The following is a 113845-nucleotide window of genomic DNA, read 5'->3' on the forward strand; positions in this document are numbered from 1 at the left end:
CGCCGAGGTCGACCACGGTGCGCGGCGCCTCGGCGCGGATCCGCACGGTGAGCTCGAGGAAGGGGCGGGCGCGCTCGTCCGCGTAGGCGAGGTAGGTGTCGGGGTCCCAGCGCATGGCCATCGGTGTCCTCTCCGTCGGGTCGGGGGTCCCGACCCGCATTTATCTTGACGTCAAGATATCACCGGAGGTGCCGTGTCGACCGGAAGGTCCGCCGTCGGGGCGACGTCGGCGCCGACGCACGGCATGATGAGGGCGGGCGGCGTCGCCGCCCCGCGAGCACCGACCGAGGAGGGGCCATGGGGATCAGGCAGATCCTGCGCCAGGACGAGAACGCCCGCAGCACCACCCGCGCTGCCATGAGGGCCGCCCGCCGCGACCGCGGCCGCGGCGACGAGCAGCACATCCATGCCGACCGCGGCGCCCTCGCCCGCACCGTCGAGACGATCCGGGACATCGGGCTCGACGGCCGCCTCACCTACTCCTCCGCCGCGGCCGTCGCCGAGCGCGCGCGCCGGGGCCGCGGCAGGCGACGCCCCCAGGTCGCGATCCGCCGTATCGTGCGCAGCCACCGGCGCGGCGTGACCGTGGGCGGCTTCCTCACGGGGCTCGGCGGCTTCATCACCCTCCCGGTCCTGCTGCCCACCAATGTGCTCGAGTTCTACGTGCAGGCGACCCGCATGGTCGGGGCGATCGCCGTGGTGCGCGGGTACGAGCTCGACGACGAGGAGATCCGCACCCGCGTGCTCGCGACCCTCGTGGGCGAGGACTCCCAGGACCTGCTCAAGGGCCTCGGCCTCGGTCCGGTGGCGGGCGCCGCCGCGCGCGTCGCGACCCAGCGCATGCAGCGCACGCCGCAGTCCGACGTCGCCGCTGCGATCGCGAGCCGCGCGCTCTCCCGCTTCGGCATGCGCTCGGTGCGCCTGTTCGGCAAGGCGATCCCCGGGCTCGGCGCCGTCATCGGTGCCTTCTCCGACCGCCGGCAGCTCTCCCGCATCCTCACCGCGGCGCTCGCGCAGTTCCCGGACCGGGGCTGAGGCGCGGCGCGCTCGGGGCAGGGCATCAGATCTCCACGGCGATCTGCACGCGCGGCTGCATGAGGGAGACCTCCTCCCCCGGCTCCACCCATCCCCCGGCGATCGTCGGGTCGGAGGTCGTCTCGACGAGCTCGAGCGCGGCCGCGTCCTCGACGGTCGCCTCGACCGTGACGGGCTCGTCCTGCGGGGCGCCGGCGATCTGCACCCGGCGGAGCGGAGTCCCCGAGGGGTCGGCCCCGAGGGGCTCGCCGTCGACGCTCACGTCCCGGAGGTCGCCCGCGCTCGTGGTCAGCTCGAGGCGCGCCGCCTCGCGCGGTGAGGTGATCAGCAGGCGCACCCGCCGATCGCCGTCGGCCCCGGTCCCCGCGCTCTGCAGGTCCTCGACCTCGACCGACGGGGGCGGGACGTCGGAGCTGCTCGTCGTGCCGTCCAGCTCGCGTCCCCATGCGGTCGCGCCGGAGACCTCCCAGGTGGTCATGCCGGTGGAGCCGTCGATGCGGGCCACCACACCCTCCTGCACCGGCTCGGGCGAGGCGAGCGTCCACGCGGTCCCGCCCGCCACGAGGGCCGCCGTGAGCACGGCGGGGAGCACCGGGATCAGCAGTCGTCGAGGGCGGCGCGCGGCACGGCCCTCCTCCCGCCCCCGGCCGATGAGCAGCGGGGCGGCAGCGCCGAGGCCGATCGCGGTGGTGCCGGCCAGGGCGCCGGCGCTCGAGGCGATGCCGAAGTCCATGAGCGAGGAGATCTGCGCGCCGAGCATCCAGCCCGTCGGGAGCAGGGCGAGCAGCCGGACCACGAGGCCCGGCCGGGGCGGCAGCAGCGTCGCCACGAGGGTGCCCGCGGCGGCGAGGATCGCGGGCGGGAGCATCGAGCTCCCCAGCGCGGGCGCCAGGACGGCGAGCACGGCGAGCAGCGCCGAGACGGCCATCCCCGTCCCCGCGAGCAGCGCGGCACGCCCGATCAGCAGGCGTGCGAGCACCCAGCAGAGGGCGACGCCGACGGCGCCCGCCGCGAGATCGGCGATCAGGAAGGGCTCGGCACGCACCGGCTCGCGGGTGGTCTGCGAGAGCATGCCCGGCGTCGCCGCCGTCGCGAGCTGCCAGGTGAGCAGCGCCGCCCCGACGGCGAGGACCAGGCCGATCAGCCCGGCGACGGCCCCGAGCGCGACACCGCGCAGGGTGAGCCGTCCCCGTCGGCGCTCGACCAGGATCGCGGCCAGGATCGCGAGCGGCCCGAGCAGGCCGAGCACGGTGAGCAGCACCGGCGGGAGGCGGAGGATGCCCCACGGCGCGGTGGTCTGCACGGGGGTCGTCCCGGACGACTCGCCGAGCGCGACCAGGTCCCGGTCCACGAGCTCGTCGGTGAGCGCGAGGGTCATGTCGCCGTAGTGCTGCAGGGAGCCCTGGTCGAGGTGCGAGGCATCGTCCTGGGGGCTGTGGTAGGCCCAGGCGCCGTCGATGATCGCCATGTCCATCCCCCACCAACCGGCGTCCCGGTAGACGGTGAAGTCGGTGTCGTTGGGGATGAGCTCGAAGAGCGCGTCGGTGAAGGGCTCGTACTCGGGGTGCGGCATGGACCCGAGCACCTCGTGCATGGGCCCGCTCGTCCGGGTCACGAGGGGCCGGACGGAGATGCCCCGCGCCTCGTGGTTCAGCACGACCACGGGCTCCGTGAGCTCCTCGGCCCCCTCGTCGAGGTAGGCCTGCGCCCCGAGCAGTCCGCGTTCCTCGCCGTCCACGAGGAGCACGACGAGGTCGTTGCGCCGGGCCTCCGGGCCCAGCGCCCTCACGGTCTCGAGGATCGTCGCGAGACCGATCCCGGCATCCGCCGCGCCCGGGGCGTGGGGCACGGAGTCGATGTGGGTGGCGAGGACGATCGTGCCGGTGGGGTCCGTCCCGGGCCGCACGCCGACGAGGTTCTGGGTGAAGCCCGCCGCTCCTTCCCCGTCGATCACCCGGGTCCCCACGCCCTCCTGGGTCGAGGTCGCGAAGCCGAGCTCCGTGAGCTGCTCGTCGAGCTCCTCGCGCGCGGCGTCGTTCGCCGCGGAGCCGACGGGCCGCGGTGCGGCGACCACCGGTGCCGCGGCCTCGGAGGCGCGGGCGGCGCTGAAGGCGTCCTCGGGGGCGTCCGTCCCCCGCGGGGCCTCGACGCCGCGGGAGGCGAAGCCGAGACCGGCCACGAGTGCGAGCACGAGGAGGAGCAGCGGGACCTGGTGGCGGAGGAGCGGGCCGAGGCCCGGTCGGGCGGTCGCGTCGTCCTCGTGCGGCGTCGTCATGCCCTGATCCTCCCGGACCGCGGCTCTCGCCGCCCCCTCCTTCGGGAGGAGATCCCCGTCCCCGCGAGGAGCGCTCAGCCGCCGATCCGGTCCAGACCGACGAGGTCGCGCGGGCCGGCGCCGGCCTCGAGCAGCGCCGCCCGGAAGGCGAGCAGCGCCGGGTGGCCCGCCGCCCCAGCCCGGGCGGCCGTGTAGAGCGAGCGCTGGGGGTCGCCCGGGAGCCGCACCGGGCGGGTCCCGCCGAGGTGCTCGGAGGCGATGATGCCGGGGACGAAGGCCACGGCGTGGCCCGAGCGCACGAGGTGCACCTGCAGCAGCGGGTCCGGGGTGTCGAAGCGGATCCTCGGCTCGATGCCGGCGGAGCGCAGGTAGGTGCGCTCCCAGTCGCCGGTGCGGGTGTCCTCCGGGTCCAGCGCCCACGGGGCGTCCGCGAGGTCCGCGAGCGTCCCCGGTGCGGACCACGGGCCGGCGCTCGGGAGCACGAGCAGCAGCGGGTCGTCCAGCAGCCCCTCACGGTCGGTGCCGCGCCGCACGACCTGCCGGCCGCCCGGGTAGTCCTCACCGAGGATCACCTCGAAGCGGTGGGCGAGCAGCCCCTCGTAGGCCTCGTCGACCTCACGCTGGGCGAGCTCGATGCGGAGGTCCGGGTGGCTCTCCTCGAGGATGCTCACGGTCGCGGGTGCCAGGGCGATCAGCGGCGTCTGGAAGGAGGCGACGCGCAGCACTCCGCTCGCCTCGCCCTGGGCGAGGGCGAGCTCGGCCTCGGCGGCCTCCACGAGCCCGAGCATCTCCTCGGCGCGGCGGGCGAGCTGCATGCCCGCATCGGTGAGGATGACGCGTCTCCCGGCCTGCTCGAACAGGGTGACCCTGGTCTCCCGCTCCAGGTGGGAGAGCTGCTGGGAGACCGCGGAGGGCGAGAGCGAATGCGTCGCCGCGACGGCGGACATGGTCTCCAGCCTGCGCAGTTCGTGCAGCAGGAACAGTCGGTGCAGGTTCAGCACGGCGGGCCCTCTCATCCTTGAAGCATCGCTTCACGGTACACGTCGGGAACATGCGCTGGACCGAAAGGGAGATGGGGCCGCAGAGTGGAGCCGTGACGACCTCCTCCCCCGCCCCCACCACCGCTCTCGGGACGACCCGCGGCGGCTCCGGCGTGCCCCTGACGCCGGTGCTGTTCATCCTCGGCTCGTGCACCTCCCTCCAGTTCGGCGCCGCGCTCGCGACCCGGCTCTTCCCGGAGCTCGGCTCGTGGGGCACGACCGCCCTCCGCCTGGGCATCGCCGCCGTGGTGCTGCTCGTGATCGTGCGCCCGAAGCTGCACCGCTTCACCCGTGAGCAGTGGATCGCCGTGCTCCTGTTCGGCGGGGCGATCGGCGGGATGAACGGCGCCTTCTACGCCTCGATCTCGCGCATCCCGCTCGGCACCGCCGTCGCGATCGAGTTCCTCGGACCGCTCGCGGTCTCCGCCGTGCTCTCCACGCGGCGCACCGACCTGCTCTGGGTCGTGCTCGCGCTGGGCGGCGTGAGCCTGTTCGGCCTCGAGTCCGCCACCGGGGACACCGCCCTGAACGGGATCGGCGTGCTCTTCGCCCTGATCGCCGCCGTGTTCTGGGGCCTGTACGTGCTCGCGAGCGCCCGGGTGGGCCGGCTCGTCCCGGGCCAGGACGGCCTCGCCGTCGCGATGGCCGTCGGCGCGCTCGTGGTGCTGCCCCTCGGGGCGCCCGGGGCGGTCGCGGGCCTCACGGACCTGCACCTGCTCACGCTCGGCATCGGCACCGCCCTGCTCGCCTCGGTGCTGCCCTACACGCTCGAGCTCGCGGCGCTGCGCCGTCTCCCCCGCCACGTGTTCGGCATCCTGCTCAGCCTCGAGCCGGTCATCGCCCTGCTCGCCGGTGTCCTGCTGATCGGCCAGGGCGCGACGCCCCTGCGCGTCGCCGCGGCGCTGCTCGTGGTCGGCGCGAGCGTGGGCATCACGCTGACCGCGCGCGGCGCCGCCCCGGACCAGCCGCAGCCGGCCGACGAGCAGCCCGGCTGGGAGCTGCCGACCCCCACCCACGCGACGCTCACCGGGGAGATGCCGGTGGTGCTCCCGGACGCGGAGCTCACGGAGGACGTCGAACGGCGCTGATCAGCAGGACGGCCGCCCGGCCGGCGTCGGAGTGTTGCTCCGTGCCGGCCGGACGGCCGTCCGCTCAGCCGCTGCTCAGACGCGGGCGCGGTGCTCCCGGTTCAGCGCGGAGACGATCGCCTCGAGGGAGGCGCGGGTGATCGAGCCGTCGATGCCGACGCCCCAGAAGATCCGGTCGCCGATCTCGCACTCGATGTAGGACGCGGCGAGCGAGTCGTCGCCCTCGGTGAGGGCGTGCTCGGCGTAGTCGAGGATCCGCACCGGGATGTGACGCTCCGCGAGGGCCTTGGTGAAGGCGTCGAGCGGACCGTTGCCGATCCCGGTGATCTCGTGCTCCTCGCCGTCCACGAGCAGGGTCACGGTGAGGCGGTCCTCGCCGTCGCCCGTGGACTCCTGCTGCACGCCGCGGAAGCCGAAGCGACCCCAGCGGCGGCCCGGGTCCGTGGCCGGAAGGTACTCGTCGGTGAACGCGTCCCAGAGCGCCTCGGAGGAGACCTCGCCGCCCTCGGAGTCGGTGCGCTGCTGCACGATCCCGGAGAACTCGATCTGGAGGCGGCGCGGCAGGTCCAGCCCGTGCTCGGTGCGCAGCAGGTAGGCCATACCGCCCTTGCCGGACTGCGAGTTCACCCGGATCACGGCCTCGTAGGAGCGGCCCAGGTCCTTGGGGTCCACGGGCAGGTACGGGACCCGCCACTCGGACTCCTCGAGGGTGCGGCCCGCCGCGGCGGCGTCCGCCTCCATGCGGTCCAGGCCCTTCTTGATCGCGTCCTGGTGGGAGCCGGAGAACGCCGTGAACACGAGGTCGCCGCCGTAGGGGCTGCGCTCGGGCACCGGCATCTGGTTGCAGTGCTCGACGGTGCGGCGCACCTCGTCGAGGTCGGAGAAGTCGATCTGCGGGTCGATGCCCTGGCTGAACAGGTTCAGACCCAGGGTCACGAGGTCCACGTTGCCGGTGCGCTCGCCGTTGCCGAACAGGCAGCCCTCGATGCGGTCCGCGCCCGCGAGGTAGCCGAGCTCCGCGGCCGCGACGCCGGTGCCGCGGTCGTTGTGCGGGTGCAGGGACAGCACGATCGAGTCCCGGCGGTCCAGGTGGCGGTGCATCCACTCGATCGAGTCGGCGTAGACGTTCGGGGTCGCCATCTCGACGGTCGCCGGGAGGTTGATGATCATCTTGTCCTCGGGCGTGGGCTTCACGATCTCGATGACCGCATTGCACACGCGCACGGCGTACTCGAGCTCGGTGCCCGTGTAGGACTCCGGCGAGTACTCGTAGGTGATCTCCGTGTCCGGGATCGTCTCCTCGTACTTCTTGCACAGCAGGGCGCCCTGCACGGCGATGTCGAGGATGCCGTCCTCGTCGGCACGGAAGACGACGTCCCGCTGCACGATCGAGGTCGAGTTGTACAGGTGCACGACCGCGCGGCGTGCACCCGCGAGCGCCTGGTAGGTGCGCTCGATGAGGTGCTCGCGGGACTGGGTGAGCACCTGGATCGAGACGTCCTCCGGGATGCGGTCCTCCTCGATGAGGGTGCGCACGAAGTCGAAGTCGGTCTGGCTCGCGGAGGGGAAGCCGACCTCGATCTCCTTGTAGCCCATCTGCACGAGCAGCTCGAACATCCGCAGCTTGCGCTGGGCGTTCATGGGGTCGATGAGGGCCTGGTTGCCGTCGCGCAGGTCCACGGCGCACCAGCGGGGCGCGCGGGTGATGCGGCGGGTGGGCCAGGTGCGGTCCGGGAGGTCCACGGCGATCTGCTCGTGGAACGGCCGGTAGCGGTGCACGGGCATGCCGGAGGGCTGCTGGGGGGCGTCGCCGCGGGGGCCGACGACGGGGACCGACGGGTCGAGGGTCGCGGGCACGTCGGCGACGACGGGAGCGCTGGGGGTGGTGGAGCTGGGGGTGGTCATCGATGGTCCTTCACGAGACGGGGAGCCGAACGCCGGGGCACGACATCAGCCGCGGCGGGGTTCCGGCCGTCAGGCCCCGTCGCGGCGGAGAAGCAGGAGCATCGATCCACGCACGCGGTCACCGTAGCACCGTCGCCGGGGCTGCCCGGCCGCGGTCGCGATGCGAGACGGGGCAGGCCGGCGAGGGGCGCAGGTGCCCCGCGGATCGGCCCGCGGATCAGAAGCCGAGCCGGCCGAGCTGCTTGGGATCGCGCTGCCACTCCTTGGCGACCTTGACCCGCAGGTCGAGGTGCACCTTGCGGCCCAGGAGGCGGTTGATCTCCCCGCGGGCCGTCGAGCCGACCTCCTTCAGCCGCGAGCCGCCGCGGCCGATGATGATGCCCTTCTGGCTGTCGCGCTCGACGAAGAGGCTCGCCCGTACCACGAGCCGTCCCTCCCCCGGGGCGACCTCGGCGAAGGGGTCGTCGGGATCGGTCTCCACGACCTCCTCGACGACGACGGCGATCGAGTGCGGGAGCTCATCGCGCACGCCCTCGAGCGCCGCCTCGCGGATCAGCTCGGAGATGCGGTCGTCGCGCGACTCCTCGGTGAGCTGGTCGTCGGGGTAGAGCTGCGGCCCCTCCGGGAGCAGCCCGGCGATCACCTGCAGCAGCAGGTCCACCTGCTCGCCGGTGACGGCGCTGATCGGGACGATCTCGTCGACGTCGAGCAGGGAGTCCACGGCGAGCAGGTGCTCGGCGAGCTGGTCGCGGGTCACGAGGTCCGTCTTCGTGACGACGGCGACGACCTTCGGCCCGCGCCGGCCCGAGCGCATCTCGGCGAGGTCCTCCGCGATGAAGCGGTCGCCGGGACCGATCCTCTGGTCGGCGGGGAGGCAGAAGCCCACGACGTCCACCTCGCCGAGCGTCTCGCGGACGAGGTCGTTCAGCCGCTCGCCGAGGAGCGTGCGGGGACGGTGCACCCCGGGGGTGTCCACGAGGATGATCTGCGCGTCCTCGCGCGTGACGATGCCGCGGATCGCGCGGCGCGTGGTCTGCGGCTTCGAGGAGGTGATCGCGACCTTTTCGCCCACGAGCGCGTTCGTGAGCGTCGATTTGCCGACGTTCGGCCGGCCGACGAGGGCGACGAAGCCCGCGCGGTGCTCGGCGGGATCGGGGGCGGGGGTCTCAGCGGTCATCGGGATCCTCCGGAGGGGACGGGTGGTGGTCGTCGCCGGGGCGCGGGGCCCGCGAGACGAGAAGGGTGGAGAGGCGCTTGCGGCGCCCGGAGGTGGCCTCCGCCTCGAGCCGCAGGCCGTGGGCCTCGCCCGAGGAGCCGACGATCGGGACCTGGCCGAGGACCTTGCCGAGCAGGCCGCCGACGCTGTCGACGTCCTCGTCGTCGATGTCGAGGCCGAAGATCTCGCCGACCTCGCCGACGCCGGCGCGGGCCGGGACCCGGAACGTGCCGGGCTCGACCTCCTCGATCTCGGGCTCGACGCGGTCGTGCTCGTCGGCGATCTCGCCCACGATCTCCTCGACGATGTCCTCGATCGTGACGATCCCGGAGACTCCGCCGTACTCGTCGACGACGATCGAGATGTGCACGCGGCTCGCCTGCATCTGCCGCAGGACCTCGTCCGCGGGGACGAACTCGGGCACGAAGCGGGCCGGTCGCATGATCTCGGAGACGGGCCGGCCGGGCCGGGGGTCGCGCGGCGCGTGGATCGTGCGCATGACGTCCTTGACGTAGAGCATGCCGCGCAGGTCGTCGACGTCGTCCCCCACGACGGGGACGCGGGAGAAGCCGGAGCGCACGAACAGCCGCATGGCGGCCTCCGCCGTGCCGTCCGCCGGGACGGTCACCATGTCCGTGCGCGGCACCATGAGCTCACGCACCATGGTCCCGCCGAGCTCGAAGACGCCGTGGATCATCGAGCGCTCGTCGGAGCGGAGGTGCTCGTTCTCGAGCGCGCGGTCCACACCGCGGCGGGCCGCGGCGGCGGCCTCGTACGGGTCCTCGGCGACGCCCGGGGTCACGGTCGCCCCGATCCGCAGCAGCGCCCCGGCGACCGGCCAGAGCAGCACGCGGGCGGCGGCGGTCGCGTGACGGGTCGAGACGATGACCCGGGCGGAGCGGCGACGGCCCACGGTGCGGCCCGCGACGGACGCGGCGCAGAACAGCACGAGCGCGCTGCCGAGCACCCCGATGATCAGCGGGAGCACCCAGCCCTCGAGCACGAGCACGAGCGCCGCGGTCGCCGCGCCCGTCGCGAGCGTCTCGCCGAGCACGGTGCCGATGCCCACCGAGGCGAGGGTGCGCCCGGCGTCCTCGTACTGCCGCCGCACCTGCGCCGCGGCCTCGTCGGGCTCCTCCTCGAGGACGCCGGTGACGTCCTGCCGGGTGACGGAGCGGTGCGCGGAGTCCGCGGCGGCGAGCACCGCGGCGACGACGGCGCCGAGGACCGCCAGGGCGGCGAGGGCGAGCGGGGTGAGGAGGTCCGCGGTCATGGGGTGGGCGGGGTCCTCAGGATCCGGGCCGCGAGGCGAGGAAGGTGAGCAGCAGGGTGCGCTGCAGGTCGAACATGACCTTGCGCTCCTCCGCCTCCATGTGGTCGTAGCCCAGCAGGTGGAGGATCGAGTGCACGGTGAGCAGCAGCAGCTCCTCGACGGTGCTGTGGCCGGCCTCCGCCGCCTGCTTCGCGGCGACCGAGGGGCACAGCACGACGTCGCCGAGCAGACCCTCGGGCGCGGGATGCTCGGCGGAGCCGGGGGTGAGCTCGTCCATCGGGAAGCTCATGACGTCCGTGGGGCCGGGAAGATCCAGCCACTGCACGTGGAGGCGCTCCATGGCCTGCTCGTCGATGAGGATGATCGACAGCTCGGTCGCCGGGTGCAGGTGCATCGACTCGAAGACGAAGCGGGCGAGCTCGACGAACTCGGTCTCCTCGACGACGGCGGTGGTCTCGTTGCGCACCTCGATGCTCATCGCTGACCGCCCTTCCCGCCGCGGTGGCGGGAGTCGCGGTTCCCGCCCGGGCCGATCTCCCAGCGCCCGTAGGCCTCGACGATGTCGCTCACGAGACGGTGGCGCACCACGTCCCGCGGCGAGAGGTGGCAGAAGGAGATGTCCTCGACGCCCTGGAGCACCTGCTCGACCACCCGCAGACCGGACTTGTGGCCGCTCGGCAGGTCCACCTGGGTGACGTCGCCGGTGACGACCATGGTCGAGTTGAAGCCGAGGCGGGTGAGGAACATCTTCATCTGCTCGGGCGTCGTGTTCTGCGCCTCGTCGAGGATGATGAAGGCATCGTTCAGGGTGCGACCACGCATGTACGCGAGCGGGGCGACCTCGATCGTGCCGGCGCCCATGAGCCGCGGGATCGACTCGGGATCGAGCATGTCATGCAGGGCGTCGTACAGCGGCCGCAGGTACGGGTCGATCTTCTCGTTGAGCCCACCGGGCAGGAAGCCCAGCCGCTCGCCGGCCTCGACCGCGGGGCGGGTGAGGATGATCCGCTGCACGCGCTGCGAGAGCAGCTGCTGAACCGCCATCGCCACGGCGAGGTAGGTCTTGCCCGTGCCCGCGGGACCGATGCCGAAGGTGATCGTCGAGGTGTCGATCGCCTCGATGTACTCGCGCTGGCCGAGGGTCTTGGGTCGGATGCTCTTGCCGCGCGAGGAGAGGATCGTGCGGGAGAGGACCCGCTCGAGCTGCTCGCCCTGGGCCCGCTCGTCGCCGTAGAGCGCGGCGGCGCGCTGGACGGCCTCGGCGGTGACGGCCTGGCCGGTCGCGGCGAGCTCGATGAGGCTGCGCATGATGTGCTCGCTGCGGCGCAGGGCGTCGCCGGTGCCGCGCAGGGTCACCTGGTGGCCGCGCACGTGGACGTCGGTCCCGGGGACGGCGTCCTCGAGGGCGGCGAGGGCCTGGTCGTTCTCGCCCAGCACCTGGAAGGGGCTGAGGTGGTCGGGGATCGCGAGCCGCCGCTCCTGCACCTCGGGGGTGGTGCCGGGAGGCGGGGTGAGTCCATCGGTCGAGCTGGTCACATCGCTCCTTCTGCGAACGTCCCGCCCGCGAGGACGTGCGCGTGCACGTGGAAGACGGTCTGGCCGGCGTTCTCGCCGGTGTTGAAGATCAGGCGGAAGTCGCCGTCGTCGGAGTGCTCGGCGGCGACGCGGCCGGCGACCTCGGCGACATGGGCGAGCAGGGCGGGTTCCGCGGCGAGCTCGCGGACGTCGCGGGAATGCGCGCGCGGCACGACGAGCACGTGCAGGGGCGCCTGGGGGCTCAGGTCGCGGAAGGCGATCACGGCGTCGTCCTCGTGGACGCGGTCCGCGGGGATCTCGCCGGCGACGATCCGGCAGAAGACGCAGTCCGGGTCGGCGTGCGGGGCGGCACCGGGGGTCGTGGAGCTCATGCCTCGAGTCTACGCGTGACGCAGCTCGCGCCGGATCCGGGAACAGATGAGGCCGCCGCGGAGTTCTGGTCACCATGACAAAGCTCGGAATCCTCGTCTCCAGCGCCCGCCCGAACCGCGTCTCCGACTCCGTCACCCAGTGGGTGCGCGAGTCCGTCCCGACCGACGTCGAGATCGACCTCATCGATCTCGCCGCCGAGGTGCTCCCCGCCTTCGACGAACCCCACGCCCCGAAGTCCGGTGCCCGCCCCACGACCGCCCACGGTCAGGCCTGGGCCGAGCGGATCGGCGCCCTCGACGCGATCGTGATCGTGACCCCGCAGTACAACGGCTCCTACACCGGCGCGCTCAAGAACGCCGTGGACTGGCTGTACACCGAGTGGGCCGAGCTGCCCACCGTGATCGTCGGCTACGGCTGGATGGACGCCGCCGAGGTGCTCGGCCACCTGGGCGCCCTCATGCGCCGCGTGGGTGCGGACGTCGTCGCCGAGATCGGCCTCGGCTTCGGCGAGGACCTCTCCGTGGAGGGCGAGATCACCGCCCGCGAGGAGAAGGCCGCCGCGCTCACCGCCGGCCTCGAGGCCGCGACCGCGAAGGCCCTGCAGGCCGCCGCCGTCTGACCGCGACTCCCTCATCACTCAGGACCCCGTCGGCCACGAGCCGGCGGGGTCCTGGGCGCTCCGTGGCCGGGGCGCGTGCCATGTGCTGGGAGAGGCGGGTGAAGACGACGACGCCGAGCACCAGCAGGAGCGGACGGGAGTGCGGCGAGCAGCCACGCGATGGCCCCTCCGGCCGTCGCTCTCCCGATTCCCGCCGAGTGCGGGATCAGCCCCAGCGACCCACGAGCGTGCTCAGCACCGCGAGCGCGGCGGGTCCGGCGGTCGAGGAGCGCAGCACCTCGGGTCCCAGCAGCACGGAGCGGGCGCCCGCAGAGCGGAGCCGGTCGAGCTCAGCGGGGGCGATGCCGCCCTCGGGGCCCACCACCACGACGATCTCGGGCACAGCTCCCCCGGCATGGCGGAGCTCGGCGACGAGCGACATGAGCCCCACCGACTCCTGCTCGTGCAGGACGAGCACGATCCCGCCCGAGGCGGTCGTCGCGGCGACCTGCTCGGCGAGGGCGGCGGTGGCGACGGGCTCGTCGACCTCGGGGATGCCCGGTCGCCGGCACTGCTTGACCGCCGCGCGGACGGTGCCCTGCCAGCGGGCACGGCCCTTGCGCAGCTTCTCCCCGCGCCACACGGAGACGGAGCGCTCCGCGATCCACGGCACGATGCGATCCGCGCCGAGCTCGGTCGCGGACTCGACCGCCTGCTCGTCGCGCCCGCCCGTCGCGAGCGCCTGCACGAGGGCGAGCCGCGGGAGCCGCGGGGCCGGGGCGCTCGGATCGCCGAGCAGGCGCAGCTCGAGCTGCTCCTTGGCCGCGGCGGTGACCTCGGCGAGGACCTGGCGGCCCGGGCCGTCGGTGAGGAGCACCTGCTCCCCCACGCCGATCCGGGCGACCTTCGCGGCGTGGCGACCCTCCTCGCCGTCGAGGGTGAGCGCATCACCCTCCGCGGCGCCCTCGAGGGCGTCGTCGAGGATCAGGAATCCGGGGGGCGTGGTGGGCATGTCCGCTCCAGGTGCCGGGATCGGGGGTCAGCGCGCTGCGCGGCTCAGAGGTCGCGCAGGCGCTCGCGGAGCTTCGCGAACGGGCCGTGCACGCGCGGGCTGGGGCGGTCCGCCTCGTCGCCGCGCAGCGCCGCGAACTGCTCGAGCAGGTCACGCTGCTCGTCCGTGAGCGAGGAGGGCACATCGACGTCGAGCACGACGCGGATGTCACCACGGCGCTCGCGACGCAGCGGCGTGACGCCGAGGCCCTTGAGCACGAACTCCTCGCCGGGCTGGGAGCCGGCGCGGATCTCCACCTGCTGGACGCCGTCGAAGGTCTCGAGCGGGATCGTCGCGCCGAGCGCCGCGGAGGTCATCGGGACCGCGAGGGTCGTGACGAGGTCGTCGCCCGAGCGTGCGAAGGTCTCGTGGTCGTTGACCGAGAGCTCGACGAAGAGGTCGCCGGCGGGGCCCCCGGCCTCGCCCACCTCGCCCTCGCCGCGCAGCTGGATCCGGGTGCCGGTCTCGACGCCCGAGGGGATGCGGACGGTGACCTCGCGCTGCTGGGAGATCCGGCCGTGGCCGGAGCAGGCCGTGCAGGGCGACTCGATGACGTCGCCGTGGCCCTCACAGGTGGGGCAGGGCGCCATGGTCACCATCTGGCCGAGGAGCGACTGGGCGACGCGCTGCACGTGGCCGGAGCCGTTGCAGGCGGTGCAGCGGGTGGGGCTCGTGCCCGGCTCGCTGCAGGAGCCGTCGCAGCGCTCGCAGAGCACGGCGGTGCGGTAGGAGACCTTCTGCTCGGAGCCGAAGACCACGTCGCGGAGGTCGATCGTGGCGCGGCGCAGCACGTCACCGCCCCGGCGGCGGCGCGGGATCGGGCCCTGGCCGCGACCGCGGCCGCCCATGCCCGCGGCCCCGGCGAACATGTCGAAGATGTCGCCCATGTCGAAGCCGCCCGCGCCGCCGAAGCCGCCGAAACCGGCGCCGCCCATGCCCGGGCCGCCGCCCATGTCGTACTGGCGGCGCTTGTCCTCGTGGGAGAGCGTCTCGTAGGCCTGGGAGACCTTCTTGAACTTCTCGGCGGCCTCCGGGTCCGGGTTGACGTCCGGGTGGAGGGAGCGGGCGAGCTTCCGGTACGCCTTCTTGATCTCCTCGGTGGTGGCGTCCTTCGAGACGCCGAGGAGCTCGTAGTAGTCGTCGTTCACCTGGTGGGTCCTTGCGTGGTCGGGAGGGGTGCGTTCAGGAGGAGGGTCATGCGAGGAAGCGGGAGACGTAGCGGGCGATCGCCTGCACGGTTGAGATCCCGGTGACGTAGTCCATGCGGGAGGGGCCCAGGATCGCGACGTGCGATCCCGCCCCGTAGCCGGCGCCCACGACCGCGGCCTGGTTCAGCGCCTGGTCGCGCAGCTCGGAACCGATGCGCACCTCGACCGCGCCCGGGGAGGCGTGCATCTCGGTGAACAGCCGCAGCAGCACGAGCTGCTCCTCGAGCACGTCGAGCAGCGGCTCGACGTCCCGGGAGAAGTCCTCGGCGGAGCGCGCCAGGTTGGCGGTGCCGGCCATCATGATCCGGCCCTCGGCGCGGCTCGCCGCGAGCGCGACCAGCGCCTCGGAGACCTCCACGACCGCCGGACGGTCGATCGGCGGCACGGTCTCGAGCAGCTCCCCGAGCGGGGCGGCGAGATCGGTGACCTCACGGCCCGCGACCGCCCGGTTCAGCGCATCGCGCATGCCCGCGTAGTGCTCCGCGGAGCGCCCCGGGGTGACGGGGATCGTGCGCTGGTCCACGCGGCCGGACTCGGTGATGAGCACGACCAGCAGCAGGGACTCGGCGACCTTCACGAGCTCCACGTGGCGGATGCGGGCCTGCCGGCGGGCCGGGTACTGGACCATGGCGACCTGCTGGGTGAGCTGGGCGAGCAGCCGCACCGTGCGGGCGAGCAGCTCCTCGACGTCGCCGGAGTCCTCGAGCAGCGCACGGATCGCGCGGCGCTCGGGGGTGGAGAGCGGCTTGATCGCCGCGACGTGGTCGACGAAGGCGCGGTAGCCCTTGTCGGTGGGGACGCGGCCGGCGGAGGTGTGGGGCTGCGTGATGAGCCCCTCCTCCTCGAGGGCGGACATGTCGTTGCGCACGGTCGCGGCGGAGACGCCGAGCTCGTGCCGTTCGAGCAGGGACTTCGAGCCGACGGGCTCGCGGGTCGCGACGTAGTCCTCGACGATCGCGCCGAGGATCTGCAGCTTGCGGGGATCCGTCCCTCTCACCTCCCTGGTCCGTGTGCGGTGGTGCCGTGCGGCGGCCGTGCTGCGGGGCGCCGGCGGGACGCTGGCACCCGGGGCCGCCGAGTGCCAATCTTACGCGTCCCCGGGACCCCTCCCCGGGAGGCGTTCGCCACGGGCGTGCACCACGGCGGGCGACCGCCTCACGTGCCCGCCTCACACGACGGCGCCGGCAGGCGACTACCGTGCATGACGACGGAGATCCAGGAGGTCCCGATGACCGCACGCCATGCCGTCCTGCCGAGCACCCTCGGCCCGCTCACGACCCTCGCCGAGGGTGACGCGCTCGTGGGCCTCTACTTCCCGGGCCACACCTACCCCTTCGCCCCCGGCAGTGAGGGCCCCGAGGTCGCCGCGGGCGAGGATCCCGTGCTCTCCGCGGTCGCGATCCAGATCGGCGAGTACCTCGACGGGGAGCGCACGGACTTCGACGTGCCCGTGCGCACCGCCGGCGGCGAGTTCTCCGAACGGGTCTGGGCCCGGCTGCGCGAGATCCCCTACGGGACGACCATCACCTACGGCGAGATCGCCCGCGAGCTGGGCGGGCCGGGCCTCGCCCAGCGCGTCGGCCAGGCCGTCGGCCACAACCCGATCAGCATCATCGTCCCCTGCCACCGCGTCGTGGGGGCCGACGGCTCCCTCACCGGCTACGCGGGTGGTCTCGAGCGCAAGCGGGCCCTGCTCGCCCTCGAGGAGCCCTCCGCGGAGGACGGGGCGCGGCTGTTCTGAGCACCGAGATCCTCGTCCCCTGCCGCGGGCCCCTCGACGCCGTCGCGGCGTGGGGCTCCCTCGCGGCGCACACGATCACGGGCCTGGACCATCTCGATCCGGAGGCCGGAGCCCTGACCCGCCTCCTCACCGGCCCAGCCGGCCCGGTGCCCGTCACGCTCACCCCGCGGCCGGACGGCATCACCTTGCGCACCCCCGCCGCGGACCCGGCCGTGCTCGAGGACCTGCAGGCCCAGGTGCGCCGCTGGTTCGACCTCGACGCGGACCTCGCGCCGATCGACGCGCACCTCTCCCGCTCCCCCGTGCTCGCCGCGCAGGTCGCCGCGCGGCCCGGGCTGCGCATCACCCGGTACCCGGATCCGTTCGAGGCGGTGGTCCTCATCGTCCTCGGTCAGCAGGTCTCCCTCGCGGCCGGCCGCCTGTTCGGCTCCCGGCTGCTCGCGGCGCACGGCGAGGGGACGGCGGCGACGCCCGTCGGCCCGCTGCGCCGGTTCCCTCGCCCCGGAGCGCTCGCCCGGGTCGATCCCGATCGGCTGCGCGACGAGCTCGGGCTCACGCGGTCCCGCACCCGCACGGTGCTCGGGACAGCCGCGCTGTTCGCGGATCTCCCGGACCGGGCGCCGACCTCGGAGGAGCTCGCCGCGGTGCCCGGTATCGGACCCTGGACCCTCGCCTGCGCGGCGATCCGCGCGGGCAGCGATCCGGACGCCTTCCCCGCCTCCGACGCCGTCCTGAAGCGGGCGATGGTCGCCGCCGGTGCGGGTGAGGACCCCGCGGTGGTGGAGAGCTGGCGGCCGTGGCGCAGCTATGCGGCGGTGCGGCTGTGGGCCGGGTCCGGAGCGCATCCAGCCTGAGACGGCCGCCGTCCTGGCCGCCGTTCCGGCTGCCCCAGCGTGGTGCCCCGGAACGGCGCCGATGCCGGTGTACGGTGCCGGGCGTGCCTGCCCCGACCTCGCGATTCCCCGACCGCTACAGCCGAGACGTGCTCGCCTCCGGCCCGCCGTCCCACCACCGCAGCCGTCCCGCCTCCCGGGAGGTGCCGGCCCAGCGCGGCCTCGTCGTCGAGGAGGCCTCGACCGGCTTCACCGGCGCGATCCTGCGGGTCGAGAAGATCGCCGGGGAGACGGTCGTCGAGCTCGAGGACGGCCGCGGCAGGGTCCGCTCCTTCCCGCTGGGCCCCGGCTACATGATCGACGGCAAGCCCGTCGTCCTCACCCGGGCCGTCGCGATGCAGGCCCCCGCGGGTCCCAAGCGCTCCGCGAGCGGCTCCGTCTACGTCGAGGGCGCCCGCGCCCGCACCGCCCGGGCGTCCCGCATCTGGGTCGAGGGCAAGCACGACGCCGAGCTCGTCCAGAAGGTCTGGGGCCACGACCTGCGCATCGAGGGCGTCGTCGTCGAGCTGCTCGACGGCGCGGACAACCTCGTGGAGCGCATCCGCGAGTTCGGCCCCTCCCCGACCCGCCGCATCGGCGTGCTCGTCGACCACCTCGTGACGGGCTCCAAGGAGACCCGGATCGCGCAGGAGGCGCTCACGCAGCCCGGGGCCCGCGGCAACGTCCTCGTGCTCGGGCATCCGTACATCGACGTGTGGCAGGCCGTGAAGCCGGCCCGCGTGGGCATCCCCGCCTGGCCGCACGTGCCGCGCGGCACCGACATCAAGGTCGGCACGCTCGCCGCGCTCGGCTGGCCCCACGAGGACCAGGCGGACATCGCCCGCGGCTGGCAGCGCATCCTCGCCACCGTCCGCTCGTACGCGGACGTCGAGCCGACGCTCTCGGGCCGCATCGAGGAGCTCATCGACTTCGTGACCGTCGACGCCTGACCCCCGGCGGTCCCCCGCGCCTGGGGGATGTCCCCCGGGCGCCACGGCGGCTCGCCACGGTGACGCGTGCGCCCGCGCTCCGTAGGCTGGACCCTGTCCACGAGATCGCCGGTCCCGCCGGCGCCGTTCCCGAGGAGGGGCCATGAGCCAGAACGAGTACCCGCACGATCCCTTCGGCGGTCGTCCCGCGACCGATCCTTACCAGAGCGCCCCGCAGAGCTCGGGAGCCGAGAAGGCCGCGTCGGAGCCGGCGCCCGGCACCGGCCAGGCCCCGGGCTCCCAGCCCGCTGCCGCCCCGGAGGGCGCCGCCGCGTCCTCCCCGTACGCGGCGCCGCAGTCGCCCTACGGGGCGCCGTCCTCCGCCGGCACCGGCTCGCCGTACGGCGCGCCCTCGCCCCACCAGGCTCCCGCCGCGGATGGCGCGGCCTCCGCCGGCCCCGCTCCGTCGGGCCAGCAGCCGGGCGCCCAGCACCAGCCCTACGGCGCCGGTCAGCCCGGCGCGGGTCAGGCCCCGTACGGTGCGCCCCAGGGCGGCCCCCAGGGCTACACCGGCGACGCGCACCCGTCGGCCGCGCCGCTTCCCCCCGGCTTCTCGGGCGCCTACGACGGGCCGCTCTCGGGGCAGCCCGTGAGCCCCTCCGACTCCCGCATGTGGTCGATGTTCGCGCAGCTCTCCGCCGTGCTCGGCTACGTCATCGGCGCGGGCTTCCTGGGCTGGGTCGGTCCGCTGATCATCTTCCTGGTCTACAAGGACCGTGACCGCTACGTGCGCTACAACGCCGCGGAGTCGCTCAACGCCGCGATCGCCACCGTGATCGCGGAGGTCGTGCTCTCCATCGTGATCACGATCCTCGCGGTGGTCACCCTCGGCATCGGCTCGATCCTCTTCCCGCTCGTGTGGGTCCCGGCGCTGCTGCACGTCATCTTCGCCATCGTCGGCGCGGTCAAGGCCAACCAGGGCATCTGGTGGAACTACCCGCTGAACATCCGCCTGGTGAAGTGAGCCCCGCGGCCGCGGGCCGCACCACCCACCCGGCACGGAGCCCCCGCCGGTCCTCGGACCGACGGGGGCTCCGTCACGTGGGGCGCGGGCCTCCGCTCAGGGCACGAGGTCGCGGACGACGGCGTCGGCGAGCAGCCGCCCGTTCCGCGTCAGCACCAGCCGGCCCGCCTCGAGGGCCGCCGGGTCCAGGTGACCGCGCGCAGTGTGCACGGCGATCTGGTCGCGGGTCTGCTCCGGCACCGCCTCGACGGGCAGGCCGTCGGCGATCCGCAGCTCGAGCAGGATCCGCTCGGTGGCCCGGGTGGCCGCATCGAGCGTCTCCGACTCCTGCACGGGCAGCTCCCCCTCCGCGAGACGGGCGGCGTAGCGGCTGGGGTGCTTGACGTTCCACGAGCGCAGCCCGTCGCGATGGCGGTGCGCCCCGGGGCCGATCCCCCACCAGTCGCCGCCGCGCCAGTAGGCGAGGTTGTGCCGGGAGCGGTGCGCGGGAGTGCGCGCCCAGTTCGAGACCTCGTACCAGGACAGGCCAGCCGCGCTCGCGAGGTCGTCGACGAGCTCGTACTTGTCCGCCATGTCGTCGCCGTCGGGCTCCGCGATCTCGCCCTTGCGCAGCTGCCGCGCCATGGCCGTGTTGCCCTCGATGATGAGGGAGTACGCGGAGAGATGGTCGACCTCGCAGGCCAGGGCCGCCCGCACGGAGGTCTCGACGTCCGCGAGGGTCTCCCCCGGGGTGCCGTAGATGAGGTCGAGGCTCACGGCGAGCCCGGCGTCCTTCGCCCACTGCACGACCTGCGGCACGCGCTCGGGGTCGTGGGTGCGGTCCAGGGTCGCGAGCACGGAGCGCACGGCGGACTGCATGCCGAAGGAGACGCGGGTGATGCCGCCGTCGGCGAGGACCCGCAGCGACTCCGGGGTGACGGAGTCGGGGTTCGCCTCGGTCGTGACCTCCGCGCCCGGGGCGAGGGGGATCCGGCCCCGGAGGTGGTCGAGCATCGAGACGAGGTCCGGGGCGGGCAGCAGCGTGGGAGTGCCGCCGCCGAAGAACACGGTGGAGACCTGCTCGTACTCGTATCCGGCGGCGCGGTCGTCGGCGAGGACGAGGTCCATCTCGCGCCGCGCGTTGTCGGGGTACTCGCGCTGCGAGCCGCCGCCGCCGAGCTCCGTCGCGGTGTACGTGTTGAAGTCGCAATAGCCGCAGCGCACCGCGCAGAACGGCACGTGGATGTAGACGGAGAGGTCCCGGCTGCTGCCCGCGGCGCTCACCGCTCGTCCTTCAGATGACGCTGCGCGCGGGCCTCGAGCTCGCGGTGCAGGGCGACGCCGGCGCCGTCGGCCCAGCGGACGAGGCTGCGGGTGAGATCGCGGTCGCGGGCGCCCGCGTAGACCGCGGCGACCGTCGCGCCGTGCCCGGGCACGGACTCCACGAGGAGCTCGTCCCCGGCGCGCACCTCGCCGCGCTCGAGCACCCGGAAGTAGACGCCCGTGCGGCCGCGCTCGTGGTAGCGGGCGCGGAAGTCGTCCGTGCCCATCCACCGCTGGAAGGTCAAGCACGGGGTGCGCGGCGCGGTCACCTCGAGCAGCGCCGAGCCCGCCCGCACGCGCGCCCCGATCTCGAGGTCGTCGACAGCGAGGCCGCCCACGCGCAGGTTCTCGCCGAGGCCACCCGCAGGAATCGGGCGCCCCAGCTGCACGGACCAGTGCTCGGCCTCCGCGGCGTCGATCGCGTAGACGGCCTGGTCCGGCCCGCCGTGGTGAGCGCGGTCCGCCTGGACGTCCGCGTACAGTCCCAGCTCGCCGATCGCGACGGGGCCGTCCACCGGGCGCTTGTCGATCGCCGTGGTGCCGACGCTGCCGGCATCGGGGCGCAGGGCGCCGACGACGCACACCGCCTCGACCGCGCCGCGCGAGCCCGCCGCGAGGGCGCTCACTTCTTCTTCCCGTCCTTGGGCTCGGCGGCGTCGGAGGAGAGCGCGGCGATGAAGGCCTCCTGGGGCACCTCGACGGAGCCGATGTTCTTCATGCGCTTCTTGCCCTCCTTCTGCTTCTCGAGCAGCTTGCGCTTGCGGGAGATGTCGCCGCCGTAGCACTTGGAGAGCACGTCCTTGCGCATCGCGCGGATGTTCTCGCGGGCGATGATCCGGGCGCCGATCGCGGCCTGGATCGGCACCTCGAACTGCTGGCGCGGGATGAGGTTCTTGAGCTTCCCCGCCATCTCGACGCCGTAGTGGTACGCCTTGTCGCGGTGCACGATCGCGCTGAACGCGTCGACGGGCTCACCCTGCAGCAGCATGTCGACCTTGACGAGGTCCGCCGTCTGCGAGCCGGAGACGTCGTAGTCGAGGGAGGCGTAGCCCTTGGTGCGGGACTTCAGCTGGTCGAAGAAGTCGAAGACGATCTCCGCGAGCGGGAGCGTGTAACGCAGCTCGACACGGTCCTCGCTGAGGTAGTCCATGCCGCCGAGGGTGCCGCGCTTGGACTGGCACAGCTCCATGACCGCGCCGATGAACTCGGCCGGGACCAGGATCGTCGCCTTCGTGATCGGCTCGTGGATCTCCGCGACTTTGCCGGTCGGGAAGTCCGAGGGGTTCATGACCTCGACCTGCGTGCCGTCCTCCATCCGCACCTGGTAGACGACGCTCGGCGCCGTCGAGATGAGGTCGAGGTCGAACTCGCGCTCGAGGCGCTCGCGGATGATCTCGAGGTGCAGCAGGCCCAGGAAGCCCACGCGGAATCCGAAGCCGAGCGCCGTCGACGTCTCCGGCTCGTAGTTCAGCGCGGCGTCGTTGAGCTTGAGCTTGTCCAGCGCGTCGCGCAGGTTCGGGTAGTCCGAGCCGTCGATCGGGAAGAGGCCCGCGAACACCATCGGCTTGGGGTCGGAGTAGCCGGCGAGCGGCTCCGTCGCGCCGCGCACCGAGGTGGTGATCGTGTCGCCCACCTTGGACTGGCGCACGTCCTTCACGCCGGTGATGAGGTAGCCGACCTCGCCGGGTCCCACGCCGTTCGTCGCATGCGGCTCCGGGGAGCTCACCCCGATCTCGAGGAGCTCGTGGTGCGCGCCCGTGGACATCATGTCGATGCGGTCGCGCGAGCGGAGGTAGCCGTCGACCACGCGGATGTAGGTGACCACGCCGCGGTAGGTGTCGTAGACGGAGTCGAAGATCATCGCCCGGCAGGGGGCGTCGGGGTCGCCCAGGGGCTGCGGGAGCGTGCGCACGAGGTGGTCGAGCAGCTCGGGCACGCCCTGGCCGGTCTTGCCGGAGACGCGCAGGACGTCCTCGGGGTCCACGCCGACGAGCTGGCCGATCTCCGCCGCGTACTTCTCGGGATCCGCGCCCGGCAGGTCGATCTTGTTGAGCACGGGGATGATGGTGAGGTCGTTCTCCATCGCGAGGTACAAGTTCGCGAGGGTCTGCGCCTCGATGCCCTGCGCGGCGTCGACCAGCAGGATCGCGCCCTCGCAGGCGGCGAGCGAGCGGGAGACCTCGTAGGTGAAGTCGACGTGCCCGGGGGTGTCGATCATGTTCAGCGCGTAGTTCGTGCCGTCGACCTGCCAGGGCATGCGCACGGCCTGGCTCTTCACGGTGATGCCGCGCTCGCGCTCGATGTCCATACGGTCGAGGTACTGGGCGCGCATGGAGCGGTCGTCGACCACCCCGGTGATCTGCAGCATGCGATCGGCCAGGGTGGACTTCCCGTGGTCGATGTGCGCGATGATGCAGAAGTTGCGGATGCGCTCCTGGGGGGTGGACGCGGGCTGGATGTCCCGTGCCTCGTCGGCAGCGATCCTGGGGGTCACCGGCGGTGGTCCTCTCTGTGGTGGGGACGGGCCCGGGGCGCGCGGAGGCGCCGCCCGGACGGCGTGTCGCCCCATGCTCTCACGCGGCGCCGCGCAGGGCCCGCCACGGCGCACGGAGCCCGGGGCAGGTCACAGGCCGCGTGCGAGGCCGCCCTCCGGCGGGATCCCGCCGGGCAGGATGATGCGCACCACCCGCGAGCCTCCGATGAGGGAGGGGCGCAGCCCAGCGAGGACGGTCCCCGATGGGGCGGCACGGTCCTCTCAGTGCGCCGGGTGGAAGTAGGTCGAGCCGAGCGTGCGGGTCACCGCACCGGTGACCTGCTGGAGCTGCTCCATCTCCGCATCGAAGTCCGAGGTGAGCTCCTCGAGCGAGCGGTAGCGCAGGCTCGCCACGGCCCGGCCGACGATCCGCCGGCCGGGATCCGCGGTGCCCAGGCGGTCCGGTCCCGCGCCGTGCATCCGCGCGAGCACCTCGAGCGCCTCGTCGATCTCGAGCAGGCAGTGCGCGGCGGACCGCGGGAAGATCGAGTCCAGGAGCAGGAAGGAGATCGCGGCGGAGGCGTCCACGCGGCCCCGGTAGGAGCGGATGTAGGCCTCGTGGGCGCTGCAGGTGCGCAGCAGCAGCACCGTCGCCTGGTCCGAGGAGTCCTCGAGGTCATGGGCCTGGAGGATGCGCGCGCCCATGTCCACCCGCTCCACGAGCTGGCCGAGCCGCCAGAACAGCCACGCCTCGTCGCGGGTCATCGAGCCGTCGACGAGCCCGTTCACGACCGCGCAGCGGTCCTTCGCGTACTGGAAGACGCTGTGCATCCGCGCCGGGCGCACGCCGCGGGGCATGCCGAGCGTGGTCGTGTTCAGCGACTCCCAGACCTCGGTCGAGAGCACCTCGCGGGCGCCGCGGGCGTTCTCGCGGGCGGTCTGCAGGGAGCCCGCGATCGAGGACGGGTTCGACCGGTCGGTGACGAGGCGGTCGAGCACCTTCTGCACGGACTGCTCGGCACCCTCGGGCGCGGGGCTGCCGAAGATCTCGTGCACCGCGGCGCAGGCGGGGGCCACGTCCCCGCTGACGTCCTCGGTGATCGACTGCAGCCTCACGTCGAGCACGCGGGCCGTCTGGTCCGCCCGCTCCACGTAGCGGCCGATCCAGAACATGGCGTCGGCGATCCTACTGAGCATCGTGCGCCTCCTCGGTCGTGCGCCCGTCGTCGGTCCGGTCCTCGTGCTCCTCGGCGAGGTCGTCGGCGTCGAGCATCGGGATGGCGGAGGTGATCGGCATCGGCTCGAGGGCCCGGTCGGGCTCGCGCTCGGCGGCGTCCGCGACGAAGGACTCGTCCACGCCGGTCTCGAGCGGGGCGTCGGCCGCGTCCTCCTCGACCACCCGCACCGTGCCGGCGGAGGTCGGGACCTCGACCCGGGAGGGCCTGGTCCCGGCGAGCACCCAGGTGTCCTTGGAGCCGCCGCCGCGGGAGGAGTTGACGATCATCTCCCCCTCCGGCAGGGCCACGCGGGTGAGGCCGCCGGGCAGCACCCACACGTCCTCGCCGCTGTTCAGGGCGAAGGGGCGGAGGTCCACGTGCCGGGGCCGCAGGCCGTCCTCGACGAGGGTCGGGATCGTGGAGAGCTGGACGACGGGCTGGGCGATCCAGCCGCGGGGATCGGCCTGCAGGCGACGCCGGAGCTCGTCGAGCTCGTCCCGCGACGCGGCCGGGCCGATGACGATGCCCTTGCCGCCGGAGCCGTCCACGGGCTTGACGACGAGCTCGGCGAGGCGGTCCAGCACCTCCTCGCGGGCCTCCGGCTCCTCGAGCCGCCAGGTGTCCACGTTGCGCAGGATCGGCTCCTCGTGGAGGTAGTAGCGCACGAGGTCCGGCACGTAGGTGTAGGTGAGCTTGTCGTCGGCGATGCCGTTGCCGATGCCGTTGGCGACGACCACGTTGCCGGCGAGGACGGCCCGCACGAGCCCGGGTACGCCGAGCATCGAGTCGGGGCGGAACACCTCGGGGTCGATGAAGTCGTCGTCGGTGCGCTTGTAGATGACGTCCACGCGGCGCAGGCCCGCGGTGGTGCGCATGTAGACGCGGTTGTTCCGCTCGACGAGGTCCGACGCCTCGACGAGCTCGACGCCCATGGTGCGGGCGAGCAGCGAGTGCTCGAAGTAGGCGCTGTTGTAGCGGCCGGGGGTGAGCACGACGACCGTCGGCTCGTCGCCGCCGACGTCCGGCGAGGCGGCGCGCAGGGCCGCGAGCAGCCGACCGGGGTACTCGCCGACGCTGCGCACGGGCCTGTGGGCGAAGAGCTCCGGGAAGGTCTGCACCATCGCGCGGCGGTTGGAGAGCACGTAGCTCACGCCGGAGGGGGTGCGGACGTTGTCCTCGAGCACCCGGAAGCCGCCCGATCCGTCCCGCACGAGGTCGATGCCGGCGATGTGCAGGCGCACCCCGTTGGGCGGGACGTAGCCGCGCATCGCGTCGACGATGTAGGTGGAGGAGTCCACGAGCTCCCGCGGGATCACGCCGTCCGCGACCGCGCGGGAGTCGGTGTAGAGGTCCTCGAGGAAGGCCTCGAGCGCGCGGACGCGCTGGGCGATGCCCTCGCTGACCTCGGCCCACTCCTCCGCGGCGATCAGCCGCGGGATCGCGTCGACCGGGAAGGGACGCTCCTCCCCCGCGTAGTCGAAGGTGACGCCCTGGTCCAGGTAGGAGCGGGCGAGGGATTCCGAGCGCGTTCGGAACTCCTCCTCGCCCAGCTGCACGAGAGCGTCGTGGAGCGGTGCGTAGGTGGGACGGAGCCCGCCGTCCGCGGCGAACATCTCGTCGCCGTCGGTCCCGGGCCCGGTGCCGTCGAAGAGGGAGCGGTCGGACATGGCTACCATTCAACACCGTCTCCCGTCGGGGACCGTGCCCCGCCCCCGGGCGTGACCCGCTCGAGACCCGGCGTCCGTGCCCGTCCCCAGGAAGGTCCCCCATGCCCTTCGGCTCCCGACTGTCCTCCGTGCTGCGCTCCGTCCTCCGCTCCCCGGCCGCGAGGCGCGCGGCCCGCGACCTCGGCCGCTCGGCGATCGACGCCCTCCAGGACTCCCGCCGCGGCGGCGGCTCGGGCGGGGACACCGCGAGCACCGGGAGCACCGGGCGACCGTCGGCCCCCACCGGGCGCGACCGCGGTGCGGCCGGCGGCGGCGGTGCCGGTGGGAACGGCGACGTGCTCGCGGACCGCAGCACCTCCTCGCCGGTGACGATGACCTACGCCCCGCACCCCGACGACGTGCCCGACCCCGGCGAGGTCGTCTGGGCGTGGGTGCACTACGAGGAGTCCCTCGAGCAGGGCAAGGACCGGCCGGTGCTCGTCATCGCCCTCGAGGACGCGGCCGACGGCGGCGCGGACGGCTCGGGGCCCACCCTCGTGGCGCTCATGCTCACCTCGAAGGACCGCGTGGGCTCCGGCGACACGTCCCGCGACGGGCACGGCAACCTGTGGGTGGACGTGGGCACGGGCGACTGGGACTCCCAGGGCCGCGCCTCCGAGGTGCGGGCGGACCGCCTGCTGCGGATCGCCCCCGGGGCGGTGCGGCGCGCCGACGGCCGCCTGCCCGCCGAGGCCTTCGAGCGGGTCGCCGCCGCGGTCCGCTCGGCCCACGGCTGGGGCTGAGCCCGGGCCGCCGGCGACCGCCGGACCTGCGGATCCGCGGGAGCGGGCGGGCGCGGATGGGATGCAGGACACGCCCCGTGCATCGTGACCGGGGTGTTCGCCCTCTGCTAATGTCTCTCCTTGTATGTGTGACATACCGCGAGGTGTGCGCATCTCGGCGACCCGCCGTGTCAGGGTCCGCCGGTCGGTGCGACCCGAGCGAGTACCCGTGGCAGCGACCCGGGTCCGACGTCTCCCGGCGAATCCCCACCGCCCGTCCCCGTCGGTTCCGATCCTCAGCCGCTGCGGACGACCCATCACAGCAGCAGCACAAGAGAAGAGTCTTCGTGGCAAACATCAAGTCCCAGATCAAGCGGATCGGCACCAACGAGAAGGCGCGCCTGCGCAACCGTGCGGTGAAGTCCGAGCTCAAGACCTACACCCGCAAGGTCCGCACCGCGGTGACCTCCGGTGACGCCGAGGCGGCGGGCGAGGCGCTGAAGCTCGCCTCCCGCAAGCTCGACAAGGCCGTCTCCAAGGGCGTCATCCACAAGAACCAGGCCGCGAACCGCAAGTCCGGTCTCGCGAAGCTCGTCGCCGGCGTCTCCGCCTGATCGCTGATCTCCTGATCATCTGATCGGCGGGCCCCCGGGTCCAGCAGCCACGGAGCCTCGTGCACCTCGGTGCACGGGGCTCCGTGCTGTCCGGGGCCCTTCGCCCGGCAATCCGAGAGGTCAAGGATCCGGGAGGTGACGACTGCCCGGCGGCGCGTCGTTCAGCGGGACCGGCGGGCCCGGCAGATCTCCATCACCATGCGCTGGACGGACCAGCGGGGATCCCGGCCGGCGCCCTTGACCTCGTGATCGGCGCGCGCGACGGCCTCGATCGCGCGGGCCAGGGAGCGGTCGTTCCAGGCGCGGGCCTCCCGGGAGAGGTTCCGGATCATCCAGTCCGGCATGCCGAGGGTCCGCGCGCTCGCCCCGGGTGAGGTGATCTTCGCGAGCTGGCGCATCTTCATCGCGACCGCCGCGACGATCGGCACCGGGTCCGCCCCGGCGAGCTGCGCCTGGGCGAGGAGCTGGAGGGCCTCCTGCTCGCGGCCGGCGATGGCGGCGTCCGCGACGGCGAAGGCGGTGGACTCGACGCGTCCCGCCGTGAGGGCGTGGACGTCCTGCGCGGTGATCGGTGCGGGCTGCTCCCCCGGCTCGGGGGTGGTGTCCTCGATGAGCTGGCGGCTGATCGCGGCGAGCTCGGCGAGATCGGTGCCGAAGGCGTCGACGAGGGCGGTGATCGCCTCGGGCTGCGCGCGACGGTCGGCGCGCGCGAACTCCGCGGCGATGAAGGCCTGCTTGTCCGCGGGGCGCTTGACGGGGCTCGCGTCCACGCGCGGGACGCCGGCCTTCTTGAGCGCGTCCAGGAGCTTCTTGCCGCGGTTGCCGCCGCGGTGGACGAGCACGAGGGAGACGTCCTCCTCGGGGCGGGGCAGGTAGTCGAGGAGCTCGAGGATCAGTGCCTCGGGCGCGGCCTGCAGCTCGGGGACGACCACGAACCGCGGCTCGCCGAAGAGCGAGGGGCTCGCGACCTGGGTGAGGGCGCCGGCGGTGAGCGCCTCCCCCGAGAGGTCGTGGATCGCCACGCCCGGGTCCTGCTCGCGCGCGAGGCCTCGCAGCCGCTGGACGGCGCGGTCGGCGATCAGCGTCTCGGTGCCCTGGATCAGCACGATCGGGGCGGGCGTGACGCTGTGCCACTCGACGTCGCTCACAGTGCTCCTTCTCATCGACGGGGACCGGATCGATCCTAGCGGCCGGGACCGACGCTCCGCGGCGCGAGGGGGTCCTCTGCGGGAAGCACCACGGTCCCGTGGAGGTCGGTGCGGGCGACGTCGGCGCCTCCGCCCGCGAGCATGTCGAGGGTCCGGGTCGTGGGGTGGCCGAAGGTGTTCTCCTTCCCCACCGTGACCAGCGCGAGCTCCGGGTCGAGCTGCGCGTACAGCTCCTCGTCCTGGTAGCGGGAGCCGTGATGGGCGACCTTGACGATGTCGGCCCGCCCGGGCGAGAGGGCCGCGAGCTCGGCCTGGGCGGCGGGCTCGAGGTCCCCGAGCGCCACGAGCCGCGTGCCGCCGCCGTCGGCCGCGTCGGTGCCGAGACGGGCGTCGAGGGCCAGCGAGCAGTCGTTCTCCGCTCCCGCCTCCCCGCCGTGCTCCCGCGCGGCGGCGTCCTCCGCGGCCTCAGCGCTCGGCGGCCACAGGACCTCCAGCGCGAGGCCCTCCAGCTCCCATGCCGTTCCGGTGATCGCCCCGGTCACCAGGACGCCGGGGACGATCGCGGAGCGCGCGGAGGGCAGCGGGCAGATCCACTGCTGCGCGGGCGCACGGTCCCCGGTGAGCGCGGCGAGACCGCCCACGTGATCGGCGTGCGGATGCGTGAGGACGAGCAGGTCCAGACGATGCACCTGGAGCCGGTCCAGGCACTCCCTCAGCGCGGCCGGGTCCGGCCCGGTGTCCACGAGCACGGTCACCGGGTCGGCGCCCGTGCCCCGCAGAAGCAGCGCATCGCCCTGGCCGACGGCGCAGGCGGCGACCACCCAGGAGGGGGCGCGCTGCCCCGGCAGCCAGCGCGCCGCCCCCGGAGCGAGGACGACCACGAGCACCGCGGCGACGACCCAGCGCGTGAGCGGATGCCGCCGCATCGCGACCGCGACGGCGAGGCCGATGATCACGGCGATCGCGCCGAGCACCCCGGGCGCGCCCTCGGGGACCGCGATCCTCGATCCGGGCAGGGCATCCGCGGTGCGCGCCACGAGCAGCACGAGATGCGCGCCGCCTGCGGCGAGCGTGCTGAGCGCGCTGCCGGCCGGCGGCCAGAGCAAGCCGACCAGGAGCGCGAGCAGGCCGATCACGGTGCTGGGCCCGACGAGCGGCCCGACCACCATGTTGACGGGGACCGCCCAGATCGAGATCTCGGGGGCGAGCAGGATCAGCACGGGGGTGCAGGCGAGCTGGGCGACGAGGGGCACCGCGAGGACGAGCGCCGCCGTGCGGCCCACGCGGCCGCCGCTCATCCCCGAGATCGCCGCGGCCAGCGGCGGTGCGGCGAGCAGGATCGCGGCCGTGGCGAGGGCCGAGAGCAGGAAGCCGATGGACGCGGCGGTCACGGGGTCCAGCACGGACCACAGGGCCACGGTCATCGCGAGCGCGGCGACCGGGGAGGCGCGCACGCCGGCGAAGCGGGCCGCGAGCAGCGGGGCGGCCATCGTCGCGGCGCGCTGCACGCTGGGCTCGTCCCCCACGAGCCACACATAGGAGGCCATCGCGAGGGCCGCGAGCGCGATCCGGCGCCGGCGGCGCACGCCGAGCAGCAGCAGCGGGCCGAGCACGGCCGCGATCACGAGGGCGATGTTCGCCCCGGAGACGGCGACGAGGTGCGAGATCCCGGCGCGCCGCATGATCTCCTCGCTCGTCTCGGAGAGCCCGCGGGTGTCGCCGGTGGTCATCCCGCGCACGAGCGCGGCCTCGTCCGGCGGGAGATGGGCCGTCGCACGGCGGTTCTGCTCCCGGAGGACGTGGCGGGCGTCCTCGAGGGCGCCGCGCACGCCGCCGGCCGGCACGACGCGGACCTCGCGGGCGCGGAGCACGACCAGGCCGCCGTCCGCCCGGACGGTGCCGCGCACGGCGATCACGCTCCCGTCCCTCGCGCCGCGCAGCTGCTCGGCCGGCTCCGTGCCCTGCGCCCGCACCAGGAGCGGGACGGAGGCCGGGAGGAGCTCCTGCTCCGGGCCGAGGCGCACGGGACCGCTCACCGTGCGTGCCATCGCCCCGACGCCCTCACGGGCCCAGACGGGACCGGTGCTCGGGGCCTCCGGATCCGCGCCGAGGCGCACCTCCAGCTCGACCACGAGACCTCGCGCCGCGGCGTCCTCGAGCAGCTCCGTCGCGGTCTCGGCGCGGTGAAGGGCGGGGAGCAGGAGCGCGGCGGCGAGCACCCCGAGCCCCAGGTGGGCGAGGAGGCGGTGCGCGAGGCTCCGGCCGCGCCACCAGAGCACGGCGGCGAGGACCAGGGCGGTGAGCAGGGCGCCGCCGCCGATCGCCGCGGCGGTGCCCGCACTCATGCCGAGCACCGCGAGGGCCCAGGCGGCGGTCGCCGCGGGCAGCAGGTGCAGGTCACCGCGGCGCATCAGACGGTCGCCCGCGGCCGGATCTCCTCGAGGGTCGCCGGGCCGATCCCGGAGACCTCCTCGAGCTGGTCGACGGAGGTGAAGGGACCGTTGGCCTCGCGGTGCTCGACGATGCGCTGCGCGATCGCGGGCCCCACCCCGGGCAGCGCGTCGAGCTCCTCGACGCTCGCGGTGTTGAGGTCGACCGTGCCTCCCTCTCCCCCGCCCGCACCGGCGTCGCCACCGCTCGCACCGCCGGTGCCTCCCGCGCCGCCGCCTGCGGCCTCTGCACCTCCTCCAGCGGGGATCTCCTCCCCGGGCGCGGGCACGTGGATCTGCTCGCCGTCGGTGAGGGGGCGTGCGAGGTTCACGGCCGCGAGATCGGCATCGTCGGTGGCGCCGCCGGCGGCCTCGAGGGCATCGGCGACGCGGGATCCGGCGGGCAGCTCGACGACGCCCGGGCTGGCCACCTGCCCGGAGACGTGCACGACGACGGGAGTGCCGTCCGCCGGCTCTCCCCCGCCCGACGCCGGCGCCGCCTCCTCCGTCGCGACCGGCGCGGAGGACGCCGGGCCCGCCGGGGATGCTCCACCGGAGGCCGAGGCACCGGCGTCGTCCTCCCCGCTGGAGGCCGTGCCGCTCGCGGCGATCGCGACGGTGCCCTCGCCCTCGGTGACCGGGACCGCGGACCCGGAGGTGGAGAGGTGGACGATGCCGACGGCGAGCAGCACGAGCACACCGATCCCGAGCAGCGAGGCGGCGGAGGGCGCCGGGAGCCCCCGGCGCGGGGGTCGCGGCGGCTCGTGGTGGATCTCCTCGACGAGAGGCTCCGGACCGGTCCGACCCCGACGCCCTCCCGCGCCGCCGGTCCTGTGCCCGCCCCGGCCGCCCACCCGGTGCCGTCCCGGTCGTGGGGCGATGTCCCGACTCCTGCTGCGTGCTCCCATGCCCCGAACCGTAGGGACCGGCAGGGGGACGCACGACGCCCCGCCGTCCGGTGGGGACGACGGGGCGGTGGGGAGGAACGATCAGGCGATGCCGAAGGTCGCGAGCCACTGGTTCCAGAAGGCCACGGCGATCACGAGCACCACGAGGACGTACCAGGCGATCGTCAGCAGCACCCAGCGCCGCAGCACGGCGGCGAGCGGTGCCGGGACGCGCAGGTCCCCGGACTCGACGGTGTGCGCGAGGGTCGCGAAGAACATCGGCGCCGTCACCGTCCACACGACCATGCACCAGGGGCACAGCGCTCGGATCACGAAGATCGCGGAGACGGCGAGGAAGTGCACGAAGGCGAAGGCGAAGGTCATCCCGCCGAGGCGCGCCCACCGGAACCACCTCGGCAGCGCCGCCCCGGAGAGCATGAGCGCACCGATCGCCCCCATGATCGCGAAGCCGCCCAGGCCGATCGCCATGTTGGGGATGCCGAGCGCGCTCGCCTGCCAGGTCATCATGACCGTGCCGCAGGAGATGAACGGGTTGATGTCGCAGCCGAGGCTCGCGCCGGGGTTCTCGAGCAGGAAGATCTTGTCCATGAACAGCGCGAGCGCGGCGATCCAGCCCGCGAGGCCGCCCACGAGCAGCACGGCGCCGACGGTCCGGGAGCCCGCCCGGGGACGGGCGGCGCGCTCCGCCGCGAGCTCGGCGTCGATCTCGGCGAGCAGCGCGGCGTCCTGATCGGACGCACCGCTCCCGCTGTCCCGGTGACGGTCGCCCTCGGCAGGGGTCGGAGTCATGGCGGTTCTCCCTCGGTCTCGAGCTCGGGCTCGGTGTCGGTCCTGCAGCAGTCTCAGGCGGTGACGGGGTGCTCGCGGAACCAGGCGGCGAGGCGGTCGAAGCCCTCGTCCACGCTCACCGCGGGGGTCCAGGCGAGGCGCTCCTGCGTGGCCCGCTGGTCGAACCAGTGCGCGGTGGACATCTGCTCGGCGAGGAACTCGGTCATCGGCGGCTCGTCCTCCCCCGGTCGCACCGCCCAGACCGCCTCGACGAGACGACCGGCGAGACGGCCCACGGCGCCGGGGACGCGGAGCGTCGGCCGCGGCACCCCCGCCGCGTCGCAGAAGCCGCCGAACACGTCGCGCACGGTGCGCGGCTCGCCGTTGGTGACGACGAAGCTCTCGCCGTGGACGTCCTCGACGCGGTCCAGGGCCGCGACGATCGCGTCGGCCGCGTTGTCGACGTAGGTCGTGTCGATGAGCGCCATGCCGTCGTCCAGCAGCGGGAGCCGGCCGGCGGCGGCCCGCTGGACGATGCGGCCCACGAGCTGCGTGTCGCCGGGGCCCCACACGATATGGGGGCGCACCGAGGTGACGAGCAGGCCGTCGTGGCCGTCCGCGGCCATGGCGAGCTGCTCCGCGGCGGCCTTGGTGCGCGCGTAGGGGCCGCGGGCGTGCGCGGGATCCGCCGGGGTCGCCCCGAGGCCCACGATCGCGGTGCCGAGGTGGGCGACGGACGGCGAGGAGACGTTGACCAGGGCGCCGCCGCCGCGCTCGCGCAGGGCGTCCACGACGTTCCCGGTGCCGCCGATGTTGATCGCGCGGTACTCCTCCTCCGGTCCGGAGATGGAGACCTTCGCGGCGAGGTGCACGACCGCGTCGACGCCGTCCACGGCGCGCCGGACGTCCTCCGCGCTCGTGAGCGAGCCCTGCACGTCGGCGACGCCGGGGATGCCGGCGGGTCGCCGCTGGAAGGCGCGGACCGAGTCGCCGCGGTCCCGCAGCCGCTCGGCGACGGCGCCGCCGAGCATGCCCGAGGCGCCGGTGACGAGGACGCTGCGGGCGCTCACAGGGCGTCCGCGCGCTCGCCGCGGAGCGTCTGCTCCGCCCAGCGGGACAGTGCGGCCCGGTCGATCTTCGAGTTGTGGCGGATGTCCGTGGGCAGCGAGCGCGTCGTGAACACGGCGACGACGCCCACCCCGGCGGCCTCGCGGACGCCGCGGCGCACCGCCTCCTGGAGCGCGGGCGACGCCGGACGCGGCCGGGTCGCACGCCCGGGACGGTGGTCGTCCTCCGTCTCGAGCACGACCACCACCTGCTGGGTGCCGCGGGGGCCGACGACCGCGGCGCCGGCCCGGCGCACGGTCGGGACGGCCTCGGCGGCCTCCTCGATCCGGACCGGGGTGAACAGGCCCTCGGCGGTCGCGAGCACATGGGTGGTGCGCCCCTCGACCCAGAGCCGGCCGTCCTCGTCGAGGTGACCGGCGTCGCCGGTGGCGTACCAGCCCTCGAAGCGCCGGGAGGTGCGTGTCGTGCCCCAGAGCATGAGGTAGCGGTCCCGCACGTGCGGGGCCCGGACGAGGATCTCGCCGGTCACGCCCGGCTCCTGGGTGATCTCGGCGGTGGTCCTGCCCTCGGCGTCCAGCGGCGCGAGGGCCACCTCGACGCGCGGGACGGGGGTGCCGACGCACACACCGGAGCCCTCGCCGGCCGCCTCGATCCCCTCGAGGGAGATCGCGGTGACGGCCAGGCACTCGGTCATGCCGTACGGCGTGAGCGCGCTCGCGGCCGGCATGAGGTCCTTCAGCCGGCGCAGCAGGTGCGCGGGGATCGGGGCGCCGGCGGAGAAGAAGCTCGGCACCCGGGCGAGGGCCGCGCGGCCGCGGTCGTCGAGCGACGCGGCGGTGTCGAGGATGTTGCGCAGCGCCGCGGGGGCGGTGAACACGGCGGGCGAGCCGAGGGCGTCGACCGCGTCGGCGAGGGCCTGCGCGGTGAGCTCTCCGGGCCGGGTGACGTCCATGTCGGGGACGACGCTCGGCGCGCCGAGCGCCGGGCCGAGCAGCGCGAAGGGCGCGAAGCCGGCGACCAGGCCGCGGGACGGGTCCAGCCGGAGCGTGTCGCCGACGGCCGCGAACATGGCGCCGAGCTGGGCGTGCGTGTACACCGCGCCCTTGGCGGGACCGGTCGAGCCGGAGGTGAAGAGCACGGCGGCGTCGGCGCCCGGCGCGGGGTGCGGGGCGTCGAGCGGGGCGCCGAGGTCCCGCATGCGGGCGCCCTCCGCGGCGAGCTGCGCGATCGAGGTGTCGACCCCGAGGGCACGGCGGTCGACCGTCGGCAGCTGCTCGACGCTGATCCGGCGACCCGGCCAGCCGAGCGCGCGGGCGCCGACCAGCGCCTTCGGGATGCCGATGATCCAGTCCGGGTGCGAGCCGATCACGGCGCGCGTGAGGCCGTCGACGCCGAGTCCGGCGTCGGCGATGACGGCGACCGCGCCGATGCGCAGGCACGCGTAGAGCACGACCGTGAGATCCGCGCCGGGGGTGATGAGCACGCTGACCCGGTCCCCGGGGCGCACCCCGTGGGCGAGCAGGCCGCAGGCGACGTCCTCGACGCGGCGGTGCAGCAGCGACCAGGAGATCTCGCGGCCGGCGCTGCCGTGCCCCACGATCTCGACGACGGCCGGCCCGTGGGCGTGCGCGGGATCCGCAGCGAGGCGGGCGATCGGCGCGCCGACGGGCTCCGCGGGCGCCTGCTCGGCGTAGGTGGAGACCGCGGCCGGCGCCGGCGCGGGCGGCGCGGACGCGTCCTCGCCGAAGGTGTCCGCGAGCCAGGTGGCGACGAGACCGGCGACGTCGGCGTCCTCCCACACGAGGTGCGAGGCGCCCTCGAAGCGGTGCACGGCGGCGTGCGGGACCCGCGCGATGAGATCGCGCAGGTAGCGGTCGGAGAAGGTGATGTCCTTCGGGCCCCAGGCGAACAGGGTGGGCACCTGCATCTCGCGGATGCCCTCGGCGAGCCGCTCGAGCGTGGCGCGGGAGGGGTGGTCCTCCGCGGCGGGGATGTCCGCGACGAAGGTCTCGATGCCGCGGCGACGCGAGCGCCCCCGGTAGGGCGCGAGGTACGCGTCCTGGACCTCGCGCGGGAGCGCGGGCTTGGACAGGGCGAGCGTCGTGCGCAGGAAGGCGTCGGTGATCGACGTCGTCGCGGGGAGCACCGCGGGGGTCGTCGCGAGCTGCAGCGCCCTGGGCAGCTGCTCGCCGATCCGCTGGTGGATGCCCGTGTTCGTGAGGACCATGCCGACCACGTCGTGGCGGTTGTCCAGCGCCCATCCCACCGAGACGATGCCGCCCCAGTCGTGGCCCACGGTGACGACAGGGCCGCGCAGGTCCAGGGCATCGGTGAGCAGGGAGAGGTCCGTGATGCGGTCCTGCAGGCGACGGGTGGTGCCCGTGCGCTCGGACCAGCCCATCTCGAGCTGGTCCACGGCGATCACGCGCCACGGGATGTCCTCCCGCACGAGCGAGCGGTAGAGGAAGGAGTACGTGGGGTTGCCGTGCACCGCGAGCAGCGTGCCCCGCGGGGTGACGCCGCGCTCAGCGAGCAGCGGGGCGGAGTCCAGGAGGTGCCAGCGGCGCTCCTCCCCTGCGTGGTCGCGCACCTCGAGGGTGCGCTGGATGCGCGGGTCGACGCCGGGCAGGGCGGGGGGCTCGGGCTGCGGGCGGCGGGTGCTCACCACTCGACCTCCATCATCGCGGTGTTGAGTCCGGAGCCCACGCCGAGCAGCAGCACGCGCTCGCCCCGGGCGATGTTCTCCTGGTGGTGGGCGAGGGTCATCGGCACGGCCTCTGCGGCGATGTTGCCCCAGTCCGGGAAGGTCACGGGGATGCGGTCCATCGAGACGCCGGTGATCTTCGAGAAGTTGCGGGTGTACACCATCGAGACCTGGTGCGGGATGATGTGCTCGATCGAGCGGAAGTCGTGGCCCGCGTCGTTCGCGTCCTTCCAGGTGTCCAGGATCAGCGAGATCCCGTTCTCGAGGAGGCCCGCGGAGTCGGTGCGCATGTCGTGCATGTCGCCGATGCAGAGCTCGTGGTGCTGGGTGCCGGCCCGGGCCTGCGTGACCTTCAGCCGGTGGCCCTCGGGGTGCTCGTCCGCCGGGCCGATGACGGCGGCGGCGGCGCCCGAGCCGAGGGTCAGCGAGGCGAACTGGTTGTTGAAGTCGTCGCGCACGGCGGTCTTCGAGTTCAGGCGCTCGATCGTGCCGCGCTGGGCGCGCTCGACGTCCTCCGCGCCGACGATCAGCGCGTAGCGGACCTGCCCCGAGTCGATGAGGCCCGCGGCCATGGTCATCGCGTTGACGAAGCCGAGGCACGCGTTGGTGATGTCGAAGTTCATGGCGCTCGTGGGCAGGCCCAGCGAGTGGTGGACCGTCGTCGCGACCGCGGGCTCGAGGTGCTGGCGGGAGACCGAGGCGTTGATGATGAGGTCGACCTGGTCGCGCATGATGCCGGCCTTGGCCATCGCGCGCTCGGCGGCGAGCACGACGCCCTGCTTCCAGCCGTTCTCGCGGTCACGCCACCAGCGGCGCTCGTAGACGCCCGCGACGCGCTGGAGCACGCCCTTGGGCAGGCGCAGCCGCTTGCGCGCCGGGGCGAGCATCTCGTCGATCTCGTCGGACGTGACGGTGACCTGCGGGAGGCTCATCTCCACGGCGAGCAGCGCCGCGTTCCTGTGCACGAATCCCGTGTTCGCATTCCCCATGTACGTGCGCTACCTCGTCTGTCGTCGTCGGACTCGGCGCCGGACCCCCGCTGGATGCACGGGTGGATCGGGCGCAGATGGCCCCTATCCTCCCACCGGCACCTGGCAGTGGGCCGTGGGGTGTCGGATCCCACGTCAGGGAGCGGTGGTCTCCCCCGGCTCGTCGAGGTGGTGGCCCAGGTGGTGACGTGCGAAGGAGAGGCACTGGCGGAGGATCCGCTCGCGGCCCTCGGCCCCGCCCGCCCCACGGGTGTTGACCTCGAGCAGCACGGAGCCGCCCCAGCCCGTGTTCGCGAGCCGTCGCAGCACCTCGGCGCAGGGCTGGTTGCCCTCCCCCGGCGGCAGGTGCTCGTCCTTCGTGGTGGAGCCGGAGCCGTCCGCGAGGTGGAGGTGGGTGAGCCGGTCGCCGAGGCGGTCGATCATCGCCAGGGCGTCGTCCCCCGCGGTCGCGGCGTGCGAGAGGTCCACCGTGACGTGCTCGTAGTCCTCGTCCGTGGGGTCGTGGTCGGGGAGGTAGGTGAGCACCTCGCGCACCCCGAGCCGCCACGGGTACATGTTCTCCACGGCGATCGCGACGCCGTAGCGCTCCTCGAGCTCGGCGACGCCGTCGACGAAGCCGTGGGCGTACTTCCCCTGCCAGCGGAACGGCGGGTGCGCGACGACCGTGGGGACCTCGAGGTCGACGGCCATCTGCACCGTGCGCTCGATCTTCACCCACGGGTCCCGGCCCCACAGGCCCTGCAGGAAGAACAGGGTGGGCGCATGGAGGGACATGATCGGCTGCTCGTAGAGGCGCGAGTAGCCGCGCAGCTCGGCGACGTCCTGGCTGTCCTTGGGGTAGGAGACCATCACCTCGACGCCGTCGTACCCGATGAGCTGGCCGAGCCGGAAGGCCTCCTCGACCCCGGAGGGGAAGACGCACGAGGTCGACAGGCCCACGGGGATCCGGCGCGCGGGATCCTGGTCGCTGCGCGGGTCACCGGCGGAGAGCCGACGGTGCAGGGCCTCGCGTCCCGAGCGGTGCGCGGTGCTCGGGCGGGTGATGGGCTTGCGGGGCGCGGGGCGCGACCCCTGCTCGCTGCGCTGGTTCACGGGACCTCCTCCTGGCCGGGCACGAGCGCGGCCGCGACAAGTATGCAACGGCTCCCCTGGGCGCAGCGGGAGCCCACCTAGACTCGCACCATGCCCGTTCGAGAGCTCACGACCTCCGACGCCGCCGCCTACCGCCGTCTCAGCGCGCTCGCCTTCGGCGGGAGCGCCGGGGAGGACCCGGGCAGGCCCTTCTCCCCCGGGCTCATCCCGATGGGCATCGACTCGACGTCCCTGCCCGGCGGCGCCGAGGGCGTGCTCGCCGCGGGCGCGCAGATCCGCGAGGACCGCGTGACCCTCGCCGGCGGCACGGTCGCCTGCGGCGGGATCGGTGGGGTCGCCGTCCACCCGGCGCATCGGGCGGGAGGCCTGTTCCGGGAGCTCATGACCGCGGTGCTCGCGCGCTGCACGCATGAGGGCATGGCCTTCTCGATGCTCTACCCGGCGAACGTCGCGATCTACCGGGCCCTCGGCTATCAGGTCGTCACCGAGGTGGGGTTCCTGCGCGTGCCCCTGCTGGACCTCCAGCGGCTGCGCCCGGTCCCGGACCGTCGCACGGTGCCCGTCACCGCCGGGTCCTTCGAGCGGGTGCGTGCCCTGTACCGGGAGCTCACCGCCGGGGACAACGGCATGCTCACGCGGGAGGGGCCGCTGTTCGGGACCGAGCTCCCCGCCGAGCCCTGGCACGCGCTTCTGCTCGAGGACGGGGCGGGCACCGCCCACGGCTACGTCTCCTTCACCCGCACGGGTGGGGATGACGGCGTGGGGCTCGAGGTGCATGAGCTGCTGGGTCGCAGCCGCGAGGACCGTCGCGAGCTGCTGCGCTCGCTCGGCACCTGGTCCACGGTCACCGAGACGCTGCGGCTGCGCCTCCGCGTGGAGGACCCGGTGCTCGACGCCCTCCCCGGGGGCCGCGCCCGCCACGACCCGCAGGTGATGCCGCTGGTCATGGTGCGCGTGACGGACACGGCCGCCGCGCTCACCGCGCGGCCCGCCCCGGCGGGGCTGCAGGGCGCGCTGCGCCTCGAGGTGGACGATGCCGCGCTGCCTGCGGGCACGACGGCCGCGGCCGGTGCGTGGCGCGTGGAGATCGCGGACGGCGCCGTGCGACCGGTCCCGCTCCCGGACTCCGGTGCGACCGACGGCGCGCAGGACCTCCCCGCGGTGCGCCTGGACGTCCATGCGGCGTCGCTCCTGCTGATCGGCGGCCGCTCCCTGGCCGACGCCGAGCGGCTGGGCCTCGGCGTGCAGGCGGACCCGGCGGCCCGTACCCTGCTCGATGCGCTGCTCGCCGGGCCCCGGCCCGCGGTCATGGACCAGTTCTGAGCGCCGCCCCCTCACGGAGCCCCTTTCCGACACCCCGACACCGGAGCGACCACCCCGCATGGCGAAGCTGCACTTCAAGTACGGAGCGATGAACTCCGGGAAGTCCGACACCCTCATCAAGACCGCCTACAACTACGACGAGCGCGGCCTCGCCACGATCACCGTGAAGCCCGCGCTCGACACCAAGGGCGAGGACTGGGTGGTCGCGCGCGGCGGCGCGAAGCGCCGGGTCGACGTCCTCGCGACCCCCGGCGAGGACCTGCGCCGGCACATCCTCGACGCGGCGGACGCCCTGGACCGTCGGCCGCTGCACGCCGTCCTCGTCGACGAGTCGCAGTTCCTCGAGCCCGCGCAGATCGACCAGCTGCTGCGCCTCGCGAAGGCGGAGTCGATCTCGGTGATCTGCTACGGGCTGCGCACCGACTTCCGCACCGCCGCGTTCCCCGGTGCCCAGCGGCTGCTCGAGCTCGCCGACAACGTCGAGAAGCTGCCGACCATGTGCCGCTGCGGCTCCCAGGCCGAGTTCAACACCCGCACCGTGGACGGCCGCTTCGTCTTCGAGGGCGAGCAGGTCGCCATCGACGAGGGCGCCGACGGCGCGACCGGGGCGGTCACCTACGTGTCGCTGTGCGGGCCCTGCTTCATGGAGGAGCAGGAGCGGGCCGGGGTGCACGTCCTGGGCTGAGCGCTCCGCACCGTCGAGCGGGACGACGGCAGCAGATGGCCCCCGTCCCTCAGGGACGGGGGCCATCTGCTCACCGCTGCGAGGAGCGAGGACGCTCAGGGCCGCACCACCTCGCGAGCACGTGCGATCAGGAGCTCAGCGGACGGTCCTCGCCGACCTCGGCGTCGCCGCCGGCGGCCGCGGTGGAGTCCTCGGCGACGGTGGCGTCGGCCGCGTCGTCGGAGGAGCCGGAGACCTTCTCCTTCGCGGCGCTCGCGGCACCGGAGACGGCGCCGCTCGCGGCCGAGGCCACCTCGGGCGCCTTGGCCTTGACGGTCTCCGCGGCGTCGTGCGCGACCTTGCCCGCGGCCTCCTTGGCCTGACCGGCCCGGCGCTGCACCTCGGGATCCCCGGCGACCTGCTTCGCGGTGCGCTCGAGGGACTCGTAGGGACCGCGGCCCAGGCGGGAGCCGACCACCACGCCGATCGCGAGACCGGCCAGGAACACGAACTTCTTCACGATGATCTCCTTCGTCGGACGGCACGCCGGATGCGACGTGGGACACGTCGAGCATGCCGGAATCCGGTCACCGTGTCACGTTCCGATCAACGCGGACCCGTCGCCGACCGGTCGGTCGCGCAGGGCAGCAGGATCGTCGATGCGGTCCTGCCCGAGGCCCTACGATGCAAGAGGCGGGGCAGCGTCGCCCCGCGGCCCACCACCCCCGCCGGGGATCCGGCGACCCAAGGAGCAGTGCACGTTGTCCTCGTCCTCCCCTCAGCGCGAGACCCCCCGTCCCACCAGCCTCACCCCGCAGGAGGTCACCGCCCAGGTCAGGGCCTGGGTCTCCGAGGCCGCGACACGGCCCGTGCCTTCCTCCTCGCAGCTCCTCACGGGGCTGCTGCGGGACCCGAAGGGCCTGGACTTCACGCTCGCCTTCGTGGACCGCGTGATCCGCCCCGAGGATCCCCGCGCCGCCGCCGTGGAGCTGCGGCGTCTCGCCCAGGACCCGCCGCGCTTCCTGCCCGCGCCGCTGCGGCGCGTGCTCGGCCTCGGCGGCGCGGCCTCGCGGCTCGCTCCGCAGCTCGTCGTCCCCACCGCACAGCGGGTCATGCGCCAGATGGTCTCCCATCTCATCCTCGACGCCCGGCCCGCCCCGCTCACCGCCTCGATCGCCCGTCTCACCGCGGACGGCACGACGCTGAACATCAACCTCCTCGGCGAGGCCGTGCTCGGCGCCCAGGAGGCCGCGCGCCGGCTCGCCGGGGTGCACGAGCTCGTCGCCCGCCCCGACGTGGACTACGTGTCCATCAAGGTCTCCTCGATCGTCGACCACCTGCCCCTGTGGGCCGCCGCGGAGACCGTCGACCACATCGTCGAGACGTTGCTCCCGCTGTACCTCGAGTCCGCCCGCTCCGAGCACCCCACCTTCCTCAACATGGACATGGAGGAGTACCGCGACCTCGAGCTGACCCTGCAGGTCTTCGAGAAGCTGCTGGACCGGCCCGAGCTCGCCCACCTCCCCGCCGGGATCGTCCTCCAGGCCTACCTGCCGGACGCTCCGCGCGCCATGGAGCGGCTGCGCGTCTTCGCCCGCCGCCGGGTCGCCGCCGGGGGCGAGCCGATCAAGGTGCGCCTGGTCAAGGGCGCCAACCTCGCCATGGAGAAGGTCGAGGCGTCCCTCCACGGCTGGCAGCAGGCGCCCCTGCTCACCAAGGAGGAGACCGACGCCCAGTACGTGCGGATGCTGCTGGACTGCCTGCGCCCCGAGGAGCTCGCGGCGGTGCGGCTCGGCGTCGCCGGCCACAACCTCTTCGACATCGCGCTGGCCCACCTGCTCATGACCGAGCGCGGCATCCCCGGCGGCGGCGAGGGCGGCGTCGAGTTCGAGATGCTCGCGGGCATGGCCCCCGGCCACCAGGCCGTCGTCGGCGAGGCGGTGGGCAGCATGCGGCTGTACGTCCCCGTCGTCCACCCCCAGCACTTCGACGTCGCCGTCTCCTACCTCGTGCGCCGGCTCGAGGAGAACGCCTCCCCCGAGAACTTCATGTCCGCCCTCTTCGAGCTGGACCGCTCCGAGGAGCTGTACGCGCGCGAGGAGGAGCGCTTCTCCCGCTCGCTCGTGCGGGCGCTGCGCGAGGTCTCCGTCGACACCCACCGCACCCAGGACCGCCGCGAGGAGCCGCTCGACGGCGGCCCCGAGCTGGGCGACCCCGCCCTGCCCACGGTGCCGGGACGCTTCCGCAACACCCCCGACACCGACGTCTCCGTGCGCGCCAATCACCTGTGGGCCGGCCAGATCACCCACCGGATCCGCTGCTCGACCCTGGGGACCGACGAGGCCGAGGCGGCGCGCGTGGACACCCTCGAGGGCGTGGACGCGGCGATCACCGCGGCGCTCGAGGCGCAGCGGTCCTGGGCCGCCCTCGGCACCGAGAAGCGGGCGCTGCTGCTGCGGCGCGCCGCCCGCGTGCTCGCCGCCCACCGCGCCGAGCTGCTCGAGGTGATGGCCTCGGAGACCGGCAAGACCCTCGCCCAGGGCGACGCAGAGGTGAGCGAGGCGATCGACTTCGCCCTCTACTACGCCGAGCAGGCGGAGCGCCTCGAGCGCCACGGCGAGCTGTCCCTCGCCCCGCGCCCGCTGACCCTCGTCACACCGCCCTGGAACTTCCCGCTCGCGATCCCGACCGGCGGCACCCTCGCCGCCCTCGTCACCGGCAGCGCCGTGATCATGAAGCCCGCCCCGCAGGCACGGCGCACCGGCGCCCTGATCGGGGCGCTGCTCCACCAGGCCGGGATCCCCGAGCACGTGCTCACCCTGATCGACGTCCCGGAGGACGAGGTGGGCCGCGCGCTCATCACGGATCCCCGGATCGACCAGCTGATCCTCACCGGCGCCTACGACACGGCGAGCCTGTTCTCCTCGTGGCGCCCGTCGCTCCGGGTGCTCGCGGAGACGAGCGGCAAGAACGCGATCATCGTGACGCCGCAGGCGGATCTCGATCTCGCCGCGAAGGACGTCGCCGACTCCGCCTTCGGACACGCGGGCCAGAAGTGCTCCGCGGCGAGCCTCGTGATCACCGTCGGCTCCGTCTCCCGCTCGCGGCGCTTCAACGCGCAGCTCGCCGACGCCGTGCTCTCCCTGCACGTGGGCGAGCCGCTCGACCCCACCGTGCAGATGGGACCGATCATCGAGCCGCCCGGCGAGAAGCTGCTCTCCGGCCTCACCGAGCTCGGCGAGGGCGAGTCCTGGCTCGCGGAGCCCCGGCAGCTGGACGACTCCGGCCGGCTCTGGTCCCCGGGCGTGCGCGTCGGCGTCCGGGAGGGCTCCGCCTTCCACCTCACGGAGTACTTCGGCCCAGTGCTGGGCGTCATCCACGCCGACACCCTCGAGGACGCCGTCCGCATCCAGAACGGCACCGACTACGGCCTCACCGCGGGCCTGCACTCCCTGGACCCCGCGGAGATCGCCTGGTGGACCGAGCACGTCGAGGCCGGGAACCTCTACATCAACCGCGGCATCACGGGCGCGATCGTGCAGCGCCAGCCCTTCGGCGGGTGGAAGCGCTCGGCGATCGGCCAGACCTCGAAGGCCGGTGGCCCGCACTACCTCGTCCATCTCCAGGACCTCGCCGACTCCCCCGCCGTGCCCTCGCGGGAGCAGGACCCGGCGGCCTGGCTCGAGGCGGCGAAGGCCTCGGACCGCGATCACCTCGCCGGGCTGCTCGCCCCGCGGGACGTGCAGGACCTCCACGGGGAGATCAACGTGCTGCGCCACCTGCCGCTGCCGGTGCTCGTGCGCGGAGCCGCGGGGACGAGCGCGGCGGAGATCGAGCGGGTGCTGCACGCGGCCGCGACGGCGGGCGCCCCGGTCGAGGTCTCCCTCGCGGACCCGGCGCTCCTCGCGGTCGCCGTCGCCGCCGGGCAGGAGCCCGGGGCGGTGCGCGTCGAGGACGCGGCCGCGTTCGCGGGCCGGATCGCCATGCTGGACCAGCACCGGGTGCGGGTCATCGGCGAGGTCGACGACGCGCTGCGCGCGGCGCACGCCGAGCGGGTCGAGGTGGGCCTGTTCACCGGCCCCGTGCTCGCGAGCGGCCGCGTCGAGCTGCTGCCCTTCCTGCGCGAGCAGGCGATCAGCGCGACGGCCCACCGCTACGGCAACCCGCTGCCGCATCCGCTGGACCTCACGGGCGGCCGGGGCTGGGAGCGCGGCGAGCTGTAGGCCCGCCTCCCCCGGTGGGGCGGCGCCGGGGTGCACGGTCCCTCCGGGGAGCCGGATCCCCGGTTCCCGGGACGTGGCGGGAGGACGCGGGTAGGGTTCCGGGACCTGTCCTCGGTCGCACATCGAGGTGCCCCCACGTCCCTGCAGGTCCCCCTCCGCCCCACGGCGCTCCCCCTGTCCACCGACGCCGCCGGACGAGCTCCCGGCCCGGCCCGGCGCCCGCTCCTGCTCGCCGCGGCGGCGGGCGCCGTCGCGGCGCCCGTCCTCGGCTCCGCCGCGATCGCCCACGCGGCGCCGTCCCCCGGCCCCGCGGAGCGCCGACGCCGCGCCCTCGCCGTGACCGACGCGATGCTTAGCGCCTTCCGCGCCGAGAGCGATCCCGACATGCTCCAGGAACGCGTGCCCCGGCAGCCCGACGACCCGGAGTTCTGCTACGTCTGGCCGCTGTCCCAGGCCCGCGCCGCCGTGACCGAGCTGCTCGCCGGGCTCGACGCGGGCGGCCCGGACGCCGGCGACGCGAGCGCCGTCGAGGAGGCCGACGCGGCGCTGATCCGCGCCCAGGAGCACTACTGGTACCCCGAGGGCGGTAGCACCGGAGTGCCCGGGTACACGGCCGCGACGAACTCCGAGCAGGGTGCGAACGGCGATTTCTTCGACGACGACAACGACTGGATCGCGCTGCTGGAGATCGAGCAGCACCTGCTCACCGACGGCGCCGCGGGCGACCTCGAACGAGCGGTGGAGCTGCTCGAGCTGCTCCGCTCCGGGGAGGCGACCGACCCGGGTCTCCCCTCGCCAGGAGGGATCTGGTGGACCCAGGCCGACTGGAACGACGACCGCAACACCGTCTCCACGGTCCCCGCCGCGAAGCTGGCCCTGCGGGTGCACCAGCTGACCGGGGACGCCGCGGCGCTCGAGGACGCCCTGCGCTGGCTCGACTGGACGCGCGGGGCGCTGCTCTCCCCCGAGGGTCTGTTCTGGGACAACGTGAAGCTCGACGGCACGATCGACCGCACCTTCTGGGCCTGCAACCAGGGCGTGCCGCTCGCGACGGAGGCCCTCGCCCACGAGATCACCGGGGACCGGGTCCACCGCGACCGCGCGCTCGATCTCGTCGCCGCGATCGAGGAGCACTGCTCCCCGCTCGAGGAGGGCGGCCCGCTCGACGAGCAGCCGCTCCAGTTCACCGCGATCCTGCTCGCCGGCATGCTCCACGCGGAGGCCCTGCTCGGCGCCCGGGTGGGCGGTCGCCGCACCGTGCAGGCCGTCGCGGAGCGGCTCTGGCGCACGCGCCGCGACCCGGCGACGGATCTCGTCACCGGCTCCCGGTAGACGGACGTGGGCACGCACCTCCTCGACCAGGCGGGTCTCGCGCGCATCCTCGCGCTCGCCACGCTGCCCCGGAGGGCCTGGCGACACCTGAGCTGATCCGCCCCGGGGCCCCGGGTGGTGCCGCTGCCCGGGTGGTACCGCCGGAACCTCCCGGATCGCCGCAGGCGCACCTACGCTCGTGGGATGAGCCTGCAGTCCGACGTCCGCGACTTCCTCACCTCGCGCCGCGCCCGCCTCACCCCGGACCGGGCCGGTCTGCCCGCGTACGGCGGCCATCGGCGGGTGCCCGGGCTGCGCCGCGAGGAGGTGGCGATGCTCGCGGGGATGAGCGTGGACTACTACATCCGCCTCGAGCGGGGGAACCTCTCGGGTGCCTCCGGCTCGGTGCTCGAGGCGCTCGCCCGCGCGCTGCAGCTCGACGAGGCGGAGCACGACCACCTGCTGGACCTCGCACGGCGCGCCGACGTCGGCACGCGCCCGCCCCGCTCGACCTCCTCCGCGCGCTGTGTTCCCGCGGTGGTCCAGCAGGTGCTCGACGCGATCACCGACGCCCCCGCGTGGGTGCGCAACGCCCGCCACGACGTGCTCGCGGCGAACGCGCTGGGACACGCCCTCTACGCGCCGCTCATGGAGAGCCCCGTCCGTCCCCTCAACACGGCCCGCTTCCTGTTCCTGGACCCCGCCTCCCGCACGTTCTTCCGGGACTGGGAGCGCTCCGCGGACGACGTCACCGGCATGCTCAGAATCGAGGCGGGGCGCCACCCCGGCGACCGGGACCTCAGCGACCTGATCGGCGAGCTCTCCACGCGCAGCACGGAGTTCTCGGTGCGCTGGGCGCGGCACGACGTCCGCTTCCACCGGGCGGGCTCCAAGCGCCTGCACCATCCGGTGGTCGGCGACCTGGACCTCGACTACCTCGCGATGGACCTCGCGGAGCAGGACGACCTGCGGCTCCTGGTCTACACCGCGGCGCCGGGATCGCCCTCCGCGGACGGCCTGCGCGTGCTCGCGGCGTGGGCCGCCCGCGGTCCGGAAACCGCAGGAGGCCCGACGGCGGGGGCTCAGGCCTCCGGGCCCTCGGGGATCACCATGTCGAAGTAGGCGTCGCTCGGGGTCTCGGGGTCGGGGCCCCCGCGCACGCCGGTCTCGAGGGCGTCGAGGCGGGCCAGCTCCTGCTCGTCGAGCTCGACCTCGAGCGCTTCGAGGTTCTCGCGGATCCGCGAGGGCGTGACGGACTTGGGGATCGCCGAGCGGCCCTGCTGGAGGTGCCAGCGGAGCATGACCTGCGCCGGGGTCGCCCCGTGCGCGGCGGCGATCTCCCCGATCGTGGGGTCCTCGAGCACGCTGCGGCGGGCCTCGCCCCAGCCCGGGTAGAAGGTGATCCCGCCGATCGGCGACCAGGCCTGGGTGAGCACGCCGTGCTCGGCGTCCTTCGCCTGCACGTCCGCCTGCTGGAAGTAGGGGTGCAGCTCGACCTGGTTGACGGCCGGGACGACGGAGGCCTGCTCGAGCAGGGCGTCGAGGTGGCCGGGCATGAAGTTGCTGACGCCGATCGCGCGCACCTTGCCGTCGGCGAGCAGTGTCTCGAGCGCCCGGTACGCCTCACGGGTGCGCTCGAAGCGGGTGGGGATCGGCTGGTGGAGGATCAGCAGGTCGAGGGTCTCGACGCCGAGCTTGCCCGTCGCCTTGTCGAAGGCGTGGAGGGTCTGGTCGTAGCCGTAGTCGCTCACCCACACCTTGGTCTCGAGGAACACGTCCTCGCGGGCCACGCCCGAGCGGCGCAGGCCCTCGCCCACCTCGCGCTCGTTGCCGTAGGCGGCGGCGGTGTCGATGTGGCGGTAGCCGGCGCGCAGCGCCGTGTCGACCGCGGCGGCGGTCTCCTCGGGCGGGCTCTGGAAGACGCCCAGTCCGATCGGCGGCATGGTCACGCCGTTGTTCAGGACGAGATCGGGGATCGGTGCGGTCATGTGCTGCTCCTTCGTCGGTGGTCGGATCCCATCCGACCACCCCCCGGGAGCGCGTGGGAGTCCCTGGCGTTCCGGGGACCGGCAGTACCTGTCACACGGGGGCAGGACGCGGAGCGGGCCCCGGTCCTCGAGGAGACCGGGGCCCGCTGTCCAGCAGCAGAGGGAGGTGGAAGGGATCAGCCCTCGGTGCCCACGCGGGCGCCCTCGGGGACGGTCCCGCCCTCCTCGCCGAGCACGGCCGCCCCCACGACGGAGACGTCGGCGCCGAAGGTCCAGTCGCCCTGCACGTCGAGGCTCGTCGCCTCCTTGAGGGAGGGGACGCCCTGGGGGAAGCGCAGCTCGAAGTCGCCGATGAGCTTGTACGGCTCGGAGGTCAGCGACACCCCGGGGACCGTGTCGACCTTCTGCACGAGCGCGCGGCGCTCGTCGAGGTCGTAGACGTCAGAGCGCACGAGCAGCAGGTCGCTCGTCGCCTTCACGGGGAGGAAGCGGTCGCGGCCCACGACGATCGCGGTCGCCCCGTCGAACACCTCGATCGCGGCGCCCATCGCCGACTCGATCTGGTAGACGGGCGTCGAGGTCTTGTCGCCGGGGTCGACGGTCTTCTCGTTGCGGATGAGCGGGAGGCCCATGACGCCGCCGCGCTCCTTGAGGATCGCGTCGAGCTTCTCGAGGTCCCACCACAGGTTGTTCGTGTGGAAGAACGGGTGGCGGTGCTCGTCGGTGAAGTAGTCCATCTCCTCCGGCGGGGTCTGCGCCGTGTCGCGCAGGATGAGCCGGCCGTCGGAGCGGCGCACGGCGAGGTGGCCGCCCTTGCGGTCCGCGGGGGTGCGGCGGCACAGCTCGGCGGCGTACGGGGCGCCGGTCGAGGCGAACCAGCCGGCGAGGACCGGGCTCGGGACGGTGCCGAGGTTGTCGGAGTTGGAGACGGAGGCGTACTTGAAGCCGGCGTCGAGCAGCTGCTGGAGCAGGCCGGAGGTCTGCAGGGCGGTGTAGATGTCGCCGTGGCCGGGCGGGCACCACTCGAGATCGGGATCGGGGTCCCAGGTGACGGGCTGGAGGCCGTCCACCGTCAGCTTGGGCTCCTTGTTCTGCAGGAAGTCCAGCGGTAGGTCGCCCACGGGGAGGTCGGGGTGCTTCGCGAGCACCTCGAGTGTGTCCTCGCGGGTGCGGAAGGAGTTCATGAACACGAGCGGCAGGCGGGAGCCGGTGGCGCGGCGGGCCGCGAGGACCTGCTCGACGATGAGGTCGAGGAAGCTCTTCCCGTCCCGCACGGGCAGCAGGGACTTCGCGCGGTCCATGCCCATCGAGGTGCCGAGGCCGCCGTTGAGGTTGATGACGACGAGCTGGTCGAAGGCGCTCTTCGCCTGCGCCGGGTCGATGGTCACGTCCTCGAGGCGGGGCGGGTCGAGGTAGGGCTCGATGGTGTCCTCGGGGATCGACCCGGTGACGCCCTCCTCGAGTTGACCGTAGTAGTGGGAGAAGACGTCGATCGCCGTCTGCGCCACGCCGGCGTCGGCCATCTTCCGCTGTGCGGCCTGGAGTCCTTCGTTGCTCATGCGCACCAGCGTATCCGGAGGGGGCCCGCTCCTCCTCCCCCGACCCGCGCCCGGTGCGCGACGGGGCCCGGAGCCCGGCGGGAGTCCGCCCGCGGGCGCTGCTCGAGGAGGAGCGATGACCGCCACTGATCCGGCCCCCACCGCAGCCGGCCGCCCGCCCGTCGTGGACGAGGCCGCGGGGGTCGAGATCGCGGATCCGACCCCCGCGCGGCTGATCCTCACGCGCCACGGCCCGTGCGAGGCCGGGGACCCTCCCGCACAGGAGCCGGTGGGGACCGGCGCAGATCCGGGAGAGGAGCTGGGGGGCTCCTGCGCGGCCGGGGGCGCCCGGCGCCTCCGCCCTCCCCTAGAATCGGTCCCCATGAGCACAGTCCTGTCCGCGGTCGCCTGGCCGTACGCCAACGGTCCCCGCCACATCGGCCACGTCGCCGGCTTCGGCGTCCCCTCCGACGTCTTCTCGCGCTACATGCGGATGGCCGGCCACGACGTGCTCATGGTCTCCGGCACGGACGAGCACGGGACCCCGATCCTCGTCGCGGCGGACGCCGAGGGCGTCACCGCCCGCGAGCTCGCGGACCGCAACAACCGCGTGATCGTCGAGGACCTCGTCGCGCTGGGCCTGTCCTACGACCTCTTCACCCGCACCACGACCCGGAACCACTACCAGGTGGTCCAGGACATGTTCGTGAGCGTGCGGGACAACGGCTACATGATCGAGCAGACGGGCCACGGCGCGATCTCGCCGTCGACCGGGCGCACGCTGCCGGACCGCTACATCGAGGGCACCTGCCCGATCTGCGGGGCGCCGGGCGCGCGCGGCGACCAGTGCGACACCTGCGGCAACCAGCTCGACCCGACGGATCTCATCGACCCCGTCTCCCGCATCAACGGCGAGACCCCGGAGTTCGTGGAGACCACGCACTGGTACCTCGACCTGCCCGCCCTCGCCGGCGAGCTGGGCCGCTGGCTCGACGAGCGGGAGGCGACCGGGCTGTGGCGCCCCAACGTCATCCGCTTCAGCCAGAACATCCTCAAGGACATCCGCCCCCGCGCGATGACCCGCGACATCGATTGGGGCATCCCGGTCCCGGGCTGGGAGGACCAGCCCACCAAGCGCCTGTACGTCTGGTTCGACGCCGTGATCGGCTACCTCTCCGCCTCCATCGAGTGGGCGCGGCGCAGCGGCGACGCCGACGCGTGGCGGAAGTGGTGGAACGATCCCGAGGCGCTCACCTACTACTTCATGGGCAAGGACAACATCGTCTTCCACTCCCAGATCTGGCCGGCGGAGATGCTCGCCCAGAACGGGAAGGGCGATCGCGGAGGCGAGCCGGGCCGGTTCGGCGAGCTGAACCTGCCCACCGAGGTGGTCTCCTCCGAGTTCCTCACGATGGAGGGCCGGAAGTTCTCGAGCTCGAAGAACATCGTCATCTACGTGCGCGACGTGCTCTCCCGCTACCAGCCCGACGCGCTGCGCTACTTCATCTCCGCCGCCGGCCCCGAGAACCAGGACGCGGACTTCACCTGGTCCGAGTTCGTCTCGCGCACGAACAACGAGCTCGTCGCCGGCTGGGGCAACCTCGTGAACCGCACCGCGGCGATGATCGCCAAGAACGTGGGCGAGATCCCGGAGGCCGGGAAGCTCGAGGAGATCGACCGCGCGCTGCTCGAGCAGATCGAGGCGGGCTTCGAGACGGTGGGCTCGCTCATCGCCGCGCACCGCCAGCGGGCCGCGATCGCCGAGGCCATGCGCCTGGTGGGCGAGGCGAACCGCTACGTCTCCGAGACGGAGCCCTTCAAGCTCAAGGCCGAGGAGCAGCGCCCGCGCCTGCTCACGGTCCTGCACGTGCTCGCGCAGGCCGTCACGGACCTCAACACGATGCTCGCGCCGTTCCTGCCCTTCTCCGCGAACGCGGTGGAGCGGGCGCTGGGCGGGGAGCTGGAGATCGCGCCGCTGCCGCAGCTGCAGGAGGTCGAGGACCTCGACGGCGGCCCGGCGTACCCGATCATCACGGGCGACTACACGGGCGTCCCCGCGTGGGGGCACCGCGAGGTCGTCACCGCCCGGCCGGTCGCGAAGCCCACACCGATCTTCACGAAGCTCGACCCGAAGATCGTGGACGAGGAGCTCGACCGCCTCGGCACCGACTGATAGGTCCTCCGACCCCTCCTGGACCGCCGACGGCTCCTTGCTTTCACTTTCCGAGAAACGGTAAGCAAGGAGCCGTCGTGGTTGCACTTCCGCCGCTCGCGGTCCCCCCGCTGGGCCACCGCGAGGGACGCTGGGCCGTCCGGGACTCCGGCCTGCTCTCCCGCCGTGCCCGCGCGGCCGGCACCGGCACCTACCGTGCCGCGCTGCCGGCCCCGATCGCCTCGCTCCCGCTCCCCCTCCCGGCGGATCTCGCGGCCGACGTCGCCGACGCCGAGGCCGCGCTCGTCGGCCTGGACCGCGAGACCGCGGCCGCGCTCGGCGAGGACGCGCCCGTGCTCGGCCCCATGGGCGCGATCCTGCTGCGCACGGATTCCGCCTCGAGCTCCCAGATCGAGGACCTCACCGTCGGCGCCCGGCAGCTGGCGCTCGCGGAGCTGCGGGAGTCCTCGAGCGCGAACGCCGCCCTCGTCGTCGCGAACGTGCGCGCGATGGAGGCCGCGCTCGCCCTGGCCGACCGCCTCGACCTCGCGGCGGTGCTCGACATGCACCGCGCCCCGCTGGGCGACGACGCCGTCCGCGGCCGGGGCGCCGGCCGCCTGCGCGAGCAGCTCGTCTGGGTGGGGCGCAGCGCGAGCTCACCGGTCGGGGCGGGCTTCGTCGCCCCCGAGGCCGAGGACGTGCCCGCGGCGATGGAGGACCTGCTCGACTTCGTCGCCCGCACGGACCTGCCTCCCCTGCTGCACGCGGCCCTCGCCCATGCCCAGTTCGAGACGATCCACCCGTTCACCGACGGCAACGGCCGCACCGGGCGGGCGCTCGTGCACGCCATGCTGCGCGGGACCGGCCTCCTGCGCACCGTGACCGCGCCGGTCTCCGCGGGACTGCTGCGGGACGTGGGCGGCTACACCGCGGCGCTCACGGCCTTCCGCGACGGAGACGCCCGGCCGGTGGTCGAGGCGTTCACGGGCGCCGCCCGGTACGCGGCGACGACCGGAGGGGTGCTCGTGCGCGATCTGCGCGCCGAGCTCGCCCGCTCCCGGGAGGCGCTGCGGGGCCTGCGCCGCCAGGCGACCGGGCACCGCCTCCTGCCGCTGCTCGTGGGCCAGCCGGTGATCGACGCCGCCTACGTGCGCGGCGCCCTCGGCGTCGCGGACCCGACGGCGCACCGCGCGATCACCCAGCTGGTCGAGGCCGGGGTGCTCGTGGAGCGCACCGGCGCCCGCCGCAACCGGGTGTGGCACCATCCGGGCATCCTCGCCGTGCTCGACGACTATGCCGACGCTCTCCGCCGCGAGGGCTGAGCAGGATCCGCGACTCGCCCCGGGCCCGGCGCCGTGGGACGATCGCCCCATGAGCCAGCGATGCGATCAGTGCCGGAGCAAGATCCGCGGGACCCCGCACCGCACCTACACGGGCAGGATCCTCTGCGAGCGCTGCAACGACCGCCTCACCGGCGCGACGGCCGGCGCGATCGTGGGCGGCGGCCTGCCGAACATGATCTCCACCGCCGGCTGGTACCAGCGGGCGAAGAAGGCCATGCGCCCGAGGAGCCGCGGCTGACCTGTCCCCGGTGGAGCGCGCTGCCCCGCCGGGGACGGCCCCTCACTTGACGCTGCCCGCCGCGAGGCCGCCGATGATCCGGCGCTGGAAGGCGAGCACCATGATGATCAGCGGCACCGTGACGATCACACCGGCGGCCATCTTCGTGCCGTAGGGGGTGTCGAACTGCGAGATGCCCGTGAACTTCGAGATCGCCACGTTCGCCGTCTGCATCTCGGGGCGGTTCACCATCGTCAGCGCGATGAGGAACTCGTTCCAGGCGGCGATGAAGGTGATGATCGCCGTGGTGAACATGCCCGGTGCGGCGAGCGGCAGGATGACCCGCACGAAGGCCCCGAACCGCGTCGTGCCGTCCACCATGGCCGCCTGCTCGAGCTCGACGGGCAGCTGCCGGAAGAAGGCGTTGAGGTTCCACACCGCGAGCGGCAGCGCGAAGGAGATCGACGGCAGGATCATCGCCTGGTAGGTGTTGATCCAGCTCCAGGGCCACCAGTCGAAGCCGCCCGTGAAGAGCTTCAGCAGCGGCACCACCAGGATGATGACGGGGAACATCGACGTCGCGACCACGAGGAACATGACGAGCACCTTCCCGCGGAAGCTCAGCCGGGCCAGCGCATAGGCGCCGAGGGTCGCGAGGAGCAGCACGAGCACGGTCGTGCCCCCGGCGACGACGAGCGAGTTCCCGAGCGCCCTGCCGAAGTGGTTCGCGGGGTCGAAGACTGCCCGGTAGTTCTCCACGCTGATCGGCCACGGGATCAGCGCGGTCGAGCGGCCGTCGCTCGGCCGCCGCAGCGAGGAGATCAGCATCCAGACGAACGGGGCGAGGCAGTACACGAGGATCAGCGCCATGCCGATCCCCACCACGATCGCGCCGAGGCGTCGGCCCCGCCGTGCCGCGCTCGCCCTGTCGGCCCCGACCGGGACCTGGTCGCGCGGGGAGGTCGTCGTCGTGCTCATGGCAGGTCTCCTTCGGCGGTCGTGCGCAGGCGGCGCGGTCGTGCCCGACGGGCGCGCCCGTCGGCGTCCCCGATGACGTCCGCCCCGAGGCCGCGGACGAAGATCACCGCGACGAGGCAGATGTAGAGGAAGAGGACGACGGCGTAGGCGGAGGCCATGCCGAAGTCGGTCTTCGAGGCGGCGTCCGCCGCGAGCATCGAGAGGGTCTGCCCCGAGCGGAGCCTCCCCAGCAGCACGTACGGCAGGTCGAACATGCGCATCGCGTCGAGCAGGCGGAACAGCACGGCCACCATGAGCACGGGGCGCACGAGCGGCAGCGTGATCCGCCAGAAGGTCTGCCAGCGGTTCGCCCCGTCCACCTTCGCGGCCTCGTAGACCTGCTCGTCGATGGTCTGCAGACCGGCGAGGGTGAGCAGGCCGATGTAGGGCGCCGTCTTCCAGATGTCCGCGATGAGCACGGCGGCCTTCGCCTGGAGTCCCTCGGTGGTCCACAGGATCTGCTGCCCGATGATCTCGTTGGCGATGCCGTTCGCGTCGAAGATCAGCTGCCACATCAGGGCGGAGACCACGGTCGGGATCGCCCAGGGCACGAGGATCGAGGCGCGGATCAGTCCGGTCGCCCGGAGCGCGCGGGCCATGATCAGCGCCATCGCGACACCGAGCACCGTCTCGATCGCGACGCCCACCACGGTGAAGAGGGTCGTGTTCCAGAAGGCGTTCCAGAATCCCGCCCCCGCCCCGGAGGAGGTGAAGGCGTCGAGGTAGTTCTGCAGGCCCACGAAGGTGTCGCCCTGCTGGATGATCCCGGTGGTCGGGTCGATCTCGTCCCCGCCCTGGAACAGCGACTGCCGCACGGACAGCACGAGGGGGAAGCCGACGACGAGGGCGAGCAGCAGGAGCGTCGGGGAGAGCAGGAGACCTGCGAGGCCCTCCTGGCCGTCGCCCCGTGCCCGGCGCCGGTGCGCGAGCGTGCTCATGCTCAGCTCTCGACGAGACCCGTGAGCTGCTCCTGCAGCTGGGCGAGGGCGTCGGCGGCCTCCGCCTCACCGGAGATGCAGGAGTACGCCGCCTCCTGGATGGCCTGGGTGACGTCGCCGTACTTGACCACCTGGGGGCGGCTGACGCCCTTGTCGATCGCGCTCTTGAGCGTGTCGAGGAACTCGAAGGTCTTCGCGACCTCGGCGTCCTCGTAGACGGCGGCCGTGGCCGTGGGCGTCGCGGTCTCGATCATCCAGGCCTTCTGCTGCTCGAGCGCGGTCATGAAGGCGATGAAGTCCACCGCGGTGCCCTTGTTCTTCGCGAACGCGCTGATCGCGTAGTTCGCGCCGCCGATCGTCGAGGTCCCCTCCCCGGCGACCGCCGGCACGAGCGAGACCTGGACCTTGTCGACGACCTGGGAGGAGCCGTCGTCGTTCTGGAAGTGGTCCCACACGTACGGCCAGTTCTGGAGGAAGATCAGCTTCCCGTCCTGGAAGGCCTGCCGGGACTCCTCCTCCTTGTAGGTGAGCGCCTCCTGGGGGATGTGGCCCTGGTCGAACCCGTCGCGAAGGGTCTGCAGGGCGGTGGTGGCCTCGGCGGAGTCGGCGTGCGGGGCGCCCTCGGCGTCGAAGATCTCGCCGCCCGCGGAGGCGACGACGTCGGTCAGCTGGCAGGTGAGGCCCTCGTACTTCGCGTACTGGGAGCCGAAGCCGTTGATCTCGGGATGCTTCTCCTGGACCTTCGCGACGATCTCCCACATCTCCTCGAAGGTCGCGGGCGGCTGGTCGTACCCCGCCTCCTCGAGCAGGTCTTTCCGCGAGAACAGGAGCTGGGCGTTGGTGGTGAAGGGGACCGCATAGAGCTTGTCGAAGTAGGTGCCGGTGGTGACGGTCGCGGGGATGAGGGCGTCGAGGTCGAACGTGTCCTCGGGCAGGGCCACGACCCATTGGTTCGCCGCGAACTCCGCCGTCCACACGACGTCGAGGCCGAGCACGGTGTAGGAGTCCGACTTCGCCTGGGCGTTGGAGATGAACTGGGAGCGCTGGTCGTCCGCGCTCTCGGGCAGCTCGATGAGGGTGACCTGCTCGTCGGGATGGTCGTCGTTCCAACGGCTGAGGAAGTCCGCGAGCGCGCCGGTGGTGTCCTTCCCACGGGCGAGCGTGATGGGGCCGCGCTCCTCGAGATCGATGCTCGTGCCGCCGCCGTCGGAGGAGCCGGAGTCCCCGCCGCTGCTGCAGGCGGCGAGTCCGGCCGCGGCGGCGGCGAGACCGCCGACGGCGAGGGCCGAACGGCGGGTGGTGAGCGGGAGGGACCTGGTCATGGGGACTCCTTCGTCGCAGTCGTCCGCGGGTGCACGGGAGCGCCCGGGTCTGGCGAGAGTATGTCGTGAGTCACATCACGGGAGGTTGGTCCGTCGGCGGTGACCTATTCGTGACCTCTGACCGGAGAAGCACGACGGCCGCGCACCCGGAGGGGTGCGCGGCCGTCGAGGGACCGGGGCGGAAGCCCGGTCGGGAGGTGAGGCTCAGTGCCCGTGGCCCCCGGCGGGAATGTCCTCGGTCTCCTCCGGCTTGCGGACCAACCAGGCGAGGACCACCGGGAGCAGCGCGATGAAGGCGGCCACGAGGAACGCGGCGCGCGCTCCGGGGGCGCCGGCCGCGGCGGTCACCAGGCCGTCCTGCTCCCCCGTGTGGAGGATGCTCGAGTACAGGCCGATGAGCACGGCGACGCCGGCGGCGCCGCCCACCTGCTGCAGCGTGTTCAGCGCGGCGGAGCCGTGCGAGTACAGCCGCGGCACGAGCGAGCCGAGCGAGGCGGAGAACAGCGGCGTGAAGGACATCGCGAGGCCCACGCTCATGACCGACTGCACGATCATCAGCACCGGCCACGGGGTCGTCTCCGACACCGTCGCGTAGTAGAAGAGCGATCCCGCGATCATGATCGTGCCGGGCACGAGCAGCGTGCGCGGCCCGTGCGCGTCGTAGATGCGTCCCATGACGGGGCCCAGCAGGCCCATGAGGATCGAGCCCGGCATGAGGATCAGCCCGGACAGCAGCGCGTCGAGCCCGGCGACGTTCTGCAGGTACTGCGGCAGCAGGGTCAGCGTGCCGAACATGGCCATCGCGATGACCGCCATGATGACCACGGAGATCGTGAAGTTCCGCGAGAGGAACACGCGCAGGTCCAGGAGCGCCGCGTCCTTGCGCTGCAGGGTGAGCTGGCGCCAGGCGAAGCCCGCGAGGATCACGATGCCGAGGGCCAGCAGGATCCCGCCGGAGGTCTGCGCCGTGGTGCCCGGGATGACCCCGGTCGCGGAGCCCTCCGCGGAGTGGGAGCCGAACAGGCTCAGGCCGTACACGATGCCGCCGAAGCCGCCGGCGGAGAGCACGATGGAGAGCACGTCGATCGGGGCCTTCGTGGTCTCGCCGAGGTTCGTCATCCACTTCGCGCCGAGCAGGAGGGCGATGATCGCGATCGGCAGGACGATGCCGAACAGCCAGCGCCAGCCGAGCGTGTCCAGCACGAGGCCGGAGAGCGAGGGGCCGATTGCCGGGGCGAGCGAGATGACCATGCCCACGCGGCCCATCATGCGGCCGCGCATGTGCGCGGGCACGACGTTCATCATGGTCGTCATCAGCAGCGGCATCATGACGCCGGTGCCGACGGCCTGGATCACGCGCCCGCCGAGCAGCATCGGGAAGCCCGTCGCGAGCAGGCTCACGAGGGTGCCGAGCGTGAACGCGCTGATCGCGGCGAGGAACACCTGGCGCGTGGTGAAGCGCACCAGGAGGAAGCCGGTGGTCGGGATGACCACGGCCATCGTGAGCATGAAGGCGCTCGTGAGCCACTGGCCGAGCTCCGGCGGCAGGCCCAGATCCGCGTTGAGGTGCGGGATCGCGATGCCCATCGTGGTCTCGTTGAGGATCGCCACGAACGCGGCGACCAGCAGCAGCCAGATGACGCGCATGCCCTGCGGGTCGATCTCCGGTTGCGCGGCGCGCGCGGCGGTGATGTCGGTGGTGGTCATGCGTCTCCTGCATGGGAACGGACGGCCGTCAGCGGGTGACGGCCGCTCGGGGCGGACGGGAAGGGGGGCGGCCACCGGGGAGGAGGCGGGCACGGGTGCGGCCGGGCGATCGGGGCTGACCGCGGCCGGGGACGGCTACGGGAGATCGCAACGACGCCCCGCAAAGGACTATTCCCGGGACGGGGCCTTTCCGCCAGGTTTTTTGTGCGCGTCGCCGGCGAGGGTGACCAGCAGCTCGGTGACCGCCGCGCGCCCGGCGCGGTTCGCACCGATCGTCGACGCGCTCGGACCGTAGCCGAGGAGGTGGATGCGGGGATCAGCGGCGACCGCGGTCCCCTGCATCCGGATCCCGCCGGCGGGGCCGTGGAGGTGGAGGGGTCGTAGGTGGCGCAGCTCGTGGCGGAAGCCGGTCGCCCAGAGGATGACGTCGACGGCGCGCCGTCGACCCTCGGCCTCGAGGACGCCGTCGGGGAGGATCCGGGTGAACATCTCGTGGCGGTGCAGCAGGCCGCGGTCGACGGCGGCGCGCAGGGCGGGTGTCCAGGCGAGGCCGGTCGCCGAGACGACGCTGCGCACGGGGAGCCCGGCCTCGACCCGCTCGGCCACGCCGGCGACGGCGAGCCGGCCCGCCTCCTCGGTGAAGGGCTCGTCGCGGAACACGGGCTCCCGCCGCGTGTACCAGGTGGTCTCCGCGACGCCTTCGAGGTCCAGCAGGAAGCCGAGCGCGCTGATCCCACCCCCGACCACCGCGACGCGGAGGCCGGCGAGGTCCTCGGCGCGGGTGTACTCGGCCGTGTGGAGGGTGCGGCCGCGGAAGTCGCGCGCCCCGGGCACGGCGGGGACGAAGGGACGGGTCCAGGTGCCGGTCGCGTTCAGCACCGCGCGGGTGCGCAGCGGCGCGGGGGCCGGCCCGCCGTCGGTCCGCTCGGCGTGGACGCGCAGCAGCGGCAGTCCGGTCGCCGGATCGGGGGGTGAGGTGCGGTCGTCCTCGACGCGGGTGACGCGGACGGGGCGCAGGATCGGCAGCGGGTTCCGCCCTTCGAAGCGGGCGAAGTAGTCGGGGACGGCGCGGCTCGCGGGCTCCTCGGGGACGGGCTCGACGGGCGGCATGCCCGGCAGCTCGCGGATCCCGTTGACCGTCGCCATGGTGAGCGCGTCCCAGCGGTGGCGCCAGGCTCCGCCGGGACCCTCCTCGGCGTCGAGGACCACGACGCCCGGTCCCCCGGGCGGCGCCCCCTCGATCGGTGACGGCGCTCCCGGGGCGTGGGCGCCGCGGCGCAGGAGGTGGTGCACCGCGGAGAGCCCGGCCTGGCCCGCCCCGATCACGACGGCGTCGACGACCCCGACCGCGTCGACGACGCGGGCCTCGCCCGGGCGGGCGGTGCTGGCGGGAGCGCTCATGACGCGGTCAACCGGCGTCGGCCCGATCGTGTTCCCCGGGGCGACGGGGCTCACGCCGGCCGGCGCGCCGACGGACCGGCGGGAGCGCTCAGACGGCGGCGGTCTCGGTCGCGGCGGACGCGGCAGCGGTGACCTCGGGGGCGAGGCGGCGCACCGCGGCGAGGCCCCGCTGCAGATCCGTCCAGAGGTCCTCGAGGTCCTCGAGCCCGGCGCTCAGGCGCACGGTGCCCGGGGTGACCCCGCAGATGCCCCGCTGGGCCTCGGTGAGGTGGGAGTGCGTGGTGGTGCCCGGATGGCACACGAGCGAGCGGACGTCGCCGATGTTCACGGCGATGGTCCACAGCTCGAGAGCGTCGGTGAAGGCGCGGGCGCCCGCCTCCCCCGCCGGCAGGTCCACAGAGAACACACCCGCGGTCCCGAGCGGGAAGTCGCGCTCGGCGATCGCACGGTCCTCGCGGTGGGGCAGCTGCGGGTGGTTGACGCGGAGCACGCCCGGCTCGGCGTCGAGCCGCTCGGCGAGGGTGCGCGCGGTGCTGCTGATCGCCCGCATGCGCAGGTCGAGGGTCTCGATGCCGAGCAGCACCTGCTGGGCGCTCGAGGCGGGCAGGGTCGCCCCGAAGTCGGTCATGTACTTGGCGCGGGCGAAGGCGAGGAGCCCGGAGCGTCCGTGCTCGTACTCGCGGGCGAAGGTCACGCCGAAGCGTGCGTTGCGGGTGGTCAGGCGCGGCCAGCGCTCCGGACATCGGCGCGGGTCGAACCGGCCCGTGTCGACGATCAGCCCGGCGAGCGTGGTGCCGTGCCCTGCGAGGTACTTCGTGGCGGAGTGGACGACGACGTCGGCCCCGTGGTCGCCGGGCCGGTACAGGGCGGGGCTCGCAAGCGTCGAGTCGACGACGACGGGGACGTCCCGCTCGTGGGCGATCCGGGCGATCGCGGGGAGGTCGACGAGCTCGCCCCCGGGGTTGGCGATCGACTCCACGAGCACCGCGCGGGTGTCCTCCTCGATCGCCCCGGCGAGGGCGTCGAGGTCCCACGGGTCCACGACGGTCGTGCGCACACCGAGATCGGCGAGCGTGTCGTCGAGGAACTCGGTGGTGCCTCCGTACAGGCGCTGCGAGGCGACGACGTGGGTGCCGGGGGCGAGCAGCGCGCACAGCGCGATCGTCACCGCCGCCTGGCCGCTCGCCACCGCGATCGCGTCGGTGCCGCCCTCGAGGGCGGAGATCCGCTCCTCGAGCACGGCCGTCGTCGGGTTGCCGGAGCGGGAGTAGGCGTAGCCCTCGGTGCGGCGGGCGAAGAGGTCCTTGAGCGAGTCGTGGTCGGGGTGCGCGTAGGCGCTCGTCGCGTAGATGGGCGGGTTGACGGCGCGGTGCGCGTCCTCGGCTCGCCACCCGGCGTGGATCGCGGCTGTGCTCATGGTGTCCTCCCGTGCTTCGCTGTGGGTCCACCGTGGCGCACGGGAGGGGCAGGGGTGAAGGTTCGTGAAGAACTGTTTCGCCACCTGCCGGTGCGGTCCTCCCAGCCGCGGTCGCCGCGGGAGGGAGGACCGTGGGGCTCAGGAGTCGATCGCGCCGATCGGCTCGCGCTTCTCCGCCTGGAACTGGTCCTCCACCCGTCCCAGCGCCCAGTACGCGGAGATCGAGAGCTGCTCCTTGGGGACGCCCCGCTCGGACACGAGCAGGCGACGCAGCGACTTCGTGAGGCCCCGCTCGGCGTGGCAGAACACCTGCAGGCCGCTGACGTCGGAGAGGTCGAGGGTGGCGGCCTCGGAGAGCAGCTGCTCGCGCTCCCCCACCACCCAGCGCAGCTCGACGCCGGCGGGGTGCGGGATGTCCAGCGCGTCGTCGGCGTGGTCGAGGTGCACCAGGGCGGTGCCCGTCGCGTGCGCCGGCAGCGACTCGAGGGCGGCGGCGACGGCGGGGAGCGCCGCGTGGTCCCCGAGGAGGAGGTGGCGGGCGGCATCGGGGTCGGGCGTGTAGGCGCCGCCTGCCCCGCTGAGGGCGATGCGGTCCCCGGGCAGCGCCTCGTCCGCCCAGCGCGCGGCGACGCCGGCGATCCGGGTGCCGCCGTCGGCGTCCTCCTCGGCGTGGAGGACGACGTCGAGGTCGAGGGCCTGCTCGGCATCGTGCCAGCGGCGCACCGTGTAGGTGCGGCGCACGGGGAGCTTCTCCGGGGCGGCCTCGCGGATCGCGTCGAGGTCGTAGGGCGGGGTCAGCCCGGAGGAGGGATCAGCGAGCAGCAGCTTCACGTAGGAGTCGGTGTGCTCGTTGCGACGCAGGAGCCCGAACTGCTCTCCGCCGAGGCGGATCCGCAGGAGTCGCGGGGAGATCCTGGTCTTGGCCTGCACCTCGAGCACCGCCTGCACCCGCTGGGGGCGCTTCTGCGGGGCGGGGGCGGCGGTCGCGGTGCTCGTTCTGTCCATGCCCGCCAGATTACGCGCAGATCCTGTGACGAAAAACAGCTGTCCAGCAGACGGTGCCGTGGGACCGCCGTCCCCGCACGGCGCGCCGACCCCGGATACCGTGGGCCCATGAGCGCCGCGCCCCGTCCGCACGAGCACGACGTCGTCGTCGTCGGCAGCGGGCCCAACGGCCTCGCCGCCGCCGTCACCCTCGCCCGCGCCGGGCTGGAGGTGCTCGTCCTCGAGGCGACCTCCACCCTCGGCGGCGGGTCCCGCACCGAGGACCTCGGTCTCGCACCGGGCATCCGCCACGACCTCTGCTCCGCCGTGCACCCGCTCGCCCTCGCGAGCCCCTTCCTGCAGCGCTTCGACCTCCCCGCGCGCGGCGTGGACCTGCGCGTCCCCGAGGCCTCCTACGCCCAGGTGATCGGGACGGAGCGCTCGGCCGTCGCCTGGCACGACCTCGACCGCACCGTCGAGGGGCTCGGGGCGGACGGCCCCGCCTGGGGCAGGAGCGTCGGCGCGCTGGCCGCCCACGCAGGGACCGTCGTCGATCTCGCGCTCGGGGACAAGCGCTCCGTCCCGCCCTCCCTGCTCTCCCCCGGCGGCGTGGTCACGGCGGCCCGGTTCGGCGCGCTCCTCGGGCTCCAGGGCACCCCGCTCTGGGACCGGCCGCTGCGCACCGAGCGCGGCCGGGCCCTCCTCGCCGGGGTCGCCGCCCACGCGATCGGGCCGCTGCCCGGTCTCGCCCCTGCCGCGACCTCCCTCCTGCTCGCCTCGCTGGGCCACGCGGGCGGCTGGCCCGTCCCCGTGGGCGGCTCCCAGGCCATCGCCGACGCTTTGCTCGCGGACCTGCGCGCGCACGGCGGGCAGGTGCGGACCGGCGAGCGGGTGCGCACCTGGAGGGACGTGCCGCCCGCGCGAGCGGTGCTGCTGGACACGACGGCGCCCGCCGCGGCCGGGATCCTCGCGAACCGCCTGCCCGGCCGGCTCGAGCGCTCCCTGCGACGGTTCCGGCACGGGGACGCCGCCGCGAAGGTGGACCTCGTGCTCTCCGGGCCGATCCCCTGGCGCGATCCCGAGGTGGGGCGCGCCGGGACCCAGCACGTGGGCGGCACCCGCGCCCAGATGGCGCGCGCCGAGACGCAGGTCGCCGCGGGCCGCATGCCCGAGGAGCCGATGGTGCTCGTGAGCGACCCCGCCGTCGCGGATCCCTCCCGGGCCGTGGGCGGGCTGCGCCCCGTCTGGGCCTACGCCCACGTGCCGCACGGGGACCCGACCGATCCCACCGAGCTGGTGCTGCGCCGGCTCGAGACGATGGCGCCCGGGGTGCGCGACCTCGTCGTCGCCGCGCGCGGCGTCCCGGCCTCGGAGATGGCCGCGCACAACCCGTCCCTCGTGGGCGGGGACATCGCGCTGGGCGCCGTGACGATGCGCTCGATGATCGCGCGGCCCACCGCGACCGCGGACCCGTACCGCCTGGGCGCCGACGGCTGGTACCTGTGCTCCGCGGCGACGCCTCCCGGTCCCGGGGTGCACGGGATGAGCGGCTGGCACGCCGCGCGACGCGTGCTGCGCGATCGCTTCGGGATCCGCGACCTCCCGGAGCTCGCGCCGCTCCCCCGCTGAGGCCGGTCAGGGCCCGTCGCCCCAGGCCAGGGTGACGCAGGGCACCCGTGGCCGCACCCGACGATGCACAGTCATGCACGCGGCTGCATGCAGGGGAACGGGTCACATCGAGGGTTCTCACGTTGATCCGTGAACTTATGCGGCGCAGGATGGATGATCGTGAATTCCACCGGACCCCAGAATCCCCCGCGCCCGCAGGACGCCGTGCCCGCGGGCGCCACCGCCGGCGGCACCGTCGCCACGGCGGGCACCGGCGCCCAGGACCCCCACAACCCCACCGGGAAGACCTTCTTCGGTCACCCGCGTGCGCTCGCGAACCTGTTCAGCGTCGAGATGTGGGAGCGCTTCAGCTTCTACGGCATGCAGGGCATCCTCGCGATCTACATGTACTTCGCGGCGACCCAGGGCGGCCTCGGCATCGACGAGACCACCGCGCTCGGGATCGTCGGCGCCTACGGCGGCTCCGTCTACATCTTCTCGATCCTCGGCGCCCTCGTCTCCGACCGCCTGCTCGGCCCGGAGAAGACCCTCTTCTCCTCCGCCGTGATGATCATGCTCGGCCACATCGCGCTCTCGCTGCTGCCGGGCGTGCCGGGCCTCGTCATCGGCCTCATGCTCGTCGCCGTCGGCTCCGGCGGCCTGAAGTCCACCGCCGCGACGCTCGTCGGCTCGCTCTACGAGGTCAACGACCCCCGCCGCGACGCCGGCTTCTCGCTCTACTACATGGGCGTGAACATCGGCGGCCTCTTCGGCCCGCTCGTCACCGGCCTCGCCCAGGACCTCTGGGGCTTCCACCTCGGCTTCGGCCTCGCCGCGATCGGCATGGCGATCGGCCTGGTCCAGTACGTGCTCACCCGCAAGGGGCTGCCCGAGTCCGTGCACAGCGTCCCCGACCCGCTGCCCCGCTCGCAGTACCCGGTCTGGGCGGCCACCGCGCTCGTCGTCGTGGTCGCGATCATCGTGCTCGTCGCGACGGGCCTCGTGAACCCGGGGAACCTCGCCACGATCGTCTCCGCGCTCGCGGTGATCGGCGCGGTCGTCATCTTCGCCCTGCTGCTGCGCAGCCGGAAGCTGGACGCCGACGAGCGCTCCCGCGTGGTCGCCTTCATCCCGCTGTTCATCGGCACCGCCGCGTTCTTCGCGCTCTTCCAGCAGCAGTTCACCGTCATCACCCTGTACTCGGACACGCGGCTGAACCGCTCCGTGCTGGGCTGGGAGATGCCGATCTCCTGGGTGCAGTCCTTCAACCCGTTCTTCATCATCGTGCTCGCCCCGGTCTTCGCAGCGCTGTGGACGAAGCTCGGCAGCCGCAACCCGATCACGCCCACCAAGTTCGGCGTGGGCATCATCCTCATGGGCTCCGCCTTCGTGCTCTTCCTGCCGATGGCGGCGATCACCTCGGTGCCGGTGCTGTGGATCGCGCTGATCATGCTCGTCGCGACCCTGGGCGAGCTGTGGATCTCCCCCGTGGGCCTCTCGCTCGCGACGAAGCTCGCGCCGCGCTCCTACCCGGTGATGATGATGGCGCTGTACAACCTCGCCGTCGCGCTCGGCACGTCGCTCTCCGGCTCGCTCGCGACCTTCTACTCCGCGGATGCCGAGGTCGGCTACTTCGGTGTGCTCGGCGCGGTGACGATCGGCATCGGCGTCATCATGCTGCTCATCGCCCGCCCCGTCTCCCGGGGGATGCGCGGGGTGCGCTGATCCCCTCCTGAGCCCTCGCGGCCGGGTCCCGACGGGCCCGGAGCCGCGAAGGTCACACCACGGCCCGCCGGGACGATGTCGCTCATCGTCCGGCGGGCCGTTAGCGTGGAACGCATGCTCACTCTCGATGAACTCGGGCTGAACGCGGCTTCCGGCACCTGGGAGCTCGACGCCTTCCACGGCGACGGGGAGGGCGTGCTCACGTCCGATGCGCGCCTGGCCCGGTCCTGGACCCGCTCGCCCGCGGAGGATCTCCCCCCGCTGTCCCCGGCGAGCGGTCTGACCCTGCACATCTCCGACGACGGCCACCTCGACGAGGAGGCCGCCGCCGGCGCCGACGAGCAGGTCGACATCTTCGCCTCCGATGGCGTGCTCGGCACGACGGCCGACGCCTTCCCGGGCCGCGTGCTGTGCGAGGGCGGCCGGCTCTTCGTGCTCTCCGACGACGAGGAGCCCTGCGGCATGCGCCGCCTCTCCGACGGCGACACCGAGATCCTCGACGAGCTGCGCCCCGCGGGCGACCAGCTGCTGCGGATCGTCTCCGTGGTCACCGACGACTCGACGCTGCACCGCTTCGTCTACCGCTACTCGCGCGCGGACTGACCCGCCTGCGCGTCCCCGCCCCGCTCAGGGACGCAGCACGACGAGATCCGCGGTGGCCCGCGTCATCGCGACGTAGCGGGAGACGGCACCGGCGACGCCCTCCCCGAGGCCGTCCGGGTCCGCGAGCTCCCCCCCCCCACCTGGGCGTATCCTGCTCACGGCGGACGGATCGGGGGAGCCTCCGCGCCGCATCCGTGTCCTCCCCCTCCTCACGCACCGGAGCGCACTGCACCATGCCGCGGCCCTCGGCCCGCCCCACCATCGCGACGATCGCCCGTGACCTCGGCATCTCCCCCGCGACGGTCAGCTACGCCCTGAACGCGAAGCCCGGGGTCAGCGCCGCCACCCGCGATCGCGTGCTCGCGCACGCCGCGACCGTCGGATGGACGCCGCACTCCGGTGCCCGCGCCCTGCGGCAGGGGCGCAGCGGCAACGTCGGCCTCGTGCTCGCGCGTGACCCGCGCGAGGTCTCGCACGAGCCGTTCTTCGCCGCGCTCACCGCGGGCATCCAGTCCGCCGCGAGCGACGCCGGACGGGAGCTGCTGCTGCGCTTCGTCGCGGGCGGCGCCGAGGAGGAGATGACGGTGTTCCGCTCGTGGACGGAGCAGCGCCGGGTGGACGGCGTACTGCTGCTGGACCTCCATATCGAGGACCCTCGGCCGGCGCTCCTCGCCGAGCTGGGCCTGCCCTTCGTGGTCCTCGGCGCATGGGAGGGCAGCGGCCCCGGGGTGCGCCTGGCGGGGGCCGAGGCGGCCGACGCGGCGACGCTCGTCGAGCACCTGCGCACCACCGGGAGGGACGCCTGTCTGCAGCTCACGGGACCGCTGGTCTACGAGCACGAGCACCGGCGCACGGAGCTCGTGGCCGGGCTCTGCGCCCGTGCCGGCATCGCGCACGCGGCGGTCTCCGCGCCGTACACGCGCTCCGGCGGCGAGGAGGGGCTGCGACGCCTGCCGCTCGACCTCGGGGAGCGCCCGGCGGTCGTCGCCTCGAGCGACCTGCTCGCGCTCGGGGCCCAGCGGGCGCTGCTCGCCGACGGCCGTGCCGTGCCCGGGGACGTCGCGGTGCTGAGCTGGGACGACTCGGCCATAGCGGAGAACGTCGATCCGCCGATCACCGCCCTCGCGCGTCGCCCGTACGAACAGGGCCAGGAGGCGGGATCACTGCTGCTGGGACTGCTCGACGGCGGCGCGACCGCGGGCACCGTGCGCCGCTCCGCGCCGTCGCGGCTGATCGTGCGCGCCTCGAGCGTCGATCCGGGGGCGGGACCGCGTTGACACCGTCCTCGGCACCCGGGAATACTTCCGTTCGAATCGATTAAGCGACGGCCTGCCGCCGTCCACCGTGCGAAGGAGCACCCGTGCAGATCTCCGTCCAGATGTACAGCGTCCGCGACGCCCTCGCCGAGGACTACCAGGGGACCGTGGGCCGTCTGGTCGAGCTCGGGTTCGCCGTCGCCGAGCCCTTCGCCCTGCTCGAGCGCCGCGACGAGCTCGTGAAGGCTCGCGACTCCTTCGAGATCGCCTTCCCGAGCGCGCACCAGTCCTTCCTCGGGGACGACGACTTCACCCCGGTGCTCGAGGCCGCGAAGGCCGTGGGCGTCACCTACCTCGTGGACCCCTTCTGGAACCCCGAGGACTGGAAGGACGAGGCGGGCGTCGCCTCGATCGCCCAGCGCCTGAACCAGCGCGCCCAGCAGGCCGCCGCCGAGGGGATCCGCGTGGGCTACCACAACCACGCCTTCGAGGTCTCCTCCCGGATCGGCGACCGCAGCGCGCTCGAGGTGCTCGCCGAGCAGCTCGACCCTGAGGTCGTGCTCGAGGTGGACACCTACTGGGCCGCCGTCGGCGGTGCGGACGTCCCCGCCCTGCTCTCGGCCCTCGGCGACCGCGTGCGCCTCGTCCACCTCAAGGACGGCGACCTCGCCGAGGACCCCGCCGGCCAGCTCCCGCTCGGTGAGGGCCGCATGCCCCTGCCCGGCACCCTCGCCGCCAGCGCCGGGGTCGACTACGGCGTCATCGAGTTCGACCAGTACGCCGGCGACATGTTCGACGGCATCGCCACCTCGCTCACCTACCTGCGCGACCGCGCCTGAAGCCCCTACGGAGAGAGAACCTCATGACCAGCACCTCCACCGGACCCGTCGGCGTCGGCATCATCGGCGCCGGCGTCATCTCCGAGCAGTACCTCACGCACCTCACCTCCTTCCCGGACGTCGCCGTGCTCGCGATCGGCGACATCGTCCCCGAGGCGGCCGCCTCGCGCGCCGGGGAGTACGGCATCGAGCTGCACGGCGGCCCCGAGGTCGTCCTGGACCACCCGGGCATCGAGATCGTCGTGAACCTGACGATCCCCACCGCCCACTTCGACGTCTCCCGCCGGATCGTCGAGGCCGGGAAGCACGTGTGGACCGAGAAGCCGATCACCACCGCCTCCGAGGACGCGGCCGCGCTGCTCGCGCTCGCGGCGGAGAAGGGCGTGCGCGTGGGCGGCGCCCCGGACACCGTCCTCGGCGCCGGCATCCAGACCGCGCTGCGCACCCTCCGCGAGGGCACCATCGGCACCCCCGCGAGCGCGCTGACCCTGTTCCAGACCCCCGGCCCGGAGGACTGGCACCCGAACCCCGCCTTCCTCTTCCAGGAGGGCGCGGGCCCGCTGTTCGACATCGCGCCCTACTACGTGACGACCCTCGTCCTGGCCCTCGGCCCGGTCCAGAGCGTCTCCGCGGCGGGCTCCAAGGCCCGCGAGCAGCGCACGATCGGCTCCGGCCCCAAGGCCGGCGAGGTCTTCGACGTCACGGTCCCCACCCAGGTCACGTCGATCCTGCGCTTCGAGTCCGGCCAGAACGCGACGACCCTGCTGAGCTTCGACAACCCCAACTCGCGCGCGGGCTTCGTCGAGGTCTACGGCACCGAGGCGACGCTCTCGTTCCCGGACCCCAACGTGTTCGACGGCGACTCGGAGCTCACGGTGTACCGCGGCAAGGAGGCGACCGCGATCCCGGCCGCCGGCCCCGTCACGGGTCGTGGCCTGGGAGTGCTCGAGATGGCCCGCGCGATCCGCGCCGGCGTCCCGCACCGCGGCCAGGGCGAGATCGCGGCGCACGTCCTCGACGTGATGCTCGCGATCGAGGCCTCGATCGGCTCGGGCGAGACCGTCGAGGTCACCTCGACCTTCACCCCGGTCGAGCCCATGCCCGCGGACTTCGATCCCTTCGCGACCACCCTGTGATCCCGGCGCCCCGCACGGGGCGCCCGATCACCTCCCGTCGCGGGACGCTCCGGCCACGACCTCTCCCCCGAGGTCGTGGCCGGAGCCGTTCCGGGCACGCCACCCCCGGGGCGTGACGGACAGGACAGCCCGATAGTTGCATTCTCAACCATCGAGGTCTAAAGTTGCCTCATCAACCACTTCCGGGGGTGCGCGACAGCGGGCCCCGAACCCAGGAGGACAACCCCATGACCACCGTCTCGATCTTCGGCACCGGATCCATGGCCACCGCGATCGCCGGCGTGCTCGCGAAGGGCGGCGCCGACATCCAGCACGTCGCCCACGCCGATGCCGCCTCCGCGACGCTCGCCGGCGACATCGTCGTGCTCGCCGTCCCGCACCCGGCCGTCGCGGAGATCCTCGACGCCCACGCCGAGCAGCTCGCCGGCAAGGTCGTCGTGGACATCACGAACCCGCTGGACTTCTCCACCTTCGACTCCCTCGTCGTTCCCGCGGACTCCTCCGCGGCCGCGCAGATCCAGTCCGCCCTGCCCACCGCGAAGGTGCTCAAGGCCTTCAACACGAACTTCGCCGCGACCCTCGCGAGCGGCACCGTGGGCGCACTGACCACCACGGTGCTCGTGGCCGGGGACGACGACGCCGCCAAGCAGACCCTCCTGGGCCTCGTCCGCGAGGGCGGCCTCGAGGCCGCCGACGCGGGCGCCCTCTCCCGCGCCCGTGAGCTCGAGGCCGTCGGCTTCCTCCAGCTCACCCTCGCCGCCGGCGAGAAGATCTCCTGGACCGGCGGGTTCGGCCTGGCCCGCTGAGGTCATCCCCTCGCAGCAGGGAACAGGCGGGGACGGGGCGAGCACGCCCCGTCCCCGCCCGTCCGTCGTCGGAGGACGCCCCGGTCAGCGCAGGACCGACACGACCTGCCCGCTCACGGCGCTCTCCCGCGCGGCGTCGAGCACGGCGAGCACCGCGACACCCTCGTGCGCGGGGGACGGTGCGGCCCCTCCCCCGCGCAGGCCCGCGCGAACTGCTCGTAGAAGGCGGCGTAGTCGCCCTGGACAGAGGGCACCCGCTCCTCCCCCGCGGCGGTGCGGAGCAGTCCGGCGCGGGAGGGGTCGTCGAACCCCCAGCCCGCCCGTTCCTCCGCCGGATGACGTCCCGCGGCGACCGCCTCGGCCTGGACGTCGGCGCTCGTGACCACGTAGGAGCCCGCGGAGCCGTAGGCCCGGAGCGTCCTCTCGCGCAGGTGGGTGAGCTTGGTGGAGCTCACGCAGGAGGTCACGCCGGAGTCGTGGCGCAGCGAGAGGACGAAGGCGGCATCGGTGCGCCCTGCGGGGAGCTCGACCTCGTCCCACTGGGCGTGCACGCTCGAGACGGGGCCCAGCAGCCACATCATCTGGTCCACCAGATGGGTGCCGAGGTCCCGCAGCAGCCCCCCGTCGGGCCCGGCCTCGGGCTGGTCGAGGTCGAAGCGCGAGTGCACCCGCCAGATCTCGCCCAGCCTCCCGCTCCCGAGGACGCCGCGCAGCGTGAGCAGGTCGGCGTCGAAGCGGCGGTTGTGGAACACCGACAGGACCCTCCCCGCCTCCTGTGCGGCATCAGCGAGCTCCTGCCCCGCCGCAGCGGTGGGGGCGAAGGGCTTGTCCGCGACGACATGCACGCCGGCGGCGAGGGCCTCGAGCACGAGATCCCGCCGCGTCGCGGGCGGCGTCGTGATCGTGTCGGCGTCGACTCCCGCGGCGAGGAGCTCGGTGAGCGAGCCGTGGATCGGCACCCCCCGGGAGATCCGCCGCCACGGCCTCCCGGGTGCGAGGGGCGCGGGCGACGACGCCCGCGATCTCCACCCCCTGCGCCGCCTCGATGAAGGGCGCATGAAAGAGCCGCCCGCCGTTCCCGTATCCCACCAGTCCCAGTAGCACGGCGTCCTCCTCGACAGCTCCATCGGTCTCTTGTCCGTACATAACCCATCCCATGTCCCGACACGAGGCATGCTCGCCGGGAAGTGCGAGGACGGCGCCCACCGCACCGCTCCGCAGGACCGCCCGCGAGCGAGCAGGGAGAATCCCTGGATCGACGCCCGGGAAGCGCTCGCCCTCACCTAGGCTGAGCCGGTGACGTTCACCGTGGAGCCCCCGATCAGCGCCGTCCTCACCGCCGCCGCCCAGCGCGTGCGCGAGCAGCTCGGCGACCGCGCAGGCCTCCTCGTCGAGCAGGCCCTGCTGCGCACCCTCACCGACACCATCACCGCACCGGGCGACGGCACCGCCTTCGTCATCACCGGGGACATCCCCGCGATGTGGCTGCGGGACTCGACCACGCAGATGCTCCCCTACCTGCGGTTCGTCGGCGAGAGCCCCGAGCTCGCGGAGCTCCTCGCGGCCGTCGTGCGGCGGCAGCTGCGCTGCATCGTCCACGACCCCTACGCGAACTCGTTCAACCTCACGGGGAACGGCGCCCACCACGACGACCGCGACCTCTGCGAGGACCCGTACGTCTGGGAGCAGAAGTACGAGGTGGACTCCCTCGCCTACCCGGTGATCCTCACCCACCGCCTGCTGCGCCTCGCCGGGAGCGAGGAGCTGCGCCGCGGCGTCCTGGACGACACGGCGCATCGCGCCCTGCGCACCGTCGTGGACCATTGGCGGCTCGAGACGGACCACGAAGCCCGCAGCAGCTACCGTTTCGTGCGGGACATCGGCATCCCGACCGAGACCCTCGAGCGCGACGGCCGCGGCACGCCCGTGGGCGTCACCGGCATGACCTGGTCCGGCTTCCGCCCCTCGGACGACGCCTGCACCTTCGGCTACAACATCCCCGCGAACCTGCTCGCCGCCCAGGCGCTGCTCGCGATCGCGGACCTCGCCCGCACGGACCTCGAGGACGAGGCCCTCGCCGCGGACGCCGACGCCCTGCGCGAGCAGCTGCTCGAGGGCGTGCGCCGCCACGGCGTGCTCGAGGAGGGCGGACGCTTTGTCTACGCCTACGAGGTCGACGGCCTGGGCGGCACGCTCGTCATGGACGACGCGAACATGCCGTCCCTGCTCTCCCTGCCGCTGGACGCCGCCTCTGTCCATGACCAGGCGATCACCGCGGCGACCCGCGACCTCGTGCTGAGCGAGCGGAACCCCTTCTACTTCAGCGGCTCCGTGGCCTGCGGGGTGGGCAGCCCGCACACGCTGCCCGAGCACGTCTGGCCGATCGCCTTCGCGGTCGAGGGGCTCACCGGGACCCGGGAGCGGGCCCTCGAGATCCTCGACCTGCTGCTGCGCAGCGACGCGGGGACGGACCGCATGCACGAGTCCTTCCACGTCGACGACCCGACGAGCTTCTCCCGCCCCTGGTTCTCCTGGGCGGACTCGATGCTCTGCGAGCTCGCCCTGCACCTCGTGGACGGACCGCACCCCGCGCTCGCCGCCGAGCGCGCGCTCTCCGAGGCCCTCACGGCCTGAGGCGAGCCCTCGCGAACGCCCCGCCGTGGGCCTGCGTCAGCCCTCGTCGAGCAGGGCGAGGGGGTCCTCGCGGAGCCGGTCCAGCGCGAGCGCGACCGCACCGCGCAGGACGACCTCCCGTCCCAGCGTGCTCGCGGTGAGCTCGGGCCACGGAGGGGAGAACTGCTCCTCGAGCACGGTCCGGGCCTCGTCGAGCACCGGGCCGATGCCCGTGACGTCGGCGCCGCAGAGCACGATCTCCTCGACGTCGAGGAGGCTCTCGATCACGGCGACGAGCCGGGCGAGTCGCTCCCCGAGCCTGCGCAGCACGCCGAGCGCGAGCACGTCCCCGTCCGCCGCGGCGGCGAGCACCTCGGCGATGCCGAGCACCTCGGGGTCCACGGACCGCAGCGAGGAGGATCCGTCGTCGCGGGCGAGCGCGCCGAGCGCCCAGCGCCTCGCGAGGGCACCGAGGCCGTCGGTGGTGCCCGCATCCGGGTCGCTGCCCACGAGGAGCTCGAGCATGCGCATCTCGCCCGCACCGCCGCGGCGTCCGCGCAGGAGCCGACCGTCCACGACGAGACCCGCGCCGAAGCGCTCCCCCGTGAGCAGGGCGGCCATGTGGGCGACCTGCCGATGAGCGTGCTCGGCGAGGACGGCGAGGTTCGCGTCGTTCTCGACGAGCACGCGGGCGCCGGGGGTGTCCGCGAAGCCGGGGTTCATGGCCGCCCAGAAGGGCGGGTCGTCCGTGGGTGAGGCGCCGTCGGCGTCGACCGGGGCGGGGACGCCGATGACCGTCAGGAGGGAGGGCGCGCCGCCCACGGCGGGCTCGGCGAGGACCTCGGCGACGGTGCGCGAGACCAGCTCGCGGCGCGCGGGACCGTCCCGCGTGGGGCCCTCGAGCTCCAGCGTGCGCTCCGCGAGCGGCCGCCCGCGCAGGGAGCACACCTCCACCCGGAGCACGGCCTCGTCGGCGTCGACGCCGACGAGCACGCCGACCTGCTCGCGCAGCCGGTAGCGACGAGCCGGGCGGCCGCGCTGGGTCAGCCCCGCCTCACGGGAGTCCGCGAGCTCCTCGAGCCAGCCGGCGGCCACGAGATCCGTGCACACGCCGAGCACGGTCGCGCGCGTGAGGCCGCTCGCGGCCATCGCCTCCCCCGCTGTGAACTCCTCGGTGTCCAGGGCGAAGCGGAGCAGTGCGGCGGAGTTCATCCGCCGCAGCAGCCGAGGGGATCGTGCCGTGCCGTGGACCATGGCTTGACGGTAGCGGACGGGCGGGTCTATTTTCTCCACTATCTAAATCTAGACCCTAGATTTATCTGGATCCCCGGCCCCGTGGACGCCCCGCCGTCCTCGCCCGACAAGGAGACGCCGTTGTCACCTGCTCGCCCCGCCCACCCCTCCGCGACCGCGCGGCCCGGCCGCCGCGCCCTGCTCGCCGGCGGCGCCGCGCTCACCGCGGGACTGCTCGCCGGATGCTCCGGCGGCAGCCGCCCCACCGTCACGCTCTACCAGTCCAAGCCCGAGGCCATCCCCTTCTTCCGCGACCTCGTCGGCGAGGCGAACGGCGCGCAGTCCGCCTACCGCTACGTCCACGACGTCGCCACCAACCTCTCGGCGAGCTTCGTCCGCACCTCCCCGCCGGACATCGCCTGCCAGAACTACAACCTCGAGATGGCCCGCTTCATGGAGCGCGGCGCGCTCAGCGACCTCTCCGACATGCCCGAGGCCGCGACCATCCGCGAGGACGTGCTGGCGCTCGCGGACTGGTACCCCGGCTACGAGGGCCGCACGAGCGTCATCCCCTACTCGGTCACCGCGGCCTCGGTCATCTACAACAAGCGGATCTTCGCCGACCACGGCCTCGAGGTCCCCGTGACCTGGGACGAGCTGCTGGAAGTCTGCCGCACGCTGCAGGACGCCGACGTCACCCCGATCTACGCGACCCTCGCGGACACCTGGACGATCACCCAGGGCCTGTTCGACTACACCGTCGGCGGCATGGTCGACGTCCGCTCCTTCTACGAGACCATGAATGCCCAGGGCACGGACATCGGCCCGGACTCCGAGGTCTCCTTCCAGCGCACGCTCCTGGAGCCCATGCGACGCATGGTCGAGCTGCTGCAGTTCCTCAACCCCGACGCCTCGAGCCGCGCCTACGGCGACGGCAACACCGCCATGGCCAACGGCGAGGCCGCGATGTACTTCCAAGGTCCCTGGGCGCTCGCGGAGATCGACAAGGCCGGGACCGACGTCGAGCTCGGGACCTTCCCGCTGCCCATGACGGACTCCGCCGAGGACCTGAGGATCCGTGTGAACATCGACCTCTCGCTGTGGATCCCCGAGGAGGCGGACCAGCCCGAGGGCGCCCGCGAGCTGCTCACCCGCTTCATGGAGCCCGCCGTGCAGGACGAGTACAACGCGTCCTTCCTCGCGTTCGGCACCACGAAGGACGCGCCGCCCGTGAGCGACCCCCGCATCGCCCCCATGCAGGAGTACTACGACCGCGGCGCATTCACCATGGGCGCCTCGCAGTTCATCCCGCTGACGATCCCCTTCGAGAACTACGTCCAGTCCATCGCGTTCGGTGCGGACCCGGAGACCGTGCTGCGCCGCATCGACTCCGACTGGGCCCGCCTCGCCTACCGCCAGTGACCACCCCGCCGCCCACCACCGAAGGAGTCCGCAGCATGTCGACGACGACACCCGGATCCGCGACCGGCACGGCGCCCCGCTCACGCCGGCGCCGCACCGATCCCGTGTACTACCTGTTCCTCTTCCCCGCGCTGATCCTGTTCACGCTCGCGATCACCCTGCCCGCCCTGCTCGGCTTCGGCTACAGCTTCACCAACTCCATGGGCTTCGGCGACTGGGACCTCGTGGGCGTGCGCAACTACATCGCCCTGTTCCGCGACGAGGGCGTGGTGAGCGCGTACCTGTTCACCCTCGGCTTCGCCCTCGTCACCGTCGTCGTGGTCAACGCGATCGGCTTCGCCCTCGCGCTCGGCCTGACCTCACGGATCCGCCTGCAGTCGCTGCTGCGCACGATCTTCGTGCTGCCGATGGTCATCTCCGGCATCATCATCGCCTTCGTCTTCCAGTTCCTGTTCTCGAACTCGCTCCCGGCGATCGGGCAGGCCCTCGGGATCGACGTGCTCTCCTCCTCGATCCTCGCGAACGAGGACCTCGCCTGGATCGCGATCGTCGTCGTCACGGCGTGGTCCACGATCCCCTCGACGATGCTGATCTACATCGCGGGCCTCGTCACGATCCCCGCCGAGGTCTACGAGGCGGGCGCCATCGACGGCGCCACCGGCCTCCAGCAGCTGTGGCGGCTCACCCTGCCGCTCGTCTCCGGATACGTCGTCATCAACACGATCCTGGGCTTCAAGAACTACCTCAACGCCTACGACATCATCGTCGGCCTCACCGACGGCGGACCCGGCACCGCGACCCGCAGCGTCGCCATGTCGATCTTCAAGGGCTTCAGCGGCGGCGACTACGGCTACCAGATGGCCAACGCCGCGGTCTTCTTCGTCATCAGCATCATCATCGCCGTGGTGCAGCTGCGCATCACGCGCGGGAAGGCGAGCTTCGGCGCATGAGCACCTCGACCACTCTCCCCCGTCCCGGCGTCGCGAGCGACGCCTCCCCCGCCCCGCGCACGCCGAGGCGCCGCCCGCGTCGCGGCACCGTTCTCACGGTGATCCTGCTGGTCTGCTCCCTCAGCGTCATCGTGCCGCTGCTGGTGACCGTCTCGATGGCCTTCAAGACCGGCGCCCAGGCGGTGGACGGGAAGGCCTTCAGCCTCCCCTCCCCGTGGAGCCTCGAGGGCTTCGTCGAGGCCTGGGATCTCACCGACTTCCCGCGTGCCTTCGCGGTCTCCGTCTTCGTCACCGCCGTCTCCGTGGCCGGGGAGATCATCATCTCCGCGCTCGCGGCCTACGCGATCGTGCGCAACTGGGACCGGCGCCTGTTCCGCTGGTCGTTCTTCTACCTGCTCGCGGCGATGTTCATCCCCTTCCCCGTGGTCGCGCTGCCGCAGGTGCGGCTCACGGGCATCGTGGGGCTCGACAACCCGCTCGGCGTCGCGATCCTGCACATCGTCTTCGCGCTCGCCTTCAACACGATGCTCTTCACGGCCTTCCTGCGCTCGATCCCGATCGAGCTCGAGGAGTCGATGCGCATGGACGGCGCGAGCACCACGAAGGTGTTCTGGCGGCTGATCCTGCCGCTGCTGGGCCCCATGGCCGCGACCGTCGGCATCTTCGCTTTCCTGGGCTCGTGGAACGACTTCATGATGCCGAGCCTCATCACCTCGAACCCCGAGCTGCAGACGATCCCCGTGCTCCAGCAGATGTTCCAGACGCAGTTCTCCAACAGCTACAACGTCGCCTTCGCGAGCTACCTCATGGCGATGGCCCCGGCGGTCGTCGTCTTCGCGATCACGCAGCGCTGGGTCATCTCCGGCCTCACCCAGGGCGCCGTGAAGTGACTCGGCCCCGCCGCTGACGTCCCCACCCCGACCACCCGACACCGATCCGAGGAGCCCCCTCCCATGACCCTCCCCGCCACCGGCCCCTCCGCCCCGGCCACCGACCCCACCTGGTGGCGCCAGGCCGCCGTCTACCAGATCTACCCCCGCTCCTTCGCCGACGCGAACGGCGACGGCATCGGCGACCTGCGCGGCGTGACCTCCCGCGTGCCCTACCTGAGCGCGCTCGGCGTCGACGCCGTGTGGCTGAGCCCGTTCTACCCCTCGGCGCTGGCCGACGGCGGCTACGACGTGGACGACCCCCGCGGCGTGGACCCGCGGATCGGGACCCTCGAGGACTTCGACGCCATGGTCGCCGCGCTCCACGAGTCCGGGATCCGCGTCGTCGTGGACATCGTTCCCAACCACTCCTCGGACCGTCACGCCTGGTTCCGGGCGGCGCTCGCGGCGGGGCCCGGCTCCCCGGAGCGGGAGCGGTACATCTTCCGCGACGGCCTCGGCGAGCACGGCGAGCTGCCGCCCGCGGACTGGACGAGCGCCTTCGGCGGCCCCGCCTGGACCCGCGTCGAGGACGGCCAGTGGTACCTCCACACCTTCGCCACCGAGCAGCCCGACTACAACTGGGCGCACCCCGAGGTGCGCGAGGACTTCCTGACCACCCTCCGCTTCTGGGCGGATCGCGGCGTGGACGGATTCCGCGTGGACGTCGCGAACTCCCTCGCCAAGGACCTCCCCGAGGTGCTCCCCTCCGCCGCGGAGCTCTCCGCGATGCCCAAGGACGGCACCCACCCGCTGTGGGACCGCGACGAGGTCCACGAGATCTACGCCGAGTGGCGGCGCGTGTTCGACGAGTACGATCCGCCCCGCACCGCCGTCGCCGAGGCCTGGGTGGACTCCCCCGAGCGCCGCGCACGCTACGCGAGCCCCGAGGGTCTCGGGCAGGCCTTCAACTTCGACCTGCTCGTCGCCGACCCCGAGGCGGGCGCCTTCCGCCGCATCATCACCGCGAACCTCGAGCAGTCCGCCCTCTCCGGATCCTCGAGCACCTGGGTGCTCTCGAACCACGACGTGGTGCGCCACGCGACCCGCTACGGCCTGCCGCCTCTCGAGGGCCGCCGCGAGAAGCAGGGCACCGCCTGGCTCGCCGAGGGCGGCCCCGAGAAGGGCATCGACCGCGAGCGCGGGCTGCGGCTCGCCCGCGCGGCGACGCTCGTGGAGCTCGCCCTGCCCGGCAGCGCCTATCTCTTCCAGGGTGAGGAGCTGGGCCTGCACGAGGTCGCGGAGATCCCCGACGCCGACCGGCAGGACCCGGCGTTCTTCCGCACCACGCCGGAGGACCGCGGCTTCGACGGCGTGGGCCGCGACGGCTGCCGCGTGCCGCTGCCGTGGACCCGCGAGGGCTCCTCCTTCGGCTTCGGCGAGGGCGGCGCGCACCTCCCCCAGCCCGCCTGGTTCGGCGGCTCCTCCGTGCAGGCGGAGGACGGCGTCCCCGGCTCGACCCTCGAGCTGTACCGGGAGGCGCTGCGCCTGCGCCGCGAGCTCCAGGGCGCCGAGGAGCTCAGCTGGGCCGAGGGCATCGACGGCGGCGACGTGCTCGCCTTCGAGCGACCCGGCGGATGGCTCACCGTCGCGAACCTCGGCGCCGCGGGCACGACGCTCCCCGCCGGCGAGCTGCTCCTCGCGAGCGGCCCGCTCGAGGCGGCGGCCGACGGCGCCGCCGTGCTCCCCGCGGGCACGACGGCCTGGATCCGGCGCTGAGCCGGGCCCCGGGACCGGCCACGCAGAACGACAACGACAACGCCAACAGGAGCATCCGCGACATGACCACCCGCGTCCTCGTCTGGAACGAGAACATCCACGAATCCACCCAGGAGGAGATCCGCGCGATCTACCCCTCCGGCATCCACGGCGCGATCGCCGAAGGCCTCGCCGAGCTGCTCGGCGACGAGGTCGAGGTCGCCACCGCGACCCTCGCCGATCCCGAGCACGGTCTCACCGCCGAGGTGCTCGAGCGCACCGACGTCATCCTCTGGTGGGGCCACATCGGCCACGACCGGGTCGACGACGCCGTCGTCGCCCGCGTCCAGGAGGCCGTCCTCGGCGGGACGGGGCTGATCGTCCTGCACTCGGGTCACTTCTCGAAGATCTTCACCCGCCTGCTGGGCACCACCTGCTCGCTGTCCTGGCGCAACGAGGGCGAGCGGGAGATCGTGTGGACCACCTCCCCCGGCCACCCGATCGCCGCGGGCGTCGAGCAGCCCTTCGTCATCGACAAGCAGGAGATGTACGGCGAGCACTTCGACATCCCCGAGCCCGAGAACCAGGTGTTCATCAGCTCCTTCGAGGGCGGCGAGGTGTTCCGCTCCGGCGTGACCTTCACCCGCGGCCGCGGGCGCATCTTCTACTTCAGCCCCGGCGACCAGGAGTACCCCGTCTACTTCCACCCGCAGGTGCGGCGCGTCCTCGCGAACGCCGTGCAGTGGGCGGCGCCGGCCTCGGAGGACCGCGCGACCCCGGCGGTCTCGAACCCCGCCCGCCGCGACTGGGCCGCCCTCGCGGGCGCCGCCGCATCCACCGCCGAGACCGCCACCACCACCGAGGAGGCCACCCGATGACGCTCCGGCTCATCCACGTGGGCCTCGGCGGCTGGGGCGGCGACTGGGCGCGCACCGCGATCCCCGCGGTCGACGCCGTCGAGGTCGTCGCGATCGCCGACCCGAGCGAGCCGACCCTCCGCGCCGTCCAGGAGCACCTGGGCCTGCGCGAGGACCAGGCCTTCCCTAACCTCACCGCCGCCCTCGCGGGCGTCGAGGCCGACGCCGTCGTCATCACGGCGCCGGCCGTCACCCATGCCCCGCTCGCCCTCGAGGCGCTCGAGGCCGGCAAGCACGTGATCGTCGAGAAGCCCTTCGCCACGAGCGTCGAGGACGCCGCGACGGTCTCCCGCCGCGCCGCGGAGCTGGGCCTCGTGGTGCAGGTCAGCCAGAACTACCGCAACTACCCGGCCCCGCGGGAGGCGCAGCGGCTGCTCGCCGAGGGCGCCGTCGGCGAGCTCGCCGGGATCAGCATCGACTTCCGCCAGTGGGACAACGACCGGCCCTTCGCCGACCACCCCCACTACCGGTTCCCGCACCCGCTGATCCACGACATGGCGATCCACCACTTCGACCTGCTCCGCAAGGTCACCGGTCAGGAGGCCGTGCGGGTCTACACGAAGGTCAAGGACCCCTCGTACAGCAAGTACGTCGAGGAGGCCTCCGCCCTCATGACGATCGAGATGGCCGACGGCCTGCTCGTCTCATACCGCGGCAGCTGGCTGAGCCGCGGCGAGCCCACCCCGTGGGCGGGCGAGTGGCGGATCACCGGCGAGGACGGCGAGCTGTCCTTCACGAGCCGCGGCGGCGGCCACCTCCCCCACCCGGCGGACGAGGACCGCGTCTCCCTGCGCGGCGCCGACGGCACCGTCGAGGAGATCGCCCTGCCCGAGCAGGAGCTCTACGGCCGCTCCGCGGGGCTCGCCCTGTTCGCCGAGGCGATCGCGGACGGCACCGCCCCGGAGACCGCCGGCGCGGCGAACCTCGGCAGCCTCGCCCTCATGGAGGCGGCGACCCGCTCCGCCGCCTCCGGGCAGGTCGAGGAGGTGCGCCTGCCCTGACCGGCGCAGGAGCCCCGCACCGGACCCCGTCGCAGCTCGGGGCGCGGCGGGGTCCCGTCGTGCCCGGGGACGCGCGATCAGCCCGTGCCGGGCGAAGACCTCCGCGAGACCGTCCTCGTGCACGGCCCCGGTGATCTCGTCCGCCGCGGCGAGGGCCTCGGCGGTCGCATTGCCCATGGCGATGCCCACCCCGCACGCCGCGAGCATCTCGAGGTCGTTGTTGTTGTCGCCGATCCCGATCGCCCGGGACGGGGGATGTACAGGCCCTGCTCGGCGAGCATCCGCGCGGTGGTAGGGCCGTCGACGTGCCGGCCCACGGTCTCCCCGCCTCCTCGCGGCACCACCGAGTGCATGATCGTGTCCTCGTGGACGTGCACGAGGTTGAACGCCGGCGACGTGTCCCGGCCGCGGGTGCCGCGGTCCGGGGTCTGGAGGTCCTGCGTGTAGCAGGTGGCGGACGCGACGGAGACGGGGATCCCCGCGAAGCTCGCGAAGGTCGAGCAGTGGAAGTGGCCGCCGATGATCGCCCGCACGTCCGTGCCCTCGAGCACCTTCGCGAAGGGGCCCTGGTCGCGCAGCTCGACCGTGACGGCGAGGTCCTGGACGCACGGGATCGGCGGATGGTGCAGGGCGAGGACCGTCCCCTCCGGGGCCGGGGTCGCGAGCACCTCGCGCAGCCAGGCGTGCTAGGCCGGGCGGATCTCGCCGTGGGCGCGGCTGGGCACGGTCGTGTCCAGGACGATGATCCGCAGCCCGCTGAGCTGGACGACGCGGTCGTACGGGGAGTCGTTTGCCGGGAGGTCCAGCAGCTCGGTGCGCATCGTGGAGCGGTGGTCGTGGTTGCCCATCACCCAGATCAGCTCGGCGCCGAGGCGCTCGGCCACGGGCTCGACGAGGCCGCGCAGGTCCCGGTAGGCGAGCGCCTCGCCGGCGTCCGCGAGGTCGCCCGTGACGACGAGCGCCTCGGGACGGAGGTTCGTGGCGACGAGGTCCTCGAGCAGCGCGATCGCCTCGTCGAACCTGTCCGCACCCGGTCGGTACACGAGGCGGTGCACGGTCGCCCCGCTCTCCTCGAGCGCCCGGGCGCAACGGATCCGCGGGGGTGTCGAGGCTCACCCGGGACACCCACACCATCCTCACTCCCTATCTCATATCTGAGATACGCTCCCCGCATGACGACGACCGAGGACTACCGCTCCCGCATCGGATCCCTCATCCGCGACGCACGGCAGCACGCCGGGCTCACCCAGAGCGAGCTCGCCACCGAGCTCGCCACGAGCCAGAGCGCCGTGCACCGCATGGAACAGGGCCAGCAGAACATGACGCTCGACACCCTCGCGAAGATCGGTCGCGTGCTCGACTCCGGCTTCGTCGGCATCGGCACCTCCGGCCCCACCCACCTGCGCGTCGAGGGCGGCCGCACCCTGAGCGGCGCGATCGATGTGAAGACCTCGAAGAACGCGGGCGTCGCACTCCTGTGCGCCTCGCTCCTGAACCGCGGCACGACCGTGCTGCGCCGCGTGGCGCGCATCGAGGAGGTCAACCGCCTGCTCGAGGTGCTCACCTCCATCGGCGTGCGCACCCGCTGGCTCAACGAGGACAACGACCTCGAGATCATGGTCCCCGAGCAGCTCGACCTCGAGGCCATCGACGCCGACGCCGCCCGCCGCACGCGCTCGATCATCATGTTCATGGGCCCGCTCATGCACCGTGCCGAGCAGTTCCAGCTCCCCTACGCCGGCGGCTGCGACCTCGGCACCCGCACCGTCGAGCCGCACATGACGGCGCTGCGTCCCTTCGGCCTGCAGGTCGTCGCGACCGAGGGCCACTACCAGGCGACCCTCGACCCGGGCACCTCCCCCGCCAAGCCGATCGTCCTCACCGAGCGCGGCGACACCGTCACCGAGAACGCGCTCCTGGCCGCCGCCCGCCGCGAGACGGAGACGGTGATCCGCAACGCGAGCCCCAACTACATGGTCCAGGACCTCTGCTTCTTCCTCGAGAAGCTCGGCGTCCGCATCGACGGGATCGGCACGACGACCCTGCGCGTGCGCGGCGTCGCGGAGATCAGCACCGACGTGGACTACGCGCCCAGCGAGGACCCGATCGAGGCCATGAGCCTCATCGCCGCCGCGATCGTCACCTCCTCCGAGATCACGGTGCGCCGCGTGCCGATCGAGTTCATGGAGATCGAGCTCGCCGTCCTCGAGGACATGGGCTTCTGGTACGACCGCTCCGAGGAGTACCTCGCCGCGAACGGCCGCACCCGCCTGGTGGACATCACGACCCACCCCTCGGAGCTCACCGCCCCGATCGACAAGATCCACCCCATGCCGTTCCCGGGGCTGAACATCGACAACCTGCCGTTCTTCGCCGTCATCGCGGCGACCGCGCAGGGCCGCACCCAGCTGCACGACTGGGTCTACGAGAACCGAGCCATCTACCTCACCGACCTCACGAAGCTCGGCGGCCGGGTGCAGCTCATGGACCCGCACCGCGTGCTCATCGAGGGCCCCACCCGCTGGAGCGGCGCGGAGCTCGTGTGCCCGCCCGCTCTGCGGCCCGCCGTCGTGATCCTGCTGGCCATGCTCGCCGCCAAGGGCACGAGCGTGCTGCGCAACGTCTACGTCATCAACCGCGGCTACGAGGACCTCGCCGAGCGCCTCAACGCCCTGGGCGCGAAGATCACCACCTTCCGCGACATCTGATGCACCTCCGCTCCGGCCGACGCCCGCTCCCCTCACCCGGGGTGCGGGCGTCTCCCGTCCCTGCCGCGCCCGGGGCCTCCTGCCCGGGCCACCGAGCATTCATCCCCTGTTCCGGATAAATCGGTTGCCACCCGCCCCGCCCTGCGGCAGTCTGGACGAGGTTGCGGGCGCTGTGCCCGCGACGACCAGCAGCATCAGGGGAAGGAGGAGCCATGGAGCCGATGCGCACGCAGCATCACGAGCACCGACGAACGGCCGATGCGTCGGCCGGCATGCTCCTCCTGCCGATGCCCGCGGTCTGAGCACCGCGGCGAAGGGAGGGCAGCGACATGGCACGTCGCACCGCTCCCTGCCTCACGGCGAGAGCGCCCTTCGCGGGTTCGATCCCCGCCCCTCCCACGGGTCCCCTGGCACCGGGACATCCAGAGCCGCTCCCGCGCCTGCGCGCGGCGATGCGGAGAGTGCTGAACGACGAGTCGTTCGCTCCGGCCCCGATGCCGGGGCGGCGACTCGTGCTCCGTGGAGGTGGTCGGTGATGGGCCAGGTCAGAGTCTTCAACAAGGGGTACGACCCCTTCACCGGCATCGGCGAGATGCTCCACACCACGAGCGTGCGCCATGCCTCCGGCATGATCCGGCGCGGCGTCGCGGAGCCCGTCGAGCTCGCGATCGTCGAGGACCGCATCGTGCCGACGGTGCTCGCCCTGACACGTGAGCTCAGCGGCGCCTGGGTGGAGGGCATCGGCCAGCGCTCGATCGGCTTCTCCTACCGGGCCGTGCACGAGCGCGATCACTGGAGCTGCGCCTACTGCGGCCGCAGCGTCTCCCGCACGCCCGCGTGCGACGCCCTGCTCGCGACCGTCGACCATGTGCTGCCCAGCTCCCGCGGCGGCGAGTCCTCCTGGCTGAACCTCGTGTGCGCCTGCAAGGAGTGCAACAACCGCAAGGCGGACCGGACTCCCGAGGAGGCGGGGATGGCGCTGCGCTTCGATCCCTACGACCCCTCCCGCGCCTACCGCGCGGCGGGCGGGCACATGGAGCTGATCATCGTGGGCACGGACCGCATCGCCGGCTGATCCGCCTCCCGGGCCCGCGAGCCTTGTGGTCGTCGCCTGGGGCGGGTGGAATGAGTCGCCCCAGGTCCGATCGACGACGAGGAGCCGTCCCGTGCCCCGCTCATCCGCCCCGTCCGTGCGCGCCGCACTCCTCCGTCGCCGTCTCCTCACGCTGCTCGCGGCGCTGCCGCTGCTCCTGCTGGGTGTCACCGCGTGCGGCGGTGCGGCGGAGGAGCAGCCCTCCGCCTCGACGAGCGGCGCCGAGGAGTCCGCGACGCCCACGGAGGAGGCCACCGGGGAGGACTCCGCGAGCCCCACGTCGGAGTCGACCTCCGAGGCCCCCACGGAGAGCACCTCCCCCATGTCGATCGAGGCCACCCGCGCCGGGGACGACGCCGAGACCGGGGATCCGACCGAGCCCGAGGACGGCGGCGAGGACGGCACGGCGGAGGAGGACACCTCGCCCGCGCCTGGCGACGCCCCCGCTCCCGGCTCCACCGAGCTCACGACGCTCTGGGTGGACGACTCCTGGACGATCGAGGAGCGCGAGGACGACCCGTGCTCCTTCGGCGGCCCGACGGTCTCGCCCTACTCCGAGCAGGACGACGTGTTCACCTGCGGGGCGACCGCGGACAGCCTCCTCGCCTGCATGATCGAGGACGGCGACACCGCAGTGTGCATCACGAACCCGCTCGAGCGCACGGCCATGCGCTTCGACTCCCTTACCGCTCGCGACGCCCTGGACGCGGGGCTCGAGGTCGAGGGGGAGCCGATCCCGATGACGGTGGAGCTCGCGGACGGTGCGCTCTGCGCGACGGTCTCCCACGACCACGACACGCACTGGGACGGGAAGTTCAGCTGGTACCGCTGCGAGGACGGCTCGGAGCTGCTCACGGACGAGGACATCACCCACACCTTCGACGAGGGTGATCCCTGGACGGTCCAGCGCTCCGTGGACACGGGCGCCCCGGAGGAGACCGCCGTGGCGGTCGTGGCCTTCGCGGGGGTCTGATGGGGCGGGGCGGGACCGGGCCGGTCAGACCGCGGCGAGCGGCCCCGCGGTGATCGAGGCGGCGGCGCGGCGGCGCTCGACGAGCACGTCGACGACGGCCGGGTGCGCGCCGAGCGGTGCCGTCGTGAGGTCCGCGCCGGCGGCGGTGACGAGGTTCGCGAAGTGCCCGGGGGCGAGCACGTAGCTCACGGCGATCACGCGCCGCGCACCGGAGGAGCGTGCGCAGTCCACGGCGTCCGGGATCGACGGCGCGGCGCCGGCCCCGTAGCCGATGGTCACCGGGCAGGGCAGCCAGCGGGCGAGCAGGTCCCGCATCTGGCGGACGGCCACGGCGGCGGCGGGGTCCGAGGAGCCGGCGGCCGCGAGGACCACATGGTCGCCGGGCCGGTGGCCGGCGTCGTTCCCGGAGAGGTCCGCGATGCGGTCGCGGAGGGCGAGGACGAGCCGCGGGTGCGGCCCGATGGGGGCGGCGGCGACGGCCTCGGGCCACGGCTCGACAGATCCCGCGATGTCGACGCCGGTGTGGAACCCGGTGGAGAGCAGCAGGGGCACGACGACCACCTCGGCGCTGCGGGCGGTGTCGTCCTCGGATGCCGGGGCGGACTCGCGCGCGGTGGCGACGGCGCGGGCGACGACGTCGGCGACCTCGGGCTGCTCGACGTCGACGAAGGCCTCGAGGACCGTGTCTCCGGGGAGCGCGGCGGCGAGGGCCTCGCGCACGCGGGCGATCTCGGCGCGGCCCTCGGCGAAGCGCGTGCCGTGGGAGCAGGCGATGACGATGCTCATGACGGGTTCCCTCCTCGGGGACCGGCGGGGTCGGCGGGGGCGTCGGCGACGTCGGACGTGTAGTGCTGGACGACGGCGCGCACGAGCGCCCCCATGCGGCTGCGCTCGGGGAGCAGGGCGGGCAGGCCGCGATCCACGAGCGGCCCGGCGGTGAGCGGGCCGACGGCGGCGAACAGCAGGTCACCGGCCTCCGCGTGCTCCGTGATGCCGGGCATGACACCGGCGGCCTCCGCGGCCTGCAGCCAGTTCTCGGTGCCGGGGGCGGCGGTGAAGAGCACGGCGTCGACCTCGCCGCGGCTCGCCTCGAGCACGGAGCGGTGCACGGCGGCGGGGTCGCGCGGCGGTCCCCAGCGGTAGACGGTGAGGTTCACGACCTCGGCGCCGAGCGCGGCGAGGTGCTCGTCGAGGCCGTCGGCCCCGGAGCCGTGGTGCTGGACGGCGACCCGCACACCCTGGAGGTCGAGGGTGGACAGGTGCTCGGCGATCTCGGCGGAGGTGCCGTTCTCCGCGACCCAGTCGACGGCGAGCCCGGCCTGCTGGGCGGCACCGCGCGCCTTGGGCCCGCGCGCGATGACGCTCGCCCCGGCGAGGGCCTCCCGCAGCCGCTCGTCGACGTCCGCGGACTCCGCCGCCTCGAACCAGCCCCGCAGGCCCACCCCCGTCGTCACCACGAGCATCGACGGCGGATCGGCGAGCAGCTCACGGGTCGTGGCGAGCAGCTGCGGATCGTCGACGTGCGGGATCATGCTCAGCGCCGGGGCGTGGTGGATCTCGGCGCCGTGCCGCTCGAGGGCGGCGGCGAGGTCCTCGGCCCGCCGGTCCAGGGCGAGCACGATGCGACGGCCGCGGAGGGTCGTCGAGAGCATGGCGGGGGCGGTGGTCACGTGATGAGCTCCCTGGGGGTGGTCGGGCCCGGCGTCGCCGTGCCGGCGGCGGGGGCGGTGAGGGGGACGGGCAGCAGCAGGCCCTCGCGGGCGACCTCGCCGATGACGACGACGGCCGGGCTGCGCACCCCGGCCTCGCGCACGGCGCGCTCCGCCTCGCCGAGGGTGGTGCGGGTGGTGCGCTGCTGCGGGGTGTGACCGTTCTCGACGACGGCGACGGGCCGTGCGGCGGGCACCCCGTGCTCGAGGGCCGCTCCGACGAGACCGGGCAGCGCGGCGACGCCCATGAGCACGATCGTCGTGACGGCGGGGTCGGCGAGGGCGGCGAGGGTCGCCGGGCTCGCGCCGAGCGGGCCGAGGGCGTCGTGCCCGCTCACCACGTGCAGGGCGGTCGCGGTGCCGCGCTGGGTGACGGGGATGCCGGCGGCCTGGGGGACGGCGATCGCGCTCGTGATCCCGGGGACCACGTCGACCGCGATCCCGGCGGCGAGGCAGGCGGTGTACTCCTCCCCGCCGCGGCCCAGCACGAACGGGTCCCCGCCCTTGAGGCGCACCACGCGGTGTCCCGCGCTCGCCTCCTCGACGAGGATCCGGTTGATCTCCGCCTGCGGCACGGGGTGGTGACCGGGATGCTTGCCCACCGGGATGATCCGGGTGCGGGCGCCGAGGATCTCCGCGACGGCCTCGCCCGGGCCGAGCCGGTCCGCGACGACGACGTCGGCCTCGGCGAGCAGGCGTCGGGCGCGGACGGTCAGGAGGTCGAGCGGGCCGGGCCCGCCGCCCACGAGGGCGACGCTCCCGCTCGCGGCGGGCCGGCGGGGCTGCAGGGGCAGCGCGCCCTCCGCGAGGAGCAGGGAGATCCCGTCGCGCACGGCCATCGAGCGGCGGGGGTCGGCGCCGACGGCGGAGACGACGCCGACGGCCACGTCCCCGGCGGTGGTCTGCGCGGCGAGTCGCGCGGTGCCGTGTCCCGCCTGGGAGGCGTTCGTGCAGAGGAGGCGGCGTCGCTCGCAGTCCGCGGCGACCTGACGGTCCACGGCGGGGCGGCCGGTCGCCGCGTGCACGAGCCAGGCGCCGCGCAGGTCACGGCGCCGGTAGGTGCGCGGGGTCCACGTGATCCGGCCGCGCGCGGCCAGGTCGGCGAGCACCGGGTCGAGCCGCGGGGCGACGACCCGCACCCGGGCGCCCTCGTCGAGGAGCCGTCGGGCGCGGCGCCCCGCGACCTCTCCCCCGCCCACGAGGAGCACCGTGCGCCCCCCGAGGGCGACGCCGAGCAGCAGGGTCATCGCGCGCCGCCGCGCAGCAGGTAGACCTCGCCGCCGCGGTCCTCGATCGGCCACACGTGCAGGCGCCGGTGCTCCTTGCCGCGGGGGTCCACGCAAGTGCCCGAGCGGAGGTCGAAGACCTGCTTGTACATGGGCGAGGCGACGGTGGCCCGGCTGCCGCGCGTGCCGACGATCCCGCGGGAGATGACGTTCGCCCCGCTGTAGGGGTCGTGGTTGTCGAGGGCATGGAGGCTTCCGTCGGGCAGGAGGAACAGGGCCACCTGGTCGCCGTCCACGAGGGCGGCGCGGCCGCGCTCCACCTCGAGGTCGCCGAGCGCGCACACGCGCGTCCACTCGGTGCTCGAGCGGGTGGCCGGGGAGAGGGTCTGCGTGCTCATCGTCGTACCTCCAGGGTAGTGCCGGCGATGAGGACCTCGCCGGATCGTCGTTCATCGGGACGTGCGGGGCGCACCTGGCCGCGCTCGGGGACGTAGGCCAGGGACGGGTCGGGGGTGGTCGGGGCGTTCACGAAGGAGCTGAAGCGGGCGAGCTTCGCGGGGTCGGCGAGGGTCGCCGCCCACTCGTCCTCGTAGTGCTCGACGTGGCGGTCCATCGCCGCGTCGAGGTCCGCGCAGATGCCGAGCGAGTCCTCCATGACGACCTCGCGGAGGCCGTCGATGCCGCCGTCGAGGGCCTCGAGCCAGGGCGCGGTGCGCTGGAGCTTGTCCGCGGTGCGGATGTAGTACATGAAGTACCGGTCCAGGGTGCGGATGAGGGTGTCGTCGTCCAGCCCCTCGGCGAGCAGCTCGGCGTGCCGCGGGGTCGCACCGCCGTTGCCGCCCACGTACAGGTTCCAGCCCTGGGCGGTCGCGATGATGCCCGCGTCCTTGCCGCGTGCCTCGGCGCATTCGCGCGCGCAGCCGGAGACGCCGAGCTTGAACTTGTGCGGCGCCCGCAGGCCCCGGTACCGCAGCTCGAGCCGGACGGCCATGCCGGTGGAGTCGAGCACGCCGTAGCGGCACCAGGCGGAGCCCACGCAGGACTTCACGGTGCGCAGGGACTTGCCGTAGGCGTGGCCGGACTCGAAGCCGGCGTCGACGAGCCGCTGCCAGATCAGCGGCAGCTCCTCGAGCCGCGCGCCGAACATGTCCACCCGCTGGCCGCCGGTGATCTTCGTGTACAGGCCGAAGTCCCGGGCGACCTCGCCGACGACGATGAGCCCCTCCGGGGTGACCTCGCCGCCGGGCATCCGCGGGACCACCGAGTAGGTGCCGTCCTTCTGCATGTTCGCCATGACGTGGTCGTTGGTGTCCTGGAGGGTCGCGTTCTCGCCGTCGAGCACGTGGCTCGGGGTGAGGACCGCGAGGATGCTCGCGAGGACCGGCTTGCAGATGTCGCAGCCGCGACCCCGGCCGAACCGCTCGATGACGGCGCTGAAGGTGGTCAGCTCCGAGACGCGGACGGCGTCGAAGAGCTGGCGGCGGGAGAGCTCGAAGTGCTCGCACAGGGCCGTGGAGACCGTGCGGCCCATGCGGGTGAGCTCGGTGCCGACGAGGCTCTTCACCATGACCAGGCACGAGCCGCAGGTGGCGCCGGCCTTCGTGCAGGCGGTGACCTCGGCGGGGTCCGTGCAGCCGTCGACGCGGACGGCGTCGCGGATCGTCCCGGCGGTCACCGAGGAGCACGAGCAGACCACGGCCTCGTCGGGCAGCTCGGCCGTGGGGGCGGCGGCGTCGGCGGGCAGGAGATAGGCGGCGGGGTCGGCGCCGAGCGCGCTGCCCACGAGCGGGCGCAGCGCGCCGTAGGCGGAGGCGTCGCCCACGAGCATGCCGCCCAGCAGGGTCTTCGCGTCGTCGGAGAGCACGAGCTTCTTGTGCACGCCGCCCACGGGGTCGGTGTAGACGACGTCGAGGGCGCCGGGGGTCGTCGCGAAGGCGTCGCCGAAGCTCGCGACCTCCACACCGGAGAGCTTGAGCTTCGCGGAGAGGTCGTAGCCGCCGAAGGTCGCCTCCCCGCCGAGGATGCGGTCACAGGCGACCTCCGCCATCGCGTAGCCGGGGGCGACGAGGCCCACGCACTGCCCGTCGAAGGAGGCGACCTCGCCGATCGCGAGGACCGCGGGATCCGAGGTCACGCAGCCGGCGTCGATGGTGACGCCGCCGCGCTCGTGGCAGTCCAGACCGGCGGCGCGGGCGAGCTCGTCGCGGGGGCGGACGCCGACGGTGAGGACGACGACGTCGGCCTCGACCTCGGAGCCGTCCGCGAAGGCGACCGCGCGCACCTCGCCGTCCTCCCCCGCGAGCACCGCGGAGGTGCGCGAGCGGGTGCGCACGGCGATGCCGCGCTGCTCGATGAGCCGCTGGAGGACGCCGCCCGCGGGCAGGTCCAGCTGGGCGGACATCAGCCGGTCGCCGGACTGTACGACGGTCGCCTCGGCGTCCATGCCCTGCAGGGCGCCGGCGGCCTCGAGGCCCAGGAGCCCGCCGCCGATGACGACGCCGCGCGCGGGCCGGCTGAGCTCCGCGGAGCGCCGGGCGACGTGGGCGCGCAGCCCCTCGACGTCGCCGAGGGTGCGGTAGACGAAGCAGCCGTCGAGCTCGGCGCCCTGGACCGGCGGCCGGGCCGCGTAGGAGCCCGTGGCGAGGACCAGATGGTCGTAGGGGTGGACCGTGCCGGCGGCCGTGGTAACCGTGCGCGCCTCGCGGTCGATCGCGGTCGCGGCGTCGCCGCTGTGGAGGGTGATGCGCGGGTCCTCGAAGATCGTCGCGGGAAGGGTGAGGTCCTCCGCCGTGGCGCCGTCGAAGAAGCGGGTGAGCCCGACGCGGTCGTAGGGGTGGCAGGACTCGTCGCCGAGGACGGTCACCTCGAGCTTCTCCTCCGCGCGGGTGACGAGGGAGTCGACGAACCGGTGCGCCACCATGCCGGCGCCGATGACGACGATGCGGGCGCTCATCGGGTGGCCCCCACGAGCTCGGACTGCGGGGCGAGGGCCACGCTGCCGGGGGCGGCCTCCGCCGCCTTCGCGGCCGAGCGGCGGCCGTGGGCGAGGTACAGGGGGACGGCCACGAAGGTCACGCCGCCCACGAGGTTGCCGAGCACGGTCGGGATCTCGTTCCACACGAGGTAGTCGGTGAGGGTGAAGTCGGCGCCGAGGAGCAGGCCCGATGGGAACAGGAACATGTTGACGATCGAGTGCTCGAAGCCCATGTAGAAGAAGAGCATGATCGGCATCCACATCGCGATGATCCGGCCCAGGAGGTCCTTGCTGAGGAAGGCGACGACGACGCCGGTGGAGACCATCCAGTTGCACAGCACGCCGCGCACGAACAGGGTCAGCATGCCGGCGGCGCCGTGGTCGGCGTAGCCGACGGTCCGCCCGTGGCCGATCTCGCCGATCGCCTCGCCGACGGGGCTCGGCGGTGCGGAGAAGCCGTAGGTGAAGTAGATCGCCATGAGCACGGCGACGGTGATCGCCCCGCCGAGGTTGCCGAGGAACACGAGGCCCCAGGTGCGGAGCATCGCGCCCCAGGTGACCTCCTTGCGCCGCATCATCATCGCGAGCGGGAGGAGCGTGAACACCCCCGTGAGCAGGTCGTACCCGAGCAGGTACAGGAGGATGAAGCCGACGGGGAAGAGCAGCGCGCCCAGCAGCGGCTGACCGGTCTGGGTCGAGACGGTGACCGCGAACGCGGCGCCGAGGGTGAGGATCGCGGCCCCCATGTAGGAGCGCACCAGGGTCTGCGTGCGGGTGTAGGAGACCTTGGAGGCGCCGACGGCGGCGAGGCGGTCGACGAGCTCGGCGGGCGAGAGGGAGGACATGGCAGCTCCTCAGCGAGAAGGGGAGTGTTCACATGTCCCGTGCGCCTGCAACGGGGTGCGGCCATCGTGGGCTCTGGTCCCGGGGACACGAAGCCCGGGAGGGCGCCGTGACCTTCTCGTGATCTGGGGTCTCAGTCCTGGATGCCGCGCGGCGCCGCACTCAGCAGGTCTCGCGGAGGTGGCCGTGCTCCCCTTCAGGGGCGAGGTCCCGGTCGCGGAGCACCATGAGCGGGGCGCGGTCGGTGCGCGCGCAGGCATCGGCGGAGGTCAGCCCGGCCTCGTCGATCTTCGGGAAGCGGGCGAAGGCGTCGAGGTTGCCGACCACGGCGGCGTCCGTCGGGGAGGCGCCGCCCAGCTGGTCGTCGGGCCGCCGGTGGTGGGCGGGAGCGCGATGTCGCCCCTGCCGCCGTCGGAGGTGAGGCCCCGGGGCGCGGGCGGGTCGCCCGGCGCCGCTCACCCGTGGGCCGGTGAGACCCCGAGCGTCGCGGCGTGCTGGGCGACGATCTCCGCGAGGTCGAGGTCGCGCCGGGTCACCCCGCCGACGTCGTGGCTCGTGAGCGTCACGGTCACGGAGGGATAGGTGAGGGTGAGGTCGGGATGGTGCGCCGCGGCCTCCGCGGCCGCGCCGATGCGGTTCACGAGGTCGAGACCGGTGGCGAAGTCACCGGTGTCGTAGCCGGCGGTGATGCTCTCGCCGCTCTGCGTCCAGCCGCTGGGCAGGGACGCGGCGATCTCGGTGGAGGTGAGGGTCTGTTCTGCGTCAGCCATGGGGCCATCGTGCCGCAGTTCGGCTCCCGGTGCCTCGGGCAGGCGTCTCGGTGCTCGCGGTGCGCGAGCGAGTGCGGCTGCTGCGGGAGGCGGGCGCGGAGCCCCGCACGACGCTGCTGCCCCCCGCAGCGGGCAGAGGCCGTCGGCGCTGCCCGGACCTGCTGACGCCGCCGACCCCGATCGGCGGCGCCCACCGGGTGTCCCACCCCTGCGCGAGACTGTCCCCATGAACGCGACCGATCCTGCCTGGCACCGCGGCACCTGCCCCCGCTGCGAGAGCCCGGAGGTGCTGCTGCACGTGATCGGCCTCCCGCTCGCCGGCGTCATGGAGTCCTCCCCGCACTGGGTGCGCTGGGACGGATGCCTCGGGCTCGGCCCCGATCGTGAGTGCACCTCCTGCGGCTGGACCTGGTGGGAGCACGACCACGGCCACGCGGAGCGGGAGGAGTTCGATCCCGACGACGCCGAGGAGGAACCGGCGGCGCCGCTGCGCGTGGTGGGCGCGGTGCTCGTGGACGCGCAGGACCGGGTCCTCGCGGCGCGGCGGCGCGCCGGCCTGCGCGAGGCCGGGCGCTGGGAGTTCCCGGGCGGCAAGATTGAGCCGGGCGAGTCCCCGCAGGAGGCGCTACGGAGGGAGCTGCGCGAGGAGCTCGGCGTCGAGACCCGGGTGGGGTGGCTGATCGGCCGCGGCACCACGGGCGCGGGCGGGCGCGAGCTGCACCTGGACTGCTACTGGGCGCGCGTGCTCGGCGCCCGCCCCGCGGGCTCCACCGATCACGACGAGCTCGCATGGCTGGATCGTGACGCGCTCGCGGAGCGGGACTGGCCCGAGGCGGATCAGCCGATCGTGGATCTGCTCGTCGAGGGTGCGCTCCCCCGCTTCTGATCGCCGCGACACACCGGCCCGGCGAACGGCCGGGGTCCGGTCACGGAGGAGTCAGCTCGCGGGCTTCCGGGTCTCCGCGGAGAGGAACCAGGCCTGCTGCTCGAGCTTCTCGATGATGCCGTGGAGGATGTCCGCGCTCGTCGGATCCGCCTCGTCGACCTCGTCGTGCACGGTGCGCATCGTGCGCACCGTCTGCTCGACGGCGGCGGTCATGAGGTCGATCGCGTCATGGGTGAGCACCTCCCCGGCGGGGAACTCGGCGAGCGAGGTCTGCTCGGCGACCACGTCGGGGCGGCCGTCGGGCGTGGCATGGAGGGCGCGCATGCGCTCGGCGACGTCGTCGGAGCTGTCCCGGGCGATCGCGACGACCTCGTCGAGGTTCAGGTGCAGGTCCCGGAAGTTGGGGCCGACGATGTTCCAGTGCGCCTGCTTGCCCACGAGGTGCAGGGCGGTGAGGTCCACGAGGACCGCCTGGAGGTTCTTGGCGAGCGCGTCGTCCGCCAGGAACCCGCTCTCGGCGTTCTCGGTGGGGGTGGTCTTCGCTGACGCCTTCGAGGATGAGCTGGTGGACATCATGACGATCCTTCCGTCGGTGGAGCGTAATGCCTGACCCCGTCGACGGTACTCGGATCCTCGCGGATTGTCCCGACCTCGTCGCAGTTCGGGTCACAGGACCGTCACCTGCGCGGACTCGCCCCGCCGCGGCCCCTCCTCCCCCGCTATCGTCGCGCCCATGCCCTCCGGTCACGCCGCCCCGCTCAGCGCCGGAGCGATCTCCGCCCTCGTCGCCTTCACGAGCTCCTTCGTCGTCGTCCTCACCGGCCTCGAGGCCGTGGGCGCGAGTCCCGCGCAGGCAGCGAGCGGGCTCACCGCGGTGAGCGTGCTCATGGGTCTTGGCTCGATCGTGCTCTCGCTCATGACACGGCTGCCGATCACGGTCGCCTGGTCCACCCCCGGCGCCGCGCTGCTCGCCGCGACCGGCACCGTCGAGGGCGGCTGGCCCGCCGCGGTGGGCGCCTTCGCGCTCGTCGCCGTGCTCATCGTGCTCACCGGGCTGGTGCCCGCCCTCGCGGACCTCATGGCGCGGATCCCGCCGGCGCTCGCGCAGGCGATGCTCGCCGGGGTGCTCCTCCAGCTGTGCCTCGAGCCGGTGCTGGGCCTCGCGGCGAACCCGCTCGAGGTCGCGCCCGTCGTGATCGTGTGGCTGCTCGCGCTGCGGCTCGCGCCCCGCTGGGCCTCCCCGATCGCCTTCGCCGCGGCGGCCGTCGTCATCGTGGTGCATCTCGTGTCGACGGGCGGGTCCCTGCCGGCCGGCGCCCTCGCCGGTCATCTCGAGCTCACCGCGCCGCGGCTCACCCCGGGCGCCGTGATCGGCATCGCGCTGCCGCTGTACCTGGTCACCATGGCCTCGCAGAACGTGCCGGGCGTCGCGGTGCTGCGCAGCCTCGGCTACGAGGTCCCGTGGCGACCCGCCATGCTCGTCACGGGCGGGGGCTCCCTGCTGGGGGCGCCGCTCGGCGGGCACGGCATCAACCTCGCCGCGATCAGCGCGGCCCTCGCGGCCGGGCCGGGAGCCGGGGAGGACCGTTCGCGCCGCTGGATCGCGAGCCTCACCTCGGGGATCGTCATGGTCGTCCTCGGCGTGCTCGCCTCGGCGGCCGCGCAGCTCGTGGCCCTCGCCCCGGAGGGCGTCGTCCCCGCCGTCGCGGGGCTCGCGCTGCTGGGCACCTTCGTCGCTGCGGTGAAGGGGGCGCTCGCGCGCGAGGAGGAGCAGCTGCCCGCGGGGATCACCCTGCTTGTCGCCGCCTCCGGCATCGCGGTCGCCGGGATCAGCGCGGCGTTCTGGGCGCTGCTGGCGGGGCTGGTGGCGCGCTCGCTGCTGCGGGCGCGTCCGCGTCGCTGACGCCCTCCCCGGTGGGGCCGTCGGCGGCTGTGCCGTCGGCGGGCTCGTCGGCCCGCTCCCCGATCCGCTCGCTCGGCGACTCGACCGCCGCGCGCGGCGTGTCCGCGACGAAGGCGTTCAGCCAGCGGGCCGACGGGTCCGCGTCGAGGAACAGCTCCTTCACGAGCAGGGTCATCGGCACCGAGAGCAGCGCCCCGGCCGCCCCGAGCACCCAGGACCAGAAGAGCACCGAGAGGAACGAGATGCTCGGCGCGAGCCCCACCGCGCGGCCCGTGACGCGCGGCTGCACGAGGCCCTGCAGGAGCATCGCGACGACGACGCACACGGCGACCACGAGCGCCGCCGTCCACGGGCCCTGCGCGAGCAGCGCCATGAGCGTGGGCGGCACCATCGCGATGAGGAAGCCGATGTTGGGGATGTAGTTGCACACGAACAGCAGCACCGCCCACACCGCGGGCAGGGGCACCCCGAGCGCCCACAGGGCGAGGCCGTCGATCACGGCGACGACGACGCCGAACACGGTCGTCACGATCCAGTAGGTGCGCACGGCCCGGGAGAAGTCCACGAGGGCGTGGGCGAAGCGCGGGTGCGTGCGCTCGACGACCGCCATCCGCTCCGGCAGACCGGCCGCGTCCATGCCGAAGAAGATGATCGTCGCGACGGCCGCGGCGACGAGGGCGCCGATCGCGCTCACCGAGGACAGCGCCTGGTTGAGCAGGCCGAACAGGCTCGAGAAGTTGAACTGCGCGAGCCAGGTGCTGATCTGGTCCTGGCTCACGCCCACCCCGGCGAGCGCGTCGAGCGAGCTCTGCAGCAGCGCGTCGAAGGAGTCCGAGTAGCCGGGGAGCTCGAGCACGAGGGTGCGCACCGCCCACGTGATCGAGAGGAAGAACGCGGCGAGGGCGAGCAGCACCGCGAGCATCGCCGCGATCGATCCGAGCACCCGTGGCGCCCCCGCCCGTTCGATCACCGCCGCGAGCGGGTGCGCCGCGATCATGAGGTTCAGCGCGAGGAAGACCGGCACGACGAGGGAGGCCAGCTCCTGGAGCCCCGCGAGGACCAGCCAGGCCGCGGCGAGGCCGATCAGCAGGAGGATGCCGCGCGGGAGGACGGGGTTGCTCATGCGGCGATCGTAGAGCCCTCGCACGGGCAGGTCAGCGGGGCCACTCCAGGGGTGCCGGGCCCGTCGTTGTAGTAATGGACGTAGGTGTGGGTGCGGGTGCGCACCCCGTAGTAGGCGGGGGCGTGGTGCTCGGGGTCGTCGTGCTCCCAGTAGCGGTAGTAGCCGGCCTCGGGCCAGTCCTCGACGCGCTCGCCCCGCAGCAGCGGCAGGAAGCTGCGCCCCTGCTGCTCCGGGAGCGCGGTGGGTGAGATGCCGGCGGCCTCGAGCAGGGTCGCGGCGACATCGACGTTGGTGACCATCTCCTCGACCCGGGTGCCCGCCGGGATCCCGTCCGGCCACCGCACCACGAAGGGCATGGTGAACGACTCGTCGAACATGGGCCGCTTGTCGAACCAGCCGTGGTCGCCGAGGAGGAACCCCTGGCCGGAGGTGTAGATGACCAGGGTGTTCTCGGCGAGGTCGTGCTCGTCGAGGTAGTCGAGCAGCTCGCCCACGGAGTCCTCGACCGCCTGCACGCAGCGGAGGTGGTCGCGCATGTACCGCTGGTACTTCCAGGAGGAGCGCTCGGCGCAGCGCTCCTCCCCCTCGAGCTCGGGCGGCACCGGCTCCTTGACGTCGGTGAGGGTGAGGTCGTCCAGGCGCATCGCGACGCGCCGCACCGATGCGCTGCGGCCGGCGTGGTCGTCGGCAATGGTCTCCGGCTCGGGGATCGTGCCCTCCGTGTAGCGCCCCTCGTAGCGGGGGTGCGGGATCCAGGGGCGGTGGGCGCCTTGTGGTGGACGAGGAGGCAGAAGGGCCGCTCGGGATCGCGACGGTCCAGGAAGTCGATGCTGCGGGAGGTGACCTGTCCGTCGCGTAGCCCGGGACCGTCTCCTCCCCTGCGGGGCCGATCATCACCGGGTCGACGTAGGCGCCCTGCTCCGGGAAGATCGACCAGTCGTCCATGCCGCGCGGGAGCGAGGCCTCGGAGGTCCCCAGGTGCCACTTGCCGTGGACGGCCGTCTGGTAGCTCGCGTCGTGGAGCACCTCGGGGAAGGTCCCCACCCGATGGTCGAACTGGGAGTAGATCGAGCAGGCCCGGTTCACGTGGCTGTAGGTGCCGGTGAGGATCGACGAGCAGGATGTTGGGCCGGGACATCGCCCCATCCTCCACCGATCGTGCCCGTCGTCACAGCGACACGGCCGCGGAGGCCCTCCCCGACCGCTCGCATGGGCCCCTTCATCACGGTGTGATCACACGGGCGTCGATTGTCCGGGCAAGGATAGAGAATCGTGCCATGACCTCACAGCAGGATGAGCCCACCCCCGAGTCGACGGGCGATCGGGGCAGCGGCACGCCTCCCTCCCAGGCGACCCCGCACCGGCTCCGGCGGCGGCGCCGGGGCATCACCCCGGCACCGCCGCCCTGCGCCGGCTGGCGCCCGGCCCGCGGCTGATCCTCCGCCCTCCACGAGCCTTCTCCTCTCAGTCCCCGGTGAGCAGCAGCCACCCGTCGTCGGTGACCTCCCCGTGCGAGGCGATGGCGATCGCCGGGGCACCGTCCTTCGTGGTGTCCACGATCGCGACCGCCCAGACCCTCCGCTCGCCCGCACCGGGCTCGAGCGTGACCGCGAGATCGTGGTCGGCGTGGTCCCCGCGCAGCCAGTCCGACGGCTCCGCCTCCTCGTCCACATAGGTGCGCAGCACCCGGTGGTCCGCGGCGTCCAGCAGGGCGAAGGCGACCCGGTACCGGTGCCCCCACTGCGGGAGGTCGTTGGGGAACATGCCCCAGCCGAGGTTCGTCCAGCGATGCCGTATCGTGCAGCTGCCCGCGCGCTCGGCCGGCGGCAGGACCACCTGCTCGAGCTGCAGGCGGTAGCCGCCCTGGGACTCGAAGTCCGCGACGAGGTCGGGGACGTCCCGGAACCAGGACTCGGTCTCCCCCATCCGGAAGTCGAGCATGTTCACGTGGGCCTCGACGGCGTCCTCGTACTCGCCGCGGCGCACGTCCTCGACGGTCTCGTAGCCGCGAGGATCCACCGAGAAGTCGTGCTGCTTGGTGACCCAGCCGCCCTCGAAGACGATCGGCCGCCGGCCGATCCACTCCGCGGCGAGGTCCCGCTCCCACTGCCCGTAGTAGACGCTCATGCCGAAGGCGTCGTGGCGCAGCATGCACCCCTTCTCGAAGGCGTACTCGAGCAGGCCCCGGGAGTCGGGATCCGCGGGCCCCCAGTCGCCGGCCGCGCCGATCATGCGGTGGTAGTTGATCGCGAGCGGGACGTGGTCGAAGAGCCGGTGGTACAGGTCGATGTTCCAGTGGAAGACGTCCGCCCGGTTCGCGGGGTCGAGGTAGCGCATCGAATGCCCCTCTCCCCATTTGCCCAGGCCGTAGGCGTCGATGAAGGCGACCTCGTCGGGGTCGTCGAAGCGCGCGGCGAAGGCCTCGAGGAAGGTCTCGTAGCTCGACCGGAACACCGGGTCGTCCGGGTAGGGGGTCCACACGGTCCTCGAACCGGTCTGGGTCTCGTAGCCCTCGGCGCCGGCCGCGCGTACCCAGGCGGGGGTGAAGTCGCTGGACTTGTCGCGGCTGTCGACGACCACCCGGAAGGCGAGGCGGAGGTCCCGCTCGCGGGCGCCCTGGATCATGCTGCGCAGGCCCTCGTGCACGTCCCAGCCGTAGACGCCCTCCTCGGGGTTCAGCACGGTCCAGCTGAGGCGCATGTAGAGGGTCTGGGCGTGGTCGGCGACGCGCACGGGCTCGTCCCGCCCCTCGATCTCGAGGGCGTCGTAGGTCGTCCAGTAGTCGGCCGACGGGGACCCGGTGCCGTACAGCACCCATCCGGTGAGGGGGTTGCGCAGGATGCTGGTGGTGTCCGCCGCGAGGGCGAGGGTGCGGCCGGGCGGGGCGGCTTGGGCGGCGGGGGCGGCGAGCAGGCCGGCGCCGGCGGTGGCCGCGGCGGCGCCCATGCCGAGCATGCTGCGACGGGGGATGCGGGATGCGCTGGTCATGGTTCTCTCCTTCGAGAACACCCCGGAGGGTCCGGGGAGCGGATCAGGGGACGGGACAGGGATCGAGGTGTCGGCCGGGAGTGGGGCCGAGCGGCGGGAACGGCAGGAGCAGGGAGAGCTCAGAGCTGCTCCTCGTACTCCGCGCGGATCGTGTCGCCGCTCTGGGTGGTCCAGGTCGAGGTCGCCTCCTTTACCGCGTCGAGGGAACCGCGGCCCAGGATGTACTCGTCCAGCGCGGTCATCACGGCACCCGCGGCGGAGGAGTTCTTGGCGGCCGTCGGCGAGTAGAGGCCCGCGACCGCGCTCTTGAGCAGCATCGGGGAGGAGTCCTCCTGCCAGGCGTGGGAGCGGCGCAGCTGGTCGTCGATCCGCACGGCGGAGGTGAGGATCTGCGGCGGCGCGGAGATCCTGTTCAGGGAGGTCGGGCCGATCTGGGCGGTGCCGGCGTCGGTCACAGAGATCGAGCCGTCGCCCGCGCGCTCGAAGTGCTCGCCCTTCTTCCCGTACTGGAGGAAGAAGCCCTCCTCGCTGCCGTAGGGCGCGGCGAGGTAGTTGAGGACCTTGAGCTGCTCGAGGATGCGGCCCTCCTCCGCCTTCTTGAGCGCGGTGAAGGAGAACAGCGAGCTGCCCTGGTAGATGATCCCGGCGCCACCGTCGGCCGCGAAGGGGACGATCGCGCCGGTCGCGGTTCCCTCGGGGAGCGAGGTGTCCAGCAGCGCGGAGATCCCGTCGAGGTGCATGAGCACGCTCCCGTTCGCGATGTTGGTCTTCGCCTGTGAGCCGGACATGCTCGGGGTGTCGGGGTGGTAGTACCCGGCGTCGTGCATCTCCTTGATGTACGACGCCATCTCGAGGTAGCCCTCGTGCTCGAACTTGTGGACGAGCTTCCCGTCCACGAGGCCCCAGCCGTTGGGCACGCCGAACATCGCGGCCATGAAGTCGTAGCCCCAGTCCACGCTGTCGCCGGCGGTCTGCCCGCACAGCGCCCAGCGACCGGCCTTCGCGTCGGTCACCGCGTCCAGCAGGGCGGTGAACTCGTCCTTCGAGGAGGGGGCGGGCGCCTCGCCGGTGAGCTCCTCGACGAGGTCGGTGCGAGTGACGAGGATGCTGCCGAACGGCGGCCGGTGCACGGGGGTGCCGTAGATGCGGCCGTTGACCCGGCAGTTCTCCCACGAGGAGCTGGGAATGTTGGCGAGGTTCGGGTACTCCGCGATCGCGTCCCCGCCGAGCAGCTCGGAGAGGTCGGTGAACTGGGCGTCCAGGAGCTGCGGCGCATTGGTGGGCATGTCGAAGGCGAGGAACTCGACCATGTCGGGGATGTCGCCGCCGGCCATGACGGTCGCGAACTTGGCGCTGAAGTTCTCCGAGGAGACGATCTGCACCTCGAGGTCGGTGTCCAGCCGCTTCCGGGCCTCCTCGAGGTAGCTGTTGGAGGAGGGCGCCGGCGGGGCGTAGGAGATGACGAAGGCGGAGACGGGATCCGTGGTGTGCGGCAGCTGCGCCTCGGCGACCGAGGTGAAGAGGTCCGCCTCCTGGGGCGCCTCGAAGTAGACGGGCTGGACGTTCTCGTCGCCGGGGAGGTCCGGGGTGGGGCCGCCGGTGACGGGCGTGTAGGTGGGGACGGCGGCGAGCTCGGTGGCGATCTCCTCGGTCGCGGCGGAGCCGCCGCAGCCGGCGAGGGCCCCGGCACCGGCGATGCCGGCGATGCCGACGGCGGCCCCGGTGAGGGCGCGGCGCCGGGTGACGGCGCGCTGGGAACGGTCGGAGGCGTGCAGGGATGCGGACATGGTGAACTCCTGTGATCGGATGGCGGATGGTGGAGCGGTGGGGTCTGCGGGGCCGACGGGCAGGGCCGACGGGCGGGACGCGCGGTGGTGTCAGCCCTTGACGGCGCCGGTGAGCACGCCCTTGGTGAGGTGGCGCTGGACGAGCGGGTAGGCGCACAGGATCGGGATGATCGCGATCATCACGACGGCCATCTGGATCGACTGGGCGGGCGGTGTCACGGAGTCCGTGCTCGCCTCGACGAGGGAGGAGCCCTGCAGCACGTAGGTGCGCAGCACCAGCTGGAGCGTCCACTTCGAGGTGTCGTCGATGTAGAGCATCGCGTTGAAGAAGGAGTTCCAGTAGCCGACGGCGTAGAACAGGGCGACCACGGCGATCACGGCGCGGGAGAGCGGGAGGATGATCCGCAGCAGGATCCGCAGCTCGCCGGCGCCGTCGATCTTGGCGCTGTCCACGAGCTCCTGCGGGATGCCCATCATGAAGCCGCGCACGACGATCATGTTGAAGACGCTGAACGCCGAGGGCAGGATCAGCGACCACAGGCTGTCCAGCAGTCCGAGCTGCTTGACCATGAGGTACAGCGGGATCATGCCCGGGGAGAACAGGAACGTCAGCAGCACGAACATCAGCACGGGCCGCTGGAAGAACGAGGGCCGGCTGAGCGCCCAGGCGGCGAGCACCGTCGAGGCGACGCTGATCGTGGTGCCGACCGCGGTGACGGCGGCGGTCACGAGGATCGCCCGGGTGACGAGACCCCCGGAGAGGATCTGCTCATAGGCCTCGAAGGTCACCGAGCGGGGCCAGAGCACGTAGCCGCCGGCGGCGGTGACGTCCGCTGCGCTGGACAGGCTCGTGGAGATGACCATGAGGAACGGGAAGAGCACGACGGTGAGGGCGACGAGGATCGCGAGCGCCTTCAGCAGGAGGACGACGGGCTGGGGTTTTCCGGCCCACACGGGCCGCACGACGGTGCTCATGACTTCGCATACACTCCTTGCTCGCCGAGCATGTGGGCGGCCTTGTTGGCCGCGAGGATCAGCACGAGGCCGACGAGTCCCTTGATGAGTCCGGCGGCGATGCCGGTGGACCAGTTCCCGTCGATCACGCCGTGGTAGTAGACGTAGGTGTCCAGGACCTCCGCGGCGCCCGGTCCGACGGCGCTGCGCTGGAGGATGATCTGCTCGAAGCCGACGCTCAGCGCGTCGCCGAGCCGGAGGATCAGCAGCAGCACGATGATCGGGCGGATGCCCGGGAGCGTCACGTGCCAGAACCGGCCCCAGGCGCCGGCGCCGTCGATCGCGGCGGCCTCGTAGAGGGAGTCGTCGATCGCGGCGAGCGCGGCGAGGAAGATGATCGTGCCCCAGCCGGCGTCCTTCCAGATGACCTGTGCGGAGAGCAGGAGCTTGAAGGTCGAGGGCTCCGCGAGGATGTTGATCGTGTGGATGTCCAGCTCGCGCAGCCAGCGGTTGATGATGCCGGCGGAGCCCAGGCTCTGCTGGAAGAACCCCACGACGATCACCCAGGAGAGGAAGTGCGGGAGGTAGAGCACCGACTGCACGACCGCGCGCAGCCACGGCCACACGAGCGAGTGGATGAGCAGCGCGAGCGCGATCGGCACCGGGAAGAAGAGCACGAGCTGGATCGCTGTGATCTCGAGGGTGTTGACGACCGCGGCCCAGAAGGCGGCGTCGGTGAACAGGGCGGTGAAGTTGGACAGCCCCGCCCACGGGCTCTGCAGGATCGGGATGTAGGGCTGGTAGTCCATGAACGCGATGACGTTGCCCAGCAGCGGCACGTACACGAACAGCAGCAGCAGGATCACCGCGGGGGCGACCATGAGCGCGAGCGGGTAGTCGCGGCGCAGCCGCTGCGCCCACGGCACGGTGCGCCGCGGGATCGCGGCGCCGGTGTCGCGGCGTGCGGCGGCGCGCCGGAGCACGCCGGTGCCCGGCGGCCTTGTCGGTGTCCTGACGGTCATGTGGCTCCCTCGCTCACGGGACGGTTCTGTCCTGACCTGGGGATCGGCCACTCGGCCGTCCCGCTCGGGCGCGCCTCGTCGCGGTGGCCCGGGTGCTGGACAGTGAACGCAACCGCTACGATCACGGTCAATCACCTTCGATCACTCGCACATAACTCGAACAGGAGTCCTCATGAACGTCCCGGGGCGCCAGGAGCGCATCCTCATGGAGCTGCGGATGCACGGCACCGTCTCCGTCGCGGACTTCGCCGCGCGCATGGGGATCTCCCCCATGACCGTGCGCCGCGACCTCCGTGAGCTCGCCGACGCCGGCGCCCTGCGACGGATCCACGGCGGCGCCGAGGCGATCGAGGTGCCGCCCTCCACGACCGTCCGCCACCGGCCCTCGGCGCGCCGCGGCCCGGATGCGGATCCCGAGGGCGGGGCGCTGTTCACGCTCGGTGTGCTGAGCCCCGACCCCAGCTACTACTTCCCCACCGTCGTGGACGGCGCCCTCGAGCGCACCCGTGAGCTCGGCGGCCGGATGATGCTCGGCGTCTCCCGCTACGACCCCGACCGCGAGCGCGTCCAGCTCGAGCGCCTGATCGCCGGCGGCGCCGATGCCCTGCTCGTGACCAGCGCCTCCGCCGACGACCCGGCGCTGCGCGAGCGCCTCGTCGACTGCGGCCTGCCGGTCGTCATGGTCGAGCGCGGCGTCGCCGAGGAGACCGAGGGCGCCGTGCTCGAGTCGGTGCGCACGGACCACGCCGCGGGCGCCGCCCTCGCCGTCGGCCACCTCGTCGAGCTCGGCCACGAGCGGATCGGCATGTTCACCTACGACACCCCCACCGCCGGAGCGCTGCGCCCGGGCTTCGCACGGGCGCTCGAGCGCCGGGGCCTTCCCGGCGACGCCCCCGTGATCGTCATCGAGGAGGGTGAGGACACGGCCGCGCAGTCCCGACGCTGCCTGGACCGGGCGCTCGAGGCCGGGGTCACGGCGCTGCTCGTGCACTCCGACCACTACGCGGCGGACTTCCTCGGCACGGCGCTCGAGACCGGGCTCGAGATCCCCGGGGACCTGTCGCTGATCTCCTACGACGACGAGATCGCGGAGCTCGCCGCGGTGCCGCTCACCGCGGTCTCCCCGCCGCGCCGGGACGTGGGCCGGATCGCGGTGGGGCTCGTGTTCGATCGGCTCTCGAGCGGCGCCCAGGCCGGTCTCGCCGCACGTCACGTGGCCGTGCGCCCCTCGCTCGCGGTCCGCGCCTCGACGGCCGCACCCTGCCGGTGATCGGTATCTGTTCGATCGCACGGTGATGGTTGACGTGGTCGTTCGGGAGCCGGTGAGATGACGGGGCCACCGAACGAGGAGACACACCCCATGACCGATCACGCCTCCGCATCCCGTCGCAGCGTCGGGATACTCCTTCCCGAGGAGACGTTCCGACGGGTCTTCGGGCAGGTCGACCTGCAGCGGCTCGAGTCCCATCCCGCCCTGCGCCTGCTCGCGGACCGTCCCCTGCGCATCGATGCGCAGGACGCCGCGCTCCTCTCCGAGGTCGAGATCCTCGTGACCGGCTGGGGCTCCCCCGTGCTCGACGCGGCGCTCCTGGACGAGATCCCCGCCCTGCGCGCGATCGCCCACTCCGCCGGCACCGTGCGCACCCTCGTCACGGACGAGGTCTACCGCCGCGGCATCGCGGTGAGCTCGAGCGCGAGCGTCAACGCGATCCCCGTCGCCGAGTTCACCGTGGCGCTGATCGTGCTCGGCGCGAAGCGCGCCTTCTGGGCCGCGCAGCGACTGCGCGAGGGCGCCGCGGAGATCGACCTCGAGGGCAGCTGGCCCGCCGTCGGCATCCGCTCCCGCACCGTCGGCATCATCGGCGCCTCGAGCGTGGGCCGGCTCGTCATCGAGCGCCTGCGCGCCTTCGACCTCGACGTCGTCCTCGCCGATCCCACGCTCACCCCCGCCCAGGCCCGGGAGCTCGGTGTGGCCCTCGTGCCCCTCCCCGAGCTCATGGAGCGCAGCGACATCATCTCCCTGCACGCCCCGCTGCTGCCCTCGACCTCCCGCATGATCGACCGCGAGCTGCTGCGTCGCATGCGGCCGGGGACCACCTTCGTCAACACCGCCCGTGGCGAGCTCGTGGACCAGGACGCCCTCGCCGACCGCCTCGACGACGGGGACGTGACCGCGCTGCTCGACGTCGCCGAGGAGGAGCCTCTCCCCCTGGGCTCACGTCTTCGCACGCACCCCCACGCGTTCCTCACCCCGCACATCGCCGGGTCCGTGGGCACGGAGCTGGGCCGTCTCTCCGCCCATGCGGTGGACGAGGTCATCTCCTTCGCCACGACCGGCACCTTCGCCGAGGAGATCTCCGCCTCGACCTTCTCCCTGCGCGCCTGAGGAGGCCCCCGATGACCGTCCCCTCCCGCCTCTCGGACCTCCTCACCCCTCCCGTCCTCGCCGCCCTCCGCCCCGGCGCCTGGCGCGCCGCCCCGCCCGTCGCGGACCGCGCCGCCTGGGAGCACGTGCCCGCCGCGCACCGCGGGAGGGTGCTCGAGGCGGCGGAGGCCTGGCAGCGCGACTCGCGCGAGACCCCGCCCAGCCTCGAGCTGTGGAATCACTACCACCGCACCGGGGAGCGGCTGCCCTACGACACCGCGCAGCGGCTGCTGCTGAACGCGACCGCCTCCGCCGCCCTCGCGCTCGCGCTCACCGGCGAGGACCGCTGGCGGCGCGACCTCGCGGACGACGTCTGGCGGCTGTGCGAGCTCTCCGCCTGGTGCCTGCCCTCCCACTACGCGCTCCCCGAGGACGGCTCCCGGCCGCCGCTCCCCCAGCCCGGGCGGGACGTGCTCGACCTCGCCTGCGGCTACGCGGGCGGGATGCTCGCCGCCGTCGACTCCTTCGCCGGTGAGGCGCTCGAGGAGGAGTACCCCGGGATCCGGGCGCGCATGCACCACGAGATCCGCACCCGGGTGCTGCGCCCGTGGCGCGAGGAGGTCTACTTCTGGCACGGGATCGAGGAGACCCCCAACAACTGGGCGCCGTGGATCGTCTCGAACGCCCTGCTCTGCGCGGCGGCCCTCGAGGAGGACCCGGCCGTGCTCGCCGAGGACTCCCGCCGGGCGCTCGCGATCCTCGACCGCTTCCGCGCGGGCTATGCGGCCGATGGCAGCTGCGACGAGGGCGCCACCTACTGGTGGTGGGCCGGGGCGACGCTCTTCGAGGCGCTCGACCTGCTCGAGGAGATCACCGACGGCGCCCTCGACGGCTTCGTCGTCGAGCCGGTCGCGGCGATGGCCGCCTTCCCCATGCGCATGCAGATCAGCGCCGACTCCCAGGTCAACTACTCCGACGGCGCCGCCTCCCTGCCGCCGAACGCCTCCTGGCACCTGCTCGCCCGCTTCGGCGAGCGGGTGCAGGACGAGGCGGTCGCCGCGCACGCCCGCTGGATGGGCGGGCTGCACCCGCTGCGCCTGCCCGAGCAGCTCGCACCCCAGTTCCTGCGCACGCTCCACGAGCTGCGCGATCCCGCCTGGCGCGAGGCGGGGCCCGAGGCGCCCGGCATGCCGCGCTCCTGGTACGCCCCCGGCACCGAGATCGCCGTGATGCGCGAGGAGGAGGGCGAGGTGCGCGGCTGGTTCCTCGCCGCGAAGGGCGGCCACAACGACGTCAGCCACAACCACGACGACGTGGGCGGCGTGATCGCCTCGCTCGACGGCCTGCCCGTGCTCATCGACGCCGGCGTGGGCGACTACCGGCGCGAGACCTTCCTGCCCGAGACCCGCTACACGATCTGGACGATGCGCAGCAGCTTCCACAGCTGCCCGCTGCCCGGCGGGCTCGAGCAGCCACCCGGGATCGGCTTCCGCGCTGCGGGCACCGTCTTCTCCGACGACGGCGACCGCGCCGCGCTCTCCGCGGACCTCGCCGGGGCGTACCCGGAGGAGGCAGGGCTGCGGCGCTGCGACCGTACCGCGACCCTGGACCGACGGTGCCGGGAGGTGCGGATCGAGGACGACTGGGAGGCCGCCTCGCCGCTCGTGATGGAGCAGGTGCTCATGACCCTGGACCGGCCCGAGCCGCTCGGCGAGGGGCGGCTGCGCATCGGCCCCGCCGAGCTGCGTCTGGATCCCCCGGACCTCGCGGTGCGCATCGAGGAGATCCCGCTGACGGACGTGCGGCTGCGCGGGACCTGGGGCGAGCGTGTGCACCGCACGGTGCTCACCCCGGGGACGGCGGCAGCCCGCGGCCGGAGTAGTTTCGTGCTCTGCCGCGGGCCGGGTGCCGGCGGGGCCACCGCCTGAGCGAGGGCCTCCCGACGGCCGTCGGCCCCGCCCCGCAGGACGTGCGGGGCGGGGCCGAGGTGTCTCACACTGCGGGGACGGGCTCCGCCTTGCCGGAGCGGGAGCTCTCGTACGCCGCGAGGATGATGCCGAGCACCGCGATGCCCTCCTCCTCGGTGTTGATCGGGCGACGGCCCGTCTCGAGGCAGGTGACGAAGTCCGCGATCTCCGCGGCGAAGGTGTCGATCGGCTCCGCCGCGAACACCTGCTCCTCCTCCTCGGCGCGCAGCTTCACGCGCAGGGTCGAGCCGTCGGAGCTCAGCGAGCCCTTCTCGCCCACGACGGAGAAGCGGTCCGTGCCCGGCGCGGCCTGGTAGGCCCACGAGGTCACGAGCTGGCCCACCGAGCCGTTGTCGAAGCGCACGAGCACCTGGGCGGAGTCCTCGCCCTCCATGAAGGTGAGACGGTGCGTGGACATCATGGAGAACGCCTCGACCGGCTTGCCGCCGGAGAGGTGCATGAGCAGGTAGGTCGGGTGGTAGCCGGTGTCGATGTACTCGCCGCCGCCCGAGGTCGCGGCCTTCGCGCGCCAGCCCATGGACTCCGGGTCGAAGTCGTTGAAGAACGAGTCCGTCGTGCGCACCTCGTAGACGGTGCCGAGGGCGCCGGAGTCGATGACCTCCTTGGCCTTCGCGACGGCGGGCATGAACAGCTGGTTGTGGGCGCACATGAGGGTCACGCCCGCCTTCTGCACGGCGTCGCGCACCTCGCGCGCCTCCTCGGCGGTGAGGCACAGCGGCTTCTCGCAGAGGATGTGCTTGCCGGCCTCCGCCGCGGCGATGATCGCGGGCTTGTGGAGGTGGTGGGGCAGGCAGATGTCGACGGCGTCGACGTCCGGGTCCTTCACGAGCTCGGTGAAGTCGCTGTAGCCGGTCGCGCCGAGCTGCTCGACGCGCTGGGCGAGGGTCTCGGGGACGGCGTCGGCCACGGCGGTGACCTTAGCGCGGTCGGGGATGGTGGCGTAGCCGCCGAGGTGGGCGTTGGCGATGCCGCCGCCGCCGATGAGGCCGATGCGGACGGGAAGGGTGAGGGTCATGGTGTCTCTCCTGGGGGGTCAGGCCGCGGCGTTCGCGGCGACGACGAGCTGGGTGAGCGCGCGGGCGCGCTCGAGGTTCTCGGTGGTGGGGGTGCCGGTGCGGATCGCGGTGACCCACTGGGCGAAGGGGGCGTCGGTGTCGGCGGGGACCTCGAGGTCCTTCCACCCCTCGGCGGTGCCGAGCTGCATGCGGCCCTCGTCGAACCCGTACAGCAGGGTCCCCTCGGTGCCCTGCACCTCGATGGTGAAGGGGCTGAAGGGGGTGACGAAGCCGGTCTCGATGACGCCGATCGCACCGTCCGGCGTGGTGATCGTGACGACCGCGTTGTCCTCGACGCCGCGGCCGGTCATGTCGGTGTACGCGGCGCGCACGCTCGAGGACTCGGTGCCCAGGATCAGCTGGGTGAGGTACACGGGGTGCGCGGCGAGGTCGCTGAACGCGCCGCCGATCGCCTCGGCCGGGTCGTAGAAGCGGGCGGGCAGCCAGTCGCCGGTCGAGCCGTTGTGGGCCAGGCGCACGCGCGAGTAGCTGATGCGGCCCAGGGTCCCGGCCTCGAGCACCTCGCGCAGGGCGACGGTGTACCCGTGCGAGAGCCGCGGCAAGGACACGGTGATCTGCACGCCGGCGGCGCTCGCCGCAGAGGTCAGGGCGTCGCAGCCCTCGACGGTGGGCGAGAGCAGCTTCTCGGTGAAGACGTGCTTCCCGCTCGCGATCACCTTCCCGAGGATCTCGTCGTGGTCGGTGGTCGCGGTCGTGTTCGTGACGCCGTCGAGGTCCTCGCGGGCCAGCAGCGCGTCGAGGTCCGCCTCGAAGGGCACCCCGAGGGTCGCGGCCAGGGCGGCGCCGCGCTCGGCGTCGTCGTCCCAGACGGCCACGAGCTCCGTGTCCGGGTGGTCGAGGGCGGCGCGCCCGTACTCCTCGGCGTGCACGTGCCATGCGGAGAGCACGGCGATGCGCAGGGGGTGGGTCATGGGGAGGGTTTCCTTCTTCTCTTCTCGTGGGTGGGGTCCTGTCCGGCCCGTGCGGCCGGTGGTTGTGGGGGCGGCGCTCAGGCCGCCTCGATCTCCTGTCGCTCCCCGTAGGTCTCCGGCATGCGGAACCCGGGGAAGAGATCCATCTTGGGGACGACCATCGCCTGGGTCTCCTCGAGGACCTGCTGAACGGTCTTCGAGCCGAGGGCGACGGAGGTCTTCGCGCGGTCCATCGCGTCGGAGGCGACGGAGCCGACGGGCAGCGGCGGGCGCGAGGTCGATCCGGGCAGCATCTGCCGGAACAGCTCCGCGGTCGGGTCGTACGCCTTCTCCTCGATCGCGTGCAGGTGGGTCGGCAGGCTGCCGAGCTCGGGCACGTAGCTGCGCTGACCGTCGAGCCCGGTGTGGAACGTCATGAAGTCCCAGGCGGCCTTCGACATGCTCGACCCCTTGGGCATCACCAGGGAGAAGCCGCCGGACCACGTGTACGTGGGGTCGCCCTCCTCGGCGACCGGCAGCCAGGTCCAGGTCAGCGGGAGGTCCGGGGCGTACTTCCTGTTCCCCGAGTTCTGCCAGGGGCCGGTCGCCGTGATGGCGAGGCGCTGGCTGAACAGGGCGATCCGGGAGGGCGGAGCGTTCGGCGGCTGGTAGGTCGCGTAGAACGCGTCCACACGGGAGAAGGGGAACTCCTCGCCGGCGCCCTGGAGGACGTCCTGGTTGCACAGCAGGCCGCGGGCGTCGGTCGAGGTGGGCAGGCCGTAGACGCTGCCCTCGTAGGTGAGCTCGTCGATCGCGAACTGGAGCCACTGCGAGGTGAACTCCTCCACGGAGACGCCCTCGTACTCCTCGATGAGGTCGTCGAGCGGCTCAAGCAGCCCGATCGAGGCGTTCAGGACCGCGTTGAAGCGGTCCATCCACCACAGGTCCGGGGCGGTCCCGCCGCGCACCGCGGTGATGATCTGGGACATGTCCGCGGCGCCGCTCGAGGGCACCTGGTCGATGTGGATCTCGACGCCGCGGCCGGCGTCGGTGGCGAGGAAGGCGGCTTTGACCGCCTCGTCCTTGTCCTTGACCGCCGCGCCCATCCCCCAGTAGCGCACCGTGCTGGCGTCGCTGTCGGGGGTGCGGGCGCAGGCGCCGCCGCCGAGGGCCGCGACGGCCGCGAGGCCGGTGCCCTGGAGCAGGTGTCGTCTGTCGATCATGGTGGAGCGCCTTCGCTCGTCGGGTGGTGGGGCAGGGGGACTCGCCCCCTGCCGCACCGGGTCAGCTGCCGGGGACGGGACTGGGCTTCCCGTAGGTCTCCGGCATCTTGTAGTCGGGGAACAGCGCCATCTTCGGCTCGATCATCTGCTGGTTGGAGGCGACGGCCTCCTCCGGGGTCGATGATCCCAGCGCCACCGAGGACTTGGTGCGGGTGAGCGTGTCCCACATCGCCGAGCCCACCGGCAGCGGGGGCCGCGAGGTGGAGTTCGGGAGCATCGTGCGGAACAGCTCGGCCTTGGGGTTGTACTTCCCCTCCTCGATGGCCTGCAGGTTCGTGGGGAGGTTGCCGTACTGCGGCACCACCCTCGACTGCCCCTCGTAGCCGGCGTAGAACTTCAGGAACTCCCAGAGGGTCTTCGTGATGTTCGCGCCGCGCGGGATGACGAGGCACTGGCCGCCCGACCACGTGTAGGTGGGGTCGCCCTCCTTCGCCACGGGGAGGTAGGTGAACTTCAGCGGGAGGTCCGGCGCGTACTTCTCGTTGCCGGAGATCTGCCAGGGACCGGTGGTGTCGATCCCGAGGCGTCCGCTGAACATGGCGGTCTGCGTGGGCGGGGCGTTCGGCGGCTGGTAGGTCGCGAAGAACGCGTCCACCGAGGCGTAGGGGAACCGCTCGGCCCAGTCCGCGTAGAGCTCGTACACCGACTGCCACTCGGGCGAGTCGAGGGTGACGGTGCCAGTCGCGTTGTCGTAGGCCGACGCGCCGAGGCCGAAGCCCCATGTGTAGGGCCAGCCCTCGGAGAGCCAGGGAGCGAAGCCGAACCGCGTGTAGTTGCCGCGCTTGTCCTGCTGCACGATCTTCTCGACCGCGTCGTCCATCTCGTCCCAGGTGATGGTGTGCTGGGAGGGGTCGAACAGGTCCAGGTCCACGCCGGCGTCCTTGAGGACGTCCTCGTTGTACATGAGCCCGCGAGCGTCGGTCGTGCAGGGCAGCCCGTAGAGGCGGCCGTCGTAGGTCAGCTCGTCCACGGCGAACTGGATCCACTGCGACTTGAACTCCTCCGGGGAGACGTCCTCGTACTTCTCGATGAGGTCGTCGAGCGGCTCGAGCAGCCCGATCGATGCGTTCTGCACCGCGTTGAAGCGGTCCATCCACCACAGGTCCGGAGCGGTCCCGCCGCGTACCGCGGTGATGATCTGGGACATGTCCGCCACGCCGGAGGAGGGCACCTGATCGATGTAGATCTGGGCGTCCTTCCCGGCGTCGGTCATGAGGAACGCATCGCGGACCTGCTCGTCCTTGTCCTTGTCCGCTGCGCCCACACCCCAGTAGCTGATGGTGTTGGGCCCTGAGGCGGGACGGGAGGCGCAGGCGCCGAGGCCCAGCGCGAGACCGGCGGCGGAGGTGCCGGTGAGGAAGGAACGCCTCGAGATCACTTGAAGCCTCCGATCGTGATGCCGCGGATGAAGTACCGCTGGAAGACGAAGAACAGGACCAGCAGCGGGAGGATCACGAGGAACGAGGCCGCCATGAGCTGGTTGAAGGTGACGTCCTGCGCGTTCACGGAGCGGAAGGTCTGCAGACCGATCGAGAGGGTCTGGACCTTCGAGTCCTGCAGGTAGATCAGCGGGCCCATGAAGTCGTTCCACGAGCCGACGGCCGCGAAGATCGCGACGGTGGTCAGCGCCGGCATCGAGGTGGGCAGCGCGATCTTCCACAGGATCATCCACTCGCTCGCACCGTCCACGCGGGCCGCGTCGAGCATCGCCCGCGGGATCTGCAGCAGGAACTGGCGCAGCAGGAACACGTAGAACGCCGAGCCGAACGCCGCCGGGATGATGAGCGGGAAGAGCGTGTTGACGAGTCCGAGCCGCGCCCACATGTCGAACATCGGGATGAGGGTCACCGGGAAGGGCAGGAACAGCGTCGCGATGACGACGTAGAAGATCTTGTCCCGGCCCGGCCAATCGATGCACGAGAACCCGTAGGCGATGACGAAGTTCGAGATCACCGAGAGGATCACGACGCTGATCGTGATGATCGCGGAGTTCGCGAAGAACTGCAGGAACGGCATCGCCGTGACGGCCTTGACGAAGTTCCCGAACTCGGGGACGTGGGGCCACAGCGTGGGCGGGAACTTCGCGAGCTCCTGGTCGGACTTCAGCGCCGAGGCGATCATCCAGTACAGGGGCAGCAGGAAGAGGATGCTCAGCGCGATCATGACGACGCGCGCGATCACGGTGGAGTACCAGGGGCGACGGGTGCCGTCGGCCCGGCGGTTGTAGAGCTCGGCGTCGGACTTCTTGCGTCGGACGACGTTCTCGGTATCGGTCTGGATCATGCTGCTCATCAGCCGGCCTCCACGTCGTAGTTCACGAACCGGCGCGAGAGCCAGAAGATCAGCAGGGCCAGGGCGAGGCCTGCGAGGAACAGCAGCACGGCGAGGGCGGAGGCGTAGCCGAGCTCCGCGAAGCCGAAGGCGTTCTTGTAGAGGTACATCATGTAGAAGAGCGCGCCGGCGTCGGGGTCGCCGGTGCCGTTGGTGACGATGAAGGCCTCGGTGAACACCTGGAGGGCGCCGGAGACGCCGGTGATGAGGTTGAAAAGCAGCACCGGGGTGAGCAGCGGGAAGGTGATCGAGAAGAACTGCCGGATCGGGCCGGCACCGTCCACGCGGGCTGCCTCGTACACGGTGCGCGGGACGTTGCGCAGGCCCGCGAGGAAGATCAGGGCCGCGTTGCCCGCTCCCAGCTGTGCC

Annotated in this window: 98 protein-coding genes, 1 tRNA gene and 1 pseudogene (2 of these 100 running past the window's edge); 40 read left to right on the top strand and 60 right to left on the bottom strand. The window is 73.1% G+C overall.

The annotated features are described in order from the left end of the window. Nucleotides 1–121, bottom strand: partial view of a trans-aconitate 2-methyltransferase gene (locus ABD080_RS11930; protein ID WP_343905174.1) — the 5' end (the start) only. It extends 644 nt beyond the left edge of the window; 121 of the gene's 765 nt are visible here — the first part of the coding sequence; the start codon lies at nt 119–121; its stop codon lies off the left edge, out of view. A 176-nt stretch (nt 122–297) separates the two neighbouring features. Here ABD080_RS11930 and ABD080_RS11935 point away from each other — a divergent pair, with 176 nt between their 5' ends. Further along, complete coding sequence (locus tag ABD080_RS11935) at nt 298–1035, top strand: EcsC family protein (protein WP_343905176.1); 738 nt, start codon at nt 298–300, stop codon at nt 1033–1035. 25 nt (nt 1036–1060) lie between these two features. Here ABD080_RS11935 and ABD080_RS11940 read toward each other — a convergent pair whose 3' ends face one another. After that, nucleotides 1061–3310 (bottom strand): M28 family peptidase, encoded by a 2250-nt coding sequence (locus ABD080_RS11940; RefSeq protein ID WP_343905178.1) that lies wholly within the window; start codon nt 3308–3310, stop codon nt 1061–1063. Nucleotides 3311–3384: 74 nt separating this feature from the next. Then, nucleotides 3385–4311: a LysR family transcriptional regulator gene (locus tag ABD080_RS11945; RefSeq protein ID WP_417281882.1), complete on the bottom strand. Its 927-nt coding sequence runs from the start codon at nt 4309–4311 to the stop codon at nt 3385–3387. A gap of 92 nt (nt 4312–4403) precedes the next feature. On the opposite strand from ABD080_RS11945, the gene ABD080_RS11950 reads away from it, so the two are divergent. Continuing rightward, the gene (locus ABD080_RS11950; protein ID WP_343905182.1) at nt 4404–5438 is read left to right on the top strand and encodes an EamA family transporter; all 1035 of its coding nucleotides are present in this window, start codon (nt 4404–4406) and stop codon (nt 5436–5438) included. Between the two features lie 75 nt (nt 5439–5513). On the opposite strand, the gene leuA is transcribed toward ABD080_RS11950, so the two are convergent. The 6 genes from leuA to ABD080_RS11980 form a co-directional block, all read right to left on the bottom strand. Then, on the bottom strand, nt 5514–7343 hold the full coding sequence (gene leuA / locus ABD080_RS11955; RefSeq protein WP_343905184.1) for a 2-isopropylmalate synthase: 1830 nt from the start codon (nt 7341–7343) through the stop codon (nt 5514–5516). Nucleotides 7344–7560: 217 nt separating this feature from the next. Beyond that, on the bottom strand, nt 7561–8520 hold the full coding sequence (gene era, locus ABD080_RS11960; protein ID WP_343905186.1) for a GTPase Era: 960 nt from the start codon (nt 8518–8520) through the stop codon (nt 7561–7563). Further along, on the bottom strand, nt 8510–9832 hold the full coding sequence (locus ABD080_RS11965) for a hemolysin family protein (RefSeq protein ID WP_343905188.1): 1323 nt from the start codon (nt 9830–9832) through the stop codon (nt 8510–8512). Before ABD080_RS11965 ends, era begins: the two co-directional genes overlap by 11 nt. Before the next feature lie 16 nt (nt 9833–9848). After that, nucleotides 9849–10310 carry an rRNA maturation RNase YbeY gene (gene ybeY / locus ABD080_RS11970; RefSeq protein WP_137770695.1) on the bottom strand — a complete coding sequence of 154 codons (462 nt, stop codon included), beginning with the start codon at nt 10308–10310 and terminating at the stop codon, nt 9849–9851. Next, on the bottom strand, nt 10307–11368 hold the full coding sequence (locus ABD080_RS11975) for a PhoH family protein (protein WP_137770694.1): 1062 nt from the start codon (nt 11366–11368) through the stop codon (nt 10307–10309). Before ABD080_RS11975 ends, ybeY begins: the two co-directional genes overlap by 4 nt. Further along, nucleotides 11365–11739 carry a histidine triad nucleotide-binding protein gene (locus tag ABD080_RS11980; RefSeq protein ID WP_343905191.1) on the bottom strand — a complete coding sequence of 125 codons (375 nt, stop codon included), beginning with the start codon at nt 11737–11739 and terminating at the stop codon, nt 11365–11367. The genes ABD080_RS11975 and ABD080_RS11980 overlap by 4 nt, the downstream gene beginning before the upstream one ends. Before the next feature lie 74 nt (nt 11740–11813). Between ABD080_RS11980 and ABD080_RS11985 the strand changes: the two genes are divergently transcribed. Further along, complete coding sequence (locus tag ABD080_RS11985; RefSeq protein ID WP_137770692.1) at nt 11814–12359, top strand: NADPH-dependent FMN reductase; 546 nt, start codon at nt 11814–11816, stop codon at nt 12357–12359. Nucleotides 12360–12564: 205 nt separating this feature from the next. On the opposite strand, the gene ABD080_RS11990 is transcribed toward ABD080_RS11985, so the two are convergent. From ABD080_RS11990 to hrcA, 3 genes are read right to left on the bottom strand one after another with little or no spacing between them, the layout of a single operon-like run. Continuing rightward, nucleotides 12565–13350, bottom strand: coding sequence for a 16S rRNA (uracil(1498)-N(3))-methyltransferase (locus ABD080_RS11990; RefSeq protein ID WP_343905194.1), 786 nt, complete (start codon nt 13348–13350; stop codon nt 12565–12567). A gap of 44 nt (nt 13351–13394) precedes the next feature. Next, on the bottom strand, nt 13395–14537 hold the full coding sequence (gene dnaJ, locus ABD080_RS11995) for a molecular chaperone DnaJ (protein ID WP_259359790.1): 1143 nt from the start codon (nt 14535–14537) through the stop codon (nt 13395–13397). A gap of 46 nt (nt 14538–14583) precedes the next feature. Continuing rightward, complete coding sequence (gene hrcA, locus ABD080_RS12000) at nt 14584–15594, bottom strand: heat-inducible transcriptional repressor HrcA (protein WP_137770689.1); 1011 nt, start codon at nt 15592–15594, stop codon at nt 14584–14586. A 231-nt stretch (nt 15595–15825) separates the two neighbouring features. Here hrcA and ABD080_RS12005 point away from each other — a divergent pair, with 231 nt between their 5' ends. The 4 genes from ABD080_RS12005 to ABD080_RS12020 all read left to right on the top strand — a co-directional run bounded on the left by ABD080_RS12005 (nt 15826) and on the right by ABD080_RS12020 (nt 19163). Next, entirely contained in the window at nt 15826–16338 is a 513-nt protein-coding gene (locus tag ABD080_RS12005) for a methylated-DNA--[protein]-cysteine S-methyltransferase (RefSeq protein WP_137770688.1), read from the top strand. A gap of 8 nt (nt 16339–16346) precedes the next feature. Continuing rightward, nucleotides 16347–17192, top strand: a complete 846-nt coding sequence (locus ABD080_RS12010) for a DNA-3-methyladenine glycosylase family protein (protein ID WP_343906094.1) — start codon at nt 16347–16349, stop codon at nt 17190–17192. 74 nt (nt 17193–17266) lie between these two features. Continuing rightward, nucleotides 17267–18160 (top strand): DUF3097 domain-containing protein, encoded by an 894-nt coding sequence (locus ABD080_RS12015; RefSeq protein WP_343905198.1) that lies wholly within the window; start codon nt 17267–17269, stop codon nt 18158–18160. Between the two features lie 142 nt (nt 18161–18302). After that, nucleotides 18303–19163, top strand: a complete 861-nt coding sequence (locus tag ABD080_RS12020; RefSeq protein ID WP_343905200.1) for a DUF4870 domain-containing protein — start codon at nt 18303–18305, stop codon at nt 19161–19163. 96 nt (nt 19164–19259) lie between these two features. On the opposite strand, the gene hemW is transcribed toward ABD080_RS12020, so the two are convergent. The 5 genes from hemW to ABD080_RS12045 all read right to left on the bottom strand — a co-directional run bounded on the left by hemW (nt 19260) and on the right by ABD080_RS12045 (nt 25822). Then, entirely contained in the window at nt 19260–20426 is a 1167-nt protein-coding gene (gene hemW, locus ABD080_RS12025; RefSeq protein ID WP_137770684.1) for a radical SAM family heme chaperone HemW, read from the bottom strand. Further along, a complete protein-coding gene (locus tag ABD080_RS12030; RefSeq protein ID WP_343905203.1) occupies nt 20423–21091 on the bottom strand; it encodes an MOSC domain-containing protein in 669 nt (222 codons plus the stop codon). The genes hemW and ABD080_RS12030 overlap by 4 nt, the downstream gene beginning before the upstream one ends. Beyond that, on the bottom strand, nt 21088–22959 hold the full coding sequence (gene lepA / locus ABD080_RS12035; protein WP_137770682.1) for a translation elongation factor 4: 1872 nt from the start codon (nt 22957–22959) through the stop codon (nt 21088–21090). The genes ABD080_RS12030 and lepA overlap by 4 nt, the downstream gene beginning before the upstream one ends. 261 nt (nt 22960–23220) lie before the next feature. Next, the gene (locus ABD080_RS12040) at nt 23221–24135 is read right to left on the bottom strand and encodes an alpha-E domain-containing protein (RefSeq protein WP_137770681.1); all 915 of its coding nucleotides are present in this window, start codon (nt 24133–24135) and stop codon (nt 23221–23223) included. Next, the gene (locus ABD080_RS12045; RefSeq protein ID WP_343905206.1) at nt 24125–25822 is read right to left on the bottom strand and encodes a circularly permuted type 2 ATP-grasp protein; all 1698 of its coding nucleotides are present in this window, start codon (nt 25820–25822) and stop codon (nt 24125–24127) included. The genes ABD080_RS12040 and ABD080_RS12045 overlap by 11 nt, the downstream gene beginning before the upstream one ends. A 101-nt stretch (nt 25823–25923) precedes the next feature. On the opposite strand from ABD080_RS12045, the gene ABD080_RS12050 reads away from it, so the two are divergent. Beyond that, the gene (locus tag ABD080_RS12050; protein WP_343905208.1) at nt 25924–26604 is read left to right on the top strand and encodes a type II toxin-antitoxin system PemK/MazF family toxin; all 681 of its coding nucleotides are present in this window, start codon (nt 25924–25926) and stop codon (nt 26602–26604) included. Nucleotides 26605–26930: 326 nt separating this feature from the next. Then, nucleotides 26931–27197 (top strand): 30S ribosomal protein S20, encoded by a 267-nt coding sequence (rpsT, locus tag ABD080_RS12055; RefSeq protein WP_137770678.1) that lies wholly within the window; start codon nt 26931–26933, stop codon nt 27195–27197. 161 nt (nt 27198–27358) lie between these two features. Here the strand turns inward: rpsT and holA are convergent, their stop codons facing one another. The 8 genes from holA to ABD080_RS12095 all read right to left on the bottom strand — a co-directional run bounded on the left by holA (nt 27359) and on the right by ABD080_RS12095 (nt 38303). Beyond that, nucleotides 27359–28345 carry a DNA polymerase III subunit delta gene (holA, locus tag ABD080_RS12060; RefSeq protein ID WP_137770677.1) on the bottom strand — a complete coding sequence of 329 codons (987 nt, stop codon included), beginning with the start codon at nt 28343–28345 and terminating at the stop codon, nt 27359–27361. Between the two features lie 35 nt (nt 28346–28380). Further along, nucleotides 28381–30756 (bottom strand): ComEC/Rec2 family competence protein, encoded by a 2376-nt coding sequence (locus tag ABD080_RS12065; protein ID WP_343905211.1) that lies wholly within the window; start codon nt 30754–30756, stop codon nt 28381–28383. Beyond that, nucleotides 30756–31682, bottom strand: coding sequence for a ComEA family DNA-binding protein (locus ABD080_RS12070; protein WP_343905213.1), 927 nt, complete (start codon nt 31680–31682; stop codon nt 30756–30758). Before ABD080_RS12070 ends, ABD080_RS12065 begins: the two co-directional genes overlap by 1 nt. An 81-nt stretch (nt 31683–31763) precedes the next feature. Next, nucleotides 31764–32471, bottom strand: coding sequence for a vitamin K epoxide reductase family protein (locus ABD080_RS12075; RefSeq protein WP_343905215.1), 708 nt, complete (start codon nt 32469–32471; stop codon nt 31764–31766). A gap of 53 nt (nt 32472–32524) precedes the next feature. Beyond that, entirely contained in the window at nt 32525–33520 is a 996-nt protein-coding gene (locus ABD080_RS12080; RefSeq protein WP_137770673.1) for an NAD-dependent epimerase/dehydratase family protein, read from the bottom strand. Further along, the gene (locus tag ABD080_RS12085; RefSeq protein WP_240811096.1) at nt 33517–36183 is read right to left on the bottom strand and encodes an alpha/beta fold hydrolase; all 2667 of its coding nucleotides are present in this window, start codon (nt 36181–36183) and stop codon (nt 33517–33519) included. The genes ABD080_RS12080 and ABD080_RS12085 overlap by 4 nt, the downstream gene beginning before the upstream one ends. Continuing rightward, nucleotides 36180–37211: a 3-oxoacyl-ACP synthase III gene (locus ABD080_RS12090; protein ID WP_137770671.1), complete on the bottom strand. Its 1032-nt coding sequence runs from the start codon at nt 37209–37211 to the stop codon at nt 36180–36182. The genes ABD080_RS12085 and ABD080_RS12090 overlap by 4 nt, the downstream gene beginning before the upstream one ends. 135 nt (nt 37212–37346) lie before the next feature. Next, nucleotides 37347–38303 (bottom strand): sugar phosphate isomerase/epimerase family protein, encoded by a 957-nt coding sequence (locus tag ABD080_RS12095; protein WP_137770670.1) that lies wholly within the window; start codon nt 38301–38303, stop codon nt 37347–37349. Nucleotides 38304–38393: 90 nt separating this feature from the next. Here ABD080_RS12095 and ABD080_RS12100 point away from each other — a divergent pair, with 90 nt between their 5' ends. Beyond that, entirely contained in the window at nt 38394–39626 is a 1233-nt protein-coding gene (locus tag ABD080_RS12100) for a GNAT family N-acetyltransferase (RefSeq protein ID WP_343905219.1), read from the top strand. 58 nt (nt 39627–39684) lie between these two features. Beyond that, nucleotides 39685–40311: a thymidine kinase gene (locus tag ABD080_RS12105; protein ID WP_137770668.1), complete on the top strand. Its 627-nt coding sequence runs from the start codon at nt 39685–39687 to the stop codon at nt 40309–40311. Between the two features lie 127 nt (nt 40312–40438). Here the strand turns inward: ABD080_RS12105 and ABD080_RS12110 are convergent, their stop codons facing one another. Further along, nucleotides 40439–40810 (bottom strand): hypothetical protein, encoded by a 372-nt coding sequence (locus ABD080_RS12110; protein WP_137770667.1) that lies wholly within the window; start codon nt 40808–40810, stop codon nt 40439–40441. A 241-nt stretch (nt 40811–41051) separates the two neighbouring features. On the opposite strand from ABD080_RS12110, the gene ABD080_RS12115 reads away from it, so the two are divergent. From ABD080_RS12115 to ABD080_RS12125, 3 genes are all read left to right on the top strand, one after another. Further along, nucleotides 41052–44513 carry a bifunctional proline dehydrogenase/L-glutamate gamma-semialdehyde dehydrogenase gene (locus ABD080_RS12115; protein ID WP_343905223.1) on the top strand — a complete coding sequence of 1154 codons (3462 nt, stop codon included), beginning with the start codon at nt 41052–41054 and terminating at the stop codon, nt 44511–44513. A 384-nt stretch (nt 44514–44897) separates the two neighbouring features. After that, complete coding sequence (locus tag ABD080_RS12120; protein ID WP_343905225.1) at nt 44898–45845, top strand: glycoside hydrolase family 76 protein; 948 nt, start codon at nt 44898–44900, stop codon at nt 45843–45845. A gap of 183 nt (nt 45846–46028) precedes the next feature. Continuing rightward, nucleotides 46029–46946 (top strand): helix-turn-helix transcriptional regulator, encoded by a 918-nt coding sequence (locus tag ABD080_RS12125; RefSeq protein WP_343905227.1) that lies wholly within the window; start codon nt 46029–46031, stop codon nt 46944–46946. Here the strand turns inward: ABD080_RS12125 and ABD080_RS12130 are convergent. Then, a complete protein-coding gene (locus tag ABD080_RS12130; protein ID WP_343905229.1) occupies nt 46907–47812 on the bottom strand; it encodes an aldo/keto reductase in 906 nt (301 codons plus the stop codon). The genes ABD080_RS12125 and ABD080_RS12130 overlap by 40 nt on opposite strands. Before the next feature lie 176 nt (nt 47813–47988). Further along, complete coding sequence (locus tag ABD080_RS12135) at nt 47989–49371, bottom strand: UTP--glucose-1-phosphate uridylyltransferase (RefSeq protein ID WP_343905231.1); 1383 nt, start codon at nt 49369–49371, stop codon at nt 47989–47991. A 361-nt stretch (nt 49372–49732) separates the two neighbouring features. On the opposite strand from ABD080_RS12135, the gene metG reads away from it, so the two are divergent. The 3 genes from metG to ABD080_RS12150 all read left to right on the top strand — a co-directional run bounded on the left by metG (nt 49733) and on the right by ABD080_RS12150 (nt 53083). Then, on the top strand, nt 49733–51523 hold the full coding sequence (metG, locus tag ABD080_RS12140) for a methionine--tRNA ligase (protein WP_343905233.1): 1791 nt from the start codon (nt 49733–49735) through the stop codon (nt 51521–51523). A gap of 77 nt (nt 51524–51600) precedes the next feature. Beyond that, a complete protein-coding gene (locus tag ABD080_RS12145; RefSeq protein WP_343905235.1) occupies nt 51601–52824 on the top strand; it encodes a Fic family protein in 1224 nt (407 codons plus the stop codon). Nucleotides 52825–52873: 49 nt separating this feature from the next. Next, nucleotides 52874–53083 carry a hypothetical protein gene (locus ABD080_RS12150; protein WP_343905237.1) on the top strand — a complete coding sequence of 70 codons (210 nt, stop codon included), beginning with the start codon at nt 52874–52876 and terminating at the stop codon, nt 53081–53083. Between the two features lie 42 nt (nt 53084–53125). Here the strand turns inward: ABD080_RS12150 and ABD080_RS12155 are convergent, their stop codons facing one another. From ABD080_RS12155 to ABD080_RS12185, 7 genes are all read right to left on the bottom strand, one after another. After that, complete coding sequence (locus tag ABD080_RS12155; RefSeq protein WP_137770659.1) at nt 53126–54040, bottom strand: carbohydrate ABC transporter permease; 915 nt, start codon at nt 54038–54040, stop codon at nt 53126–53128. After that, nucleotides 54037–55017, bottom strand: coding sequence for a carbohydrate ABC transporter permease (locus ABD080_RS12160; RefSeq protein WP_137770658.1), 981 nt, complete (start codon nt 55015–55017; stop codon nt 54037–54039). Before ABD080_RS12160 ends, ABD080_RS12155 begins: the two co-directional genes overlap by 4 nt. 2 nt (nt 55018–55019) lie before the next feature. After that, the gene (locus ABD080_RS12165; protein WP_137770657.1) at nt 55020–56339 is read right to left on the bottom strand and encodes an ABC transporter substrate-binding protein; all 1320 of its coding nucleotides are present in this window, start codon (nt 56337–56339) and stop codon (nt 55020–55022) included. 204 nt (nt 56340–56543) lie between these two features. Further along, nucleotides 56544–58046 carry an MDR family MFS transporter gene (locus ABD080_RS12170; protein WP_343905241.1) on the bottom strand — a complete coding sequence of 501 codons (1503 nt, stop codon included), beginning with the start codon at nt 58044–58046 and terminating at the stop codon, nt 56544–56546. A 168-nt stretch (nt 58047–58214) separates the two neighbouring features. After that, a complete protein-coding gene (locus ABD080_RS12175) occupies nt 58215–59447 on the bottom strand; it encodes an FAD-dependent oxidoreductase (protein ID WP_343905243.1) in 1233 nt (410 codons plus the stop codon). 88 nt (nt 59448–59535) lie between these two features. Further along, a complete protein-coding gene (locus ABD080_RS12180; RefSeq protein ID WP_343905245.1) occupies nt 59536–60864 on the bottom strand; it encodes an O-acetylhomoserine aminocarboxypropyltransferase/cysteine synthase family protein in 1329 nt (442 codons plus the stop codon). Between the two features lie 138 nt (nt 60865–61002). Beyond that, complete coding sequence (locus ABD080_RS12185; protein ID WP_137770653.1) at nt 61003–61869, bottom strand: siderophore-interacting protein; 867 nt, start codon at nt 61867–61869, stop codon at nt 61003–61005. 108 nt (nt 61870–61977) lie between these two features. Between ABD080_RS12185 and ABD080_RS12190 the strand changes: the two genes are divergently transcribed. The 7 genes from ABD080_RS12190 (at nt 61978) to ABD080_RS12220 (ending at nt 69821) form a co-directional block, all read left to right on the top strand. Further along, nucleotides 61978–63477 carry a phytoene desaturase family protein gene (locus ABD080_RS12190; RefSeq protein WP_343905248.1) on the top strand — a complete coding sequence of 500 codons (1500 nt, stop codon included), beginning with the start codon at nt 61978–61980 and terminating at the stop codon, nt 63475–63477. Between the two features lie 204 nt (nt 63478–63681). Further along, nucleotides 63682–65181, top strand: a complete 1500-nt coding sequence (locus ABD080_RS12195; protein ID WP_343906096.1) for a peptide MFS transporter — start codon at nt 63682–63684, stop codon at nt 65179–65181. A 114-nt stretch (nt 65182–65295) separates the two neighbouring features. Further along, a complete protein-coding gene (locus tag ABD080_RS12200; protein WP_137770650.1) occupies nt 65296–65784 on the top strand; it encodes a hypothetical protein in 489 nt (162 codons plus the stop codon). Nucleotides 65785–66017: 233 nt separating this feature from the next. Beyond that, entirely contained in the window at nt 66018–67061 is a 1044-nt protein-coding gene (locus ABD080_RS12205) for a LacI family DNA-binding transcriptional regulator (RefSeq protein WP_137770648.1), read from the top strand. Between the two features lie 83 nt (nt 67062–67144). Further along, on the top strand, nt 67145–67879 hold the full coding sequence (locus ABD080_RS12210; protein ID WP_137770647.1) for a sugar phosphate isomerase/epimerase family protein: 735 nt from the start codon (nt 67145–67147) through the stop codon (nt 67877–67879). Nucleotides 67880–67902: 23 nt separating this feature from the next. Further along, nucleotides 67903–69015 carry a Gfo/Idh/MocA family protein gene (locus ABD080_RS12215; protein WP_137770646.1) on the top strand — a complete coding sequence of 371 codons (1113 nt, stop codon included), beginning with the start codon at nt 67903–67905 and terminating at the stop codon, nt 69013–69015. Between the two features lie 227 nt (nt 69016–69242). Continuing rightward, nucleotides 69243–69821 (top strand): NADPH-dependent F420 reductase, encoded by a 579-nt coding sequence (locus tag ABD080_RS12220; protein ID WP_137770645.1) that lies wholly within the window; start codon nt 69243–69245, stop codon nt 69819–69821. A 113-nt stretch (nt 69822–69934) separates the two neighbouring features. Here ABD080_RS12220 and ABD080_RS12225 read toward each other — a convergent pair whose 3' ends face one another. Continuing rightward, on the bottom strand, nt 69935–70780 hold the full coding sequence (locus tag ABD080_RS12225) for a Gfo/Idh/MocA family protein (protein ID WP_343905252.1): 846 nt from the start codon (nt 70778–70780) through the stop codon (nt 69935–69937). 337 nt (nt 70781–71117) lie between these two features. On the opposite strand from ABD080_RS12225, the gene ABD080_RS12230 reads away from it, so the two are divergent. Continuing rightward, nucleotides 71118–72455: a glycoside hydrolase family 125 protein gene (locus tag ABD080_RS12230; protein WP_137770644.1), complete on the top strand. Its 1338-nt coding sequence runs from the start codon at nt 71118–71120 to the stop codon at nt 72453–72455. 36 nt (nt 72456–72491) lie between these two features. On the opposite strand, the gene ABD080_RS12235 is transcribed toward ABD080_RS12230, so the two are convergent. Next, entirely contained in the window at nt 72492–73646 is a 1155-nt protein-coding gene (locus tag ABD080_RS12235; RefSeq protein WP_343905254.1) for an ROK family transcriptional regulator, read from the bottom strand. Nucleotides 73647–73808: 162 nt separating this feature from the next. On the opposite strand from ABD080_RS12235, the gene ABD080_RS12240 reads away from it, so the two are divergent. The 6 genes from ABD080_RS12240 to ABD080_RS12265 all read left to right on the top strand — a co-directional run bounded on the left by ABD080_RS12240 (nt 73809) and on the right by ABD080_RS12265 (nt 80584). Further along, nucleotides 73809–75089 (top strand): ABC transporter substrate-binding protein, encoded by a 1281-nt coding sequence (locus ABD080_RS12240; RefSeq protein WP_343905256.1) that lies wholly within the window; start codon nt 73809–73811, stop codon nt 75087–75089. 35 nt (nt 75090–75124) lie between these two features. Then, nucleotides 75125–76039, top strand: coding sequence for a carbohydrate ABC transporter permease (locus ABD080_RS12245; protein WP_137770641.1), 915 nt, complete (start codon nt 75125–75127; stop codon nt 76037–76039). After that, nucleotides 76036–76929: a carbohydrate ABC transporter permease gene (locus ABD080_RS12250; RefSeq protein ID WP_137770640.1), complete on the top strand. Its 894-nt coding sequence runs from the start codon at nt 76036–76038 to the stop codon at nt 76927–76929. The genes ABD080_RS12245 and ABD080_RS12250 overlap by 4 nt, the downstream gene beginning before the upstream one ends. A gap of 63 nt (nt 76930–76992) precedes the next feature. Beyond that, complete coding sequence (locus tag ABD080_RS12255) at nt 76993–78687, top strand: glycoside hydrolase family 13 protein (RefSeq protein ID WP_137770639.1); 1695 nt, start codon at nt 76993–76995, stop codon at nt 78685–78687. Between the two features lie 62 nt (nt 78688–78749). Beyond that, nucleotides 78750–79544: a ThuA domain-containing protein gene (locus ABD080_RS12260; protein WP_343905259.1), complete on the top strand. Its 795-nt coding sequence runs from the start codon at nt 78750–78752 to the stop codon at nt 79542–79544. Beyond that, nucleotides 79541–80584, top strand: coding sequence for a Gfo/Idh/MocA family protein (locus tag ABD080_RS12265; protein WP_137770637.1), 1044 nt, complete (start codon nt 79541–79543; stop codon nt 80582–80584). Before ABD080_RS12260 ends, ABD080_RS12265 begins: the two co-directional genes overlap by 4 nt. A gap of 156 nt (nt 80585–80740) precedes the next feature. Here ABD080_RS12265 and ABD080_RS16815 read toward each other — a convergent pair. Next, nucleotides 80741–80791: pseudogene (locus ABD080_RS16815) on the bottom strand (hypothetical protein); the annotation flags it as partial. A 479-nt stretch (nt 80792–81270) separates the two neighbouring features. Beyond that, complete coding sequence (locus tag ABD080_RS12275; RefSeq protein WP_305038360.1) at nt 81271–81639, bottom strand: metallophosphoesterase; 369 nt, start codon at nt 81637–81639, stop codon at nt 81271–81273. Between the two features lie 117 nt (nt 81640–81756). On the opposite strand from ABD080_RS12275, the gene ABD080_RS12280 reads away from it, so the two are divergent. The 4 genes from ABD080_RS12280 (at nt 81757) to ABD080_RS12295 (ending at nt 85358) form a co-directional block, all read left to right on the top strand. Continuing rightward, a complete protein-coding gene (locus ABD080_RS12280; protein ID WP_137770635.1) occupies nt 81757–83292 on the top strand; it encodes a UDP-N-acetylglucosamine 1-carboxyvinyltransferase in 1536 nt (511 codons plus the stop codon). A gap of 315 nt (nt 83293–83607) precedes the next feature. Then, nucleotides 83608–83691 (top strand) — tRNA-OTHER (locus ABD080_RS12285). Nucleotides 83692–83827: 136 nt separating this feature from the next. Beyond that, the gene (locus ABD080_RS12290) at nt 83828–84367 is read left to right on the top strand and encodes an HNH endonuclease (RefSeq protein WP_137770634.1); all 540 of its coding nucleotides are present in this window, start codon (nt 83828–83830) and stop codon (nt 84365–84367) included. Between the two features lie 91 nt (nt 84368–84458). Then, nucleotides 84459–85358: a hypothetical protein gene (locus ABD080_RS12295; protein WP_137770633.1), complete on the top strand. Its 900-nt coding sequence runs from the start codon at nt 84459–84461 to the stop codon at nt 85356–85358. Nucleotides 85359–85382: 24 nt separating this feature from the next. Here ABD080_RS12295 and ABD080_RS12300 read toward each other — a convergent pair whose 3' ends face one another. The 8 genes from ABD080_RS12300 to ABD080_RS12335 all read right to left on the bottom strand — a co-directional run bounded on the left by ABD080_RS12300 (nt 85383) and on the right by ABD080_RS12335 (nt 92880). Next, a complete protein-coding gene (locus tag ABD080_RS12300) occupies nt 85383–86144 on the bottom strand; it encodes a sirohydrochlorin chelatase (protein WP_137770632.1) in 762 nt (253 codons plus the stop codon). After that, a complete protein-coding gene (locus ABD080_RS12305; RefSeq protein WP_343905267.1) occupies nt 86141–87028 on the bottom strand; it encodes a uroporphyrinogen-III synthase in 888 nt (295 codons plus the stop codon). The genes ABD080_RS12300 and ABD080_RS12305 overlap by 4 nt, the downstream gene beginning before the upstream one ends. After that, complete coding sequence (cobA, locus tag ABD080_RS12310; protein WP_137770631.1) at nt 87025–88314, bottom strand: uroporphyrinogen-III C-methyltransferase; 1290 nt, start codon at nt 88312–88314, stop codon at nt 87025–87027. The genes ABD080_RS12305 and cobA overlap by 4 nt, the downstream gene beginning before the upstream one ends. Next, a complete protein-coding gene (nirD, locus tag ABD080_RS12315) occupies nt 88311–88691 on the bottom strand; it encodes a nitrite reductase small subunit NirD (RefSeq protein ID WP_137770630.1) in 381 nt (126 codons plus the stop codon). Before nirD ends, cobA begins: the two co-directional genes overlap by 4 nt. Further along, entirely contained in the window at nt 88688–91246 is a 2559-nt protein-coding gene (gene nirB, locus ABD080_RS12320; RefSeq protein ID WP_137770629.1) for a nitrite reductase large subunit NirB, read from the bottom strand. The genes nirD and nirB overlap by 4 nt, the downstream gene beginning before the upstream one ends. Beyond that, nucleotides 91243–92112, bottom strand: coding sequence for a formate/nitrite transporter family protein (locus tag ABD080_RS12325; protein ID WP_137770628.1), 870 nt, complete (start codon nt 92110–92112; stop codon nt 91243–91245). The genes nirB and ABD080_RS12325 overlap by 4 nt, the downstream gene beginning before the upstream one ends. A 160-nt stretch (nt 92113–92272) precedes the next feature. Continuing rightward, the gene (locus ABD080_RS12330) at nt 92273–92437 is read right to left on the bottom strand and encodes a hypothetical protein (RefSeq protein WP_168198080.1); all 165 of its coding nucleotides are present in this window, start codon (nt 92435–92437) and stop codon (nt 92273–92275) included. Between the two features lie 128 nt (nt 92438–92565). Beyond that, entirely contained in the window at nt 92566–92880 is a 315-nt protein-coding gene (locus tag ABD080_RS12335; protein ID WP_137770627.1) for a 4a-hydroxytetrahydrobiopterin dehydratase, read from the bottom strand. Nucleotides 92881–93106: 226 nt separating this feature from the next. Here ABD080_RS12335 and ABD080_RS12340 point away from each other — a divergent pair, with 226 nt between their 5' ends. Next, nucleotides 93107–93766 carry a (deoxy)nucleoside triphosphate pyrophosphohydrolase gene (locus tag ABD080_RS12340; RefSeq protein WP_240811092.1) on the top strand — a complete coding sequence of 220 codons (660 nt, stop codon included), beginning with the start codon at nt 93107–93109 and terminating at the stop codon, nt 93764–93766. A 51-nt stretch (nt 93767–93817) separates the two neighbouring features. Here the strand turns inward: ABD080_RS12340 and ABD080_RS12345 are convergent, their stop codons facing one another. After that, entirely contained in the window at nt 93818–94339 is a 522-nt protein-coding gene (locus ABD080_RS12345) for a Dps family protein (RefSeq protein ID WP_343905275.1), read from the bottom strand. 160 nt (nt 94340–94499) lie between these two features. Between ABD080_RS12345 and ABD080_RS12350 the strand changes: the two genes are divergently transcribed. Then, nucleotides 94500–95669, top strand: a complete 1170-nt coding sequence (locus ABD080_RS12350; RefSeq protein WP_343905277.1) for a benzoate/H(+) symporter BenE family transporter — start codon at nt 94500–94502, stop codon at nt 95667–95669. Here the strand turns inward: ABD080_RS12350 and ABD080_RS12355 are convergent. The 6 genes from ABD080_RS12355 to ABD080_RS12380 form a co-directional block, all read right to left on the bottom strand. Further along, entirely contained in the window at nt 95596–96792 is a 1197-nt protein-coding gene (locus ABD080_RS12355; protein WP_137770624.1) for an AI-2E family transporter, read from the bottom strand. The two genes, ABD080_RS12350 and ABD080_RS12355, sit on opposite strands and share 74 nt — an antisense overlap. Then, nucleotides 96789–97583 carry a sulfatase/phosphatase domain-containing protein gene (locus ABD080_RS12360; protein WP_343906098.1) on the bottom strand — a complete coding sequence of 265 codons (795 nt, stop codon included), beginning with the start codon at nt 97581–97583 and terminating at the stop codon, nt 96789–96791. Before ABD080_RS12360 ends, ABD080_RS12355 begins: the two co-directional genes overlap by 4 nt. A 673-nt stretch (nt 97584–98256) precedes the next feature. Further along, nucleotides 98257–99780: a DUF4832 domain-containing protein gene (locus tag ABD080_RS12365; protein WP_343905280.1), complete on the bottom strand. Its 1524-nt coding sequence runs from the start codon at nt 99778–99780 to the stop codon at nt 98257–98259. A gap of 119 nt (nt 99781–99899) precedes the next feature. After that, nucleotides 99900–101567 (bottom strand): extracellular solute-binding protein, encoded by a 1668-nt coding sequence (locus tag ABD080_RS12370; RefSeq protein ID WP_343905282.1) that lies wholly within the window; start codon nt 101565–101567, stop codon nt 99900–99902. Nucleotides 101568–101657: 90 nt separating this feature from the next. Next, entirely contained in the window at nt 101658–102542 is an 885-nt protein-coding gene (locus ABD080_RS12375; RefSeq protein WP_137770621.1) for a carbohydrate ABC transporter permease, read from the bottom strand. Next, nucleotides 102539–103543: an ABC transporter permease gene (locus tag ABD080_RS12380; RefSeq protein ID WP_137770620.1), complete on the bottom strand. Its 1005-nt coding sequence runs from the start codon at nt 103541–103543 to the stop codon at nt 102539–102541. Before ABD080_RS12380 ends, ABD080_RS12375 begins: the two co-directional genes overlap by 4 nt. Nucleotides 103544–103715: 172 nt before the next feature. Here ABD080_RS12380 and ABD080_RS12385 point away from each other — a divergent pair, with 172 nt between their 5' ends. The 3 genes from ABD080_RS12385 (at nt 103716) to ABD080_RS12395 (ending at nt 107836) form a co-directional block, all read left to right on the top strand. Next, on the top strand, nt 103716–104813 hold the full coding sequence (locus ABD080_RS12385; protein ID WP_343905284.1) for a substrate-binding domain-containing protein: 1098 nt from the start codon (nt 103716–103718) through the stop codon (nt 104811–104813). A gap of 90 nt (nt 104814–104903) precedes the next feature. Beyond that, a complete protein-coding gene (locus ABD080_RS12390) occupies nt 104904–105929 on the top strand; it encodes a hydroxyacid dehydrogenase (protein WP_343905286.1) in 1026 nt (341 codons plus the stop codon). Between the two features lie 11 nt (nt 105930–105940). Beyond that, on the top strand, nt 105941–107836 hold the full coding sequence (locus ABD080_RS12395; protein WP_343905288.1) for a heparinase II/III family protein: 1896 nt from the start codon (nt 105941–105943) through the stop codon (nt 107834–107836). Nucleotides 107837–107900: 64 nt separating this feature from the next. Here ABD080_RS12395 and ABD080_RS12400 read toward each other — a convergent pair whose 3' ends face one another. The 6 genes from ABD080_RS12400 to ABD080_RS12425 form a co-directional block, all read right to left on the bottom strand. Then, complete coding sequence (locus tag ABD080_RS12400; RefSeq protein ID WP_343905290.1) at nt 107901–108911, bottom strand: Gfo/Idh/MocA family protein; 1011 nt, start codon at nt 108909–108911, stop codon at nt 107901–107903. Nucleotides 108912–108929: 18 nt separating this feature from the next. Next, nucleotides 108930–109883, bottom strand: a complete 954-nt coding sequence (locus tag ABD080_RS12405; protein ID WP_343905292.1) for a Gfo/Idh/MocA family protein — start codon at nt 109881–109883, stop codon at nt 108930–108932. 77 nt (nt 109884–109960) lie between these two features. After that, nucleotides 109961–111085: an extracellular solute-binding protein gene (locus ABD080_RS12410; protein ID WP_343905294.1), complete on the bottom strand. Its 1125-nt coding sequence runs from the start codon at nt 111083–111085 to the stop codon at nt 109961–109963. 61 nt (nt 111086–111146) lie between these two features. Beyond that, nucleotides 111147–112523 carry an extracellular solute-binding protein gene (locus tag ABD080_RS12415; RefSeq protein ID WP_137770613.1) on the bottom strand — a complete coding sequence of 459 codons (1377 nt, stop codon included), beginning with the start codon at nt 112521–112523 and terminating at the stop codon, nt 111147–111149. After that, nucleotides 112520–113428, bottom strand: coding sequence for a carbohydrate ABC transporter permease (locus ABD080_RS12420; RefSeq protein WP_343905296.1), 909 nt, complete (start codon nt 113426–113428; stop codon nt 112520–112522). The genes ABD080_RS12415 and ABD080_RS12420 overlap by 4 nt, the downstream gene beginning before the upstream one ends. Nucleotides 113429–113436: 8 nt before the next feature. Next, on the bottom strand, nt 113437–113845 hold the 3' portion of the coding sequence (locus ABD080_RS12425) for a carbohydrate ABC transporter permease (protein ID WP_343905298.1). It continues 590 nt past the right edge of the window; 409 of the gene's 999 nt are visible here — the last part of the coding sequence; its start codon lies beyond the right edge, outside the window; it ends in the stop codon at nt 113437–113439.

It is taken from the genome of Brachybacterium rhamnosum, from assembly GCF_039526185.1.
Classification (GTDB): domain Bacteria; phylum Actinomycetota; class Actinomycetes; order Actinomycetales; family Dermabacteraceae; genus Brachybacterium; species Brachybacterium rhamnosum.

What these genes read in the sequence shown, in the direction of transcription:
- ABD080_RS11935 (WP_343905176.1), top strand. Translation starts at nt 298, where the DNA reads ATGGGGATCAGGCAGATCCTGCGCCAGGACGAGAACGCCCGCAGCACC.
- ABD080_RS11940 (WP_343905178.1), bottom strand. Translation starts at nt 3,310, where the DNA reads ATGACGACGCCGCACGAGGACGACGCGACCGCCCGACCGGGCCTCGGC.
- leuA (WP_343905184.1), bottom strand. Translation starts at nt 7,343, where the DNA reads ATGACCACCCCCAGCTCCACCACCCCCAGCGCTCCCGTCGTCGCCGAC.
- era (WP_343905186.1), bottom strand. Translation starts at nt 8,520, where the DNA reads ATGACCGCTGAGACCCCCGCCCCCGATCCCGCCGAGCACCGCGCGGGC.
- ABD080_RS11965 (WP_343905188.1), bottom strand. Translation starts at nt 9,832, where the DNA reads ATGACCGCGGACCTCCTCACCCCGCTCGCCCTCGCCGCCCTGGCGGTC.
- ybeY (WP_137770695.1), bottom strand. Translation starts at nt 10,310, where the DNA reads ATGAGCATCGAGGTGCGCAACGAGACCACCGCCGTCGTCGAGGAGACC.
- ABD080_RS11980 (WP_343905191.1), bottom strand. Translation starts at nt 11,739, where the DNA reads ATGAGCTCCACGACCCCCGGTGCCGCCCCGCACGCCGACCCGGACTGC.
- ABD080_RS11985 (WP_137770692.1), top strand. Translation starts at nt 11,814, where the DNA reads ATGACAAAGCTCGGAATCCTCGTCTCCAGCGCCCGCCCGAACCGCGTC.
- ABD080_RS11990 (WP_343905194.1), bottom strand. Translation starts at nt 13,350, where the DNA reads ATGCCCACCACGCCCCCCGGATTCCTGATCCTCGACGACGCCCTCGAG.
- ABD080_RS12005 (WP_137770688.1), top strand. Translation starts at nt 15,826, where the DNA reads ATGACCGCACGCCATGCCGTCCTGCCGAGCACCCTCGGCCCGCTCACG.
- ABD080_RS12020 (WP_343905200.1), top strand. Translation starts at nt 18,303, where the DNA reads ATGAGCCAGAACGAGTACCCGCACGATCCCTTCGGCGGTCGTCCCGCG.
- ABD080_RS12040 (WP_137770681.1), bottom strand. Translation starts at nt 24,135, where the DNA reads ATGCTCAGTAGGATCGCCGACGCCATGTTCTGGATCGGCCGCTACGTG.
- ABD080_RS12045 (WP_343905206.1), bottom strand. Translation starts at nt 25,822, where the DNA reads ATGTCCGACCGCTCCCTCTTCGACGGCACCGGGCCCGGGACCGACGGC.
- ABD080_RS12050 (WP_343905208.1), top strand. Translation starts at nt 25,924, where the DNA reads ATGCCCTTCGGCTCCCGACTGTCCTCCGTGCTGCGCTCCGTCCTCCGC.
- ABD080_RS12065 (WP_343905211.1), bottom strand. Translation starts at nt 30,756, where the DNA reads ATGCGCCGCGGTGACCTGCACCTGCTGCCCGCGGCGACCGCCGCCTGG.
- ABD080_RS12070 (WP_343905213.1), bottom strand. Translation starts at nt 31,682, where the DNA reads ATGGGAGCACGCAGCAGGAGTCGGGACATCGCCCCACGACCGGGACGG.
- ABD080_RS12075 (WP_343905215.1), bottom strand. Translation starts at nt 32,471, where the DNA reads ATGACTCCGACCCCTGCCGAGGGCGACCGTCACCGGGACAGCGGGAGC.
- ABD080_RS12090 (WP_137770671.1), bottom strand. Translation starts at nt 37,211, where the DNA reads ATGGGGAATGCGAACACGGGATTCGTGCACAGGAACGCGGCGCTGCTC.
- ABD080_RS12100 (WP_343905219.1), top strand. Translation starts at nt 38,394, where the DNA reads ATGCCCGTTCGAGAGCTCACGACCTCCGACGCCGCCGCCTACCGCCGT.
- ABD080_RS12105 (WP_137770668.1), top strand. Translation starts at nt 39,685, where the DNA reads ATGGCGAAGCTGCACTTCAAGTACGGAGCGATGAACTCCGGGAAGTCC.
- ABD080_RS12120 (WP_343905225.1), top strand. Translation starts at nt 44,898, where the DNA reads ATGCTCCAGGAACGCGTGCCCCGGCAGCCCGACGACCCGGAGTTCTGC.
- ABD080_RS12125 (WP_343905227.1), top strand. Translation starts at nt 46,029, where the DNA reads ATGAGCCTGCAGTCCGACGTCCGCGACTTCCTCACCTCGCGCCGCGCC.
- ABD080_RS12130 (WP_343905229.1), bottom strand. Translation starts at nt 47,812, where the DNA reads ATGACCGCACCGATCCCCGATCTCGTCCTGAACAACGGCGTGACCATG.
- ABD080_RS12135 (WP_343905231.1), bottom strand. Translation starts at nt 49,371, where the DNA reads ATGAGCAACGAAGGACTCCAGGCCGCACAGCGGAAGATGGCCGACGCC.
- metG (WP_343905233.1), top strand. Translation starts at nt 49,733, where the DNA reads ATGAGCACAGTCCTGTCCGCGGTCGCCTGGCCGTACGCCAACGGTCCC.
- ABD080_RS12150 (WP_343905237.1), top strand. Translation starts at nt 52,874, where the DNA reads ATGAGCCAGCGATGCGATCAGTGCCGGAGCAAGATCCGCGGGACCCCG.
- ABD080_RS12155 (WP_137770659.1), bottom strand. Translation starts at nt 54,040, where the DNA reads ATGAGCACGACGACGACCTCCCCGCGCGACCAGGTCCCGGTCGGGGCC.
- ABD080_RS12160 (WP_137770658.1), bottom strand. Translation starts at nt 55,017, where the DNA reads ATGAGCACGCTCGCGCACCGGCGCCGGGCACGGGGCGACGGCCAGGAG.
- ABD080_RS12165 (WP_137770657.1), bottom strand. Translation starts at nt 56,339, where the DNA reads ATGACCAGGTCCCTCCCGCTCACCACCCGCCGTTCGGCCCTCGCCGTC.
- ABD080_RS12170 (WP_343905241.1), bottom strand. Translation starts at nt 58,046, where the DNA reads ATGACCACCACCGACATCACCGCCGCGCGCGCCGCGCAACCGGAGATC.
- ABD080_RS12175 (WP_343905243.1), bottom strand. Translation starts at nt 59,447, where the DNA reads ATGAGCGCTCCCGCCAGCACCGCCCGCCCGGGCGAGGCCCGCGTCGTC.
- ABD080_RS12180 (WP_343905245.1), bottom strand. Translation starts at nt 60,864, where the DNA reads ATGAGCACAGCCGCGATCCACGCCGGGTGGCGAGCCGAGGACGCGCAC.
- ABD080_RS12185 (WP_137770653.1), bottom strand. Translation starts at nt 61,869, where the DNA reads ATGGACAGAACGAGCACCGCGACCGCCGCCCCCGCCCCGCAGAAGCGC.
- ABD080_RS12190 (WP_343905248.1), top strand. Translation starts at nt 61,978, where the DNA reads ATGAGCGCCGCGCCCCGTCCGCACGAGCACGACGTCGTCGTCGTCGGC.
- ABD080_RS12200 (WP_137770650.1), top strand. Translation starts at nt 65,296, where the DNA reads ATGCTCACTCTCGATGAACTCGGGCTGAACGCGGCTTCCGGCACCTGG.
- ABD080_RS12205 (WP_137770648.1), top strand. Translation starts at nt 66,018, where the DNA reads ATGCCGCGGCCCTCGGCCCGCCCCACCATCGCGACGATCGCCCGTGAC.
- ABD080_RS12215 (WP_137770646.1), top strand. Translation starts at nt 67,903, where the DNA reads ATGACCAGCACCTCCACCGGACCCGTCGGCGTCGGCATCATCGGCGCC.
- ABD080_RS12220 (WP_137770645.1), top strand. Translation starts at nt 69,243, where the DNA reads ATGACCACCGTCTCGATCTTCGGCACCGGATCCATGGCCACCGCGATC.
- ABD080_RS12235 (WP_343905254.1), bottom strand. Translation starts at nt 73,646, where the DNA reads ATGAACTCCGCCGCACTGCTCCGCTTCGCCCTGGACACCGAGGAGTTC.
- ABD080_RS12245 (WP_137770641.1), top strand. Translation starts at nt 75,125, where the DNA reads ATGTCGACGACGACACCCGGATCCGCGACCGGCACGGCGCCCCGCTCA.
- ABD080_RS12250 (WP_137770640.1), top strand. Translation starts at nt 76,036, where the DNA reads ATGAGCACCTCGACCACTCTCCCCCGTCCCGGCGTCGCGAGCGACGCC.
- ABD080_RS12255 (WP_137770639.1), top strand. Translation starts at nt 76,993, where the DNA reads ATGACCCTCCCCGCCACCGGCCCCTCCGCCCCGGCCACCGACCCCACC.
- ABD080_RS12260 (WP_343905259.1), top strand. Translation starts at nt 78,750, where the DNA reads ATGACCACCCGCGTCCTCGTCTGGAACGAGAACATCCACGAATCCACC.
- ABD080_RS12265 (WP_137770637.1), top strand. Translation starts at nt 79,541, where the DNA reads ATGACGCTCCGGCTCATCCACGTGGGCCTCGGCGGCTGGGGCGGCGAC.
- ABD080_RS12280 (WP_137770635.1), top strand. Translation starts at nt 81,757, where the DNA reads ATGACGACGACCGAGGACTACCGCTCCCGCATCGGATCCCTCATCCGC.
- ABD080_RS12290 (WP_137770634.1), top strand. Translation starts at nt 83,828, where the DNA reads ATGGGCCAGGTCAGAGTCTTCAACAAGGGGTACGACCCCTTCACCGGC.
- ABD080_RS12300 (WP_137770632.1), bottom strand. Translation starts at nt 86,144, where the DNA reads ATGAGCATCGTCATCGCCTGCTCCCACGGCACGCGCTTCGCCGAGGGC.
- cobA (WP_137770631.1), bottom strand. Translation starts at nt 88,314, where the DNA reads ATGACCCTGCTGCTCGGCGTCGCCCTCGGGGGGCGCACGGTGCTCCTC.
- nirD (WP_137770630.1), bottom strand. Translation starts at nt 88,691, where the DNA reads ATGAGCACGCAGACCCTCTCCCCGGCCACCCGCTCGAGCACCGAGTGG.
- nirB (WP_137770629.1), bottom strand. Translation starts at nt 91,246, where the DNA reads ATGAGCGCCCGCATCGTCGTCATCGGCGCCGGCATGGTGGCGCACCGG.
- ABD080_RS12325 (WP_137770628.1), bottom strand. Translation starts at nt 92,112, where the DNA reads ATGTCCTCCCTCTCGCCCGCCGAGCTCGTCGACCGCCTCGCCGCCGTC.
- ABD080_RS12335 (WP_137770627.1), bottom strand. Translation starts at nt 92,880, where the DNA reads ATGGCTGACGCAGAACAGACCCTCACCTCCACCGAGATCGCCGCGTCC.
- ABD080_RS12340 (WP_240811092.1), top strand. Translation starts at nt 93,107, where the DNA reads ATGAACGCGACCGATCCTGCCTGGCACCGCGGCACCTGCCCCCGCTGC.
- ABD080_RS12345 (WP_343905275.1), bottom strand. Translation starts at nt 94,339, where the DNA reads ATGTCCACCAGCTCATCCTCGAAGGCGTCAGCGAAGACCACCCCCACC.
- ABD080_RS12350 (WP_343905277.1), top strand. Translation starts at nt 94,500, where the DNA reads ATGCCCTCCGGTCACGCCGCCCCGCTCAGCGCCGGAGCGATCTCCGCC.
- ABD080_RS12355 (WP_137770624.1), bottom strand. Translation starts at nt 96,792, where the DNA reads ATGAGCAACCCCGTCCTCCCGCGCGGCATCCTCCTGCTGATCGGCCTC.
- ABD080_RS12365 (WP_343905280.1), bottom strand. Translation starts at nt 99,780, where the DNA reads ATGACCAGCGCATCCCGCATCCCCCGTCGCAGCATGCTCGGCATGGGC.
- ABD080_RS12370 (WP_343905282.1), bottom strand. Translation starts at nt 101,567, where the DNA reads ATGTCCGCATCCCTGCACGCCTCCGACCGTTCCCAGCGCGCCGTCACC.
- ABD080_RS12375 (WP_137770621.1), bottom strand. Translation starts at nt 102,542, where the DNA reads ATGAGCACCGTCGTGCGGCCCGTGTGGGCCGGAAAACCCCAGCCCGTC.
- ABD080_RS12380 (WP_137770620.1), bottom strand. Translation starts at nt 103,543, where the DNA reads ATGACCGTCAGGACACCGACAAGGCCGCCGGGCACCGGCGTGCTCCGG.
- ABD080_RS12385 (WP_343905284.1), top strand. Translation starts at nt 103,716, where the DNA reads ATGAACGTCCCGGGGCGCCAGGAGCGCATCCTCATGGAGCTGCGGATG.
- ABD080_RS12390 (WP_343905286.1), top strand. Translation starts at nt 104,904, where the DNA reads ATGACCGATCACGCCTCCGCATCCCGTCGCAGCGTCGGGATACTCCTT.
- ABD080_RS12395 (WP_343905288.1), top strand. Translation starts at nt 105,941, where the DNA reads ATGACCGTCCCCTCCCGCCTCTCGGACCTCCTCACCCCTCCCGTCCTC.
- ABD080_RS12400 (WP_343905290.1), bottom strand. Translation starts at nt 108,911, where the DNA reads ATGACCCTCACCCTTCCCGTCCGCATCGGCCTCATCGGCGGCGGCGGC.
- ABD080_RS12405 (WP_343905292.1), bottom strand. Translation starts at nt 109,883, where the DNA reads ATGACCCACCCCCTGCGCATCGCCGTGCTCTCCGCATGGCACGTGCAC.
- ABD080_RS12410 (WP_343905294.1), bottom strand. Translation starts at nt 111,085, where the DNA reads ATGATCGACAGACGACACCTGCTCCAGGGCACCGGCCTCGCGGCCGTC.
- ABD080_RS12420 (WP_343905296.1), bottom strand. Translation starts at nt 113,428, where the DNA reads ATGATCCAGACCGATACCGAGAACGTCGTCCGACGCAAGAAGTCCGAC.